The organism is Pseudomonas sp. NPDC089752, assembly GCF_044748725.1.
Taxonomy (GTDB): Bacteria; Pseudomonadota; Gammaproteobacteria; order Pseudomonadales; family Pseudomonadaceae; genus Aquipseudomonas.
Map to the genome: position 1 here is coordinate 57,518 of NZ_JBIVGP010000006.1, position 114,684 is coordinate 172,201.

Consider the following 114,684-nt stretch of genomic DNA (forward strand, 5'->3'; position numbering starts at 1 on the left):
AGTTGATTCTTGGTTGCCTGTCCTGGCCTCTTCGCGGGCAAGCCCGCTCCCACAGGCTCACCACTATTCTCAAGGGTAGTGGAAATCCTGTGGGAGAGAAAATGATGCAGTTTGCGCGCGATCTGGAGTTTGAAGCTGCGGCGCAGTTGCGGGATGAGATCACCCAGCTTCGCGAGCGGCTGATTACCAGTTGATTCTTGGTTGCCTGTCCTGGCCTCTTCGCGGGCAAGCCCGCTCCCACAGGCTCACCACTATTCTCAAGGGTAGTGGAAATCCTGTGGGAGCGGGCTTGCCCGCGAAGAGGCCGGGACGGGCAACGCCAATATCAATGAGCCTCCCCAGCCTTGAGGCCCTCCGGCAGTTTGCGAGTCAGTAGCACCGCCACCATGCTCACCGCCAACCCGATCCCTACAAAGTGGAAGGCATCGTTGTAAGCCATGATCAGCGCCTGCTGATGTGCAATTTCACTCAACTTGCCCAGGGCCGCATTGTCATTGCCCAACCGCTCCGCCAGTTGCCCCAGCCGCTCGGCCACCTGCGGATTACTCGGCACCACCGCCTCGCGCAGGTAGTCGAAATACACCTTGGTCCGCGCATCCAGCAAGGTGGCGAGCAAGGCGATGCCAATGGCACCGCCGAGGTTTCGCAGAATATTGAACAGGCTCGACGCCGACCCGGCATCCTGCTGCTGGATATAGGCCGTGGCGATCAGCGAAATGGTCACCATGATCATCGGCTGGCCAAGGGCCCGGATAATCTGGATGTGGTTGAACTGCGGGCCGGCAAAGTCCGGGTTGAGCACGCCGGAACCGAAGCTGGCAGCGCCAAACAGGCAGAAACCGAGCGCGCACAATATTTTCGGTGGCACCACCTTCATCAACTGCGGCACCAGCGGGATGAGGAACAGCTGCGGCACACCCATCCACATGATCACCTCGCCGATCTGCAGGGCGTTGTAGCCTTGGATCTGTGCCAGATACAGCGGCAGCAGGTAGATCGACCCATACAGCCCGACACCCATACCCAGGCTGGCGATGCTCGAAAGCCCGAAGTTGCGGTTGCCAAGGATGCGCAGGTTGATCAGCGGATGCGGTTTGGAAAACTGCAGGATGACAAAGGTGATCAGGCTGACCAGGGCAATGCTGCCCAGGACAACGATCAGGTTCGATTCCAGCCAATCCTTGCGATGGCCCTCCTCAAGGAACACTTGCAGGCAACCCAGGCCTACGCCCAACGTGACAATGCCGGCGTAATCGGTGCTTTTCAGCAGCTCCCAGTGCGCTTCCTTCTTTTCAAGCCCGTACATCAGGCCGGCGATCATCACCAGGCCAGGCGGGATGTTGATGTAGAAGATGTATTCCCACCCCCAGTTCTCGGTCAGCCAGCCACCCAGGGTCGGGCCGATGGAAGGGGCGAAGGTGGCGGTCATGGCGAACATGGCCATGCCTTTGGCGCGGTGGTGTTCGGGCAGTTTTATCAAAGTCAGCGTAAAGGCCAGCGGGATCAGCGCGCCGCCGGTGAAGCCCTGCAAGGCGCGGAACAGAATCATGCTCTCCAGGTTCCAGGCCATCGAGCACAGCAGCGACGAAAACAGGAAGCCGGCCGACACCCAAACCGCCAGGCGCCTGGCGGACAATAACTGCACCAGCCAGGCGGTCAGCGGGATCATGATGATTTCCGCCACCAGGTACGAGGTGGAGATCCACGAGCCTTCTTCCAGGGTCGCCGACAGCGCGCCCTGGATGTCCTTGAGCGAAGAGTTGGTGATCTGGATGTCCAGCACGGCCATGAAGGCGCCGAGCATCACGCTCATCACCGCAATCCAGTCGCGCCGTGTCGGCTCCCCGGTTGGCCGGAGCAGCTGATCACCGGCCATCGTGGCCTGCATCCTCTGCGCGCAAATCGACGGTAGCGGTCACCGACATGCCTGGGCGAATGCGGCCATGCAACGGATTGTCGGCGGCGAAGGTCAGCTTGACCGGGATGCGCTGCACCACCTTGGTGAAATTGCCAGTGGCGTTGTCCGGTGGCAGCAGGCTGAACTGCGCGCCGGAAGCGGCGAACAGGCTGTCGACACGGCCTTCGATTGGCGTGTCGGGGTAGCTGTCGAACAACAGTTCGGCGCGCTGGCCGGGCTGCATGTGGCCAATCTGGGTTTCCTTGAAGTTGGCCTGCACCCAGATGTCCTGGTCGGGCACGATCGACAGCAGATAGGCGCCGGCCTGCACCACCTGGCCATTGCGGGCATTGCGCTGGCCGATGATGCCGCTGATTGGGGCGCGGATTTCGCAGCGGGTCAGGTTCAGCTCGGCCTGGGCCAATTCAGCGCGGGCATTGGCGATCTGCGCATCCAGGCGCTTGAGGTCGGCGCTTAGGGCATTGACCTGCTGGCGCTGGCTTTGCAAATCGGCGCGGGCCTTGTCGACCTGGGAGCCGGCGACGTGGCTTTCCGCTGAAAGGGTGGTGACCTGCTGCTCGGATACGAAACCTGGCTTGCGCAGTTTCTCCACGCGGTTCAAGTCCAGGCGCGAGCGGTCGAACGTCGCCTGGTTGGCGGCGACCTGGGCCTGGCCGGCGGCAATCAGGCTGCCTTGCTGGGTCAGCCGGCTTTCTGCCTGCACATGTTCGGCTTCGCGGGTGGCCAGGGCCGCACGCGCGCGTTCAACGGCCAGTTCGAAGTCGGCGACTTCCAGGCGCACCAGCAGGTCGCCCTTGCTCACATGCTGGTTATCCTCCACGCGCACTTCGTCGATGCGCGCGCCAAGCTGGCTGGAGATGCGCGTGATCTCGCCCTGTACGTAGGCGTTGTCGGTGCTCTCGTAGAAGCGCCCCTTGAAGAACCAGTGGGCGAGGAAGGCGAGGGCGATGATCGACACCAGGGTGAAGAAGATCAGCAGGCGGCGTTTGAGTTGAGCGGGCATGGGGACTATCGTTCCAGAAATGTAAGCAAATTTAACAGCTACACACCGCCCGTCTACAAGTGACGTTCGCGCCATTGCTGGAGCCCGGTGCCTGCTCCCTGCTAACATCCCGCCTTTGTTTCATCTTTCGTTCGAGACTCTCCATGACCACCGTACGCACGCGTATCGCGCCATCGCCCACGGGCGACCCCCATGTCGGCACCGCCTACATCGCCCTGTTCAACTACTGCTTTGCCAAGCAGCATGGCGGTGAGTTCATCCTGCGCATCGAAGACACCGACCAGCTGCGCTCGACCCGCGAGTCGGAGCAGCAGATCTTCGACGCCCTGCGCTGGCTCGGCATCGAATGGAACGAAGGCCCGGATGTCGGCGGCCCGCACGGGCCGTACCGGCAGAGCGAGCGTGGCGAGATCTACGCCCAGTACGCCAAGCAACTGGTCGATGCCGGCCACGCCTTCTACTGCTTCTGCACCGCCGAAGAGCTGGAGCAGATGCGCGCCGAGCAAATGGCTCGCGGCGAAACCCCACGCTACGACGGCCGCGCACTGCTGCTGAGCGATGAGGAAGTGCAGCGCCGCCTGGCCGCAGGCGAGCCCCACGTGATCCGCATGAAGGTGCCGAGCGAAGGCATCTGCGTGGTCCCGGACATGCTCCGTGGCGACGTCGAAATCCCGTGGGACCGCATGGACATGCAGGTGCTGATGAAGAACGACGGCCTGCCGACGTACTTCCTGGCCAACGTGGTCGATGACCACCTGATGGGCATCACCCACGTGCTGCGTGGCGAAGAGTGGCTGCCGTCGGCACCGAAACTGATCAAGCTGTACGAATACTTCGGCTGGGAGCAGCCCAAGCTGTGCTACATGCCGCTGCTGCGTAACCCGGACAAATCCAAGCTGTCCAAGCGCAAGAACCCCACCTCGGTGACCTTCTACGAGCGCATGGGCTTCATGCCCGAGGCGATGCTCAACTACCTCGGCCGCATGGGCTGGTCGATGCCGGACGAGCGCGAGAAGTTCTCCCTGGCGGAAATGGTCGAGCACTTCGACCTGTCGCGCATCTCTCTGGGTGGCCCGATCTTCGACATCGAGAAGCTGTCCTGGCTCAACGGCCAATGGCTGCGCGAGCTGCCTGTCGAAGAATTCGCCGCGCGCCTGCAGAAATGGGCGTTCAACAGCGACTACATGATGAAGATCGCCCCGCACGTGCAGGGCCGGGTCGAAACCTTCAGCCAGGTCGCGCCGCTGGGCGGGTTCTTCTTCGAAGGCGCGCTGAAGCTCGACGCCAAGCTGTTCGAAAGCAAGAAGCTGTCCGCCGATCAGGTGCGCCAGGTCATTCAGCTGATCCTGTGGAAGCTGGAAAGCCTGCGCCAGTGGGAAAAAGAGCGTATCACCGGTTGCATCCAGGCGGTGGTCGAAGCGCTGGAGCTGAAACTGCGTGATGCCATGCCGCTGATGTTCGCCGCCATCACTGGCCAGGCCAGTTCGGTATCGGTGCTCGACGCCATGGAAATTCTCGGCCCGGACCTGACCCGCTACCGCTTGCGCCAGGCGCTGGACCTGCTGGGTGGCGTGTCGAAGAAAGAAAACAAAGAGTGGGAAAAGCTGCTGGCGAACATCGCCTGACAGCTTTAGGGGTTACCGTACAGGGGCGGGCATGCCTGCTCCTGCATGGGAAAACCCGAGAATCATTGGGGCAGGGTGGTAAGTGATTGTTATCTGTGAAAAAACTTTTGAATATTTTCAAAATTTAGTTTGACAGCCCTGCAATCCGATCTTAATATGCGCCCCGTCCACAGCGATGAACGAAAACGAAGCGCCAGGCACCCAGCCGGTGATTCAGTTCAAAGCGACATTGTGGGGCTATAGCTCAGCTGGGAGAGCGCCTGCATGGCATGCAGGAGGTCAGCGGTTCGATCCCGCTTAGCTCCACCAAATTCCGCTTAACAGCCAAGGCTGGTAAGCAAGACCGGGTCCAGCAACCGGGTCTTGAAGGTAAGAAGGTTCGTCCCCTTCGTCTAGTGGCCTAGGACACCGCCCTTTCACGGCGGTAACAGGGGTTCGAGTCCCCTAGGGGACGCCAGTTTTGCACAAGCGATATTTCACTATTTCGCTGGGCCGAGAGGCTAGAAATCCGGGGCTATAGCTCAGCTGGGAGAGCGCCTGCATGGCATGCAGGAGGTCAGCGGTTCGATCCCGCTTAGCTCCACCAATTTAGCCAGGGTTCGCAATAGCGAATCTTCGCGAAGGTTACGTCCCCTTCGTCTAGTGGCCTAGGACACCGCCCTTTCACGGCGGTAACAGGGGTTCGAGTCCCCTAGGGGACGCCACTTTTACCCGCGTTTTGCGGGATTTAAAGAGGCTCGTTCACATATTGAATGAGCCTTTTGTTTTCGGGGCTATAGCTCAGCTGGGAGAGCGCCTGCATGGCATGCAGGAGGTCAGCGGTTCGATCCCGCTTAGCTCCACCAATTTAGCCAGGGTTCGCATCAGCGAATCTTCGCGAAGGTTACGTCCCCTTCGTCTAGTGGCCTAGGACACCGCCCTTTCACGGCGGTAACAGGGGTTCGAGTCCCCTAGGGGACGCCACGTTTACCCGCGTTTTGCGGGACTTTAAAGGCTCATTCGCTTATTGAATGGGCCTTTTGTTTTTTTCCCATCCCTTAAAAAATGGCCGCGCCGATGAGTGGCGGCAAATTCTGCTTGCCAAAAAATATGATGAGAATAATATTTCGATCATCATATTTTGCCCGGTGGACGTTCATGAGCGACAAGAAGACCAGAACTCGCGAGCGCATCCTTGAAGCTGCCCGCAGTGCGTTGATCCAGCATGGCCCGGCTGAACCGAGTGTCAGCCAGGTCATGGGCGCTGCAGGCCTGACGGTCGGAGGCTTCTACGCCCACTTCGAGAGCAAGGACGAACTCATGCTCGAGGCGTTCCGCCAGTTGCTCAGCGAGCGCCGGGCGCTGCTGGCGCAAGTGGATCCGAGCCTGGACGGGGCAGGGCGGCGAGCGCTGGTGAGCGCCTTCTACCTGTCGCGCAAGCACCGTGATGCCGAAGTGCATGCCTGCCCGCTGCCCAACTCGATTGGCGAGATGCAGCGCTTGCCGGAGGTGTTTCGCGAGGTGCTGGCCGAGCATATCGAGCTGATGACTGCGGCGATGGTCGATCGCCCGGAAGATGCCGACAAGGCCCTGGCCGACCTGGCCCTGATGATCGGTGGTCTGGCGCTGGCCCGTGCCCTGGGCACCGGCGAGCTGTCCGACCGTATCCTGCGCGCCGCCAAATCGGCGGTCGTTTGAAACCTGGAGCAAGGCGATGACTACCCTCAGCTGGATTCGTGGTGTCAATGGCACCCTCGGCCACCTGGCCCCCGAGCACGTCGCCGGCAAGATGCGCCGTGCGTTCATGACCCCGCGCACGCTGCCACCAAGAGAGTGGGAGCTGCCGCTGCTGGCCAGCGCAGAGCGCGTCACCCTGCGCTTTGGGCTGTCTGCCTTGCGCTGGGGTCAAGGCCCGACGGTGCTGTTGATGCACGGTTGGGAAGGGCGGCCGACCCAATTTGCCGCGTTGATCGAAACCCTGGTGAAGGCCGGGCATACCGTGGTCTCGCTGGAAGGGCCTGGCCATGGCCGTTCGCCGGGTGATCAAGCGAATGTCGTGCTGTTTGCCCGGGCGCTGCTGGAGGCAGCCGCTGAGCTGCCGCCGCTGCGTGCGGTGATCGGCCATTCCATGGGCGGTGCCAGTGTCATGCTGGCCCTGCAGATGGGGCTGCGTGCCGAAGCCGCAGTGAGCATCGCTGCACCGGCCCAGTTGCTCGGTGTGTTGCGTGGTTTCGCTCGCCACCTTGGCCTGCCGGCCCGCGCCAGGGCGGCATTCATTCGCCAGGTCGAGCGGGACGTTGGCATGCAGATCAACCGCCTGGATGTCAGTGGTTATCAGCTGGAGCTGCCAGGATTGATCGTGCATGCCGCTGACGACACGCTTGTTCCGGCCAGCGAGGCTGAGCTGATCCACAAAGCCTGGTTCGACAGCCGTCTGCTGCGCCTGGAGGCGGGCGGCCACCAGCGCGTATTGGCCGACCCACGCGTAAGCGAGGCGGTGCTCGAATTGCTCGAGCATGCCAGCGCACCCGCGCGGCAAAGCGCCTGAACATCCGATACACTCTGCCCGTTCACTGACATTGGGAGCGGGCATGAGCTGGGACCTGGCAACGCCATTCATCATCGACCTGCGCGTCGGCAGCGAGGACATCGACGGCCTCGGCCACGCCAACAACGCGGTCTACGTCACCTGGCTGGAGCGTTGCGCCTGGCGCCACTCGCAGCGCCTGGGCCTGGACCTGGCCGAATACCGGCGCCTGGACCGGGCCATGGCAGTGGTGCGCCACGAAATCGACTACCTCGCGGCTGCCTACGAGGACGACGAGCTGCAGCTGGCGACCTGGATCATCGACTGGGACCAGCGCCTGCGCATGACTCGGCGCTTCCAGCTCAAGCGCCCGCGTGACGGCGTGACCCTGCTGCGCGCGCAGACCACCTTCGCCTGCATCGAGCTCTCCAGCGGCAAACCCAAGCGCATGCCAGCGGAATTCGTCGACGGTTACGGCCCGGCGCTGATCGGTGCCTGAGCGGCCGGCATTTTTTGTTAGACTGCCGCCTTTTCTCGCCGAGACCGCAACATGCAAATTGCCCTGGCCCCGATGGAGGGGCTGGTCGACAACATCCTGCGCGACGTTCTGACGCGCGTGGGCGGCATCGATTGGTGCGTCACCGAATTCATCCGCGTCTGCGACCGCCTGCTGCCCGCTTCCTCCTTCGACAAGCTCGCGCCTGAGCTGCGTCACGGCGCGCGCACGGCTGCCGGCGTGCCCATGCGCGTGCAGTTGCTGGGCTCCGATCCGGTCTGTCTGGCCGAAAACGCGGCGTTGGCCTGTGAGCTGGGTGCGCCGGTGATCGACCTGAACTTCGGCTGCCCAGCCAAGACCGTGAATAAATCCCGGGGTGGCGCGGTGCTGCTCAAAGAGCCGGAATTGCTGCATGCCATCGTGCGCGAGGTGCGCCGCGCCGTGCCCGCGCACATCCCGGTCACCTCGAAAATGCGCCTGGGCTTCGACAGCCCAGATGGTGCCCTGGATTGCGCCACGGCCCTCGCCGAGGGTGGTTCGGCACACCTGGTGGTGCACGCCCGCACCAAGGTCGAGGGCTACAAGCCGCCGGCGCACTGGGAGTGGGTGGCGCGGGTGCAGGATGTGGTCAAGGTGCCGGTGTTCGCCAATGGCGAGATCTGGACCGTGGACGATTGGCGGCGTTGCCGCGAAGTCAGCGGCGCCGAGGACATCATGCTCGGGCGCGGCCTGGTGTCGCGGCCGGACCTGGCTTTGCAAATCGCCGCCGCGCGGGACGGGCGGGACTACCAGCCGATGAGCTGGGAGGCGCTGTTGCCGCTGCTGCGTGAATTCTGGCGCCAGGCCCAGGCCAAGCTGTCGCCGCGTTACGCGCCGGGGCGGATGAAGCAGTGGCTGGCGATGCTGACGCGCAGTTATCCGGAGGCGGTGGTGCTGTTTGCCGAGTTGCGGCGTGAGGATAGTTGCCAGCGGATCAGCCAGTTGCTTGGGGTTGAAATGCAGGCATTCGAGGAATGTGTTGCCTGAACTGGCCCCTTCGCGGGGCAAGCCCGCTCCCACAGGGTGTGTCTTCAGCCTGTGGGAGCGGGCTTGCCCCGCGAAAGGGCCATTGAAACCACTGAAAAATTTTTGCCTGTCACCCTTGAAAGCGTTTTCCTGAACCCTATTTATTCAGTACGCGATGCCGAAGTCGGGTCGCGTAATGACTTTACTTGCTGAATTTCAGGAGTTCATGACCATGACCAGCGCTTTCTCTCTCGCTCCACTGTTCCGCCATTCCGTAGGCTTCGACCGTTTCAACGACCTGTTCGAGTCTGCGGCACGTAACGAGGCGGGTAGCAGCTACCCACCCTATAACGTCGAAAAACATGGCGATGACCACTACCGCATCGTGGTTGCCGCAGCCGGGTTCCAGGAGCAGGACCTCGACCTCCAGGTCGAAAAAGGCGTCCTGACCGTAATCGGCGGCAAACGCGAAAACAGCGCCGCAGAGGTCACCTATCTGCATCAGGGCATCGCCCAGCGCGCCTTCAAGCTGTCGTTCCGCCTGGCTGACCACATTGAAGTGAAATCCGCCGGCCTGGCCAACGGCCTGCTCAGCATCGACCTGCTGCGCATCGTGCCGGAAGAAGCCAAGGCCAAGCGCATCCCGATCAATGGTGATAAGCCCGCGCTGAACTAAGTTCGGCGGGATGAACAAAAGGGCACCTTCGGGTGCCCTTTTGCGTTAGTAGTCCGCCGGTGCCTCCAGCAGCATCTGTCTGAATTCGGGCAGCGGCAGCGGCCTGCTATGCAGATAGCCCTGATACAAGTGGCACCCCAAACGCTCGAGAAACTCCAGTTGCTCGGTCAGCTCCACGCCCTCGGCGATCACCGCCAGGTCCAGGCTGCGCGCCATGGCGACGATGGCGCGGACGATCTCTGCATCATTGGGGTCCACCGGGGCGTCGCGAACGAAAGTCTGGTCGATCTTCAGCGCGTCCACCGGCAAGCGCTTGAGGTAGGTCAGCGAGGAATAGCCCGTGCCGAAGTCGTCCATGGCAAAACTCACCCCGCAGCGTTTGAGCTCGCGCATCTTGCTGATGGTGTCCTCCAGATTCTGGATGACGATGCCCTCGGTGATCTCCAGCTTGAGCATCTGCCGTGGCAGCCGGTAATCGTCCAGGCTGCGCAGTACCCGCTCGACGAAGTCGTTCTGGCGAAACTGCCGCGGGCTGATGTTGACGCACAGGCTGAAGTCATCGGCATCGATCAGTCCATCTTCGAGCATGCGCGCGCAGGCATCGCAAGCTTCGTCGAGAATCCAGCTGCCAACTTCGAGGATCAGGCCGCTTTCTTCCAGCACTTGAATGAACTGCGCCGGCGGTTGCTGGCCCAGTTGTGGGTGATGCCAACGTAAAAGCACCTCGGCGCCAACGATGCGGTTGTCGCGGGCATCCACCTGGGGTTGGAAGTGCAGCGCCAGCTCTCCGCGCGCGAGGGCCATGCGCAGGTCGTTTTCCATGCGCAGGCGCTCGCTGGCGGCCTTCTGCATGGTGGTATGGAACAACTGGGTGGTGTTGCGGCCCGAATCCTTGGCCCGATAAAGGGCGATATCGGCGCGCTTGAGCAGGTCGGCTGGAGTAGCGCCATGGTCGGGGATCAGTGCCACGCCAATGCTCGGCGTCACCTGCAGGCGCTGGCCGTCCAGCGACATCGGCTCGGCCAGCAGCTCGCGCAGGGTGTCGGCCAGGTCGCGAACCTTGCTCTCGACCGCTTCGCGGCTGCCTTCCAGGCCGCTGAGCAGCACCACGAACTCATCGCCACCCAGGCGCGCCACGGTGTCTTCCAGGCGTACGCTGGCTTCGAGCCGTGCGGTGATGATCTTCAGCACCGTGTCGCCCACCGGGTGGCCGAGCGAGTCGTTGATGTGCTTGAAATGGTCGAGGTCGAGGAACAGCAGGGCGCCGCGCAGGTTGTGCCGGCGCAGCAGGGCGATCTGCTGGCTCAGGCGGTCCATCAGCAGGGCACGGTTGGGCAGGTTGGTCAGCGGGTCGTGGTAGGCCAGATGGCGGATCTGCGCCTGGGCATTCTTCAGCTGGCTGACATCGCGGGCGGTGAGCAGCAGGCAATCGACCTCATTGAGGCTGATCGGCTCGACCGACACTTCCACAGTCAGGATGTCACCACGCTTGTTGCGCCCGAGCATCTCCCGGTGGTGCACCCGGCCGCGCTCTTTAAGCTCGGTGAGCAGAGCGTTGCGCTGTTTGTCGTCAGCCCAGATGCCCAGCTCATAGACGCTGCGGCCAATCACTTCGTCGTTGCTGTAGCCGGTCAGCCGGCAGAAGCCGTCGTTGACTTCCACGTAACGGCCGCTGCGGCGTTCAGTGATGGTGATGGCGTCGGGGCTGGAGTGAAAGGCCTTGGCGAACTTCTCTTCGCTGGACTTCAGCGCCGCCTCGGAGCGTTGCTGCTGGGTAATGTCGCGCAAGGTGGTGACGCTGCAGGGCTGGTTGTCGACGCTGATCAGCCGGCTGGCGATCACGCAGGTCAGCGCCGAGCCGTCGCGGTGATTGACCAATATTGCAACGTTGCTCAGGGCCTGCTCGCGGATCACCCGTTCGATGCGCTGGGCACGCTCGATCGACTCGGCCCACAGGCCGATCTCTTCGGCGGTGCGGCCGATGACCTGCTCGGCGCTCCAGCCGAAGGTCTGGGTGAAGGCCGGGTTGATCTCGATGAACTGGCCGGTGTCCTGGCGGGTCACGCAGATCGGGTCGGGACTGACCTGGAACAGGCTGGCGAACTTCTCCTCCGAGGCGCTCAGGCGTAGCTCGCGCTCCACCTGATCGGTGATGTCGAGCAAGGTGCCAGCCATGCGCAGCGGCTTGCCCTGGTCATCGCGATACAGGCGTGCGCGGCTCTCGATGTAGCGCGAGGCGCCGTTGTCCAGCTGCACGCGGTAGGTGATCTGGTAATTGCCCGCAGGGCCTTCGCGCAGGCTGCGGTAAGCCTGGCGCATGACATCGCGCTCCTCCTCGGGCACGCCCTCGAAAAAGGAATCGAACGATTCGTGGAAGGGCATCGGCTCCAGCCCGTGCAACTGCGCCGCGCGGGCCGAGCCGTAGAGCATGCCGCTGGGAATATGCCAATCCCAGGTGCCCAGCTGCGCCGAGTCCAGGGCCAGGTCGAGGCGTTCCTGGCTGTCCTTGAGTGCCTGTTCGGCGCGTTTGCGCGCGGAGGTGTCGACGAAGGTGCTGAGCAGGAAGGTCACGCCTTCTAGTTCGATGGCCTGGGTGCAGAGGATGCCGTCGTGAAGTTTGCCGGAACTGGCGCGGAACTGTACTTCCAGAATCGCTGGGCCGCCGCTGGCGCGCAGTGCTTCGAGCACCTGGTGGCGCTGCTCGGGGTTTACCCACAGGCCCAGCTCCAGGCTGGTCTTGCCGATCACCTGGTCGCCGGGCCAGCCGAACATGTCTTCGAAGTGCTGGTTGACCTCGAAGATCATGCCGTCGTTGCGGCGGGTCAGCAGGATCGCGTTGGGGCTCAGGTGAAACAGGGTGGCGAAGCGCTTTTCCGAGTTGATCAGCGCGGTTTCCCGTTCGCGCTGGCGGGTGATCTCGCGGATCACCCCGATCATCTGCGGCCGGCCCTGGCGGTCGTGGGTCAGGCTGCCGTTGATTTCCAGCCAGTGCAGGCTGCCATCCGGCCAGCGGATGCGATGGCGCATGGCTTTTTCGGCGGGCTCGCCGTTGACCACCGCCTGGAACAACTGACGAGTGCGGGCGCGGTCCTCTTCCGGCAGCAGGTCGAGGTAGTCGATGTCCTTGGGCATGGGGCGCTCGGGATCGAAGCCGAACAGCGCCTGGGTGCCGCGCGACCAGCTCACCCGGCCACTGTCGATGTCCCAGAGCCAGGCACCCAGGCGTGCGCCGTTGAGCGCGGCCAGCAGCTGCGGGGCGTTCTGCCAGGCCTGTTCCGACTCCTGGGGGTCGGCCGCAGGAATACGCGGCAGGCGCGGAAAGCGGTTTGCTGATTTGGGCATTTGGTACCAGACCTTTGGCGTTTACGCGTCCATGAGTTGGAAGTGCCGGGCTGACGACCGGTCAGGCGGACCCCGCGTGGCTGTCGAGCAGGGCCATGAAGGCCCGGGCGGCGTTCGACAGCGTTCGCTCGGTATGCAGTATGTAGCCTAGCTGGCGTGACAGCTGTATGCCGGGCAAGGCGATGGGTGCAACCTGATCATCCAGCATAGTCCGCGGCAGCACGCTCCAGGCCAGGCCGATCGAAACCATCATCTTGATGGTTTCCAGGTAGTTGGTGCTCATGGCGATATTCGGCGTCAGGCCCTGGCTTTCGAACAGGCGCTGCACGATATGGTGGGTAAACGTGTTGCCGCCGGGGAATACCGCCGGATGGCGGGCAACGTCGGCAAGGCTGATCTGGGTATTGCTGGCCAGTGGATGCTCGGGAGCGGCGACGAAGTCCAGGGCATCCTCCCAGACTGGGGTGGCCCTGATCAGATGATGGGGCTCGGGAGCCAGGGTAATTACTGCGATTTCTGCGCGACCATGCAGAATCTCGTCGTAGGCAGCTTCTGAATCGAGGAACTGAATATCCAACGCCACTGCTGGGTACTGGCGGGTAAACGCCCGTAACAGCGGGGGTAAGCGGTGCAGACCGATGTGGTGGCTAGTGGCAAGGGTCAGGCGACCACTCACCTCCCCAGCCAAATTGGTCAAGGCACGTCGGGTATCATCAAGGACGTTGAGAATCTGGTAGGCGCGTGGCAGCAGGGCGCGGCCGGCTTCGGTCAGGGTCACTTCACGGCCCAGGCGGTCGAACAGGCGCACATCCAGCTGTTGTTCAAGCCCGGCGATACGTTTGCTGATCGCCGGTTGGGTCAGATGCAGGCGTTCGCCGGCACCGGAAAAGCTGCCGGTTTCGGCAATGGCAATGAAAGCACTGAGGTTTGCCAGGTCCATCTCTTCGGATTCCTGATGGTTATGCAAAGCATGAAAATTATGAATTTGAGTTATTCAATCTATCGCCATAGCATCGTCCGTACAAGCCAAGGGGTCTTTGGCATAGAAAGACGCTGATGAGGAACAGTCTGATGGCTGGCAAAACGCTCTACGACAAACTCTGGGAAGCCCATGAGGTCAAGCGCCGTGATGACGGCTCGTCCTTGATCTACATCGACCGCCATATCATTCATGAAGTGACGTCGCCCCAGGCCTTCGAAGGCCTGCGCCTGGCCAACCGCAAGCCATGGCGCATCGATGCCAACATCGCCACCCCCGACCACAACGTGCCGACCACGCCGGAACGCAAGGGCGGTATCGATGCCATCGTCGACCAGGTGTCGCGCCTTCAGGTGCAGACCCTCGATGAGAACTGTGACGAATACGGCATCGTCGAATTCAAGATGAATGACGTGCGCCAGGGCATCGTCCACGTCATCAGCCCCGAGCAAGGCGCCACCTTGCCCGGCATGACCGTGGTTTGCGGCGACTCGCACACCTCCACCCACGGCGCCTTCGGTGCCCTGGCCCACGGCATCGGCACCTCCGAGGTCGAGCACGTGCTCGCCACCCAGTGCCTGGTCGCCAAGAAGATGAAGAACATGCTGGTGCGCGTCGAGGGCAAATTGCCTGCCGGCGTCACCGCCAAGGACATCGTGCTGGCCGTGATCGGCAAGATCGGCACCGCCGGTGGCAATGGTCACGCCATGGAGTTCGCGGGCAGTGCCATCCGCGAGCTGTCCATGGAAGGCCGCATGACCATCTGCAACATGTCCATCGAAGCCGGTGCCCGGGTGGGCCTGGTTGCTACCGATGCCACCACCGTTGCCTACGTCGAAGGCCGCCCTTACGCACCCAAAGGCGAGCAGTGGGAGCGTGCGGTCGAGTCGTGGAAAGACCTGGTTTCCGATGCCGATGCGGTGTTCGACACTGTGGTCGAGCTCGACGCGGCTGACATCAAGCCGCAGGTCAGCTGGGGCACTTCGCCGGAGATGGTCCTGGCCGTCGACCAGCGTGTGCCGGATCCGGCCGCCGAGGCCGACCTGGTCAAGCGTGGTTCCATCGAGCGCGCCTTGAAGTACATGGGCCTGAGCGCCAACCAGGCAATCACCGACATCCACCTGGATCGCGTGTTCATCGGCTCCTGCACCAACTCGCGGATCGAAGACCTGCGCGCTGCGGCGGAAATCGCCAAGGGTCGCAAGGTCGCTGCAACCGTGAAGCAAGCCATCGTCGTGCCGGGCTCGGGCCTTGTGAAAGCGCAGGCCGAGCGTGAAGGCCTGGACAAGATCTTCCTCGAGGCCGGTTTCGAATGGCGTGAGCCGGGCTGCTCGATGTGCCTGGCAATGAACCCGGACCGCCTGGAAAGCGGCGAGCACTGCGCGTCCACTTCCAACCGCAACTTCGAAGGCCGCCAGGGCGCCGGTGGCCGTACCCACCTGGTCAGCCCGGCCATGGCTGCCGCTGCCGCGGTGACCGGCCACTTCATCGATGTCCGCGAGTTGATCCAAGGGAGCGCAGCATGAAAGCCTTTACCCAGCACACTGGCCTTGTCGCGCCGTTGGACCGTGCCAACGTCGACACCGACCAGATCATTCCCAAGCAGTTTCTCAAGTCGATCAAGCGCACCGGCTTCGGCCCCAACCTGTTCGACGAGTGGCGTTACCTGGATGTGGGCCAGCCCTACCAGGACAACAGCAAGCGCCCTATTAACGAGGAGTTCGTGCTCAACCACGCGCGTTACCAGGGTGCCAGCGTGCTGCTGGCGCGGGAAAACTTCGGCTGTGGTTCGAGCCGTGAGCACGCCCCGTGGGCGCTGGACGAATATGGCTTCCGCAGCGTGATCGCGCCGAGCTTTGCCGACATCTTCTTCAACAACAGCTTCAAGAACGGCCTGTTGCCGATCATCCTGAGCGATGAAGAGGTCGATGAGCTGTTCAAGCAGGTCGAAGCCAACCCCGGTTATCAGCTGACCATCGACCTGCAGGCGCAGGCGGTGACCCGCCCGGACGGCAAGGTGTTGCACTTCGAGATCGATGCGTTCCGCAAGCACTGCCTGCTCAACGGCCTCGACGATATCGGCCTGACGTTGCAGGACGATGAGGCCATCAGGGCATTCGAAGGCAAGCACCGCGCGGCGCAGCCTTGGCTGTTCCGTGATGCCTGAAGTTTGTAGGTGATAGGGCCGGCCTCTTCGCGGGGCAAGCCCGCTCCCACAACGGCCTCCTTTGAGTCTGTGGGAGCGGGCTTGCCCCGCGAAGAGGCCGGCACAGGCACAAACCATCAAAAGGATTGAGACATGACCAGCACCCTCCACACCGATGTGGTTCAACGCCAGTTTGGCGAGCAGGCCAGCGCCTACCTCAGCAGCGCCGTGCACGCCCAGGGCAGCGAATTCGCCCTGCTGCAGGCCGAGCTGGCGGGGCAGGGCGCGGCGCGCGTGCTCGACCTGGGTTGCGGCGCCGGTCATGTCAGTTTCCACGTCGCGCCCCTGGTGGCGCAGGTGGTCGCCTACGACCTGTCGCAATCGATGCTCGACGTCGTCGCCAGTGCCGCCGCTGAGCGCGGCCTGGGCAACATCAGCACCGAGCGCGGCGCCGCCGAGCGCCTGCCGTTCGCCGATGCCTCGTTCGATTTCGTCTTCAGCCGCTATTCGGCGCACCACTGGAGCGACCTGGGCGTGGCCCTGCGCGAAGTGCGCCGGGTACTGAAACCGGGCGGCGTGGCGGCGTTCATCGACGTGATGTCACCGGGCAGCCCGTTGCTCGATACCTATTTGCAAACCGTCGAAGTGCTGCGCGACACCAGTCATGTGCGCGATTATTCTGCCGCCGAGTGGCAGCGCCAGGTCAGCGAGGCCGGCCTGCATACCCGCAGCCACACGCGCCAGCGCTTGCGCCTGGAGTGGAATTCGTGGGTCGAGCGCATGCGCACGCCTGAGCCGCTGCAAATAGCCATCCGCCAGTTGCAGCAAGCGATGGGTGAGGAAGTACGGCAGTATTACCAGATCGAGACCGATGGCTCGTTCAGCACCGATGTCATCGTGCTGTGGGCCGAGCGCTGAGTTTTTTTCGGGGCGGCCGAACGGGCCGCACCGCTTGAATGGATAGAGGAACGCATGAGCAAGCAGATTCTGATTCTCCCAGGTGATGGCATTGGCCCGGAAATCATGGCCGAGGCGGTCAAGGTGCTGGCACTGGCCAACGACAAGTTCCAGCTCGATCTGAGCCTTGAGCACGACGTGATTGGTGGCGCGGCCATCGACAAGCACGGTGTACCGCTGGCCGACGAGACGCTGGAGCGTGCGCGCAGGGCCGATGCCGTGCTGCTGGGCGCCGTGGGTGGCCCCAAGTGGGACAAGATCGAGCGTGACATCCGCCCGGAGCGCGGCCTGCTGAAGATCCGTTCGCAACTGGGCCTGTTCGCCAACCTGCGCCCGGCCATCCTCTACCCGCAACTGGCCGATGCCTCGTCGCTGAAGCCGGAAATCGTCTCGGGTCTGGACATTCTCATCGTCCGTGAGCTGACCGGCGGCATCTACTTCGGTGCGCCGCGCGGCCAGCGCGAGCTGGAAGGCGGCGAACGCCAGGCTTACGACACCCTGCCGTACAGCGAAAGCGAAGTGCGTCGCATCGCCCGTGTCGGCTTCGACATGGCCCGCGTGCGGGGCAAGAAGCTGTGCTCGGTGGATAAAGCCAACGTCCTGGCCTCCAGCCAGCTGTGGCGCGAAGTGGTCGAGGAAGTCGCCAAGGACTACCCGGACGTGGAGCTGAGCCACATGTACGTCGACAATGCCGCCATGCAGCTGGTGCGCGCACCCAAGCAATTCGACGTGGTGGTCACCGACAACATGTTCGGTGACATCCTGTCGGATGAAGCTTCCATGCTCACCGGTTCCATCGGCATGCTGCCTTCGGCGTCGCTGGATGCCGACAACAAGGGCATGTACGAGCCTTGCCATGGCTCGGCGCCAGACATCGCAGGCCAGGGCATCGCCAACCCGCTGGCGACCATCCTGTCGGTGTCGATGATGCTGCGTTACAGCTTCAATCAGACAACCGCCGCCGAGGCGATCGAGCAGGCGGTGAGCCTGGTGCTGGACCAGGGTCTGCGCACTGGCGACATCTTCTCGCAAGGTTGCACCAAAGTAGGCACGCAGGAAATGGGCGACGCAGTAGTCGCAGCGCTGCGGAATCTGTAATCTCTCTGGCCCGCCACCGTTTTTGGTCGGTGGCGGCCCACTTTTAGCAAAGGTGTAGTTGCGATGAAACGTGTAGGTCTGATCGGTTGGCGCGGTATGGTCGGTTCCGTGCTCATGCAGCGGATGCTGGAGGAGCAGGACTTCGACCTTATCGAGCCGGTGTTCTTCACCACCTCCAATGTCGGTGGCCAGGGCCCGAACGTGGGCAAGGATATTGCGCCGCTCAAGGACGCGTATTCCATTGAAGAACTCAAGACCCTCGACGTGATCCTGACCTGCCAGGGCGGCGACTACACCAACGAGGTCTTCCCCAAGCTGCGTGAAGCCGGCTGGCAGGGTTACTGGATCGACGCCGCCTCGTCGCTGCGCATGCAGGACGATGCCGTGATCGTGCTCGACCCGGTCAACCGCAAGGTGATCGACCAGCAGCTCGATGCCGGTACCAAGAACTACATCGGCGGCAACTGCACCGTCAGCCTGATGCTGATGGGCCTGGGCGGCCTGTTCGAAGCCGGCCTGGTCGAGTGGATGAGCGCCATGACCTACCAGGCGGCTTCCGGTGCCGGCGCGCAGAACATGCGCGAGCTGATCAAGCAGATGGGCGCGACCCACGCTGCCGTGGCCGAAGACTTGGCCAACCCGGCTGCCGCCATCCTCGACATCGACCGCAAGGTTGCCGAGGCCATGCGCAGCGAAGCCTACCCGACCGAAAACTTCGGCGTGCCGCTGGCCGGCAGCCTGATCCCGTGGATCGACAAGGAACTGCCCAACGGCCAGAGCCGCGAAGAGTGGAAGGCTCAGGCCGAAACCAACAAGATCCTCGGTCGCTTCAAGAGCCCGATCCCGGTCGATGGCATCTGCGTGCGCATTGGCGCCATGCGCTGCCACAGCCAGGCGCTGACCATCAAGCTGAACAAGGACGTACCGCTGGCCGATATCGAAGGGATGATCAGCCAGCACAACCCTTGGGTGAAGCTTGTGCCGAATCAGCGTGAGATCAGCATGCAGGAGCTGAGCCCGACCAACGTCACCGGTACCCTGAACATTCCGGTGGGTCGTCTGCGCAAGCTGAACATGGGCTCCCAGTACCTGGGCGCGTTCACCGTCGGCGACCAGCTGCTGTGGGGTGCTGCCGAACCGCTGCGGCGCATGCTGCGGATTCTGCTGGAGCGTTGATCGCCTAGCGTTGATCAAGAAACCCGCACTGGAGACAGCGCGGGTTTTTTTATGTTTGTGCCGGCCTCTTCGCGGGGCAAGCCCGCTCCCACAGGAACCGCGCAATCCTTGATGGCTGTGGAGATCCTGTGGGAGCGGGCTTGCCCCGCGAAGAGGCCAGCACAGACAAACACCTACAATCCAAGTAAAGTGCCGCCCCCGCCGTATCAGCATAAAGGAACCGCTCCATGACCCAACCCCTGGACATCGCCGTCGTAGGCGCCACCGGTAGCGTCGGTGAAACCCTCGTACAGATTCTCGAAGAACTGAGTTTCCCGGTCGGCACCCTGCATCTGTTGGCCAGCATGGAGTCGGCGGGCAGCAGCGTGATGTTCGCGGGCAAGAAGATCAAAGTGCGTGAAGTCGACAGTTTCGACTTCGCCCAGGTAAAACTGGCCTTCTTCGCTGCCAGCCCTGCCGTCAGCCGCAGTTTCGCGAGCAAGGCGCAGCAGGCCGGTTGTACCGTCATCGACCTGTCCGGCGGCCTGGATGACGCGCTTGCCGTGGTGCCGGAAGCCAATGCCGACAGCATCGCCAACCTCAAGCTGCCAGCGCGCCTGTCCAGCCCCAGCTCTGCTGCGGTGGCCCTTGCTGTCGCGCTGTCACCCCTCAAAGGCCAGCTGGACATCGATCGCGTACAGGTGATGGCTGCCCTGGCGGTCTCTGCTCAAGGCCGCGAAGCGGTCAGCGAACTGGCCCGGCAAACGGCCGAGTTGCTCAACGCCCGTCCGCTGGAACCGCGGTTCTTCGATCGCCAGGTGGCGTTCAATGTGCTTGCTCAGGTCGGCAGTGTCGACGAGCAGGGCCACACTGGCCTTGAGCAACGGCTTGTTCGTGAGCTGCGTGTGCTGCTGCAGCGGCCCGAACTGAAGATTTCCGTGAGCTGCATTCAAGTCCCGGTGTTTTTCGGCGATAGCTTCAGTGTGGCGGTGCAGAGCCGCAATTTGGTCGATCTGGGGGCGGTGAATGCCGCGCTGGAGGCCGCCACTGGCGTCGAGCTGGTCGAGCGTGATGATTATCCGACCCCGGTAGGTGACGCAGTCGGCCAAGACGTGGTCTATGTTGGTCGTGTACGTCATGGTGTCGATGAAGACCAGCAGCTCAACCTGTGGCTGACCACCGACAACCTGCGCAAGGGCGCCGCGCTCAATGCCGTGCAGGTGGCGCAATTGTTGATAAAACACATGGCGTAAAAGATACTGGCGAGCACTTTTGCCCTGCACCGTGCGCGGTATTGGGGCGATTCATACAAGGGAAGAGGTCATGCTTCGAATTCGCAAACTGGTTTTGGCTATGGCGGCAGCGTCGGCGCTGTCGTCTGGCATGGCGAATGCCCTGGGGTTGGGTGAGCTGACGCTCAAGTCTGCACAGAACCAGCCACTGGACGCCGAGATCGAATTGCTCGATGTGCGCGACCTCACCGCAGCAGAAGTGGCGCCGAGCCTGGCGCCGCCGGAAGAGTTCAGCAAGGCCGGGGTGGCGTATCCCACCTACCTCGAAGACCTCACCTTCACACCGGTGATCAACCCCAATGGCAAGAGCGTGCTGCGGGTAACCTCCAGCCAGCCGCTGCCAGGCACGGTGGTCAAGTTCCTGGTTCAGGTGATGTGGCCCCAGGGCCGTCTGCTGCGTGACTACAGTGTCCTGCTCGACCAGGCCAAGGCCCAGGGCGAGCAACCCGCCGCAGCCAATGTCACCCCGGCGACCAGCAGCGCTGGCAGCTACACCACCAAGCGTCGCGACACCTTGTGGCAGATCGCCGCGCGCAATACCCAGGGTGGTGGTTCGGTGCAGCAGACCATGATCGCCATCCAGGCGCTGAACCCGGACGCCTTCATCGGCAACAACATCAACCAGCTGAAGGTTGGCCAGGTGTTGCGCCTGCCCGATCAGCAGCAGGTGCAGAGCATTCCCCAGGGCGAAGCGAATCGCGAAGTGGCCGAGCAATACGCGGCCTGGCGTGAAGGTCGGCGCCTTGGCCCGCGTGCCCGGCAGTTGGACGCCACCCGCCGGGGTGCTGCCGATGCGGCGCCGGAGCGTATCGCCCAGGGCGACAATTTGCGTCTGGTCAGCCCCGGCAATCAGGCAGCTGCTGGCGCCAAGGCGATCAACGACAAGCTGGCAGTAGCGCAGGAAAGTCTCGATACCAGCCGTCGTGACAACGACGAACTGAAAAGCCGGATGACCGACCTGCAGAGCCAGTTGGACAAGCTGCAGAAGTTGATCCAGCTGAAGAACGACCAGCTGGCCCGTCTGGAAGCACAGGGCGCCGCTACCGATACCGCGCCTGTCGCCAGCTTGCCTGGCGAAGCGGCCCCAGCGCAGCCTGCGGACAGTGCCCAGGTACCGCCCGCCGAGCCTGTCGTGACCCCGGCGCCCGCTGCTGTCGACACTGCGCCCGATACGCCGCCGGCTGCCGAAACTGCACCGGCCGAGCAGCAGCCGGGCGCGCTGGATGAGTTGCTGGCCAATCCGGTCATGCTGGGCCTGATCGCGGGGTCGGCCTTCCTTGTGCTGGTGCTGCTGCTGTGGCTGTTGGCGCGCAAGCGCAAGGCTCAGCAAGAGGCCGAAAAACATCTGCGCATGGCGCGTGCGCTGTCCGAAGAGGGCGAGCGTAATCCTGACCTTGACCTGCCTTCGAGCAGCTTCGATGAGCTGGAGGTTTCTGCGCCGAGCGTAACCCTGTCGCCGGCCGTGGTTGCGGCGTCGGCCGCAGCGGCCGTAGCGGCAGAGAAACATGTAGCGCCAACGCCAGACGAGGAATCGACGCTTGTCGTGAACCCGAATGCCGAACTGCTGGCCGAAGTCGAGCAGAGCCTGGCCCGTGGGCGCCTGAACCATGCTGCCGACCTGCTGGAAACGGCAGTCGCGGCGCAGCCTGAGCATGACGGCCTGCGCCTGAAATTGATGGAAGTCTATGCCCGCCAGGGCGATCACAGCGCCTTCGTCGAGCAGGAGCGCAAGCTGCCTGGCAGCGAAGAGAACGTGGCGCAGGTCAGCGAGCTCAAAGAGCGCTACCCGGCCATGCTCGGCGCCGCTGCGGTGGGTCTGGGGGCTGCGGCATTGGCTGCAGAACTGGATGAGCGATATGTCCAGGACCTGCTGCAGGATCAGCCGCAAACGCCGGCGGTCGAGCCTGAGCCTGAGCCTGAAGCTGAGCCAGCGCCCGAAGCGGTTGCCGAGGTTGATCCGGAGCCGCTCGTGGCACCTGAGTCGGAGCCTGCTGCCGATGACAACGACCTTGACAGCGCCTTTGACCTTAGCCTCGATGATGATCTGCCGCTGAACGACCTCGAGCCACCGGTGCTGGATGACGCAGCCCTGGCGGAACTGCAGGAAGAGGCGGAGCCGGTGGTTCCTGCCGCCGAGCCGCAAACCGATGCCGATGACGATTTCGAAGCGTTGCTGGCGCAGGCACAGGCCGAGCCGCAAAGCGTCGACGACCTCGCCGACTTCGACCTGGATATCGGTGAACCGAGCATCCCCGAGGCAGCCGATGAAGCGCCGGTGGACGTCGCTGCGGAGCTCGCGGCATTCGATTCCATCCCGGAATTCGATCCGATTTCCGAATTGGAGCTGCCGGAAGACTTCGACCTGTCGCTGTCGCTGGATGACCAGTCGCCAGCCGCCAAGAGCTTTGCCTCGGAGCTGAGCGACGTCAACGCCGAGCTCGACAAGCTGTCGCAGAACCTCGAATCGCCCTCGCTGGAGCCGCACTTCACCCCAGCAGACGCCGCGCTGGAGCCCGAGCCGCTGGACGACCTGGACTTCGACTTCTTCTCCGGCAGCGACGAAGTGGCCACCAAACTCGACTTGGCGCGTGCCTACATCGACATGGGCGACCACCAGGGCGCCCGCGACATCCTCGACGAAGTGGTCAAGGATGGCGACGACACCCAGCGCTCCGAAGCCGAGGAGATGCTTTCGCGCCTGGTCTGATCCAGATCGGGGTAGAACCAACGGCAGCCCAACAAGGCTGCCGTTGTCGTTATACTCCCCGCCATTCCGAATTACCCCACAGGTTTCACGCGCTTGGACATCATCGACACCGAATCGGCCGCCGCAGGCTTCACCCGCATCGCCCTGGGCGTGGAATACAAAGGCTCGCGCTACCGCGGTTGGCAGCGCCAGGCCAGCGGCGTGCCCAGCGTCCAGCAGGCGCTGGAACAGGCCCTGTCGAAAGTCGCCAACGAGCCGATCAGCGTGGTCTGCGCCGGGCGCACCGATGCCGGCGTGCACGGCTGCGGGCAGATCGTGCATTTCGATACCCAGGCCATCCGCGACGAGCGCGCCTGGACCCTCGGCACCAACTTCAACCTGCCCCACGACATCAGCGTGGTCTGGTCGCGGCCGATGCCGGCGGACTTCCATGCCCGCTTCAAGGCCACCGCCCGGCGCTATCGCTACGTGATCTACAACGACCCGATCCGCCCGGCTCACCTGGCTGAGGAGGTGACCTGGAACCACCGCCCACTGGATGTCGAGCGCATGGCCGAGGCTGCGCAGTACCTGCTCGGCACCCACGACTTCAGCGCCTTCCGCGCCAGCCAGTGCCAGGCAAAATCGCCGATCAAGCACATCCATCACCTGCGCGTGACCCGTCATGGCCAGATGATCGTGCTGGACGTGCGCGCCACCGCGTTCCTGCACCACATGGTGCGCAGCATCGCCGGGGTGCTGATGACCATCGGCGCCGGCGAGCGCCCGGCGAGCTGGGCGCGTGAGGTGCTGGAGGGGCGCAACCGCCGCGAAGGCGGCGTCACGGCGCATCCGTATGGTCTGTACCTGGTGCAGGTAGAGTACCCAGAAGAATTTCAGCTGCCACGACGTTACATTGGCCCACACTTTCTCACCGGCTACGAGGCGTTGGCCGACTGACGGGTGAAAAGGCTTTTGCTACCATCGGGCCTTTCAGTGATCTCTCAGGGTTTGCAGTCCATGAGCAACGTTCGCAGCAAGATCTGCGGGATTACCCGCATCGAAGACGCGCTGGCCGCCGCCGAGGCAGGGGCAGATGCCATCGGCTTCGTGTTCTACGCCAAGAGCCCGCGGGCCGTCGACGTGCGCCAGGCGCGAGCGATCATCGCCGAGCTGCCGCCGTTCGTGACCACGGTGGGCCTGTTCGTCAACGCCTCGCGCTGCGAACTCAACGAGATCCTCGAGGTGGTGCCGCTGGACCTGCTACAGTTCCACGGCGACGAAACCCCGGCCGATTGCGAGGGCTATCACAAGCCCTGGATCAAGGCACTGCGGGTGCGTGCGGGGGACGATATCGAGGCTGCTTGCCGACTTTATTCCGGCGCCCGTGGCATCCTGCTCGATACCTATGTTGCCGGCGTCCCGGGGGGGACCGGCGAGGCGTTCGACTGGTCGCTGGTGCCGGCACGGCTGAGCAAGCCGATCATTCTTGCCGGGGGGTTGTCTGCTGATAACGTTGGCCAGGCCATTGCGCAGGTCAAGCCTTATGCCGTGGATGTCAGTGGTGGCGTCGAGCAGGCCAAAGGCATCAAGGACGCCGCGAAAATCGAAGCGTTCATGCGCGCGGTCAAACAGGCGTGATGCCAGATGTGACGGCTGGCTGCGCGCCATCGTCCATAGCTATCGCAGCCCTGCGGGGTGGCTGCCGGCATGCCGGGCGGCCAAAGCACATATTGAAGGCGGCGCGACGCGCAGGCAGCCCCTGCGGCCGAGCCGTCATCGTTTCATAGAAGACATTGAGCTCAAAGGGCAGGGCATGGCCGGCCAGACCGGTCCCCGCCCGCCAATACTGGAGAAATAAAGCATGAGCAACTGGTTAGTCGACAAACTGATCCCTTCGATCATGCGTTCCGAGGTGAAGAAGAGCTCGGTGCCGGAAGGCCTGTGGCACAAGTGCCCAGCCTGCGAGGCCGTGCTGTATCGCCCGGAGCTGGAAAAAACCCTGGATGTCTGCCCCAAGTGCAACCATCACATGCGCATCGGCGCCCGTGCACGCATCGACATCTTCCTCGACGCCGAAGGCCGTGCCGAACTGGGCGCCGAGCTGGAGCCAGTCGACCGCCTGAAGTTCCGTGACGGCAAGAAGTACAAAGACCGCCTGACCGGTGCGCAGAAGCAGACCGGTGAGAAAGACGCCCTGATCTCCATGAGCGGCACCCTGATGGGCATGCCGATCGTGGTCAGCGCCTTCGAGTTCTCGTTCATGGGTGGCTCGATGGGTGCCATCGTCGGTGAGCGTTTCGTTCGCGCTGCCAACTACGCCCTGGAAAACCGCTGCCCGATGATCTGCTTCTCGGCCTCCGGCGGCGCCCGCATGCAGGAAGCCCTGATCTCGCTGATGCAGATGGCCAAGACTTCGGCCGTGCTGGCGCGTCTTCGCGAGGAAGGCATTCCGTTCATCTCCGTGCTGACCGACCCGGTCTACGGTGGCGTATCCGCCAGCCTGGCAATGCTCGGCGACGTCATCGTCGGTGAGCCGAAGGCACTGATTGGCTTCGCCGGCCCGCGCGTGATCGAGCAGACCGTGCGTGAAAAACTGCCGGAAGGCTTCCAGCGCAGTGAGTTCCTGCTGGAGCACGGCGCCATCGACCTGATCATTTCCCGTGGCGATCTGCGTCCGCGTCTGGCCCGTCTGCTGGCACAGATGACCGGTCAGGAAACGCCTGAGCAGGCCCGTGAGGTCGCTGCGGTCGCGTGATGAAAGAAAGAACCCTGGGCGACTGGCTCGCCTACCTCGAGCAACTGCACCCGTCGGCGATCGACATGGGGCTGGAGCGCTCGCAACAGGTGCTTGCCCGGTTGGCGCTGGGCAAGCTGGCGCCCCGTGTGGTGACAGTCACCGGCACCAACGGCAAGGGCTCGACGTGCGCGTTCGTAGCGTCGCTGCTGCGTGCCCAGGGGCTCAAGGTTGGCGTGTACAGCTCGCCACACCTGTTGCGTTATAACGAACGGGTGCTGATCGACGGCCATGAGGCCAGCGATGAGCACCTGTGCGAAGCCTTCGCCGCTGTCGAAGCGGCGCGGGGCGAAATTTCTCTGACCTACTTCGAAATGGGTACCCTGGCGGCGTTCTGGCTGTTCTATCAGTCTGAGCTCGATGCCGTGGTGCTCGAAGTGGGGCTGGGTGGTCGCCTGGATACCGTGAACGTGATCGATGCCGATCTGGCGCTGGTCACCAGTATTGGTGTCGATCATGTCGATTACCTGGGTGATACCCGTGAGTCGGTGGCCTTCGAGAAAGCCGGCATCTTCCGCCGGGGCAAGCCGGCGCTGTGCGGCGACCTGGATCCGCCTCAGCCATTGCTGGACAAGGCCCGTGAATTGGCGGCGCCGCTGTTCCTGCGCGGCCATGACTTTGATTTGACCAGCGCCGAAGGCGTCTGGCACTGGCGTGGCACCACGGTCGACGGCGCACGGGTAGAGTTGCGCGACCTGCCGCTGCTCGACCTGCCAATGGAGAACGCCACGCTGGCCTTGCAGGCGTACCTGTTGATGGGCCTGCCCTGGGATATCGGGCAGGTCCGCAAGGCGCTGCTCGCAACCCGCATCACCGGGCGGCTGGATCGTCGCACACTGAATTGGCGAGGCAAGCGTGTGGAACTGCTGCTGGATGTGGGGCATAACCCCCATGCGGCAGAGTACCTGGCGCGTCGCCTGTCGGCGCGACCGCTCAAAGGTCGGCGCTTGGCTGTCTTCGGATTGCTTGCCGACAAAGACCTGGAAGGCGTCCTCGAACCCTTGCAGTGCCTGGTTGACGATTGGGCGGTCACGCCGTTGCAGTCGCCCCGCAGCCGTCCGCCCGCCGAACTGGTGGATGCCTTGACGAACCGCGGCGTTGCGGTGAAGTCTTATGCCAGTGTCGATGCCGCCCTCGAAGGGCAATGCGCGCAGGCGACGGCGGATGACCAGATCCTGCTGTTCGGTTCGTTTTTCTGTGTCGCCGAGGCCCTGGAATGGCTGGGGCGCCAGGCCCTGGAGGGGTGAATAGATGGCAGTGCTGGACAAAGGGATGAAGCAGCGCATGGTGGGTGCGTTGGTGCTGGTGGCGCTGGCGGTGATCTTCCTGCCGATGCTGTTCACCCGCGAGGACGAGATGCGCCAGGTGCGCGTCGAGGCCCCGCAGGCCCCGGCGATGCCGACATTGCCTGAAGTCAAGGTGGAGCCGGTTGCGGTACCTGAGCCGCAACCGCTGCCGGAAGAGCCACAGCAGCCGCCCGTGGTGGTCAATGAATCCACCGCGCCGGCAACTACGCCGAGCCAGCCGATCACGCCCTCGCCACAGACCCAGGCGCAACCCAAAGCCCAGACGCCGGTGCCGACGCCCGCGCCCAAGGCTGCAACACCAGCGCCAGCCCCTGCGGCCACGGCGACCGCGCCGTCGAAGGTCGACGTCAACGGCCTGCCGGTGAGTTGGTCGATCCAGTTGGCCAGCCTTTCCAATCGGGCGGGTGCCGAGAGCTTGCAGAATACGCTGCGTAGCCAGGGCTACAACGCTTACATCCGTTCGGCCGGTGGCATGAACCGGGTGTATGTCGGGCCGTTGATCGAGCGGGCCGAGGCCGAGCGCGTGCGCGATGCGATCAATCGCAAGCAGAATCTGAAAGGTTTCGTGGTGCGCTTCCAGCCTGAGCGCGGCTGACGCTTGAGAGGCATCGCTCCTACGCGCTTTTCTTGACTTCCGAGTCCACGAAAAGCCTGTGGGAGCGGGGCCGCGCCGTAATAAAGGCGCTGCCAAACGACCTGACATTCTGCTTACCCACAGCCCGCCGCTCTGGTAAAATGCGCCGCCTCAAACGTCTGCAGGCAGCACCGTGGCATTTACCTGGGTTGATTGGGCGATCATCGCGATCATCGCCGTTTCCACACTGATCAGTCTCAAGCGCGGCTTCGTCAAGGAAGCCTTGTCCCTGCTCATCTGGATCATTGCCGGTGCTGTCGCCTGGATGTTCGGCGGGTCGCTCTCGGTGTACCTTGAAAGCTATATCCAGACACCGTCGATGCGCATCATTGCCGGCTGCGCCATTTTGTTCGTCGCCACCTTGCTGGTGGGGGCGATGGTCAATTTCCTCGTCGGCGAGCTGATCCGCGTTACCGGGCTGTCCGGCACCGACCGTTTTCTCGGCATGGCCTTCGGCGCTGCGCGCGGAGGCTTGCTTGTGGTAGTGGCCATCGGCCTGCTCAGCCTGGGCCCGGTGCAACAGGATCCCTGGTGGCAGGAATCTCGCCTCATACCACAATTTCTATTGGTCGCTGATTGGTCCAAGAACCTGATTCTGGGTTTCTCCAGTCAGTGGATGTCCAGTGGGATGATCAGCGCTCCAGCTGATCTTCCGTTCAAGGAACAGTTGCTCGGGCCGGCAAAGCCGTGAGCGCTATTCACTCAAGTTTCATCAAAGTAGGGGTTGCGTCGCATGTGTGGCATCGTCGGTATCGTCGGTAAGTCGAACGTCAATCAGGCGCTGTATGACGCGCTTACGGTCCTCCAGCACCGCGGCCAGGATGCTGCCGGTATCGTGACCAGCCACGACGGCCGGTTGTTCCTGCGCAAGGATAATGGCCTGGTGCGCGATGTCTTCCAGCAGCGCCACATGCAGCGCCTGGTAGGCCACATGGGTATCGGCCACGTCCGTTACCCGACTGCGGGCAGCTCCACTTCGGCCGAGGCCCAGCCGTTCTACGTCAACTCACCGTACGGCATCACCCTGGCGCACAACGGCAACCTGACCAACGTCGAGCAGTTGGCCAAGGAGATCTACGAGTCCGACCTGCGCCACGTCAACACCAACTCCGACTCGGAAGTGCTGCTGAACGTGTTCGCCCACGAGCTGGCCGTGCGCGGCAAGCTGCAGCCAACCGAAGAAGACGTGTTTGCTGCGGTCTCCCACGTGCACAGCCGCTGCGTCGGCGGTTACGCGGTGGTGGCGATGATTACCGGCTACGGTATCGTCGGCTTCCGCGACCCCAACGGCATCCGCCCGGTGGTATTCGGCCAGCGTCACACCGACGAAGGCGTGGAATACATGATCGCCTCGGAAAGCGTGGCCCTCGACGTGCTCGGCTTCACCCTGATCCGCGACCTGGCGCCGGGCGAAGCGGTGTACATCACCGAAGAAGGCCAGCTGTACACCAAACAGTGCGCCGAAAGCCCGAAACTGCAGCCTTGCATCTTCGAACACGTCTACCTGGCCCGTCCTGACTCGATCATCGACGGTATCTCGGTGTACAAGGCGCGTCTGCGCATGGGCGAGAAGCTCGCCGACAAGATCATGCGCGAGCGCCCTGAGCACGACATCGACGTGGTCATCCCGATTCCGGACACCAGCCGCACTGCCGCGCTCGAGCTGGCCAACCGCCTGGGCGTCAAGTTCCGCGAAGGTTTCGTCAAGAACCGTTACATTGGCCGCACCTTCATCATGCCCGGCCAGGCCGCGCGCAAGAAGTCGGTGCGCCAGAAGCTCAACGCCATCGAATTGGAATTCCGCGGCAAGAACGTGATGCTGGTCGACGACTCGATCGTACGTGGCACCACCTGCAAGCAGATCATCCAGATGGCCCGCGAAGCCGGCGCGAAAAACGTCTACTTCTGCTCCGCCGCACCTGCGGTACGCTACCCCAACGTCTACGGCATCGATATGCCGAGCGCTCACGAACTGATCGCCCACAACCGTACCACCGAGCAGGTGGCCGAGTTGATCGGCGCCGATTGGCTGATCTATCAGGACCTGCCGGACCTGATCGATTCGGTCGGTGGCGGCAAGATCAAGATCGAGCACTTCGATTGCGCGGTGTTCAACGGTGAATACGTCACCGGCGACATCGACGAAGCCTACCTCGATCGCATCGAGCAGGCCCGAAATGACCTGGCCAAGGTGAAGACCCAGGCGGTCAGCGCGATCATCGACCTCTACAACAACTGATTCAGGGAGCGACGGCATGACGGATCAATGGGATGCCGGGCGACTGGACAGCGACCTCGAGGGTGTCGGTTTCGACACCCTCGCGGTGCGTGCCGGTCAGAACCGCACACCGGAGGCGGAGCACAGCGAAGCGCTGTTCCTGACCTCAAGCTATGTCTTCCGCACGGCTGCCGATGCGGCCGCGCGTTTTGCCGGTGAAACCCCGGGCAACGTCTATTCGCGCTACACCAACCCGACCGTGCGTGCCTTCGAGGAGCGCCTGGCGGCCATGGAAGGCGCCGAGCAGGCCGTGGCCACCTCCACAGGCATGGCGGCGATCCTCGCCGTGGTCATGTCGCTGTGCAGCGCCGGTGATCATGTGCTGGTGTCGCAGAGCGTGTTCGGCTCGACCATCAGCCTGTTCGAGAAGTATTTCAAACGCTTTGGCGTCGAGGTGGACTACGTGCCGCTGGTCGACCTGTCGGGTTGGGCGAAGGCCATCAAGGCCAACACCAAGCTGCTGATCGTCGAGTCGCCGTCCAACCCGCTGGCCGAGCTGGTCGATATCACCGCCCTCAGCGAAGTCGCCCATGCCCGTGGCGCCATGCTGGTGGTGGACAACTGCTTCAGCACCCCGGCGCTGCAGCAGCCGCTCAAGCTGGGTGCCGACATCGTGTTCCACTCGGCAACCAAGTTCATCGACGGCCAGGGCCGTTGCATGGGCGGCGTGGTGGCCGGGCGCAGCGAGCAGATGAAAGAAGTGGTGGGCTTCCTGCGTACCGCCGGCCCGACCCTTAGCCCGTTCAACGCCTGGATCTTCACCAAGGGCCTGGAAACCCTCAAGCTGCGCATGCGTGCGCACTGCGAGAGCGCCCAGCAGCTGGCCGAGTGGCTGGAGCAGCAGGACGGCATCGAGAAGGTGCACTACGCCGGCCTGCCAAGCCACCCGCAACACGAACTGGCCAAGCGCCAGATGAGTGGCTTTGGTGCAGTGGTCAGCTTCGAGGTGAAAGGTGGCAAGGAAGGCGCCTGGCGCTTCATCGATGCCACCCGGGTGATCTCGATCACCACCAACCTGGGTGACAGCAAGACCACCATCGCGCACCCGGCCACCACCTCCCACGGCCGTTTGTCGCCGCAAGAGCGTGAGGCGGCGGGTATTCGTGACAGCCTGGTTCGCGTTGCTGTCGGCTTGGAAGACGTGGCCGACCTGCAGGCGGACCTTGCACGTGGGCTGGCGGCACTGTGATCGAAATCAGGGGCGGTGCACCCGGCCATAACGGCCGGGTAGCTTTGGTCACGGGTGCCGCACGCGGCATTGGCCTGGGTATCGCCGCCTGGTTGATCTGCGAAGGCTGGCAGGTGGTGCTCAGCGATCTCGACCGCCCGCGCGGAGCCAAGGTCGCCAAGGCCCTGGGCGAGAATGCCTGGTTCATCACCATGGACGTTGCTGACGAAGCCCAGGTCAGTGCCGGGGTTTCCGAAGTGCTGGGGCAGTTCGGTCGGCTTGACGCGCTGGTATGCAACGCGGCCATCGCCAACCCGCACAACCAGACCCTGGAGAGCCTGAGCCTGGCGCAATGGAATCGGGTGCTGGCGGTCAACCTCAATGGCCCGATGCTGTTGGCCAAGCACTGTGCGCCGTACTTGCGTGCGCACAATGGTGCGATCGTCAACCTGACCTCGACCCGTGCTCGGCAGTCCGAGCCCGATACCGAGGCCTATGCGGCAAGCAAGGGTGGCCTGGTGGCCTTGACCCATGCACTGGCCATGAGCCTGGGCCCGGAGATCCGCGTCAATGCGGTGAGCCCGGGCTGGATCGATGCGCGGGACCCGTCCCAGCGTCGTGCCGAGCCGTTGACCGAGGCCGACCATGCCCAGCACCCGACGGGCAGGGTAGGGACGGTGGAGGATGTGGCGGCCATGGTGTCCTGGTTGCTGTCACGCCAGGCAGCATTCGTCACCGGCCAGGAGTTCGTGGTCGATGGCGGCATGACCCGCAAGATGATCTACACCTGAGCATGATGCTGTAAGTGAAGGGGGCCGAAAGGCCCCTTTCACGTTTTTGCCTTTTTTGAAAAAAATTCAACGGGGCTATTGACTTAGCATCGGCATCTGCGTAAATTTCGCGGCCTCAGCGAAGCAAACGCAACAAGCAACATCGCGGGGGTGATTAGCTCAGCCGGGAGAGCATCTGCCTTACAAGCAGAGGGTCGGCGGTTCGATCCCGTCATCACCCACCACTTCCTGAGATTGTTTCTAGCGCTGGATGCTTCTGATGAAGCAGCTGGCAAGAGAGAAACGCACTGCGCAGCGGTAGTTCAGTCGGTTAGAATACCGGCCTGTCACGCCGGGGGTCGCGGGTTCGAGTCCCGTCCGCTGCGCCATTTTTCAGTAACAGATGGGTGCCTGGCACCGGTCTGAAGTCGAAGGCAGTTATGCCGGAGGCTGATCCCAGTTTCAATCGGGCGCAAGCCTGAACGATACGCAGCGGTAGTTCAGTCGGTTAGAATACCGGCCTGTCACGCCGGGGGTCGCGGGTTCGAGTCCCGTCCGCTGCGCCATCTTCGTTTCGAGGCCCCTTGAACGCCTCGAAACAACAGAAAGAGCGATCATCGTGTCGCTTTTTTTGTGCCTGCCCTGAGGCCTTTGTGCCGGAAGGGCGGCTCCCAGTTTCAACCGGGCGCAAGCCCAAGCGATACGCAGCGGTAGTTCAGTCGGTTAGAATACCGGCCTGTCACGCCGGGGGTCGCGGGTTCGAGTCCCGTCCGCTGCGCCATCTTCGCCTCGAGGCCCCTTGAACGCCTCGAAGCAAAACGAGAAAGCGACCTTAGGGTCGCTTTTTTCGTTTGTGCGTCTGCACATTCGACATTTACACGATGCTGACAGACTCTTCACTGATGAACGGTTTCAGTGCAGGGGTGCTGTGAGGCACAATAGGCACCTCTCGACTTACCCGGAATTGGCAATGACCAGATCATCCGTCTTTGGTGCGCTCGGGCTGGCCCTGGTGCTGGCGGGCGTGTCCGGTTGCTCCTCGAAAAAAGCCGCCATTTACGAGCACGAAAACTTCGATGACTCGGGGACCTACTCGCGCAGCTTCCCGGTCAGCGAGGCCGGTACGTGCGAGGCCGCACGGCGTGCGCTGCTGAGCCAGGGCTATATCATCACCAGCAGTGGTACCAATCAGGTCGCTGGTAACAAGAGTTTCCAGCAGAACAGCGATAACCACCTGCAGATCAGCTTCAGCGTCACCTGTGCGCCTGACAGCAGCGACGAGCAGCGTTCGACCATGTTCGCCAACGCGCTGCAGGACCGTTATGCGCTGAAGAAGTCCAATACCTCTGCCAGCCTGGGTGTTGGCATATTGGGCTCGGTATCGATGCCGATCGGCTCCAGCGACGATTCCATGGTCAAGGTCGCCAGCGAAACGGTAACTGCGCCGCAGTTCTACGAGCGTTATTTCGCCTTGGTCGAAAGTTACTTGCCCAAACCCAAGAAGGTGAGCAAAGCCAAGGCCGAGGCGCCTGCGCCAAAAATCGACAATCCAGCGCCAGCCCTTGGGCTGCCCGAGCAGGTCTCTGCTGCACCCGTGGCCGCTCCCGAAGCGCCGGCGGCAAATGCAATCGCGCCAGCCAGCGAGGCTGCAGCAGCGCCAGTCGTGGATGACAGTCAGAGTTCACAACCTGTCGCACCGCCCACCGAATCGGCGCCTATCCAGGTACAGCAGGATCCGCAGCCCACAGAGGCGACACCCGCTCCGCTTTAAGTGCGATCAGCTCGGTACAGACACTGTTACAGATGAGCGGCGATAAGTTCCTGAACACCTGCTACGTTTACCACTCATAAGCTTGTCATCATTTCTTCATCCCACCTGCTTAGGTTGAAGGCATGACCAACGAAGACAAATGAGAGAAGAGGACGCAGGGCAATGGATGATTATCAGGAAGAGCTGCTGGAGTTTCAGGCCTACGAGCTGGACCCACCGGAGCCGGCCGACGACGCCACCGAGCTTTAACCGGCCTGCCGCTGGCTGCGGCGGAACTCCCCCGGCGTAAGGCCCGTCCAGCGCTTGAATGCGCGCTGGAAGGCCTCCGCCGATGCAAACCCCAACAAATAAGCAATCTCGCCGAAGGCCAGTTCCGTATCGCGGATATAGGTCTCGGCCAGGTCGCGCCTGGTGTCATTGAGCAGGTCGCGAAAGCGCGTACCTTCCTCTGCCAGTTTGCGCCGCAAGGTCCAGGTGGGCAGTTGCAGGCGCAGCGCCACTTCTTCCAGGTCCGGCTCCCGGCCGCCATTGAGCAACGGGCCCAGAAGGTGGGTAATGCGCTCACCCAGGCTGCGTACCCGCGTGCGTTGCAGCATTTCCGTTTCACACAGCTGCAGCAGGTGCTGCCAGGTGCTCGGACAATGCTGCGGATTGGCCAGCTCCAGCGTGGCGCGGCTCAGGCGCAGTTGGTTGCCGCTGGCGCCGAATTGCACGGCACCGCTGCACAAGGGCTGATACTGCGCCGCATAGTCGGGGGCATCGAACTCGATCTCCAGGCGCTCTGCGTGCACGGGTGTATCGACCAGGGCAGCGAGCTGAGCCAGCCAGCCGGTCAGCAGCGAGTCGACGACGAAACGGTTGTAGGCGTTGTAGGGGCTGATCGAGTAAAAGCGCAGCCATGCCCCGTGAGCATCTTCCTGGAAGCTTGATTGACCACGGTAGTTGGCGGCATACAGCGGTTCGAATTGCAGCAGTGTGCGCGCGGCATCGCCCAGGGTTGGAGCCTGGGCTGCGGTGACCCCCGCCAGGCCGGCCTGCGCCAGTCGGCTGAGACGACCCATGCGCAGGCCCAGGGCCGGCTCGCTACACAGCGCGATGGCAGCGTGCCCCAGATGCATGTAGCGCGGAATCGACAAGCGTGCGCCGGCTTCGGCAAGGCGCGTGCAGTCCAGCCCGTAGCGCAGCAGCAGAGGCTGAGGATCGTAACCAAGGCCGTGCAAGGCCTCGGCCAGCGGCTGGACGAAGCCTACCGACAGGTCGCCCAGGCGCACACGTGGGCGGGCCATGTGCCTACAACCACAAGTTCAGCAGGCGGGCACCGTGGCTGGGCGGGCCCGCCAGCAGTTCGCCTGCCTGGTGGGCAAAGCCCTGGCCGTCGCTGCTCTGTTCCCAGAACTGCCCCCGCATGAAAACGCTCATGCTGCTGACTCCATCATCCGCAGCCTGGGTCAAGCGTTGCCAGGCACTTTGTTCGCTGACTTCGCCACGTTGCACGGGCAGTTCGGCGGCTGCGCCCTGATGGCGGTTGCCGCGCCACGGGGCCTCCCAGCTGCCTTTGCCACTGAGGAACACCGGATTGGCGATCAGCTGTACCTGCTGTTGCTCCAGTTGGCGTTGGTTTTCCGGGTACCAGCTGTCGCTGCCGATGAGTACGCCCAGCCGCCCAGCCGGTGTCTGCAGGACCTGCAGCGGGAAATGCCGACCGTGATGAATGTATCTGCGCACTTCGCTATCGGGGTACTGCTGGCGCTGTGGTTGGCCCAGCAGTGAGCCATCACCGGCAAACACCACGCTACTGTTGAACAGCGGCCCGCTGCCGGCATGCAGCACACCTTCTTCCACATAGGGCGCTGGCAGCACGATCGAGCCGGCTACCAGCGTCACGCCAAACTCTTTGGCCAGGCCGCCGAACAGTTGCTGGTAGTCGCTGGCCATCTGCTGGGCTTTCATGCGCAGGTGGGCGTCGGCCCGACGATCGTCGCCGCTGGCTCGCAGCATCGCCAGGCCATAGCGCAGCGGGTTGCTCAGCTCCAGCCACTGCTCGGCCTCGCGGTTGCGGGTAGCCTGATACAGCTCGTTCTTTTCGCCGCGCGCCCACAGCCAGGTGCCGATGTGTTCGGGCAGCACCACCACCGTGCGCGGGCCGACCAGGCCCTGGTCGCGGGCTTGTTGCAGGTAGGCCGAGAGCTTGCGGTGCAGGCGCTGCAGGTTCTGGTAATCGCTGGGGTAGAGCAGAGGCTCGACGCCCAGCAGATTGCCCTGTGCGCCGGGCACGCCATGGTTGAGCGCCAGTTCGATGCGCAAGTCGGAGAGGTAGTGGCCTTCCGGACGTTGTTGGGTCCAGAAGCCATAGCCGCCAAGGGCGGCGATGATCACCAGCGCCAGGGCGCTTGCCAGAAGTTTTCGCATGCAGCGTTACAGCGCCTTGGGTACGGAGCTTCCTAGGGTAGTCCTGCTGTGCGGGAGGATCAATAAGTTGTCAGTTTCGATCATTGAGCGCATTCAAACGGCTGTTTAATGTCACTGCCAGATAAACGACGGGGCCCGTTGAGGCACCCGCATTCCGTGATCACGCCACCTGGGGAATCCATCCATGGCTGCCGACCGCTATCCGCATTTGCTGGCCCCGCTCGACCTGGGCTTCACCACCCTGCGCAATCGCACCCTGATGGGGTCGATGCATACTGGCCTCGAGGAGCGCCCCGGCGGCTTCGAGCGCATGGCAGCCTATTTTGCCGAGCGCGCCCGTGGCGGTGTCGGCCTGATGGTCACCGGTGGTATCGCGCCCAACGATGAAGGCGGGGTGTATTCCGGCGCAGCCAAGTTGAGCACCGAAGAAGAGGCCGACAAGCACCGCATCGTCACCGAGGCCGTGCATGAAGCTGGTGGCAAGATCTGCCTGCAGATCCTGCATGCTGGCCGCTACGCCTACAGCCCGCGTCAGGTGGCGCCAAGCGCGATCCAGGCGCCGATCAACCCGTTCAAGCCCAAGGAGCTGGACGAGGCGGGCATCGAGAAGCAGATCGCCGACTTCGTCAATTGCGCCATGCTGGCCCAGCGCGCCGGCTATGACGGCGTCGAAATCATGGGTTCGGAAGGCTACTTCATCAACCAGTTCCTCGCCGCCCACACCAACCACCGCACCGACCGCTGGGGGGGCAGCTACGAGAACCGCATGCGCCTGGCGGTGGACATCGTCAGCCGGGTGCGCGACGCCGTTGGCCCGAACTTCATCATCATCTTCCGCCTGTCGATGCTCGACCTGGTCGAGGGCGGCAGCACCTGGGACGAGATCGAGCTGCTGGCCAAGGCCATCGAACAGGCCGGCGCGACGATCATCAACACCGGCATCGGCTGGCACGAAGCGCGCATTCCTACCATCGCCACCAAGGTGCCGCGCGCGGCGTTCAGCAAGGTCACCGCCAAGCTGCGTGGCGCCGTGAAGATTCCGCTGATCACCACCAACCGCATCAACACCCCGGAAGTGGCCGAGGCGGTGCTCGCCGAGGGTGATGCCGACATGGTCTCGATGGCCCGGCCGTTCCTGGCCGATCCTGACTTCGTCAACAAGGCGGCTGAGGGGCGCAGCGACGAGATCAACACCTGCATCGGCTGCAACCAGGCCTGCCTGGACCACACCTTTGGCGGCAAGCTGACCAGCTGCCTGGTCAACCCGCGCGCCTGCCACGAGACCGAGCTCAACTACCTGCCTGTGCGTGCGGTGAAGCGCATTGCCGTGGTCGGTGCCGGCCCCGCTGGCCTGGCAGCCGCCACCGTGGCTGCCGAGCGTGGCCATGAAGTGACCCTGTTCGACAGCGCCAGCGAGATCGGTGGGCAGTTCAATGTCGCCAAGCGGGTGCCGGGCAAGGAGGAGTTCTTCGAGACTCTTCGCTACTTCCGTAACAAGATTAAGAGCACAGGTGTAGACCTGCGCCTGAACACCCGCGTGGACGTATCGGAGCTGGTGGCGGGTGGTTTCGACGAAATCATCCTGGCCACCGGCATCGCGCCACGTACCCCGGCGATTCCAGGCGTCGAGCACGCCAAGGTGCTCAGCTACCTCGACGTATTGTTGCAGCGCAAGCCGGTCGGTGAGGCGGTGGCGGTGATCGGCGCGGGTGGGATCGGCTTCGATGTCTCCGAATACCTGGTGCACCAGGGTGTGGCCAGCAGCCAGGACCGCGAGGCGTTCTGGAAGGAGTGGGGCATCGATACCGACCTTGAGGCGCGTGGCGGTGTGGCCGGGATCAAGGCACAGCCGCATGCGCCAGCGCGGCAGGTTTACCTGTTGCAGCGCAAGAAGTCCAAGGTTGGCGACGGCCTGGGCAAGACCACCGGCTGGATCCACCGTACCGGGCTCAAGAACAAGCAGGTGCAGATGCTCAACAGCGTCGAGTACCTGGGTATCGACGATGCTGGGCTGCACATCCGGATTGGCGAGGGTGAGCCCCAGGTGCTGGCGGTGGACAATGTGGTGATCTGCGCCGGGCAGGAGCCGCTGCGTGAACTGCACGACGGCCTGGTGGCTGCGGGGCAGTCGGTGCACCTGATTGGCGGCGCGGATGTGGCGGCGGAGCTGGATGCCAAGCGCGCGATCAACCAGGGCTCGCGGTTGGCTGCCGAGCTCTGACAGGGCAGGGGCCGCGTTGCGGCCCTTTCGCTGTAAACTGACGCGCATGACCATCCCCTTTTCAGACCCTCCCAACGCCCCGCTGCAACCGCTCGACCTTCCCTGGTTGGCAACTGCCGGGATCGATGCCGGCATCCTGCGCCTCGACCTGATCGATCCGCTGATCAGTGGCAACAAGTGGTTCAAATTGCGCCACCACCTTCTGCATGCCCATGCAGCAGGCGCCCCAGGGCTGATCAGCCTGGGCGGTAACCACTCCAACCACCTTCACGCACTGGCCGCCGCCGGCAAGCGTTTCGGCTTCGCCACTGCGGGCCTGTTGCGCGGCCATGCCCAGGACACGCCCACGGTGCGTGATCTGCAGGCCTTCGGCATGGAGCTGCACTGGCTTGGCTATGGCGGCTATCGCAGTCGTAACGACGCTGGCTTCTGGGAACCCTGGCAGGCGCGCTACCCCGGCTGGCATTGCATCCCAGAAGGTGGTGGTGGCTTGGCCGGTGCTCAGGGATGTAAGTTGATCGTCAAGCAGGCCAGGGCTCAGCTTGCCTCACTGGCTTGGTCGGACTATGACGTTTGGTGGCTGGCCGCCGGCAGTGGTACGACCCTGGCGGGGCTGGTGCTCGCCGAGGCGGGGGTTCATGCGGTGCATGGCGCCTTGGCGGTGCCGATGAATCATGGCGTGCCAGAAACCGTCGCAGGGCTGGCTGGCGCGCGTGGCTACCAGTTGCACGAAGCCTGCCGGGGCGGTTTCGCCAAGTTGGATGATGAGTTGCTGGCGTTCATCGATGAAACCGAACGCCACACGGGCATACCCCTGGAAGCGCTTTACACCGGCAAGGCCCTGCTGGCCCTGCGCGATCAGGTCGAGGCCGGGCTATTCGCACCCGGCACTCGGCTGATCTTCGTCCACACCGGTGGCTTGCAGGGCCGACGCGGTTACTTGTAGGGCAGCATGCGCAGCAGCGTGTTGTCGCGCTGCACGAAGTGGTGATACAGCCCGGCCAGCGCGTGCAGGCCGATCAGCCAGTAACCCCAGGTGGCCACGCGCTCATGCCAGCCCTTGATGAACTTGGCCTGGTCGGGATCCGCACTGATCAGGTGCGGCAACTCCAGGCCATAAAATGGCACCGGCTTGTCGGCGGCACTGAGGATCAGCCAGCCGGCCAACGGCAGGCCGATCATCAGCAGATACAGGGCCATATGCATCAGGTGGGCAAGGCCGATCTGCCAGGCCGGCGGCTTGGGTACGATGGGCGGCGCAGGGCGGCTCAGGCGCACGGCCAGGCGCAGCCAGACCAGCACGAAGACCGTGAGGCCGAGCATGAAGTGCAGGTCCTTCATCAGGTTGCGCTCGGCGCTGGCCTTGGGGAACAGGCCGCGCAACTCGATGCAGGCGTACACGGCGGCCAGCAGCACCAGCATCAGCCAGTGCAGGGCGATGGACAGGCGCGCGTAGTGGGGCGCGGGGGTGGATGAAACCATGGTGGATCCTCGTCATCAGGTCGATGGTGGCGCTCTTGGTGGCGCTCAGGGGTAACTGTAATCGTTGCTGGGACTCGATCTTTGCGCTGGGTCGGTGAAAGTTGTGTTATCAATGCCGGCCCTTTCGCGGGCAAGCCCGCTCCCACAGGTTCTCCGCTGGATTCAGGGGCAGCGGGGAGCCTGTGGGAGCGGGCTTGCCCGCGAAGAGGCCGGTACAGACAGCCTCACACAGGGGGCAGGTGTGGCCAGCTATCAGCCACGAGAAACAATCGCTCCACTTCTTGCCAGGCACCATCCGAACCAAACTCGAGCCTCACCAGCATCTGCGCCGGAGCTTGCGGCTTCAACGCTTGCAACCACTGCGCAAACTGCTGCGGCGCCCAACAGGCATCCGCCTCGACCCGTGCCGGTGCCAGCCAGGCATGGCGGGGCAAGGGCTGCCAGCGCTCATCAGCGGTCACTGACCAATCCCGTCGGCGTACCCAGCGCCCACGCAGGTGCAGTGGGTTGGCCCCTGCGGGCGATTCGGCATGCCCTGGCCATGGGTAGAACAGATAACCCGCCAGCCACAGATGCGCCTGCACCTGCCGGGCGCCAAGCGCAGCCAATGCCTCTTGGCTCTGTGCATCACTCGACATGCGCAATTGATGCCCTGCCAGGTGCGCCAGCTTGGTGCCCAGACGGTCATGGCAACCCGGCCCGAGCCACTGCATCGGGTCATCGCCTGCAACGTCGCCAGGCCCGAGATAAAGCTTGATCGCCAGTTCCAGATGATGCGTGCCGTCGCCATCGCGCAGCAGGATGTCCAGTTCGCCCAAGGTTCGCCCACCTGAGCGGATCGCCAGGTTGGCCGCCAGCAACTCGATACCTGGTGCCTGGCGCAAGGCGAACTGCCACAGCCTTTCGTAGTACAGCCCCAGGCGCCGGCTGGTAAGGGTCGCCAGCCACTCGCGCAGGGGCTGGTCATCATTATCCAGTTGCTGCAACCACGCCTTCAGCCTCTGCGGATCGCCCGCCCAGGCACTGCCCGCCAGTGGATGGCGCTGGGGGCAGGGCGGGTTGCTGAGCAGCGGTGGCGATAGCAGCGTCCAGGCCAGGTCGCGCACGGCGGGGCGGCGCAGTTGGCGGGGCAGGTCGTGGAGTTCGGCGAAGGGCGTCATGCTGCGAGCATAGCCGGTTTGCCGCTGCCCGGTCGTTTCGCCCATAATCGGCGCATAGTCACCCGCCGCAGAGCCTCGCAGGAGCCCCATGGAGCAATTTCGCAATATCGGTATCATCGGACGCCTCGGCAGCTCGCAGGTGCTCGACACCATTCGCCGACTGAAAAAATTCCTCCTCGAGCGCCACCTGCATGTGATCCTCGAGGACACCATCGCCGAAGTGCTGCCCGGCCACGGCCTGCAGACCTCCACGCGCAAGCTGCTGGGCGAAGTCTGCGACCTGGTCATCGTCGTCGGCGGTGACGGCAGCCTGCTCGGCGCCGCCCGTGCGCTGGCCCGGCACAACATCCCGGTGCTGGGGATCAACCGCGGCAACCTGGGTTTCCTCACCGATATCCGCCCCGACGAGCTGGAAGAGAAGGTCGCCGAGGTGCTCGATGGCCACTACCTGGTGGAAAACCGCTTCTTGCTGCAGGCCGAGGTGCGCCGCCACCACGAGGCCATTGGCCAGGGCGATGCGCTCAACGACGTGGTCCTGCACCCAGGCAAGTCGACGCGGATGATCGAGTTCGAGATCTACATCGACGGCCAGTTCGTCTGCAGCCAGAAGGCCGACGGCCTGATCGTCGCCACCCCGACCGGCTCGACCGCCTACGCGCTGTCGGCTGGCGGCCCGATCATGCACCCCAAGCTCGACGCCATCGTCATCGTGCCGATGTACCCGCACACGCTGTCCGGGCGGCCGATCGTGGTGGACGGCAACAGCGAGCTGAAGATCGTGGTGTCCAAGGACCTGCAGATCTACCCGCAAGTGTCCTGTGACGGCCAGAACCACTTCACCTGCGCCCCCGGCGATACCATCACGGTGAGCAAGAAGCCGCAGAAACTGCGCCTGATCCACCCGCTGGACCACAATTACTACGAGGTATGCCGCACCAAACTCGGCTGGGGCAGCCGCCTGGGAGGCAGGGACGACTGATGCTCGATCCGGCGCGAAGTTTCGACATCATCGGCGACGTGCACGGCTGTGCACTGACCCTCGAACGCCTGCTCGACGCCCTCGGCTACAAACGTGTCGGCGGCGTCTGGCGTCACCCACGGCGTCAGGCGCTGTTCCTTGGCGATATCGTCGACCGTGGCCCGCGCATCCGCGAGGCGCTGCACATCGTCCACGACATGGTCGAAGCCGGCCAGGCGTTCTGCATCATGGGCAACCACGAATACAACGCCCTGGGCTGGGTCACCCCGGCGCTGCCCGGCAGCGGCAAGGCCTTTGTGCGCGAGCACACGCCCCGGCACGCCCGCCTGATCGACGAGACCCTGACCCAATTCGCCCATCACCCCGGCGACTGGCACGATTTTCTGCAGTGGTTCTACGACATGCCGCTGTTCGTCGACGCTGGGCGTTTCCGCCTGGTGCATGCCTGCTGGGACCCGCGGCTGATCGAGCCGCTGCGCCAGCAATACCCCGACGGGCGCATCGATGAGCACTTCATCCAGGCCTCGGCCGTGTCCGGCAGTTTTGCTTCCACCGTCTGCAACCGCCTGCTGCGCGGCACCGACATGCGCCTGCCGGACGGCCTGACCTTGACCGGTGGCGATGGCCTGACCCGCGCTTTCTTCCGCACCAAGTTCTGGGAAGAAGACCCGCAAACCTACGGCGACATCGTCTTCCAGCCCGACGCGCTGCCCGACGAAGTGGCCCGCACGCCACTCAGCCACACCGACAAGAACGCCTTGCTACGCTATGCCGAAGAGGAGCCACTGCTGTTCGTCGGCCATTACTGGCGCAGCGGCCGCCCGACGCCGATCCGCAGCAACCTGGCCTGCCTGGACTACAGCGCAGTGCTGTACGGCAAGCTGGCGGCTTATCGTCTTGATGATGAAACCCAGATCGACCCGCACAAGTTCGTCTGGGTCGACGTCGACCGACCGCAGGCCAATCAATGAATATCGTCGAAGTGATGCGCCTGCCGCTATCGGTCGACCTCAGCGGCTTCGTGCACCTGCTGCAACGCCTGCAGGTGCCGCACCGGGTCAGCGAGGAGGGCGAGGTTCAAGTCCTCTGGGCCCCGAAAACCATGGCCGCCGATGTCCTCCAGCTCTACCAGCGCTACCCCGACGGCAACGCTGACCTTGAGGTCATCACGGACCCCGTAGGAGCGGATTCATCCGCGAATGGCCCCACACAACCCTCCCTGACCGACCAGGCCAAAGCCTGCAAAGTCACCGCCTTCATCCTCTTCCTCTGCCTGATCGTCGCCGGCCTAACCCGCCTGGGCGACAACCTCACCACCATCAGCTGGTTCACCTTCCTCGACTACCGCGTCCAGGGCGAATACCTGCATTTCACCCCACTGGCCCAGGGCCTCGCCGAAGGCCAGTGGTGGCGCCTGGTTTCACCGATGCTGCTGCACTTCGGCGTGCTGCACCTGGCGATGAACGGCATGTGGTACTGGGAACTGGGCAAACGCATCGAACTGCGCCAGGGCCCGTGGCTGCTGGCCGGCCTGACCCTGCTGTTCAGCCTGGTGTCCAACCTGGCCCAGCACTACACCAGCGGCCCGAGCCTGTTCGGCGGGTTGTCCGGCGTACTGTACGGCCTGCTCGGCCACGTGTGGCTGTACCAGTGGCTGGCGCCCAACCCCCACTTCAGCCTGCCCAAGGGCGTGCTGGTAATGATGCTCATCTGGCTGGTCATCTGCCTGACCGGTGTGGTCGGCCAGCTCGGCTTCGGCCAGATCGCCAACGCCGCCCACGTCGGCGGGCTGCTCATCGGATGCCTGACGGGCCTCTTGGGTGGAATGATGGCCCGGCGTAAACTGTCCGCTTGATTTAGGAGACGCTATGTCCACGTTCGCGCAAATGATCGAAAACATCACCCCGGAAATCTACGAAAGCCTGAAGACGGCCGTGGAAATCGGCAAATGGTCCGATGGGCGCAAGCTCACCGCCGAGCAGAAGGAGCTGTCGCTGCAGGCGGTGATCGCCTGGGAGATTCAAAACCTGCCCGAAGACCAGCGCACCGGCTACATGGGCCCGCAGGAATGCGCGTCGAAGTCCGCGCCGATCGCCAACATTCTGTTCAAGTCGGACTCGGTACATTGATCGAACTCGCTCGTGGCTCTTTGAGCAAGATGGCGGTAAGCCTGCAAGCACCGCTGGTGCAATACAGCTTCCGCCTGGATGACACGCAGGTGCCGGTCAACCCCATGATCGGCCAGCGCCTGCGCCTGGAATACCTCGGTGCGATCCACTGCAGCCACTGCGGCAAACGCACCAAGACCAGTTTCAGCCAGGGTTACTGCTACCCGTGCATGACCAAGCTGGCCCAGTGCGATATCTGCATCATGGCCCCGGAACGCTGCCACTACGACGCCGGCACCTGCCGCGAGCCCTCCTGGGGCGAGCAGTTCTGCATGACCGACCACGTGGTGTACCTGGCCAACTCGTCGGGCATCAAGGTCGGCATCACCCGCGCCACCCAGCTGCCCACCCGCTGGCTCGACCAGGGTGCCAGCCAGGCGCTGCCGATCATGCGCGTGGCCACTCGCCAGCAATCCGGGCTGGTCGAAGACGTGCTGCGCAGCCAGGTGCCGGACCGCACCAACTGGCGCGCGCTGCTCAAGGGCGACGCCGAAGTGCTCGACCTGGTGGCCATTCGCGAACAGATTTTCGACGCCTGCGCCGACGGCCTGCGCGAACTGCAGGCACGCTTCGGCCTGCAGGCGATCCAGCCGCTGCCCGACGCCGAAGTGGTGCAGATGAACTACCCGGTCGAGGCGTATCCGAAGAAGATCGTCAGCTTCAACCTCGACAAGGACCCGGTGGTGGAAGGCACGCTGCTGGGCATCAAGGGCCAGTACCTGATCTTCGACACCGGCGTGATCAACATTCGCAAGTACACGGCCTACCAGTTGGCCGTGCTCCAGTAAAAAGGACCTGCACATGCGTACCGAACAACCGCAAGTGATCTACCTCAAGGACTACCAGGCGCCCGAGTACCTGATCGACGAGACGCACCTGACCTTCGAGCTGTTCGAGGACCACACGCTGGTCCATGCGCAACTGGTCATGCGCCGCAATCCGGCACGCGGTGCCGGCCTGCCGCCCCTGGTGCTCGATGGCCAGCAGCTGGAGCTGCTGCGCGCCTCGCTGGATGACCATGAGCTGCAGGCGAGCGACTACCAGCTCGAAGCCGACAGCCTGACGGTCCACCCCAATGCCGAGCGCTTCATCCTCGACACCAGCGTGAAGATCCACCCGGAGAGCAACACCGCGCTGGAAGGCCTGTACAAGTCCGGCAAGATGTTCTGCACCCAGTGCGAGGCCGAGGGCTTCCGCAAGATCACCTACTACCTCGACCGCCCGGACGTGATGAGCACCTTCACCACCACGGTGATCGCCGAGCAGCATCGCTACCCGGTACTGTTGTCCAACGGCAACCCGATCGGCAGCGGTCCGGCAGAAGACGGCCGGCACTGGGCGACCTGGGAAGATCCGTTCATGAAGCCGGCCTACCTGTTCGCCCTGGTGGCGGGTGACCTGTGGTGCGTGGAAGACACCTTCACCCGCCAGTCCGGCCGCGATGTGATGCTGCGCATCTACGTCGAACCCGAGAACCTCGACAAGTGCGACCACGCCATGGTCAGCCTGAAGAAGTCCATGCGCTGGGACGAAGAAGTCTACGGCCGCGAGTACGACCTGGACATCTTCATGATCGTCGCGGTCAACGACTTCAACATGGGCGCCATGGAAAACAAGGGCCTGAACATCTTCAACTCCAGCTGCGTGCTGGCCCGCGCCGAAACCGCCACCGACGCGGCCCACCAGCGTGTCGAAGGGGTGGTCGCCCACGAGTACTTCCACAACTGGTCGGGCAACCGCGTGACCTGCCGCGACTGGTTCCAGCTGTCGCTCAAGGAAGGCTTCACGGTGTTCCGCGACGCCGAGTTCAGCGCCGACATGAACTCGCGCACGGTCAAGCGCATCGAGGACGTGGCCTACCTGCGTACCCACCAGTTCGCCGAGGACGCCGGCCCCATGGCTCACCCGGTGCGCCCGGACAGCTTCATCGAGATCTCCAACTTCTACACCCTGACCGTGTACGAGAAGGGCGCCGAGGTGGTGCGCATGGTCCGCACCTTGTTGGGCGCCGAGGGCTTCCGCAAGGGCAGCGACCTGTACTTCGAGCGTCACGACGGCCAGGCGGTAACCACCGACGATTTCATCAAGGCCATGGAAGACGCCAACGGCGCCGACCTGACCCAGTTCAAACGCTGGTACAGCCAGGCCGGCACGCCGCGCCTGGAAGTCAGCGAGGCTTATGATGCTGGCGCTCAGACCTACGGCCTGACCTTCCGCCAGAGCTGCCCACAGACCCCGGACAAGGCCGAGAAGCTGCCGTTCGTGATCCCCGTGGAGCTGGGCCTGCTGGATGCCGAGGGCAACGACCTGCCGCTGCGCCTGGCCGGTGAAGCCGCTGCGGGCGCCACCAGCCGCGTGCTGTCGGTGACCGAGGCCGAGCAGACCTTCACCTTCGAAGGCATCCAGGCCAAGCCGCTGCCCTCGCTGCTGCGCGGCTTCAGCGCGCCAGTGAAGCTGAGCTTCCCGTACGACCGCGATCAACTGATGTTCCTCATGCAGCACGACAGCGACGGCTTCAACCGCTGGGAAGCGGGCCAGCAACTGTCGGTGCAAGTGCTGCAGGAGCTGATTGGCCAGCATCAGCGTGGCGAAGCCCTGAAGCTCGATCAGCGCCTGATCACCGCCCTGGGTACCGTGCTGGGCAACGAGTCGCTGGACGCCGCCATGGTGGCCGAGATGCTGTCGTTGCCAGGCGAGGCCTACCTGACCGAAATCAGCCAGGTGGCCGATGTGGACGCGATCCACGCCGCCCGCGAATTCGCCCGCCAGCAGATCGCCGAGCAGCTGTTCGACGGCCTGTGGGCACGCTACCAGGCGCACCGCGAGGTCTCGCGCAACACGGCCTACGTCGCCGCAGCCGAGCATTTCGCCCGCCGCAGCCTGCAGAACATCGCCCTGTCGTACCTGATGCTGAGCGGCAAGCCGCAGGTGCTGGAAGCGACCCTGGAGCAGTTCGAGCACTGCGATAACATGACCGAACGCCTGACGGCACTGGCGGTGCTGGTCAACTCGCCGTTCGAGGCCGAGCGGGCCAAGGCCCTGGAAGCCTTCGCCGAGCACTTCAAGGACAACCCGCTGGTCATGGACCAGTGGTTCAGCGTGCAGGCGGCCAGCGCTCTGCCGGGCGGGCTGGCGCGGGTCAAGGCGCTGATGCAGCACCCAGCCTTCACCCTGAAGAACCCGAACAAGGTGCGGGCGCTGATCGGGGCCTTTGCCGGGCAGAACCTGGTCAACTTCCATGCGGCCGATGGCTCCGGGTATCGCTTCCTGGCGGACCTGGTGATCGAGCTGAATGCGCTGAACCCGCAGATTGCGTCGCGTCAGCTGGCACCGCTGACCCGCTGGCGCAAGTATGACGATGCGCGGCAGGTGCTGATGAAGGGGGAGCTGGAGCGGATTCTGGCTTCCGGGGCGCTGTCCAGTGATGTGTATGAGGTGGTGAGCAAGAGCTTGGCTTGAGTTCTCGATAGCCTGAACTGGCCCATTCGCGGGACAAGCCCGCTCCCACAGGTAGCCCACAGGCCATGGTCTGTGCAGTACCTGTGGGAGCGGGCTTGCCCCGCGAAGCTTTTGGGGCGCGGTTAACAAAACATAACGTCCCGCCCGTTGTAATCCCTCAACCTCCACCGATACGATCCCCCAAGCACAGACCCATAAAGAAGAAAAAACAGGGGACGGTCATGAGGGAGCGGTTGATGACGCAGGCCAGGCGTGGTGCCTGGCCGTTGGCGGCTGGCGCGATGCTGGCGCTGGCACTGGGGATGTGGGCCGACACCGCGCAAGCGGCGGCGGCCGACGAATACTCCACCGAATCGGCCAAGGCCAGCCAGAGCCTGCTGATCGATGCCGCCCATGCCGGCAAGCGCTTGGTGGTGGTCGGCGATCGTGGCCATATTCTGTTCTCCGATGATCAGGGCAATTCCTGGACGCAAGCCCGGGTACCCACCCGGCAACTGCTTACCGCAGTGTTCTTCCTCGACGACAAGCGCGGCTGGGCCGTCGGCCACGATGCGCAGATCCTCGCCAGCAGCGATGGCGGCGCGACCTGGAGCAAGCAGTTCGAAGACCTGTCCCGTGAAGCGCCGTTGCTCGACGTCACCTTCCTCGATGCCCAGCACGGCTTTGTCGTGGGCGCTTACGGTGCCTTGCTGGAAACCCTCGACGGGGGCCAGCACTGGCAGGACGTCGCCGAGCGCCTGGACAACGCTGACCAGTTGCACCTCAACGGCATCGCCGTGATCAAGGACGCCGGCCTGTTCATCGTCGGCGAGCAGGGCAGCATGTTCCGCTCTGCTGACAACGGCCAGACCTGGGCCAAGGTCGAAAGCCCCTACGAGGGCTCGCTGTTCGGCGTGATCGGCACCACCCAGCCACAAACGCTGTTGGCCTATGGCCTGCGCGGCAACCTGTTCCGCTCCACCGATTTCGGTGACAGCTGGCAGCCGATCGAACTCAAGGCCGCCCGCGGCAACCTCGAATTCGGCCTGGCAAGCGCTACGCTTCTCGATGATGGCAGCCTGGTATTGGTCGGCAATGGCGGCAGCGTGCTGCGCAGCGTCGACGACGGGCAGACCTTCAGCGTCTACAACCGCGCCGACCGCATTGCCCTGGCCGGTGTCAGTGGCCTGGCCAATGGTGGCCTGCTGCTGGTGGGGCAGGGAGGGGTACACCTGGCCACCGCCGAGGGTGCTGACAAAGCTGCCGAGGGGGCGCGTCCATGACCAGCCGAGAGAGCATCACCATGCACCCGCACCACCAGGACAAGGCCACGCTGCTGGAACGCCTGATCTTCAACAACCGCCCCGTGGTCATCGCCCTGTGTGTGCTGGTGAGCATTTTCCTGTTCTGGCAGGCCACGCAGATCCGTCCCTCGACCAGCTTCGAGAAGATGATCCCGCTGGAGCACCCGTTCATCGAGCAGATGATGGAGCACCGCAACGACCTGGCCAACCTCGGCAACACCGTGCGCATTTCGGTGGAAGCGGTCAACGGCGACATTTTCGACAAGGACTACATGGAGACCCTGCGCCAGGTCCATGACGAGGTGTTCTACATCCCCGGTGTCGACCGCGCGGGCCTCAAGTCGCTGTGGAGCCCCAGCGTGCGCTGGAGCGAAGTCACCGAAGAAGGCTTCTCCGGTGGCGAGGTGATCCCCAATACCTACAACGGCTCGCAAGACAGCCTCGATACGCTGCGCGACAACGTGCTCAAGTCCGGCCAGGTCGGGCGCCTGGTGGGCAACAACTTCAAGTCCAGCATCGTCGATGTGCCGCTGCTGGAGAGCTACCCCGACCCGAACGACCCCGGCAAGCAGGTCAAGCTTGATTACCAGCAGTTCTCGCACTTGCTGGAAGAAAAGATCCGCGACAAGTTCCAGGCGCAGAATCCCAACGTCAAGGTGCATATCGTCGGCTTCGCCAAGAAAGTCGGTGACCTGATCGACGGCCTGGTGATGGTGGCGATGTTCTTCGGTGTGGCGCTGGTGATCACCTGGATCCTGCTGTACTGGTTCACCTGGTGCATCCGCAGCACCATCGCCGTGCTGATCACCACGCTGGTGGCGGTGGTCTGGCAGCTGGGCCTGATGCATGCGGTGGGCTTCGGTCTGGACCCGTACTCGATGCTGGTGCCGTTCCTGATCTTCGCCATCGGTATTTCCCACGGGGTGCAGAAAATCAACGGCATCGCCCTGCAGTCGAGTGACGCCGACAACGCGCTGACCGCTGCCCGGCGTACCTTCCGCCAGCTGTTCCTGCCGGGGATGATCGCCATCCTCGCCGACGCGGTGGGCTTCATCACCCTGTTGATCATCGACATCGGCGTGATCCGCGAGCTGGCCATCGGTGCTTCGATCGGTGTGGCGGTGATCGTGTTCACCAACCTGATCCTGCTGCCGGTGGCGATTTCCTACGTCGGCATCAGCAAGAAGGCCATCGAGCGCAGCAAGAAGGATGCGACCCGCGAGCACCCGTTCTGGCGCCTGCTGTCGAACTTCGCCAGCGCCAAAGTGGCGCCGGTGTCGATTGCCCTGGCCCTGGTCGCCTTCGCTGGCGGCCTGTGGTACAGCCAGAACCTGAAGATCGGCGACCTCGACCAGGGCGCGCCGGAGCTGCGCCCCGACTCGCGCTACAACCAGGACAACAACTTCATCATCAGCAACTACTCGACCAGCTCGGACGTGCTGGTGATCATGGTCAAGACCCCGGCCGAAAGCTGCTCGATCCACTCGACCATGGCGCCGATCGACGAGCTGATGTGGACCATGCAGAACACCCCCGGCGTGCAGTCGGCGATCTCGCTGGTCACCGTGTCCAAGCAGGTGATCAAGGGCATGAACGAGGGCAGCCTGAAATGGGAGACCCTGTCGCGCAACCCGGACATCCTCAACAACTCCATCGCCCGCGCCGACGGCCTGTACAACGGCGACTGCTCGCTGGCGCCGGTGCTGGTGTTCCTCAACGACCACAAGGCGGAAACCCTGGAGCGCGTCACCGCTGCCGCCAAGGCCTTTGCCGACAGCCACAACAAAGACGGCCTGCAGTTCCTCCTGGCGGCAGGCAATGCCGGCATCGAAGCGGCCACCAACGAGGTGATCAAGTCGGCCGAGCTGACCATCCTGGTGCTAGTGTACCTCTGCGTGGCGGTGATGTGCATGATCACCTTCCGCTCGTTTGCCGCGACCCTGTGCATCGTCCTGCCGCTGGTGCTGACCTCGGTGCTGGGCAATGCGCTGATGGCGTTCATGGGGATTGGCGTCAAGGTCGCCACCTTGCCGGTGGTGGCGCTGGGCGTGGGCATCGGCGTGGACTACGGCATCTACATCTACAGCCGCCTGGAAAGCTTCCTGCGGGCCGGCCTGCCGCTGCAGGAGGCGTACTACCAGACCCTGCGCTCGACCGGCAAGGCGGTGCTGTTCACCGGCCTGTGCCTGGCCATCGGCGTGTGCACCTGGATCTTCTCGGCCATCAAGTTCCAGGCCGACATGGGCCTGATGCTGACCTTCATGCTGCTGTGGAACATGTTCGGGGCACTGTGGCTGCTGCCGGCGCTGGCCAGGTTCCTGATCAAGCCCGAGAAGATGGTGGGCAAGGAGGGCGGTTCGATTTTCGCCCATTGATGTATCCCGAGGGCCACCCTGTGGCCCTCGGGTTATACTGCCGGCTCTTTTGTCATCGGTATTCCCATGTCCCCCCTCGCCACCGCCCTCGCATCCTGCGACATGCTGCTGATCGACGGCCTGCACGCCTTCGATTTCACCTCCGACGAAACCGGCCTCACGGTCGAGTGCATGGACGGCCGTCAACTGCGGCGCTGGACCTTCACCGCCGAGCAGGTCGCCGCCGCCATCGTTGCAGGTGATGAATGGCAACTGAACGATGCCAACGGCGAGCATCGTCTAGTCTGTATGAGTGCCTTTCGCGCCCCGGATGAGGACGACGATGAACCGCAACTGGACGAGCCTGCTGACCGCTAGCCTCATGAGCCTTGCCTTCACTACCCAGGCCGCCACGCTGCTGGTGGGCAGTTATACCGATGGCGGCAGCCAAGGTATCTACCGCTACGCGTTCGACAGCAAAACTGGCCATATCGACCCCAAACCTCAGCAGGTGGTCAAGAGCGTCAGTCCTTCGTGGCTGGTGCTCTCGGCCGATCAGCGGCAACTGTTCGTGGTCAACGAAACGCCGCAGGGCCATGCCAGCAGTTTCAGCGTGAGCAGCAAAGGCGAGATCAAGCCGCTCAACCAGGTGGCGACCCGTGGCGACGAGCCGACCCATGCCAGCCTCAGCCGCGACCAGCGCTACCTGTTCGTCGCCAACTACGCCGTCGCCCCAAATCCGGGCGGCAGTCTGGTGGTGATCCCGGTGGCCAAGGACGGCAAGCTCAAGAATGTGGTCCAGCAGGCACGGCATGAGCCCAGCGGCGTCAACCCCGAGCGCCAGGCCGGTGCCCATGTGCATTCGCTGGTGCTGTCGCCGGAGGGAAGCCACTTGTATGCCAGTGACCTGGGTGCCGACAAGGTGTTCATCTATCGCTACGACGGTGCCAGCCCTGACAAGCCGCTGACCCCGGCGATTCCCGCATCGGTCACGTTGCCGCCTGGCAGCGGCCCGCGTCATTTGTTGTTCGACGCAAAGGGGCGGCATGCTTATCTGACGTTGGAAATGAGCGCTGAAGTGGTCATGTTCGATGTCAAGGATGCTGCCTTGCAGGAACGCCAGCGCCTGCCGCTGACCGAGCTGAAAGATGCCGCTGCCAAGGCCGCAGGCGGCCTGCACCTGTCGGCGGATGGACGCTTTCTCTATGTCAGCAACCGTGGCACGGCCAACGAGATCGTGGTGTTCAGTGTGGGCAAGGACGACGGTCAGCTGACGTTGCTGCAGCGTCGCTCGGTGGAGGGCGATCATCCGCGTGAGTTTGCCCTGGACCCAAGCGACAACTTCCTGCTGGTGGCCAACCAGAAGAGCAACCAGATCGTGGTCATGCGCCGCGATCCGCGCACCGGCAAGCTGGAGGAAACCGTGCAGACCTTGCCGCAGGATGCGCCTTCGGACCTGAAATTCATCGAGTGACTATCGATACGCGTGATAGTCCCTACCAGCGTAATGAATTTCTGTAGCTGACCTCAGCGGCGTAAGTTTGACCCAAGGCCCAGACGGGTCAACGTCAAACCAGCGCAGTCGAGGTCAGCCCAGATGAACTTCAATCTCTTCCCGGTCATCGCCGCATCCGCCATTTCCGCTTCGGTCGTGCTGCCAACGCATGCCCATGCCGACAGCAGCGCCAAGGCATCCGCCACCCACAGCTACACCGAGCAGTATCTGCGCCAGAGTGCCAACTTCCATGCGGCACTGAGTGGCAAGCACAGCCACTGACCCTCTGTGGGCGCTGGACCCTGTGGGAGCGGGCTTGCCCCGCGAAGAGAACACCGCGGTGTATGGCCAGGGCTTTGCCCTGGTTCGCGGGGCAAGCCCGCTCCCACAGGTTCCGCTCCGAAGCTGATAGCTACTTTGCCATCACTGATTTGAACAGTTCCGACCCCAGCCACCCCTCCAGCCAGCTCCGCACACGCGGATAAGCCGCCTCGGCGAACCACTGCGGTTCGACCCCGGCAAACTGGCGCATCAGGGGTAACAGCGCGGCGTCGGCCAGGCTCGGGTGGCCAGCCAACAGATATGGGCGATCCTCGAGCAACCGTTCAAGCTCAGTCAGCCAGGTTTCAGCGTGCTGGCGATAGTGCTCCCGTGAATGCTCGGGGTAGCGCTCGGCATATTTGTACAGGTTCACCTGCGCCTTGAACTCGCTGTCGTTGCGGGCAATCAGGCTGTCAGCCAGTTGCGCAGCTGCGGGGTCAGCCTGCAGCCGCCAATCTTGCGGGTCGTTGCGCTCAAGTGCCCAGCGCATGATGTCCAGACTCTCTTCCAGCACTCCCTCACCGGTATCCAGCACCGGCACCGTGCCCTTGGGCGACAGCGCCAGCAGCTCGGCCGGCTTGTGCTTCATCGCCACCTCGACGATCTCGACCTCGCACCCGGCATAGCGCAGGGCCAGGCGCGCGCGCATGGCCCAGGGGCAGCGGCGGAACGAGTAGAGGATCACCCGCATACCTCCACATCACTCAAACCATTGCCCTGGCGCCGTACCTGGATCTGCACCGGGATGCGCTCGTGCATTTCCTGCACGTGGGAAATCACCGCCACCTTGCGGCCCTGTGCCTGCAGGCCGTCGAGCGCGTCCATGGCCAGTTGCAGCGACTCGGGGTCGAGGCTGCCGAAGCCTTCGTCGATGAACAGCGACTCGATGCGCAGGGTACTGGAAGCCATCGAAGCCAGGCCCAGGGCCAGTGCCAGTGAAACCAGGAAGGTTTCACCGCCAGACAACGAGTGCACCGAGCGCAGTTCGTCGCCCATCTCGGTGTCCAGCACCAGCAGGCCCAGCGCACTGCCGCCGCGTTTCAGGCGGTAGCGCCGCGCCAGTTGGCGCAACTGGGCGTTGGCGTGGTGCAGCAGCAGGTCGAGGTTGTAGCCCTGGGCGATCTTGCGGAACACATCGCCAGAGGCCGAACCGATCAAGGCATTCAGGCGGGCCCAACGCTGCCACTGCTGGTAGGCCTGTTCGATCTCGGCGGCCAGCGCTTGATGCGCGTGCTGGCGGCGCTGGTCATCGGCTTGTTGCGCGCGCAGCTCGGCACAGTGCTGTTCCTGAACGTTCAGTTGCTGTGCAAGCTCGGCCAGAATTTGCTCCAGGTCCTCGGCGGGCATCTCGCCGTGAGCCTGGGCGGCATGTTGCTGCAGGCGCTGTTCGCGCTCCTTGAGCAGCACGCGGCATTGCTCGATGGCTTTTTCTGCCATTTGCAGGTGCTGGCGAAGTTCGCTCAACTGGGTATCGTCGATGGCCAGCAGGCGATCGAGGCCGCTGTCGTCCAGCTCGGGATGTTCGCTGCGCCACTGGGCGATCTCGCCCTGCAATTGCTGGCATTCGTGTTCCAGCGCTTGCTGGCGCTGGGTGTTGGCCTTGAGTTCGGCGGCCAGTTGCACGCCTTGGGTACGCAGCTCCTGCAGGCCTTGAGCGGTGTCGGCATCATGTGCGCGAGCCTGGTCCAGCTGAGCGTCCAGATGCTGTTGCCAGGATTGCGCGCTGGCGTGCTCACCCAGCAGTTCGGTGAGCGCCGCCTGAGCCTGCTGGCGCTGCTGCTCCAGGCCGGCGAGCAGCTGCTGCGATTGTCGTTGAGCCTGCAGGCGTATTTGCTGCTGATCGCGTAGCTTGTCCAGCTGCACCTGACGCGCCTGCTGTTCTTCCTGCTCATCCTTGCGCTGTTCCAGCTGTTGCAGGCGCTGGGCGATCTGCTGATCGAGGCCGAGGAAGGCGTTGGCCGGGTCGTCGCTCAAGGCCTTGAGTACATCGTCCGGCAGCACGCTGGCCAGGTCGGTCAGCCCTTGCTGAAGTTGCTGCTCGTCGCTGGCGAGCGCCTGGTGCTGCTGGTCCAGATGGCGCTGGGCCTGTTGCTGCTCTTGTTGCGCTGCCTGCAATTGCTGGTTGAGGCGGGCGGCATCTTTTTGCAGGGCGAGCAGGGCACCCTGGCGTTTCTCGTCCTTGCCGATTTCATCGTCCAGGCGCTGCAGCTGGTTGGCCAGCCACGCCGTGCGCGCTTTGTCATCCTGGGGTGCGAGCGCTGGCCACAGGCTGTGCGCCTGTACCTGTGCCACCAGGGGCTGCAACTGTTCGCCCAGCTGAACCTGTTGCTGCTGGTACTCCTTGAGCTGGGCATTGACCACACCGAGCTGGGTGCGCAGTTCCACCAGTTTGCCGTTAAGGGTTTCGACCTGCTGCTGCGCCGCGTCCTCTTCGGCCTGGTCATGCCGGCCTAGGCTTTGCAGCAATGCTTCAGGCTGGTGGAACGGGTGTTCGGGGCTGCCGCAGACCGGGCAGGGTTCGCCATCGCGCAATTGGCCGCGCAGCTCTTCGACGCTGGTGTTGCGCGCCATGCGCTGGCGTTCCAGCAACTGGCGGGTGAGGGTCAGCGCCTGCTCGGCGGCTTCCAGCTCCGCTTTTGCCGCAGTGCCTTCGCCGATCAGTTGCTGACGTTGCTGCATGGCCTGCTGCTGGCGCTCGCGGAGCGCTTCGAGTTGCTGGCGCAGTTCCAGCTCGCGGCCGTGCAGGCGCGACAGTTCTTCGACGGCACGCTGCTGTTTGCGATTGTCCTGAAGCATGCCGCCGAGCAGGTCGATCTGTTCGGCCAGGGCCTGGGGTTCGGCCTTGGCTTCGCGGAACAGCAGTTCGTAATGGTCGCGCTGGGCCTGCAACTGCGCATTGGCCTGGCTGGCCTGTGCCTGCAGGCCTGGTAGCTCGTCGCGGCCCTTGCTCAAACGCCCACCGATCAGCATCACTTGCTTTAGCTGCGGCAGGTAGGCCTGCCAGGCGTTGGCCAGCCCGGCCAGGTGTTGGCTGCCAGCCAAGGCGTCATCGATCTGCGCCAACTGGTGCAGGCTGCGCTGCTGGTTTTCTTCCAGCTGCTGAAGTTGCTGCTGGCCTTGGACAACCTGCTCGTCGGCCTGCTGGCTGGTCGAGCGCTGAGCGGTCAGCTCTGTTTCGAGACGTGTCAGGCTGTCTTGCCCGGCAAAAGCCTGACGCAGGCGAGGGGCGTTTTCGCTGTGCCGGGCCTGGCTGTCTGCAAGCGCCTGGCGTGCTGCTACCAGCGCGTGTTCCAGTTCGCTGGAGCGGGCATTCAGCTCGGCGTGCTGGTGTTGTTGCTCGGCGATTTGCGCTGCCAGTGGCGTCAGTTGCGCAGTCAGTACTTGCTGGCGGTGGAACTGGTGCCGCTGGGGGGCCAGGCGGTCAAGGCGCTGCAGGTCGAGGCGTTGCTCGGCCAGCGCTTGCCAGCCTTGCTCGGCAGCCTGCAGGGCCGCGCTGGCTTCGCTGTACTGAGCCTGGAGCTGGCGCTGTTCGTTGAGCCAGGTGCGCTGCTGCTCCAGTTGGCGCTGGCGCGCTTGGTCGGCCTTGAACTGCTGCTGGGCCTGTTCCAGCTGCTGGTCGAGTTCGGCGCGGGCCTCGGCGACCATCGGCAGCAGGTGGCTGGCGCGCTCTTTCAGGGCGTTGTGCGTTTCGCCGGTTTCCCGCGCCTTGCTGAAGGCGCGCTGGCCGAGGCGGGTGTAGATGGCGGTATTGGTGAGCTTTTCCAGAAGCTCGCTGCGTTCTTTGTCATCGGCTTTGAGGAAAGCACCGAACTCGCTCTGCGCCAGCATCACCGCGCGGGTGAACTGATCGAAATTCAGGCCCAGGCGGGCTTCGATCAGCTGCTTGTATTCATTCTTGCCGCTGCCCAGCACTTGCTCGCTGTCGAGGTCGTAGAGGCTCTGGCGGCTGAGCTGCAGCTTGCCGTTGGCCTTGTCGCGGGCGCGGTTGGCCTCCCAGCGTGCGCGGTAGCGGTGGCCGTCGATGCCGACGAAATCGACCTCGGCGAAGCCGCTGCCGGTGCCACGGCGCAGCAGGTTGCGCGGGTCGGAGGTGGGTATGTCGCCGTCGGCGTCCGGCACCTTGGCTTCGCGGCCGATGTCGTTGAGCCGAGGCACGGTGCCGAACAGCGCCAGGCACAGGGCGTCGAGCAGGGTGCTCTTGCCGGCACCGGTCGGCCCGGTGATGGCGAACAGGCCGGCGCTGGCCAGGGGTTCGGCGGTGAAATCGATGTCTATCGGGCCGGCGAGGGATGCCAGGTTCTTCAGGCGAATGGCGAGAATCTTCATGGCTGTTCCTCCTCCAGCTGAACGTCCTGCAGCAGCAGGGCGAAGTCGGCCAGCACCTGCTCGTCGACGGGGTTGCCGTAGGCCTGTTCCCAGGCGCGGCTGAACAAGTCCTGCGGGGTCATCTGCGACAGTTCGACGAACTCCAGTTCGCTGTCGTCTTCGTTGCGGCGCCCTGCATATTCGGCGCTGATGCGGATCAGCCGCACGGCCTTGCCCTGCAGCGCGCTTTCTATCTGCTGGCGCAGGTCGGGTTGCGGCTCGTCCAGCAGCACGCGCACTTCCAGCCAGGGCTGGCGGTTGGGGTCTTCGAGCAGGTCGATCACCGGCAGTTCGGCGAGTTGCTCCAGCAGCTCGCCGAGCGGTGCCGGGCCTACGCGTTGCAGGGCCACCGCACGCGGCACCGGGCGCGCTTCGACGCTGACCAGCTCGGCGCCGTCCAGCTCGACTTCCAGCACCTGGTGCGGGTAGTTGATCTCAGCGAACGACAGCGGGATCGGCGAGCCGCTGTAGCGGATGCGCGATTCGCGGTTGACCTTCTGTGGCTTGTGCAGATGGCCCAGGGCCACGTAGCTGATGGCCTTGTCGAACAGCTTGGCCGGCAGGGCCTCGGCGTTGCCGATGATCAGGCTGCGCTCGGAATCCTCGGACACCGCGCCGCCGGCCATGTGCGCGTGGCTGATGGCGACCAGCGCCTGGTCCTTCTTGCGTTTTTGCTGGGCGGCGGCGATCAGTTGCTGGTGCACCTGGGTGATGCCCTGCAGGTAGTCGTCACCCAACTGCGGGCCGGTGACCTCGGCCGGGCGCAGGAAGGGCAGGGCCAGGCACCAGGCAGCGACCTTGCCGCGGCCGTTGGTCAGCGGGATCAGCAGGCGCTCGGCATCCAGCTGGCCTTCGTCGAGCCAGTGCACGCGCCCCAGCGCATGGGTGCGCAGGCGGCGCATGAGCGCGGCAGGCAGCTCGATCCGCGAGCCGGAGTCGTGGTTGCCGGCGATCATTACGATATCCAGCTTCGGCTGCTGCTCGTGGGCCCTGACGATGAAGTCGTAGAGCCGCTCCTGAGCTTTGACCGGCGGGTTGACGGTGTCGAAGATATCGCCGGCGATCAGCAACGCGTCGGGCTGGCGCAGGTGCAGCTGGCCGAGCAGCCAGTCGAGGAAGCAGGCGTGTTCGAAGTCGCGTTCCTGGCCGTGCAGGCTTTGGCCCAGGTGCCAGTCGGAGGTGTGAAACAGACGCATGGATGACCTGTTGGTATCGAATCGGCAAGCCGGGGCTTGGTGTGAATGATGGGCTTCGCGGAGCCGGGTATGGTAACTCAAGCCTGGGCGAGGCGGCAGTTGCGGGAGATCATGTACTGATTTACGCTTCCATCCGGCTACGAATCATGGCCAATTGACGTTCACGGAAGACAATCTCAGGAGTTTCCCCATGGAAGGTATCCCGCAAAGCCAATCCACCCCTAGCAACCTCAAGCCAAAATGGCAGGAGCGTTTCGCCTTCTTCGATCAGCACGGCGGCCCTCGCGAAGCGAGCTACAAGGCTGCTTTCCGTGCCTTGCCGTTTCGCAAGAAGATGCTGATCAACAACAATTTCCTCGGGTTCTTCTTTGGCCCGATCTACTGGTTCGTGCTGGGGATGTGGAAGAAGAACCTGGTGATGCTGGCCATTATCATCGGTATTGGCCTGCTTGAAGGGGTTTATGAGGCGGCAACCGGTAATGCGGTGCCTCGGGCGCTGGATCAAGGGATCAGCGTGGGCTTTGCGGTGCTCTATGGCATGTTGACCAACTATGCCTATTACCTGAAGCAGACCAAAGGGGAGCAGGGCTGGAATCCGTTCCAGGGGCACCGGTTCATTTAATTCGTCCGGTAGGAGCGGCTTTAGCCGCGAGGCAAGCCACGCGGTGGAGGGCACCGGCTTCGCCGGTGTTCGCGGCTGAAGCCGCTCCTACAGGTTAGGGTGCCCCCTCACTTCGGATAAAGTGGCGGCAAACTTCCCGCTTCACCTGTAGGCAATAGCACCTGCTCCGCCGGTGGAATCGTCCCGATCGCCCGCCACAGATCCTCGCCCTGCCAGTACTGGCCACTCTCGCTGTAAAGCGCCCCATTCAACCCATCCAGCGCATCCGACAGCGGCACGAACCGCGCCGCCATCTCGGCCAGGGTCTCCGGCTGCTGACGTGCCCAGGCATCGAGCGCCTGGCGCGTGGCCTGCGGGTCGTTGGCCTGGCAGGCGCGCTTGAGATCGTCCAGCAGGGTGCGTGGGCTGGGGCCAGTCTGCGCGGCGCGCAGCACGGCCGGTTGCGAGCGAGCGCGCCACCACAGGGTGAAGCCGAGCAACGTGGTCAGGGCGAACACCAGGGTGGCGACCTGCCAGGGCCAGAGCAGCCGGCTGGCACTGCTGGCATCGCCTACCGGGGTTTCGGCGCTCAAGGCCGGGTTGTCCTGCACGTTCAGGGTACGTGCCGGCAGGCTGGAATGCTCCAGATGGTCCTCACGGGTGTTCCACCAGGTAACCTCCAACGCCGGTAGCGCCAAGTCGCCGCTGTGGGTCGGCACCAGCGCTTCGCGTTCCTCGCGGTTGGCGGTCATGCCGCGTTCGTTGATTTCGTTGCGCAGCAGTGGCTGGTCCGGGTAGCGGCGCAGGCCGACGATTTCGGTGGCCGGCAGTGGCGGCAGCTGGGTGCTGGACAACCCTTCGGCGCGCAGGGTGATGCTGCGGGTCAACGAGTCGCCGATCTGCGTCTGCTGGCTGCCGGGGTCGGGGTTCCAGTGTTCTTCAAGGTTCAGGCTGCGGGCGGGCAGCCAGGGCGCATTTGCGGGCCAGGCGGCGGGGATCGGGCGTACGGTCAGGCGCAGTGGCAGCGAGCTGACTTGTACTTGGCGCCCTGGCGCGGTGCCGGCGACTTGCTCGGCATCGGCGGCGGCAGTTGCGGTGAACGTCAGGGGTGGAATATTCAGCTCGCCGCTCTGCAGCGGGTAGAGCGCATAGCGGGTTTCGATCACCCCGTGGCGTACGCCGTTGATTTCCTTTTCATAGGTGCGCGATTCGCCCAGCGGCTCGACCTTGGCGTTCTCCAGCTGCAATGGGCTGAGGCTGCTGTCGTCATACAGCGACACCGAGTGGTAGATGCGCAGGGTCAGCACGGCCTGGGCCTGGACGTACACTTCGTTGCTGTCCAGGGTGGCTTCTACGAACACTTGGAAGGCGCTGTCCGGGCGGTTGCTGTCGGCCTGCTGTACCTGCAAGTCGATGGCTTGGCTGCGCGACTGGCCCAGTTGCAGCTCAGGGATACGCAGGCTGCCGCTGCGCCGGGGCAGCAGGGTGATGATCCAGCGGGTGCTGGCGCGGGTCTCACCGTCGAGCGTGTGCAGGCTGTTCAGCTGGCGCGTGCCGCGTACTTCGAAGTCGCCGTCGAGCGCGCGCAGGTCGGGCTTGCCGAACTGGGTCACGTCCTGGCTTTCGAGGGTCAGCTCCAGGGTTTCACCGGCTTCCAGGCGGGTGCGGTCGACACTGGCCTGCAGGGTCGGTTCGGCCTGGGCAAGCAGTGCCCATGCAAGACCAAGGAGAAAGACGCCGAGGCGACTCATCGTTGAGATTCCTGATGCAATTGCTGTTCATACCAGAATTTGCGCCGCAGCAGTTCCGCCGGATTGTCGGGGATCTCCCGCAGCCATTGTTCAAGGGCCTGGCGTTGCTCGGCATCGAGGCTGGTCGACACCGGCCGCTGGGGCGGCTGGGTGATGTCGTCGTCGCCTGCGCCCTGGGTGCCAGGTGTGGCCTGGCTGTTGCCGCTGTCATCGCCGGGTTGTTTCGCGTTGGCTTGTTCATCGCTGCCAGGTGTGCCCTGCGCCGGGCTATTGGCGGAGCTGCTGTTGCCCTCGGTCTCGCTGCCTGGCGTGCCTTGGGCATCGCCTTTTGCCGGTTGTTCCTCGGCCTGCGCCTCGCGTTGGCGCAACAGCTGCTGGATCAGCGCCTGGTTGTCCAGCGCAGGCTTGAGGTCAGGCTGGCGCTCCAGGGCTTGCTCATAGGCATCCAGGGCAGCTTCCAGTTCACCACTGCGGGCGAGGGCGTTGCCTCGATTGTAGTGGGCTTCGGCGCTGTTGCCCTGGGCGAATGCCTTGGCTGCGGCGGCGTAGTCGCCCGCCTGATAGAGCGCCATGCCTCGCCATTGTGGGTCTTGGAAATACCGGGCGGCCTGCGCCGGTTGGTTGCGTTCGAGCAGCCGCTGGCCCTGTTGGTCGGGACGCAACCACAGGTCGTTGAACTCGAACGCCTGGCTCGGCTGCGGTACCGCCAGCAGCAGCGGCAGGCAGAACAACCAGCCGCGTCGACCTGCGCAGGCAGCCAGCAGCAACAGCGGAATCAGCAACCAATAGCCCTGGTCGGCCCAGCTGTCGAGCTGCACGTTCTGGCCATCGCTGCGCAGGCTGCGCGGCGTGTCGAACAGGCCGAGGCCACGCAGGTCGAGGTCGTCGATGCGGGCGTGGCGGTAGCGCCCGCCGGTGCCGTTGATGAAGGCCTTGAGGCCGGGGCTGTCCAGGCGTGGCACCAGGATGCCGCCCTGGTCGTCCTTGAGAAACTCGCCGTTGGCCTGACGCACCGGCGCGCCGTCGCGGGTACCGATGCCCAGCATCAGCAGGCTCGGACCTTGGCGCCCAAGGGCCTGGACGATGCCCTGGCGCTCGGGCGCGCTCAGCGCCGAGCCGACCAGCAGCAGTCGGCCCTGGCCCAGGCCGCTCTGTGCCAGCAGGGCCAGGCCTTTTTGCACGGCCAGGTCGGCGCGTTGGCCGGGTTGCGGCATGATCGACGGGTCGACCGCCTCGAGCAGGTTGCGCGTGGTACCCAGGTCATCTGACAGCGGCACCAGGGTGTGGGCCGAGCCTGCGTAGACGATCAACGCGGTCTGGCTGTCGCGGCGGTGTTCGAGCAGGTCGAGAATTTTGCGTCGGGCCTGTTGCAGGCGGTTGGGCGAAGTGTCCTCGGCGAGCATCTGCGGGGTCAATTCGAGCAGGATGATCAGCGGATCGGCCGGACGCTGACGCGTTTCTTCCAGGCGCTGCCAGCTTGGCCCGAGCAGGGCCAGCACGATCAGCAGCCAGGCGAGGCCAAGGGCGATCCACGGCAGCTTGCTGTTGCTGCCGCTGCCGCCACCGAGCAGCACCGGGTGGAACGCCTGCGGCAGGATCATCTGCCAGCGCCCGGCGCGCTTGCGCCGGTGCCACAGCTTGAACAGCAGCCAGGCGAGCAGCGGCACCACGAGCAGCCAGAGGGGGCGCAACCATTGCGGCCAGAGATCGATCATCGGCGCTTCCTCAGGCGCAGCCGTTTCAGCCGCTCACGCCATTCCGGGTGAGGTTGCAGGAAGCGCGGTTTGCGCAGCGCCCGTTGCAGCAGGTTGTCTGGCCATTGCACTGCCACTACCAGCAGCACGCTGAGCAGCAAGGCCAGGGCCAGGGGCCAAGCGTACAGCGCCTTGGCCGTGCGTGCCTGGGTCGGCTGCTGGGCGACGGGTTCGAGTTGGTCGAGGGTGTCGCCGATGGCATCCAGTTCGGCGCCGTCGTGGGCGCGGAAATAGGCGCCCTGGGTCAGCTCGGCGATTTCCTTGAGCGACGCTTCATCGAGGTCCAGGCTCGGATTGAGGCCAAGCAGGCCGGGTGTGCCACTGGCCTCGGGATTGGCGCCGATGCCGATGGTGTAGATGCGCACGCCCTCCTGGGCGGCCAGGCGGGCGGCGGTCAGCGGGTGGATCTGCCCGCCGTTGTTGGCGCCGTCGGTGATCAGCACCAGCACTCGGCTTTGTGCCGGGCGCTGGCGCAGGCGCTTGACTGCCAGGCCGATGGCGTCGCCGATGGCGGTATTCTTGCCAGCGATGCCGATCTGCGCCTCGTCCAGGAAGGTACGTACAGTGCGCCGGTCGAAGGTCAGTGGCGCCTGCAGAAAAGCCTGGCTGCCGAACAGGATCAGGCCGACACGGTCGCCCTTGCGATCTTGCAGGAAATCACCGAGCAGCGCCTTGACCAGGTCGAGGCGGCTGACTTCATCGTCTTTCCACTGCATGTCGGGGAAGTCCATCGAGCCGGACACATCCACTGCCACCAGCAGATCGCGGCCACTGGCGGCCACCGGCAGCGGGTCGCCGAGCCATTGCGGGCGCGCGGCGGCGAACAGCAGCGACAGCCAGATGAGTACGAAGGGCGCTTGTTGGCGCCAGGTTGGCAGGTTCAGGCGCGCGCGCCGGCCGGCCAGGCTTTCCAACTCGTTGAGGAAGCCCACCTTGAGCACCGGCTCGCCGCTGTCGGCGGCTGGCAGCACCAGGCGCGCCAGCCAGGGCAGCGGCAGCAGCAGGAAAATCCACGGCCAGGCCAGTTCAAACATGTTTGCGAATCCAGGTTTCGACGGCCTGGCTGAGCCCGACGATGGCTTTGTCGTCCAGCTTGCACTCAGGCTTGTAGGCGCCTTCGACCAGTACCATCCAGCGCGTCAGGCCGGCGGCGGGGCAGCGGTTGTCGAGAAACGCCAGCCACTGGCGGCCGTTGAGGGTATGGCTGTTGGCCCCTGGGTAATGATTGCGGCACAGGCGTTTGAGCAACGCGTTGATCTGCTGCAGCCAGGCACCGGCCGGCGCGCCGTCGTAGGGACGCGGCAGGCGGGCCAGTTCGGCCAGGGCTTCCACGCGCACCGGGTCGAGCGGTTGCTCGGCACGCACCACCCGGCGCTTGCCGGGGCGCCAGCGGCGCATCCGCCACAGGCCCCAGGCCAGCAGCGGCAGCAAGGCGAGCAGCAGCCACCAGCCAGGCGCGGGTGGCCACAGGCCGATCGCCGACGGAGCGATCAGCGGTTGCAACTGGTCCAGTGGGTTCATAGGTTGCGGCGCTTCATGTCCCGCTCCGAGGGCGCTGGGCGTTCAGGTATTCGCGCAGCTGTTCGATCATTTCGCTTTGGGTGCTCAGTGGCATGAGCAGTACACGCAACTTCTGCGCCATCAGCTCCCAGCGTTCGATGCGTGCTTCGGCCTGTTGACGGTAAGCCTGGCGCAGGTTGGCGTCCAGGGTGTCGAGTTGCAATTGTGCGCCGTGCTGGGCGAAGCGCAGCAGGCCGGCGGCGGGCAGGGCATGGTCGAGCGGATCGGAGACGGGCAGCAGCAGCAGGTCGCAATGGCGTGAAAGCATCGCCAGGTGCTGTTCCACCTGGGGGCTGAGCGAGCGTTCGTCGCAAATGACGATAGCCAGGCTGCCGGGGCGCAGCACTTCGCGCGCGCGACGCAAGGCCAGGCCAAGGCTGTCGACCTGGGGCACGGCTTCGGTGTGCAGCGCCTGGTTGACCTTGGCCAGACGGTTGAGCAGTTGCAGCAGGCTCTGCTTGCTGCGACGCGGCTTGATTTCGTGGTGCTCGTTGTCACCGAACACCAGCCCGCCGATGCGGTCGTTGTGGCCCAGCGCGGCCCAGCCGAACAGCGCTGCGGCCTGGGCCGCCAGCACCGACTTGAACATCAGCCCCGAGCCGAAGAACAGCCGTTGGCTTTGTTCGACGAGGATGAAGATCGGCCGTTCGCGCTCTTCATGAAACAGCTTGGTGTGCGGCTCCTGGGTGCGTGCGGTGACGCGCCAGTCGATGTTGCGCACGTCATCACCGGCCTGGTAGACGCGCACCTGGTCGAAGTCGACCCCGCGACCACGCAGCTTCGAATGGTGCAGGCCGACCAATGGGCTGCGCTGGCCTGGCCGTGAGAACAGCTGGATCTCGCGTACGCGGTGACGCATGTCGATCAGTTCGGCAAGGCCGATACGGATGCCGGACTCGGCCTGCTGCGCAGTGGGCATGGGGTCAGGCAACGGCGACGACGTCGAGGATGCGCTGAACCACGCGGTCCTGGTCGACCCCCGCCGCCTCGGCCTCGAAAGACAGAATGATGCGGTGGCGCAGCACGTCGAACAGCACCGCCTGGATGTCCTCTGGGCTTACGAAGTCGCGCCCGGCCAGCCAGGCGTGGGCCCGTGCGCAGCGGTCGAGGGCGATGGAGCCACGCGGGCTGGCGCCGTAGGCGATCCAGTCGGCCAGTTCGGTATCGAACTTGGCCGGAGTGCGAGTGGCCATGACCAGCTGGACCAGGTACTCCTCCACCGCATCGGCCATGTACAGGCCGAGGATTTCCTTGCGAGCGGCAAAGATCGCCTGCTGGCTGACCCGCCGTTCGGGCTTGACCTCGCCACCCAGGGCTTCGCCACGGGCCTGGGCGAGAATGCGCCGCTCCACGGCGGCATCGGGGAAGCCGATTTTCACGTGCATCAGGAAACGGTCGAGCTGGGCTTCGGGCAGCGGATAGGTGCCTTCCTGCTCGATCGGGTTCTGCGTGGCCATGACCAGGAACAGCGGCGACAGGTCGTAGGTGCTGCGCCCGACACTGACCTGGCGCTCGGCCATGGCTTCGAGCAACGCCGACTGCACCTTGGCAGGCGCCCGGTTGATTTCGTCGGCCAGCACCAGGTTGTGGAAGATCGGCCCTTGCTGGAACACGAAACTGCCGGTTTCCGGGCGGTAGATTTCGGTACCGGTGATGTCGGCCGGCAGCAGGTCAGGGGTGAACTGAATGCGATGGAACTGCGCTTCGACCCCCTCGGCCAGCTCTTTGATGGCCTTGGTCTTGGCCAGGCCCGGGGCACCTTCGACCAGCATGTGGCCGTCGGCCAACAGCACGATCAACAGCCGCTCGACCAGTTTCTCCTGGCCTAGGATCTGGGAGGAAAGAAAGGTGCGCAGCGCGATCAGCGCTTCACGGTGTTCCATCGGCGGCGGTTCCTGGAATAGCGCCAGGGCGAGCGCAAAGCGCGACGGACCTGGCAGGGGGGGATACTTTAATCTATCCGCAGTGCCGCGTCGAAATCTGCGCGCTTTTGGGGTTGAGGCGTTTCCCGGTTTTTTGCCGTTGTGTTCTGTCGCTTCATGGGGGCCTTCGATAGCTGAAGGAGCGTGACCATGACCAAGCGCCAGCGCGTGCGGGTGGGCGTGTTTTTTGACGGTACCGGCAACAACCAGGCCAACGCCGGGCGTGATACAGGCCCTGGCCCTGCGCGCAGAGCAGGCAGTTATGCCAATGCGCCAAGCAACATTGCCCTCTTGCATGCGCTCTACCCCACAGGGAGCGTGGATGGGCAGGTTTTTCTCAAAGTCTACGTGCAGGGTGTCGGGACCCGCGAAGGTGCACCGGACTCGCTGTACGCCCAGCTGACAGGGCGCGGAGAGACGGGGGTGGAAGCTAGGGTGAAAGAGGCGTTGGTCATGGTCGACCAGCAACTGCGCAGGTACCGGCCCAGCGACGTCGAATTTGACCTCTTTGGCTTCAGTCGTGGCGCGGCGGCGGCCAGGGACCTGGCCAACCGTCTGATGGAAGCAGCGCCAGGCTTGCCGCAGGGTTTGCGCGGCGACAGGGTGATCAACTTCATCGGGCTGTTCGACACGGTCGCCGCATTCGTGGCTCCCCTGCGGGGGGACTTCGACCCTGCCAACAACCATTATCACGGCTTGCGTTTCGGATTGCGCCCAGGAGTCGCCCGGCAGACGGTACAGCTGGTGGCGGGGCAGGAGCGACGCCGCAACTTCCCTCTGGTGCGTAGCGACAACGACATCATCGTGCCGGGCGTTCACTCTAATATCGGCGGCGGCTACCGGGCACTGATGCGTGAGCAGGTACTGCTGTGCAAACCGTATTCCAGCTGGGAGGCCCGGACCACCCCGCTCAAGCGAAGCCGTGCCTACGTCCATGCCTGCGCACTGTTGGAGACGGCATTTGCCGACGTGGCGCAACCGCGGCCTCGGCTGATCAGTTGGGAAGCATCGAAAGCAGGTAGCAGAGCCAGGCGTGATGAGCCGGACAAGCAGGTTTTCGTCGCACTGTATCGAGAGCGTGAAGTGAACGGTCACCTGTCGCGTGTCTATCTCAGCGTGATGCGTGAACTGGCGCTGCGCGGCGGGGTGCCCTTTGCCCAGCTAGGCGATGTCGAGGCTCATTGGGTGCCGGAAGAACTGCAGGGCATCAGCCGCAAACTGCACGACTTTGCCTTGGGGCATCAGCAGCAGCTGCTATTGACCGAAGAGGAACACGGGCTGCTGCAGGCGAAATACGTTCACACGTCCGCGCACTGGAATGCCGTGAAAAACCTCAATAACAGTGCGCTGGATGTGTTTTACCTCGACCGGCCCTCGGAAGGCGGCCGGGTGATGCACGATAACCCGGTGAGTTGAGGTGCCTATCGGTTCTTTGCGCTGGCAATGCCTGGGGTTGTCTGTGCTGGCCTCTTCGCGGCTGAAGCCGCTCCCACTGGGGCGATGGGGCCGGTACTGAATGCACTCAGAGTTCGCTGACGAAGGTGCCAGTACCTTCCAGAATGTTACGCAAGGTCAACGCCACTTCTTCCAGATCAGTCCCCGCCGAAGTCAACACAATCTCCAGCACCTCATCCCCCTTCAACGCATCCCGATCTCCAGCCGCCACTTCGATCAGCAAGCGCTCGGCACTCAAGGTCACCTTCAACCCATCCAGCGTCGACGGCTCGTCATCCAGGGTCAGGTCCACGGTGTCCTCATCCGGGTAGCGGGTGAGCAGGAACATCTGCCCCTTGTCGCTGTGGCAGCACAGGGTCGCCATGTTGTCTTCCTCGTCATCGCAAGGGGTGGCGAACAGCACGGCAGTCTTCAATTGCATGGAAATGGCTCGGGTCAAGGGAAACGAAAGTGAATTCTGACAGCCTTGAACACATCCATAAACGTAAAGTTACCCCCCCTTGACCGAAATTGTCGCAGCGCTGCAAGCGGCGATGACCGATCAGTCGTTAAGCTTCCGCGAGCCCTGAACATTAGCGTCCGGCTTGCCACGGGTTGGCTATCGTTGATCCGTAGTCGTCGGACGCACGCGACGCTTCAACTATTACAAAGCCCAAGCGGAGTACCACAGATGGCGTTCTTCACCGCAGCCAGCAAAGCCGACTTCCAGCATCAACTGCAAGCGGCCCTGGCGCAGCACATCAGCGAACAGTCCCTGCCACAAGTGGCGCTGTTCGCCGAGCAGTTCTTCGGCATCATCTCCATGGACGAGCTCACCCAGCGCAGGCTGTCGGACCTGGCCGGCTGTACCCTTTCTGCCTGGCGCATCATCGAGCGCTTCGACCCCGAGCAACCGCAAGTGCGGGTGTACAACCCCGATTACGAACGCAATGGCTGGCAATCGACCCACACCGTGGTCGAGGTGCTGCACCACGACCTGCCGTTCCTGGTCGATTCGGTGCGTACCGAGCTCAACCGCCGCGGCTACAGCATCCACACCCTGCAGACCACGGTGCTGAGCGTGCGCCGCGATGCCAAGGGCCAGTTGCTCGAACTGCTGCCCAAGGGCAGCCAGGGCGAGGGCGTGCGCCATGAATCGCTGATGTACCTGGAGATCGACCGCTGCGCCAACGCCGCCGAGCTGAACGTGCTGACCCGCGAAATCGAGCAGGTGCTGGCCGAAGTGCGCGTGGCCGTTGCCGATTTCGAGCCGATGAAGGCCAAGCTGCGTGAAGTGGTGGCGCAGGTGGAGCAAACCGCCTATGCCCCGGCCCAACATGAAAAGGGCGAGGTAAAGGCTTTCCTCGAATGGCTGCTGGACAACCATTTCACCTTCCTCGGTTACGAAGAATTCACCGTTCAGGCCGACAGTGCCGGCGGCCAGATGGTCTACGACGCGCAGTCGTTCCTTGGCCTGCCACGCCGCCTGCGCGTTGGCCTGACGCCTGAAGAGCTGCGCATCGAAGACTACGCCGTGGCCTACCTTGCCGAGCCGCTGCTGTTGTCGTTCGCCAAGGCCGCGCTGCCTAGCCGCGTGCACCGCCCGGCGTATCCGGATTACGTATCGATCCGTCAGCTGGACGCCGACGGCAAGGTGGTCAAGGAACACCGCTTCATGGGCCTGTACACCTCTTCGGTGTATGGCGAGAGCGTGCATGCCATCCCGTACATCCGCGTCAAGGTCGCCGAAGTCGAACGCCGTTCCGGTTTCGACCCCAAGGCGCACCTGGGCAAGGAACTGGCCCAGGTACTTGAAGTGCTGCCGCGCGACGACCTGTTCCAGACCCCGATCGACGAGCTGTTCACCACCGTGATGGCGATCGTGCAGATTCAGGAACGCAACAAGATCCGCGTGTTCCTGCGCAAGGACCCGTACGGCCGCTTCTGCTACTGCCTGGCCTATGTGCCGCGGGAAATCTACTCCACCGAAGTACGGCAGAAGATCCAGCAGGTGCTGATGGAGCGCCTCAAGGCCAGCGACTGCGAGTTCTGGACCTTCTTCTCCGAGTCGGTGCTGGCGCGCGTGCAGCTGATTTTGCGGGTCGACCCGAAAAACCGCATCGACATCGACCCGCAGCAACTGGAAAACGAAGTGATCCAGGCCTGCCGCTCGTGGCATGACGATTACTCGGCGCTGGTGGTCGAGAACTTCGGCGAAGCCCAGGGCACCAACATCCTCGCCGATTTCCCCAAAGGCTTCCCGGCCGGTTACCGCGAGCGCTTCGCCGCGCATTCGGCGGTGGTCGACCTGCAGCACGTGCTGGCGTTGTCCGAGAGCAAACCGCTGGCGATGAGCTTCTACCAGCCGCTGACGCGCCTGGGCGAGCGCCTGCTGCATTGCAAGCTGTACCACGCCGATACCCCGCTGGCGCTGTCGGACGTGCTGCCGATCCTCGAGAACCTCGGCTTGCGCGTACTCGGCGAATTCCCTTACCGCCTGCGCCATGCCAGTGGTCGTGAGTACTGGATCCACGATTTTGCCTTCACCTACAGCGAAGGCTTGAATCTGGACATTCAGCAGCTTAACGACGTGCTGCAGGACGCATTCGTCCATATCGTCCAGGGTGATGCCGAGAACGATGCGTTCAACCGCCTGGTGCTCACTGCCGGGTTGCCATGGCGCGATGTGGCGCTGCTGCGTGCCTATGCCCGCTACCTCAAGCAGATTCGCCTGGGCTTCGACCTGGGTTACATCGCCAGCACCCTGAACAACCACACCGACATCGCCCGCGAGCTGACGCGGCTGTTCAAGACCCGCTTCTACCTGGCGCGCAAGCTCACCACCGATGATCTGGACGACAAGCAACAGCGCCTGGAGCAGGCCATCCTCAGCGCCCTGGACGACGTTCAGGTGCTCAACGAAGACCGCATCCTGCGGCGCTACCTGGACCTGATCAAGGCCACCCTGCGCACCAACTTCTACCAGCCTGACGCCAATGGTCAGAACAAGTCGTACTTCAGCTTCAAGTTCAACCCCAAGCTGATCCCCGAGCTGCCCAAGCCGGTACCGAAGTTCGAAATCTTCGTCTATTCGCCGCGCGTAGAGGGCGTGCACCTGCGCTTTGGCAACGTCGCCCGCGGCGGCCTGCGCTGGTCGGACCGCGAAGAAGACTTCCGCACCGAAGTGCTTGGCCTGGTCAAGGCCCAGCAGGTGAAGAACTCGGTGATCGTGCCGGTCGGCGCCAAGGGTGGCTTCCTGCCACGGCGCTTGCCGTTGGGCGGCAGCCGCGACGAAATCGCCGCTGAAGGCGTGGCCTGCTATCGCATCTTCATCTCGGGCCTGCTCGACATCACCGACAACCTCAAGGACGGCGGCGTGCTGCCACCTGCCAACGTGGTGCGTCACGATGACGACGATCCGTACCTGGTGGTGGCGGCCGACAAGGGCACTGCGACGTTCTCCGACATCGCCAACGGCATTGCCATCGACTACGGTTTCTGGCTGGGCGATGCCTTCGCCTCGGGCGGCTCTGCCGGTTACGACCACAAGAAAATGGGCATCACCGCCCGTGGTGCCTGGGTCGGCGTGCAGCGCCACTTCCGCGAGCGCGGTATCAACGTGCAGCAGGACCCGATCACCGTGATCGGTGTCGGCGACATGGCCGGTGACGTGTTCGGCAACGGCTTGCTGATGTCCGACAAGCTGCAGCTGGTAGCGGCGTTCAACCACCTGCACATCTTCATCGACCCGAACCCGGACCCGGCCACCAGCTTCGCCGAGCGCCAGCGGCTGTTCGACCTGCCGCGCTCGGCCTGGAGCGACTACGACACCAGCATCATGTCCGAGGGCGGCGGAATCTTCCCGCGCAGTGCCAAGAGCATCGCCATCAGCCCGCAGATGAAAGAACGCTTCGCCATCGAAGCCGACCGCCTGACCCCGACCGAGCTGCTGCATGCGCTGCTCAAGGCCCCGGTGGACCTGCTGTGGAATGGCGGTATCGGCACCTACGTCAAGGCCAGCAGCGAAAGCCACGCCGATGTCGGCGACAAGGCCAACGACGCCCTGCGTGTCAATGGCAATGAGCTGCGCTGCAAGGTGGTGGGCGAGGGCGGCAACCTTGGTATGACCCAGCTTGGCCGCGTCGAATTCGGCCTGCACGGTGGGGCTACCAACACCGACTTCATCGATAACGCCGGTGGCGTCGACTGCTCCGACCACGAGGTCAACATCAAGATCCTGCTCAACGAAGTGGTGCAGGGTGGCGACATGACCGAGAAGCAGCGCAACCAGCTGCTCGGCAGCATGACCGATGAAGTGGCCGGCCTGGTGCTGGGCAACAACTACAAGCAGACCCAGGCACTGTCGCTGGCGGCGCGTCGCGCCCGGGAGCGGATCGCCGAGTACAAGCGTCTGATGGCTGACCTGGAAGGCCGCGGCAAGCTGGACCGGGCCATCGAGTTTCTGCCGTCCGAAGAGCAATTGGCCGAGCGCCTGGCCGCAGGCCAGGGCCTGACCCGTGCCGAGCTGTCGGTGCTGATTTCGTACAGCAAGATCGACCTCAAGGAACAATTGCTCAAGTCGCTGGTGCCGGACGACGACTACCTGACCCGCGACATGGAGACTGCCTTCCCGCCGTCGCTGGTCAGCAAGTTCGCCGACGCCATGCGTCGCCACCGCCTGAAGCGCGAGATCGTCAGCACCCAGATCGCCAACGACCTGGTCAACAACATGGGCATCACCTTCGTCCAGCGGCTGAAGGAGTCGACGGGCATGAGCCCGGCCAACGTCGCTGGGGCCTATGTGATCGTGCGCGACATCTTCCACCTGCCGCATTGGTTCCGCCAGATCGAGGCGCTGGATTACCAGGTGCCGGCAGAAATCCAGCTGACGTTGATGGACGAGCTGATGCGTCTGGGCCGCCGCGCCACGCGCTGGTTCCTGCGCAGCCGCCGCAATGAGCAGGACGCCGGGCGTGACACCGCGCACTTCGGGCCTAAGATCGCGCAGTTGGGGCTGAAGCTCGACGAACTGCTGGAAGGCCCGACCCGCGAACGCTGGATGGTTCGCTACCAGGGCTTCGTCGAAGCCGGTGTGCCCGAGCTGCTGGCGCGTATGGTGGCTGGCACCAGCCACTTGTACACGCTGCTGCCAATCATCGAGGCCGCCGACGTGACCGGGCATGAACCGGCCCAGGTGGCCAAGGCGTTCTTCGCCGTGGGTAGCGCGCTGGACCTGACCTGGTATTTGCAGGAAATCAGCAACCTGCCAGTGGAGAACAACTGGCAGGCCCTGGCCCGCGAGGCGTTCCGCGACGACATCGACCTGCAGCAGCGGGCGATCACCATCTCGGTATTGCAGATGGCCGATGCCCCGGAAGACATGGATGCCCGCGTGGCGCTGTGGGCCGAGCAGCACCGGGTGATGGTCGAGCGCTGGCGCGCGATGCTCGACGATCTGCGCAATGCCACCGGTACTGACTATGCGATGTATGCGGTGGCCAACCGCGAGCTGGTCGACCTGGCGATGAGCGGGCAGGCGGCGGTGGTGCCGTCCTGATCGGTCAGTTGAAATGAGAAAGCCCCGGCAGTGATGTCGGGGCTTTTGTTTATGTCTGTACCGGCCCTTTCGCGGGGCAAGCCCGCTCCCACAGGTTCCCCACTGTCCTCAGGCTCAGTGGGGAACCTGTGGGAGCGGGCTTGCCCCGCGAAAGGGCCGGAACAGGCCTACTTGAACCGCCGCTCCACTCCTTTCTCCACCAGAATCTTCGCCGAAATCTCTTCCACCGAAAAATGCGTGGAATTGATGTTGGGAATATTCTCCCGACGGAACAGGTTCTCCACCTCGCGCACCTCGAACTCGCACTGGGCGAAGCTCGAGTAGCGGCTGTTGGGCTTGCGCTCATGGCGGATGGCAGTCAGGCGATCAGGGTCGATGGTCAGACCAAACAGCTTGTTGTGGTGCTTCTTCAGCACCGCCGGCAATTGCAGGCGCTCCATATCGTCTTCGGTGAGCGGATAGTTGGCCGCACGAATGCCGAACTGCATGGCCATGTACAGGCAAGTCGGGGTCTTGCCGCAGCGCGATACACCTACCAGGATCAGGTCGGCCTTGTCGTAGTAGTGGGTGCGCGCGCCGTCGTCGTTGTCGAGAGCGAAGTTGACCGCCTCGATGCGCTCCATGTAGTTGGAATTGCCACCGATCGAGTGGGATTTGCCCACGGAATACGACGAATGGGCGGTCAATTCCTGTTCGAGCGGGGATAAAAACGTCGAAAAGATGTCGATCATGAAGCCGTTCGACGTCGCCAGGATCTCACGGATGTCCTGATTGACGATGGTGTCGAAGATGATCGGCCGCACGCCGTCGCGTTCGGCGGCAGCGTTGATCTGCTGCACCATGGTCCGTGCCTTGTCCGGCGTATCGATGTACGGACGGGTGAATTTGTTGAACGGAATGCTATCGAATTGTGCGAGCAGGCTTTGGCCCAGGGTTTCGGCTGTGATGCCGGTGCCATCGGAGATGAAGAACGCGGTTCGTTTCATTTGCGACAGGGCCTTAAGCTGATGACGTTTCTTGGATATGATAAGTTCGGTTTGCCGAATGCGGCTGTCGGCATTCTGCCATATTTTGAGAGCCTATTTTCCAGGTACCGGCTACAAACGCCCGGCCAAGTCACTCAGGCAGGCGGGCGCACTTGAGCTTTTCCAACACAGTTAGTGGAGAGATCACCTTGGTAGAGTACGTAGTTTCCCTCGATAAGCTCGGCGTCCATGATGTGGAGCATGTGGGGGGCAAGAACGCATCCCTGGGCGAGATGATCAGTAACCTCGCCGGTGCCGGCGTGTCGGTGCCGGGCGGCTTTGCCACTACGGCTCAGGCGTACCGTGATTTTCTCGAGCAGAGCGGGCTGAACGACCGCATTCACGCCGCGCTCGACGCGCTGGACGTCGACGACATCAATGCCCTGACCAAGACCGGCGCGCAAATCCGCCAGTGGGTCATGGAAGCCGAGTTCCCGGCACGTCTTGATTCGGAAATCCGTACGGCCTTCGCCGAAATGGCCGCCGGTAACGACAACATGGCCGTCGCCGTGCGCTCCTCGGCCACCGCCGAAGACCTGCCGGACGCATCCTTCGCCGGTCAGCAGGAAACCTTCCTCAACATCCGCGGCGTCGACAACGTGATCCGCGCAGCCAAGGAAGTGTTCGCCTCGCTGTTCAACGACCGCGCCATCGCCTATCGCGTGCACCAGGGCTTCGACCACAAGCTGGTGGCCCTGTCGGCGGGCGTGCAGCGCATGGTTCGTTCGGAAACCGGCACCGCCGGCGTGATGTTCACCCTCGACACCGAGTCGGGCTTCCGCGACGTGGTGTTCATCACCGGCGCCTATGGCCTGGGCGAAACCGTGGTGCAGGGTGCGGTCAACCCTGACGAATTCTACGTGCACAAGAACACCCTGCAGGCCGGCCGCCCGGCCATCCTGCGCCGCAACCTGGGCAGCAAGGCGATCAAGATGATCTACGGCGACGAGGCCAAGGCCGGTCGCTCGGTCAAGACCGTCGAAGTCGACCGTGCCGAGCGTGCGCGGTTCTGCCTGACAGACACCGAGGTCAGCGAGTTGGCCAAGCAGGCCATGATCATCGAGCAGCACTACCAGCGCCCGATGGACATCGAGTGGGCCAAGGACGGTGACGACGGCAAGCTGTACATCGTTCAGGCCCGTCCTGAAACCGTGAAGAGCCGCGCCAGTGCCAACGTCATGGAACGCTACCTGCTCAAAGAGAAGGGCACCGTGCTGGTCGAAGGCCGCGCGATCGGCCAGCGTATTGGCGCCGGCAAGGTCCGCGTGATCAAAGATGTGTCCGAAATGGACAAGGTGCAGCCGGGCGACGTACTGGTCTCCGACATGACCGACCCGGACTGGGAACCGGTGATGAAGCGCGCCAGCGCCATCGTTACCAACCGAGGCGGGCGCACCTGCCACGCGGCGATCATCGCCCGTGAGCTGGGTATTCCGGCAGTGGTCGGTTGCGGCAACGCCACCCAGCTGCTCAAGGATGGCCAGGGCGTGACCGTTTCGTGCGCCGAAGGCGATACCGGCTTCATCTTCGAAGGTGAGCTGGGCTTCGACGTCAAGCAGAACTCGGTCGATGCCATGCCGGACCTGCCGTTCAAGATCATGATGAACGTCGGCAACCCGGACCGCGCCTTCGACTTCGCCCAGCTGCCTAACGCTGGTGTCGGCCTGGCGCGCCTGGAATTCATCATCAACCGCATGATCGGCGTGCACCCCAAGGCACTGCTCAACTATGCCGGCCTGCCATCGGAGCTCAAAGAAAGCGTCGACAAGCGCATCGCCGGCTACGACGACCCGGTCGGGTTCTACGTCGAGAAGCTGGTCGAGGGCATCAGCACCCTGGCAGCGGCCTTCTACCCGAAAAAGGTCATCGTGCGCCTGTCGGACTTCAAGTCCAACGAGTACGCCAACCTGATCGGCGGCAAGCTGTACGAGCCGGAAGAAGAGAACCCGATGCTGGGCTTCCGCGGTGCTTCGCGCTACATCAGCGAGTCGTTCCGTGACTGCTTCGAGCTCGAATGCCGTGCGCTCAAGCGTGTGCGCAACGAGATGGGCCTGACCAACGTCGAGATCATGGTGCCGTTCGTGCGCACCCTGGGCGAAGCCAGCCAGGTCATCGACCTGCTCGCCGAAAACGGCCTGGCCCGTGGCGACAACGGCCTGCGCGTGATCATGATGTGCGAGCTGCCGTCCAACGCCATTCTGGCCGAAGAGTTCCTCGAGTACTTCGACGGTTTCTCCATCGGTTCGAACGACCTGACCCAGCTGACCCTGGGCCTGGACCGCGACTCGGGCATCATTGCCCACCTGTTCGACGAGCGTAACCCTGCAGTGAAGAAGCTGCTGGCCAACGCCATCCAGGCGTGCAACAAGGCCGGCAAGTACATCGGCATCTGCGGTCAAGGCCCGTCGGACCATCCGGACCTCGCCAAGTGGCTGATGGAGCAGGGCATCGAAAGCGTGTCGCTGAACCCGGACTCGGTACTCGAAACCTGGTTTTTCCTGGCCGAAGGCCAAGGCGCGGCCTGATGCGGTAAAACGCGGGGGTGCGTCTGGCGCGCCCCCGCCTGGTTTTTTCCAGGGCGAGTTCCAGCAATGGATCCCGCCCTTTTTTGTGCACCAAGCTACCTTATGCAAAGCAGCAGCTCTTTATTCCCCGTGGCCCTGCTCAGTGCCGAGCGCCGCGGTGACCTCAGCGAGGACGTGTACCGAATCAAGGCCGGCAACAGCCCTGACCCCAGCGTCGAGCTGGCCGTGACCCGCCTGGGCCTGGCCGATCAGGGCGGTGCCCAGGGCGAGCCGGTCATCCTCCTGCACGGCAGTTTTTCCAACCGGCGCTTCTGGTATTCGGCCAAAGGCATCGGCTTGGGTGCCTACCTGGCGCGCGCGGGCTTCGATGTGTGGATTCCCGAAATGCGCGGCCATGGCCTGTCGCCACGCAACCGGCAATGGCAGCACAACCGGGTGGCCGATTATGCCCGCGATGACTTGCCGCTGATCGCAGCGTTCGTGCAGGAGCAGTCTGGCAGGGCGCCGCACTGGATCGGCCACTCTCTGGGTGGCACTACTTTGGCGGCAGCGTTGGGAGGTGGTTTTTTGCCGGCCGAGCAGGTCGCCAGTGCCGCGTTTTTCGGCACCCAGATCAGCCGGGTGTACTGGCCGTTGAAGTTGCCGCCTGTGACCTGGGGCGCGAAGCTGCTGCTCAAGCGCTGGGGGCAGATTTCCGGGCCGCGGTTCAAGCGCGGGCCGGAGGACGAGCCAATCGGCCTGGCCCTGGAAAGCTTGCGCTGGCATGGCCTGTTCGGGCGTTTTGGCGACAAGGACAATGACTGGTGGGCCGGGCTTGCCGATGTGGATGTGCCGGTACTGGCAGTGGCAGGTGCGGGGGACTTCCAGGACCCGGTCTGGGCCTGTCGCAAGCTGTTCGATCAGCTCGGTGGTGAGCGCAAGCAGTTCCTCCGGTTGGGCCTCGAGGAAGGTTTCGACGCGTTCGGGCATGTCGACATGCTGGTCAGCAAAGCCGCGCAGGCGCAGGTGTGGCCGCTGGTCGAGCGTTGGCTGCGTCAGCCGTTGCTGCCGGTGCATGCGTCGACGGTGGGGCGCGAGCCCGTTTCGGTCGGCTGATTTTTTGTTGTCTGTGTCGGCCTCTTCGCGGGGCAAGCCCGCTCCCACAAGTTCTCCACTGAACAGGAAGAGAGTGGTGAGCCTGTGGGAGCGGGCTTGCCCCGCGAAGAGGGCGGCACAGACAAAAGCCGGATGACCACTCAGTCCCGGATGACTGCGACAGCCTTGGCGGTGTAGCCTTGGCCGACACCCGCTTTCGTTATGACTGACAGGAGCTTGCCATGCAGCATTACGTAACGCCCGACCTGTGCGACGCCTACCCAGACCTGGTTCAGGTACTGGAGCCAATGTTCAGCAACTTCGGTGGCCGCGATTCGTTCGGCGGCCAGATCGTCACCCTCAAATGCTTCGAAGACAACTCGCTGGTCAAGGAGCAGGTCGAGCTCGACGGCAAGGGCAAGGTCCTGGTAGTCGACGGCGGAGGTTCGCTGCGCTGTGCATTGTTGGGCGACATGCTTGCCGAGAAAGCCGCCAAGAATGGTTGGGAAGGCCTGGTGATCTACGGCTGCGTACGTGATGTGGACATCTTGATCCAGACGAGCGTGGGCGTGCAGGCGCTGGCCAGTCATCCGAAAAAGAGCAACAAGCGGGGCGTCGGCGAACTCGACGTTCCGGTGACCTTCGCGGGCGTGACCTTCCGCTCGGGCGAGTACGTGTATGCCGACAACAATGGCGTGATCGTCTCGCCAAGCCCGCTGAAAATGCCGGAGTGATGCGCCGCACGCGCTGATGGAGCTTTGATGTTCGAGGAAGACAACGCGCAGTGGGGGCTGGTGCATGCCCTGGTGCTCGATGGTAAAGGTGGCGCGCGTTCGATTGCCCGTACCGAGCTGGACGACCTGGCCTTGCAGCCACAGGAAAGCCTGTGGCTGCACTGGGACCGCAGCCATCCGCAAACCCGTACCTGGCTGCTGCAGGAAAGTGGCCTGAGCGAATTCGCCTGCGACCTGCTGCTGGAGGAAAATACTCGGCCACGTCTATTGCCGCTGGCCGATGAACAATTGTTGCTGTTTTTGCGCGGGGTCAACCTCAACCCGGGCGCCGAGCCTGAAGACATGGTCTCGGTGCGTATCTTCGCCCAGGCGCAGCGGGTGATTTCCCTGCGCTTGCGGCCACTGCGCGCCAGTGACGAGATGCTTCAGCTGCTGGACGAGGGCAGGGGGCCGAAGTCGGCATCCGAGCTGTTGCTGCTGATGGGTGAATTGCTGACCGAGAAGGTCCAGGGCCTGGTCAGTGACTTGTCGGAGCTGGTCGATCTGGAAGAAGAGAAGGTCGAATCCGACGAGCGGTATACCCCGGAGCACGGCAGCTTGCAGCAGATCCGCCGACGCGCCGCCGGTTTGCGGCGTTTTCTCGCGCCCCAGCGAGAAATCTATGCCCAGCTGTCGCGCAGCAAATGGAGCTGGTTCGCCGACGCCGACGCCGATTACTGGAACGAGTTGAACAACAGCCTGATCCGCTACCTGGAAGAGCTGGAGCTGGCCCGCGAGCGGGCAGCGCTGGTACTGGAGAGCGAGGACCGGCGGCGCAGCGAGCGGATGAACCGGACCATGTACCGCTTCGGCATCATCACCTGCATCTTCCTGCCCATGAGCTTCATCACCGGTTTGCTCGGCATCAACGTCGGCGGCATCCCAGGTGCGGAAAACCCTTATGGCTTCCTGTTTGCCTGCATCGTCGTGCTGGGCCTGGCGGTGGGGCAGTGGTGGCTGTTCCGTCGGCTGCGCTGGGTATGAAGGTGTCGAGTCATTTTGAAACACTCGTGCCAGGGCGATGTGTGACCCATCGCCCGGCGCCCTCGTCTCTGACTGACACTGCGCGAGGTGCCTATGCACGATCCGTTTGAAGAATCCCTGCGTGACCTGCTCAAGGCGTCGCCGTCCGGTGAGGACAGAGACGACGCCGCATGCCTGGGTCGCGTGCTGAAAACCGCCAACCGCCAGGTCGGTGCGGGTGATCTGTTCAGCCTGCTGGGCCGCTGGAGCCAGGCGCTGCTGATCGCCGTGAACAATGGCTCGGCGCATGTTGCGCCGGTGCGCCGCCATTCTGCCCGTAACGCTGCCGCTGGCAGCAAAGCTGATAAGGCCGATTGAATATGGAACTCGATCTCTGGACCCAGAGCCTGGTCACTGCGATGACCGCCCTATGGACCAAGGTAGCGAACTTCATCCCCAACCTGTTCGGCGCGCTGGTCGTGGTGCTGCTGGGTTTCGTGGTGGCCAAGCTGCTCGATACGCTGTTGTCCAAAGTACTGGCCAAATTTGGCCTGGACCGTCTGATGGCCGGCACCGGGCTGACCAAGATGCTCAGCCGGGTCGGCATCCAGGTGCCGATCTCGACCCTTATCGGCAAGATCGTCTACTGGTTCGTGCTGTTGATTTTCCTCGTCTCCGCCGCCGAATCGCTAGGCCTGGAGCGGGTTTCAGCGACCCTCGACATGCTCGCCCTGTACCTGCCCAAGGTGTTTGGCGCCGCGCTGGTACTGCTGGCCGGCGTGCTGCTGGCGCAGGTGGCCAATGGCCTGGTGCGCGGCGCCGCCGAAGGCATCGGCCTGGAGTATTCCGCTGGCCTTGGGCGTATCACCCAGGGGCTGGTGATCATCATCAGCATCTCGGTGGCAATCAGCCAGTTGGAAGTCAAAACCGACCTGCTCAACCACGTGATCGTGATCGGGTTGATAACCGTTGGTCTGGCCGTTGCGCTTGCCATGGGCCTCGGCAGTCGCGAAATCGCCGGGCAAATTCTGGCCGGCATTTACGTACGGGAACTTTTTCAGGTCGGCCAGCAGGTGCGGATTGGAGAGGTCGAAGGGCAGATCGAGGAAATCGGCACGGTCAAGACGACGCTGTTGACCGATGATGGCGAACTGGTGTCGCTGTCGAATCGAGAGTTGCTCGAGCAGCGCGTCAATAGCCGCTAACCGCACAAAAGCTGTTAATGTATGCCGCCGCAAAAATCGGCCCACGTGGCCGAGCGGCGACATTGACCTGACTGTCGGCCAGATCCGTTTTGAATAAAGTCTATTCGCCGCCCATGCGTTACGACCCCCGCGAACTCACCGACGAGGAGTTGGTGGCGCGTTCGCATGAGGAGCTGTATCACGTAACCCGCGCCTATGAGGAACTCATGCGGCGCTACCAGCGAACCCTGTTCAACGTCTGTGCACGTTATTTGGGGAACGACCGGGATGCTGACGATGTCTGTCAGGAGGTGATGCTGAAGGTGTTGTACGGTCTGAAGAACTTCGAGGGTAAATCCAAGTTCAAGACCTGGCTCTACAGCATTACCTATAACGAGTGCATCACCCAGTACCGCAAGGAGCGCAGGAAGCGTCGGTTGATGGATGCCTTGAGTCTTGACCCTGTTGAAGAGGCGTCTGAAGACAAGGCACCGAAACCCGAAGAGAAGGGCGGGCTGGACAAGTGGCTGGTGTATGTGAACCCGATCGATCGGGAAATCCTGGTACTGCGCTTCGTCGCTGAGCTGGAATTTCAGGAGATCGCCGATATCATGCACATGGGTTTGAGTGCCACGAAAATGCGCTACAAGCGCGCGTTAGACAAGCTTCGTGAGAAATTTTCCGGTATGGATGAAACTTAGTCCTACGCAAATATCTCTAAACACCCGGTGAGTTCTGCTAGACTTGCCGTCGAGTTGTCCCCCGGATTTTGGTGGGACTGCTTAACTATCACCAGATGGGGATTTAACGGATGAAATTGAAAAACACCTTGGGCTTGGCCATTGGCTCGCTCGTAGCCGCTACTTCGTTCGGCGTTCTGGCTCAAGGCCAGGGCGCAGTCGAAATCGAAGGTAACGTCACCAAGCAGTACTACGACAGCGAGCGTAACTTCAAGAACGACGGCACCAATCCTGGTGTTCGCCTGGGTTACTTCCTGACCGACGACGTTTCCCTGGACCTCGGCTACAACGAGACCCATAACGCGCGTGGCGAAGTCTTCAACAAAGACATCAAAGGCTCCAAAGCCAAACTCGACGCTACCTACCACTTCGGCACCGTAGGCGACGCACTGCGTCCGTACGTTTCCGCTGGTTTCGCTCACGAGAGCCTGGGCCAGGCTACCCGTAGCGGCCGCGACCACTCCACCTTCGCCAACGTTGGCGCTGGCGCCAAGTGGTACATCACCGACATGTTCTTCGCCCGTGCCGGCGTTGAAGCCATGTACAACATCGACAACGGCAACACCGAGTGGGGTCCATCCGTTGGTGTGGGTCTGAACTTCGGCGGCAGCGGTGGCAAAGTTGCTCCTGCTCCGGCTCCAGTTGCTGAAGTCTGCTCCGACAGCGACAACGACGGCGTTTGCGACAACGTCGACAAGTGCCCAGACACCCCAGCCAACGTTACCGTTGACGCTGATGGCTGCCCGGCTGTTGCCGAAGTCGTTCGCGTTGAGCTGGACGTCAAGTTCGACTTCGACAAGTCGGTCGTCAAGCCTAACAGCTACGGCGACATCAAGAACCTGGCTGACTTCATGAAGCAGTACCCACAAACCACCACCGTGGTTGAAGGTCACACTGACTCCGTGGGCCCAGACGCTTACAACCAGAAGCTGTCCGAGCGTCGTGCCAATGCTGTGAAGCAGGTTCTGACCCAGCAGTACGGTGTTGAGTCGACTCGCGTTGACTCGGTTGGCTACGGCGAAACCCGCCCAGTTGCTGACAACGCCACCGAAGAAGGCCGTGCTGTCAACCGTCGCGTTGAAGCTCAGGTAGAAGCCCAGTCCAAGTAATTGGTCTGAAGCTTCAATGAAAAACCCGGCCTCGGCCGGGTTTTTCTTTGCCTGCGATTTGCTGCTGCTCAGCCCTTGAGCATGCTGACCAGCAGCACCAGATTGAGCAGCAGGGACAGCAGCGCCAGGGTCCGCCAGACCTTCAGCGGCTCGCGTTCGAGTAGCGGGCGGGATGGGTTGCCGAGCGGCTGACGGTCGCCGCGTTCGAGTAGCAGCAGCCACTGTTCGGCGGTTTCGAAGCGTTGTGCCGGGTCTGCCGCCACGGCTTGCTGCACGTTGTGCTGGAGCCATTCGGGCAGGTCGGGGCGATAGCGTGATGGATTGATCGGCTGGCCAAAGCGTGGTCGCTGGAAAGCCTCGACTTCGCCGTAGGGGTAGTGCCCGGTAAGCAGTTTGTAGAGCGTGACACCTGCAGCGTAAAGGTCCTGACGTGGGCTCGGTGGCTGGCCCTCGAAGGCTTCCGGGGCGATGAAAGAAGGCGTGCCGGGGAGTTCGTGCAATGGGTTTTCGGATAGCCCTGGGCAGTAGGCAAGGCCAAAGTCCAGAAGCCGCAACTGGCCATCTTCGCCCAGATGCAGATTGTCGGGTTTGATGTCGCGGTGCAGCAAGTTGCGTCTGTGCAGCACCGCGACCGCCTGCAGCAACTGGCGCGCCACTTCCAGCCACTGTGTGATTGGCAACGGGCCCTGTTCGGCAAGGAGCACATCCAGGGTGCGGCCGCTGTGCTCACGCATCACGTAATACAAGTGCTGGCGCTGGCTGGCGGGGTGCAGCTCTGGAAAGTGGCGGCCGGCAATCCGGCGCAGAAACCATTCCTCAAGCAACAACGCTTGCGCTGCGCCCGGCTCCTGGGCGCGTTCTGCAGGCAAGGTTTTCATCAGCCACGGCTGGCCTTGGCTGTCGCGCACACGATAGAGCAGCGATTGGCGGCTGTGTGCCAGGCGCGTTTCGACCTGCCAGCCATCGAGCGTCTGGTCCTCTCGCAGTGCGCCAGGCAATGGCCATTGTTGCAGCTGCACCAAGGTGTCGCCGAGGTTGGCCGTGCCCAGTTGATCGACCCGCACCAGCAGGGCGCTGGCGTTGTCCTGGCTGCCGTTATGATGGGCACTGGCGACCAGGGTGTCTGCGGCCAGTTGCAGATCAGGCTGCTCGCGCAGCACAGCCTGGATATGCTGATCGCCGAGGCTGGCCCAGACTCCGTCGCTGAGCAGCAGGTAGCATTCGCCTGGCTGCAGCTCACCGTCCAGGTAGTCGACCAGCAGGTGCTCGTCCAGGCCCAGTGCGCGTTTGAGCACGTGCTGCATGCCGGGCTGGTCCCACACGTGGTCTTGGCTCAAGCACTGCAGGCGGCCAGCGTGCCAGCGATAGGCACGGCAGTCGCCGATGTGCGCCAGGGTAAAGCGGCGCCCACGCAATACCAGCGCGCTGAGCGTGGTCAACAGCGGCTGGCTGCCCTGAGCACGCAGCCAGCGATTCTGTGCCAGTAACAGGCGGTCAAGGGCCTGAGCCACAGCCCAGGTTGCGGGGGTTGCATAGTAGTCCATGGCCAGCGCCTGCAGGCTGGCGCGTGCTGCCAGGCCGCCATCCGCGCACTGGCTGACGCCGTCGGCAAGGGCGAACAGGTAGCCTTTGCTGGCGGCAAGCTCCGGCGCCGGGGTGACCAGGCGCAGGGCGTCCTGGTTTTCGGCGCGTGGCCCTGTGGCGCTGGCCTGGGCAAAGCTCAGTTGCAGGCTCATCGATAGGCCTCAGACCCGCGCTGCAGTCACTGCAGCCGAGCCCCAGGTGGTGCGCCAGCGTTGCTTGACGCCATGCAGGCCGAACCAGGCCAGCAGGCCGAGGCTGGCGAACAACCACAGGCCCAGCTGATAGTCGCCGGTATGCTGCTTGATGGTGCCAAGCCCCGCTGCCAGCAGGAAGCCGCCGATGCCGCCGGCCATGCCGATCAGGCCGGTCATCACGCCGATCTCCTGGCGGAAGCGTTGTGGCACCAGTTGAAACACCGCGCCATTGCCGGCACCAAGGCCGAGCATGGCGCTGACGAACAAGGCCAGGGCCGCAGCGGCGCTGGGCAGGTTGAAGCCAACGGCGGCAATGCAGATGGCGGCCACGCTGTACATGCCCAGCAACGTACGGATGCCGCCGAAGCGGTCGGCCAGGGCGCCGCCCAGCGGGCGCATCAGGCTGCCGGCGAAGACGCAGGCGGCGGTGTAGTAGCCTGCGGTAATCGGGCTCAGGCCATACTGGTCGCTGAAGTAGCCGGGCAGCGCGCTGGCCAGGCCGATGAAGCCGCCGAAGGTGACGCTGTAGAAAAACATGAACCACCAACTGTCGCGGTCGCCCAGGGCTTTGAGGTAATCGGCCATGGCCTTGGGTTTGGGTCGTTGTGGTGCGTTGCGCGCGAGCAAGGTGAACAGGACCAAGGTCATTACCAGCGGGATCACGGCGAAGCCGAACACGTTGTTCCAGCCGAAACCTGCGGCCAGCACCGGTGCCAGCAACGCGGCGAAAACGGTGCCGGAGTTGCCCGCACCGGCGATGCCCATGGCCTTGCCCTGATGCTGCGGCGGGTACCATTGCGAGGCGAGGGGCAGCGACACGGCAAACGAGGCGCCCGCTACGCCGAGAAAGACGCCAAGCAGCAGGGCCTGTTCGTAGGTGTGCACGCCCATGTACCAGGCGCTCGCCAGGGCGACGATGACGATCACCTGGCCGATCAAGCCGGCGGTCTTCGGTGACAGGCGGTCGACCAGCAGGCCCATGACGAAGCGCAGCACCGCGCCCGCCAGAATCGGCGTGGCGACCATCAGGCCGCGCTGCTGTGTGGTCAGTTGCAGGTCGGTGGCGATCTGCACCGCCATCGGGCCAAGCAGGTACCAGACCATGAAGCTCAGGTCGAAGTACAGGAACGCGGCGAACAGCGTGGGCACATGCCCGGATTTCCAGAAGCTGGTAGTCATCGAACACCTCACTCGGCAATGCAACGGAAACGAAAAGACGCCGCTACCCGGTCCACTGGCGTGGAAAGGAGAGCGACGTCTTTGTCGGGGTTTGTGGGCAACCGCCGTTGGCTACCGGTGTGGTTTACCGAGCAAAAGGTGGGCCAACACTGCTGGCGGCGCTAACCCAGCATTTCGTGCATGGCGATGATCTGCTCGGCCACCTGGATCAGCTTCTGCTGCCGGCTCATGGCCTGCCGACGCATCAGGGTATAGGCCTGCTCTTCGTTGCAATCCTTCATCTTCATGAGCAAGCCTTTGGCCTGCTCGATGCGCTTGCGCTCTGCCAACTGCAGATCGCGCGCCAGCAACTGGGCTTTAAGGGCCTGGTCGCTCTCGAACCGGGCCATGGCAACATCGAGGATCGGTTGCAACCGGGCGGCGTGGATACCTTCGACGATGTATGCGCTGACGCCTGCCTGGATCGCCTGGCGCATCACCCCAGGGTCATGTTCGTCGGTGAACAGCACGATCGGCCTTGGCTGGTCGCGGCTGACCATCACCACTTGTTCCATGACATCGCGGTCGGGCGAGTCGGTATCGATCAACACCACATCCGGTCGCACCGTTTCGACGCAGGCGGGCAGGTCGATGGTCAGGTCTGGCGCTTCGATCACCTCGAAGCCGGCTTCGCGCAACGCTGCCTTGAGGCGGCCGAGCTTGTTCTGGGTGTCGTCGATGAGCAGGATGCGCAGCATGGTGAGCCCCCTCACAAACCGGTACGGGCATTGGGCGTATCGCCCAAGGCATGCAGGCGGAAGCTGCGGGCATAGCCGTGCGGGTCGCTGCCGTCCCAGCGGATGCCGTCGATCAGCAGGCTGCTGCGCATGACCGAGGCGGGGCAGGGCACGCCGAGGGTGTCGGCGGCCTCGTGATACAGCCTCAGTTGCTGCACCTGACGGGCTACGCCGAGGTAGTCGGGGTCGTCGCGCAGCAGGCCCCATCGGCGGAACTGGGTCATGAACCACATGCCGTCGGAGAGGTAGGGCAGGTTGGCCCGGCCCTGGTCGAACAGGCGCAGGGTATGTGAGTCCTGCCAGTGGTTGCCGAGGCCGTCCTGATAGTCGCCGAGCAGGCGCGGTTCGACAGTCTCCAGTGGCGTATCCAGGTAGGCACTGCCGCTGAGCAGTTGCGCAGCGCTGCGGCGGTTTTCCTGGCTTTGCTCGATGAAACGGCTGGCAGCGAGGATCGACTTGATCAGTGCGCGTGCACTGTTGGGGTACTGTTCGGCGAAGCTGCGCGCGCAGGCCAGGACCTTTTCCGGGTGATCGGGCCAGATCGACTGGCTGGTAGCCAAGGTGAAGCCCTGGCCCTGGGCGACGGCAGCGGCGGCCCAGGGTTCACCGACGCAGAAGCCATCGATGCGGCCAGCCTGAACGTGCGCCGCCATCTGCGCGGGTGGCACCACCACACTGTTGACGTCGTGCAGCGGGTGGATGCCCTGGCTGGCCAGCCAGTAATAAAGCCACATGGCGTGGGTGCCGGTGGGGAAGGTCTGGGCGAAGGTCAGTCGCGCACCGCTCTGGTGCACCAGACGCGCAAGTGCTTCAGGGCTGGTCACGCCCTTGCGCTGCAGGGCAGGGGACAGGTTGATGGCCTGGGCATTCTGGTTCAGCCCCATGAGCACCGCCATGTCGCTGGCCGGCACGCCGCCAATGCCCAGGTGCACGGCGTAAACCAGGCCGTACAGGCAGTGCGCGGCATCCAGTTCGCCGCTGGCCAGCTTGTCACGCAGGCTGGCCCATGAGCCCTGGCGCTTGAGGTTGAGGGTCAGGCCGTGCTGCTGGGCGAAGCCCTGGGTGGCGGCTACCACCACCGAGGCGCAATCGGTGAGGGCCATGAAGCCGATATAGAGGCTGGGTTTTTCCGGCGCGTCGCTGCCGTTGACCCAAGCCAGAGCAGATGTATTCACGTAGATCCTCGCCTGTACGGATTAGGCAGTCGTACAGGCGATGTAGCAACGCATGTGCCAAGGCGCTGTCATGCTGGGCGCGCGCTGGCTATAATCGCAGCCTCATTTGCCCCTGAGCCTTGCCCGCCCATGTATACCCTGGCCCGCCAGCTGCTGTTCAAGCTTTCTCCGGAAACTTCCCACGACCTGTCCCTGGACCTGATCGGTGCCGGTGGCCGTCTTGGGCTCAACGGCATGCTGTGCAAGCAGCCGGCGGCGCTGCCGGTGAACGTGATGGGTTTGAACTTCGCCAACCCGGTGGGACTGGCCGCCGGCCTGGACAAGAATGGTGCGGCCATCGACGGCTTTGCCCAGCTGGGTTTCGGCTTCGTCGAAATCGGAACCGTGACCCCGCGCCCTCAGCCGGGCAACCCGAAGCCACGGTTGTTCCGCCTGCCGGAAGCGACGGCGATCATCAACCGCATGGGTTTCAACAACCTGGGCGTCGATCACCTGCTGGAACGCGTGCGGGCTTCGCGCTATGACGGTGTGCTGGGTATCAATATCGGCAAGAACTTCGACACCCCGGTCGAGCGCGCGGTCGACGATTACCTGATCTGCCTGAACAAGGTCTACACCGAGGCCAGCTACATCACCGTCAACATCAGCTCGCCCAATACTCCGGGCCTGCGCAGCCTGCAGTTTGGCGACTCGCTCAAGCAACTGCTCGATGCCCTGGCCGAGCGCCGCGAACAGCTTGCCGGCGAACATGGCAAGCGTGTGCCGTTGGCGATCAAGATCGCGCCGGACATGAGCGATGAAGAAACCGCGCTGGTAGCAGCAACGCTGATGGAATCGGGCATGGATGCGGTGATTGCCACCAACACCACCATGGGCCGTGAAGGCGTCGAAAACCTTCCGCATGGGGGGGAGGCGGGCGGCTTGTCGGGTGCACCTGTGCTGCAGAAAAGCACGCATATCGTCAAGGTGCTCTCGGGCGAGCTGGGTGGCAGAATGCCGATCATCGCGGCGGGTGGTATTACCGAAGGCCGGCATGCCGCCGAGAAGATCGCCGCCGGGGCGAGCCTGGTGCAGATCTACTCGGGTTTCATCTACAAAGGGCCAGCGCTTATTCGTGAAGCGGTGGATGCCATTGCAGCCATGCCTCGGGTATAAAGGCAGCCATAAAAAAGGGCCCCATCAAGGGGCCCCTGGGCCTTCGCCCGCCGCCCGGATGGGGCGTGCATGGTAAATCGAATTCAGTGTCCTCGATCAGCCAACGGCGTGATTTTCGTTGAGTCTATGGATGCCAGCGGTGCCAGTCATTCCGTCCCAGTTATCACCGCGACCTTCGCGCCAGCCGTTGATCCAGGCTTGGCGAACAGAAGGAAGATTGAAGGGGCAAAGTTCGCGGGATTTGCCGGTGACCCCGTATTGGTAGCCACGTGAATATGCTCTTTCCAACGGATCACGCTTAAGTCTTCTCATAGGGTGTTGCCCTCACTTGTTGACTGTAATGTCCCGTCGGCCTCTCCGAGGCCGGGCAGAGTCGTTCTGCCGGTGTGCGCCCGCTGCCGGCGTGGCGGGCTGAAAGTGCCGCCTCATTGCGAAGCGGCCTGAGACCAGTTCTAACGAATGCGAGTCACGGTGTGAATGATCGATTTGTCATAAGCAGGTAACCTTTCCGTGGGTGAGGGGATAAGTAAATAAATGCGACTCAACCTTGTTTAGCGTTTGGCCCGCTGTGATCGGGGTTTGCTGAACATTGACGTCATTTCGCCAGCGTTGCGGCGGGGTGACAGAAATAATTGGTAATGCGACGAAGGGTCACATGGATCCCGAAGTCGGCAGAAATTATTGGTACTGCCTGATGATCTAAGCTGTTTCTGCCACCGGCGAGAGCAGATCGATCAGGCGGCCCGGCCCGCCCACCGCACTTATCCGTGCGGGGGAGGCCACTCGGACGCTTGCTGGAAGGGCGTTCGGGCAAACATCGGCGGGGCGATGCGTCGCCTCGTCACTCAAACAGCCCAAGGCTCTGGAATACTCATGTCGGACCGTTTCGAACTCTATCTCACCTGCCCCAAAGGCCTGGAAGGCCTGCTTGCCGAAGAGGCCAAGGGCCTTGGCCTTGACCAAGTGCGTGAGCACACCTCGGCCATTCGCGGCGAAGCCGACATGGAAACCGCCTACCGCCTGTGCCTCTGGTCGCGCCTGGCCAACCGCGTGCTGCTGGTGCTCAAGCGCTTCAACATGAAGAACGCCGACGACCTGTACGACGGCGTCAACGCTGTCGACTGGGCCGATCACCTGGCAGCCGACGGCACCTTGGCCGTGGAGTTCAGTGGCCATGGCTCGGGCATCGACAACACCCATTTCGGTGCATTGAAGGTCAAGGACGCGATCGTCGACAAGCTGCGCAACCGCGAAGGCCTGCGCCCGTCGGTGGAGAAGATCGACCCGGACGTGCGTGTGCACCTGCGCCTGGACCGTGGCGAGGCGATCCTCTCGCTCGACCTCTCCGGCCACAGCCTGCACCAGCGCGGCTACCGCCTGCAGCAAGGCGCCGCGCCGCTCAAGGAAAACCTGGCAGCTGCGGTACTGATTCGCGCTGGCTGGCCACGCATCGCCGCCGAGGGCGGCGCCCTGGCCGACCCGATGTGCGGCGTCGGTACTTTCCTGGTCGAAGCCGCGATGATCGCCGCCGACATGGCGCCGAACCTCAAGCGTGAGCGCTGGGGCTTCAGCGCCTGGCTGGGCCATGTGCCGGCCACCTGGCGCAAAGTCCATGAAGAGGCCCAGGCCCGCGCTCAGGCTGGCCTGGCCAAGCCACCGCTGTGGATTCGTGGCTACGAGGCCGATCCGCGGCTGATTCAGCCGGGGCGCAACAACGTCGAGCGGGCAGGCCTGGGCGACTGGATCAAGATCTATCAGGGCGAGGTCGCCAGTTTCGAGCCGCGTCCGGATCAGAACCAGAAAGGCCTGGTCATCAGCAACCCGCCGTATGGCGAGCGCCTGGGTGACGAAGCCAGCTTGCTGTACCTCTACCAGAACCTTGGCGAACGCTTGCGCCAGGCGTGCATGGGCTGGGAGGCGGCCGTGTTCACCGGCGCGCCGGAGCTTGGCAAGAAGATGGGCATTCGCAGCCACAAACAGTACGCGTTCTGGAACGGCGCGCTGCCGTGCAAGCTGCTGCTGTTCAAGGTGCAGCCTGACCAGTTCGTCACTGGCGAACGCCGCGAGGCTCAATCGGAAAATACCGATTCGCCTCGCCAGGTACCGGTGGCCAGCGAACCGGCCCGCCTTTCCGAAGGCGCACAGATGTTCGCCAACCGCCTGCAGAAAAACCTCAAGCAACTGGGTAAGTGGGCGCGCAAGGAGCAGGTGAGCTGCTACCGCCTGTACGATGCCGACATGCCCGAGTATGCCCTGGCGGTCGACCTCTATGAGGATTGGGTGCACGTGCAGGAATACGCCGCGCCGCGCTCGATCGACCCGGAAAAGGCTCAAGCGCGCCTGCTCGACGCTTTGTCGGCGATTCCGCAGGCCCTGGGCATTGACCCGCAGCGCGTGGTGCTCAAGCGCCGCGAGCGGCAGAGCGGTACCCGCCAGTATGAGCGCCAGGCTACCGAAGGGCGTTTCCAGGAGGTCAGTGAAGGCGGCGTCAAGCTGCTGGTCAACCTTACCGACTACCTGGACACCGGCCTGTTCCTCGACCACCGCCCCATGCGCATGCGCATTCAGCGCGAAGCGGCCGGCAAGCGCTTCCTCAACCTGTTCTGCTATACCGCCACGGCCAGTGTCCATGCGGCCAAGGGCGGTGCCCGCAGCACGACCAGCGTCGATCTGTCCAAGACTTACCTGGACTGGGCGCGCCGCAACCTGTCGCTGAACGGCTTCTCCGAGCGCAACCGCCTGGAGCAAGGCGATGTCATGGCCTGGCTGGAAGCCAACCGCGACAGCTATGACCTGATCTTCATCGACCCACCGACCTTCTCCAACTCCAAGCGCATGGAAGGGGTGTTCGACGTGCAGCGTGACCACGTGCAGTTGCTCGACCTGGCCATGGCGCGCCTGGCCCCGGGCGGCGTGCTGTACTTCTCCAACAACTTCCGTAAGTTCCAGCTCGATGAGCACCTGGCGGCGCGGTATGCGGTGGAGGAAATCAGCGCGCAGACCCTGGATCCGGATTTCGCGCGTAACAACCGTATCCATCGCGCCTGGCGCTTGCAGTTGCGCTAATTTGAGACGAGTAGCGTTGCATCGCTAGTGGCCAATAGCTATAACTCAGCACAGGGCCAGAATGTTCGCAGGACGCTGACGGGATGAGATCTATCTATGTCGAAGGTGCGTGCGAAGGTGCTGGGTCGGTGCAGCGAAGCGATGGCTGCCTGGGTGTTGGCGTTGGTGGTCCTGGTAGCCGGCGGCTTGCTGTCGGTTGCCTTGGCGTTGGCCACTCAGGCGTTCTACAAGCAGCAGTTGCGCCAGCGCTTCGAGCTGCTGGCCAGCGAGCGCCATAGCCGTATCGCCGAGCGCTTCGACGATCAGGAGCAACGTCTCGACGGTTTGCGGCGCTTCTTCAGTTTCTCCAACGAAATTACCCCACGCGAATTCGACGGCTACGCGCGGCCCTTGTTGCGCCGAACCCAGGCGTACTCCTGGGCGCCGCGGGTCGACGATGTGCAGCGGCGCGACTTCGAGCGTCAGGCCGGTGCTGCGCTGAAGCGGGCCTATGCAATCCGCGATATGGACAACCAAGGCCACTGGCAACCGGCGCCGCACCGCGATCACTACTTCCCGGTGCTCTACACCCAGGCCACCCATCAGCAGGAACAACCCTACGGGCTGGACCTGCGCGGCCAGGAAACCCGTGAGCAGACCTTGTTGCGTGCCTTGCTGCCGGGCAGCATGGCGGTATCCGCGCCGCTGGACATGATCAATGTGGTGCCGGAGTACGCACGCGGGCTGCTGATGGTGGCGCCGGTGTTTTCCGATGCCCAGGCCAATGGCCCGCCGGCAGGCTATGTGATGGCGTTGCTCAATCTGCGTCAGCTGATCACCGACGGTTTACCGGCCACTGCCGAGGACAACCTGGTGGTGCGTATCATCGACCCCAGCGGGCTCGATGGTCAGGAAGTACTGTTCGACTCGCAGAACCCGGCTGCCCCCTTGGCCCTGCTCAGCACGCAGTTGCTGCATCTGGCCGACCATCACTTTCAGCTGGATATTCGCCCGAGCCAAGTGTTCATGCAGGCCAACCGGTCTTCTGCGGCACTGGCGGTTGGCTTGCTCGGCGGGCTGTTGAGCCTGCTGCTCAGCGCCTTGTTGTATAACCTGTTCAGCCAGCGGCAGAGGGCGTTGACCCTGGTCGAGCAGCGCACCGCCGAACTGCGGGTGAGCGAGCAGTCGTTGCGTGAAACCCATAACCAGCTGCGCAGTGTGCTCGATGCCGCCACCCAGGTCGCCATCATCGCCACCAGCCTCAAGGGGGTAGTCAGCACATTCAATGCCGGTGCCGAACGCCTGCTGGGCTATTCGGCTGGCGAGGCGATCGGGCATCTGCGGCTTGAGGATCTGGTCTTGCCCGATGAGCTCAGTCTGCGGGCCCATGCCTTGAGCCTGCGCTACGGTCGGCACATTGCCGGGGGCCAGGCGATGTTTGCCGAAACCGTGCAAGAAGGCGGCGCCGAGCCTGGCGAGTGGACCCTGGTGCGCAAGGATGGCAGCCAGCTGCTGGCCAACATGCTGGTGACTGCGGTGCTCGACGAGCAGGGGTTGTGGGTCGGCTACCTGGCGATCTGCATCGATGTCACCGAGCGACAGCGGGTGCACGAGGCGCTGGCGATGCGCGACAGGCTGCTGGAGAAGCTCAGTGCCGAGGTGCCGGGCGGCATTTATCAGTATCGCCTGGACCCTGATGGCCACTCGAGTTTCCCGTATGCCAGCCAAGGCCTGTTCGATATCTACGAGGTCGACTTGCAGTTGCTGCGCGAGGATGCCTCGGCGGTGTTCGAGCGGATCCACCCCGATGACCTTGAACGCGTGCGACGCTCCGTGCGGTCTTCGGCCGAACACCTGTCACCCTGGCGCGAAGAGTACCGCGTGTGCCTGCCCCAGGCAGGCTTGCGCTGGGTGCGTGGGGAGGCGACGCCGGAGGTCGGCGAAGACGGCTGCACGCTATGGCACGGCTACCTCACCGACATTTCCGACCTCAAGGGCGTCGAAGAAGACTTGCGCACGCTGTCGGTGACCGATGCACTCACCGGTATCCACAACCGTCGCTACTTCCAGGAGCGTCTGAAGGTCGAACTGGACCGCGCCCAGCGTGACGATCAGGACCTCGCGGTGATCATGCTCGATATCGACCACTTCAAACGGATCAACGACCAATACGGCCACGCGGTGGGTGACCATGTGCTGCGCAGCCTTTGCCAGCGCATTGGCCAGCGCTTGCGGCGCACCGATGTGTTCTGTCGCCTGGGTGGGGAAGAGTTCATGGTGCTGTGCCCTGGCAGCAATGCCGAACAGGCACGACTGTTGGCCATGGAGTTGTGGCAGGGCGTGCGCACTGTGCCGGTCGAGGGCGTGGGCAAGGTAACCGCGAGTTTTGGTGTGGCGGGGTGGCGGCCGGGGGAGGGCGCCGATGCCTTGCTGCTGCGCGCGGATGCCGGGGTGTATGCGGCCAAGCAGGCCGGACGGGACCGCGTTGAGGGCGAGTTGAGCTGATCTTTTTGGGATGGCAGTACCGGCCTCTTCGCGGGGCAAGCCCGCTCCCACAGGAATGGGGGCAGTCCATACTGTGGGAGCGGGCTTGCCCCGCGAAGAGGCCGGTACAGCTAACTAAGTGTTACTGAGTCGCAGCAGTAGAGCTGTTGTTCAGCTTTGGCTGGCGATAGAGGTCCAGCAACACCTGGTCCAGCACCTGCGAAGCACCCCAGGGTTTTGGATCGTTGAGAATGGCCGACACTGCCCAGGTATTGCCGTTACTGTCACGGCTGAAGCCTGCGATGGCGCGTACGGTGTTCAGGGTGCCGGTCTTGATGTGCCCTTCGCCGGTCATGGCCGTGCGCTTGAGGCGCTTGCGCATGGTGCCGTCCATGCCCACCAGCGGCATGGAACTGATGAATTCCGCAGCGTAAGGGCTGTTCCACGCGGCCTGCAGCAGCGCTGCCATCTCGCGGGTGCTGACCCGTTCGGCTCGCGACAGGCCAGAGCCGTTTTCCATTACCAGGTGCGGCGCGGTAATGCCTTTTTTCGCCAGCCACTGACGTACCACGCGCTGGGCCGCACGGGCATCGTCGCCATCGGCATCGGTGCGGAACTGTGCGCCAAGGCTCAGGAACAGCTGTTGCGCCATGGTGTTGTTGCTGTACTTGTTGATGTCGCGGATCACTTCCACCAGGTCGGGGGAGAAGGCGCGGGCCAGCAGTCGAGCCCCTTTGGGCACGTTTTCGATGCGGTCACGACCCTGGATGCTGCCGCCCAGTTCGTTCCAGATCGCGCGCACGGCGCCGGCCGCGTAAGTCGGGTGGTCGAGCAACGCCAAGTAAGTCTGCGAGTTGCAGCCGTCGCCCAGCTGGCCGCTGACCACCACGCTGATGCCGTCCGGCTGGGGCACCGGGTTGTAGCGCACGTCGCCTTTGCACTGCTTGGAGGCCACGGCCTTGACCTGATTGTCGATGCGGATGCTGGCGATCGGTGGCTCGACTGCGACGGTCACCTTGCCGCCATCGTTGCGGGCAACGAAACGCAGGGCCTTGAGATTGACCAGCAAGGAATCGGGCTTGACCAGGAACGGCTTGTTGACGTCACCGCCATCGTCGTTGAACTGCGGCAGGTTGGGCTGCACGAAGTGGCTGCGGTCCAGTACCAGATCGCCGGTGATGGTCCGCACGCCGTTGGCGCGCAGGTCACGCATCAGCAGCCAGAGCTTTTCCATGTTCAGCTTCGGGTCACCGCCGCCCTTGAGGTACAGGTTGCCGTTGAGCACGCCATTGCTCAGGGTACCGTCGGTGTAGAACTCGGTTTTCCACTGGAAGGTCGGGCCAAGCAGTTCGAGGGCCGCATAGGTGGTGACCAGTTTCATGGTCGATGCCGGGTTGACCGACACATCGGCGTTGAACACCGTAGCGGTGCCGGGGCCATTGAGCGGCAGCATCACCAACGACAGTGCGCTGTCTTGCAGTTTGTTGGCCTTGAGTGCTTGCTGCACCTTTGGCGGCAGGTTGGTATTGACGGCGGCGGCTTGGCTGGGCAGTGCGATCGGCAACAGCAGGCCGGCGAGAACGAAGGGACGGAGCGCTTTGATCATCTGAATTCAGTACCCTGCGGGCGAGGGGGAAAATTTTGGGGCTGTAAGAAATGATGGCCCCACGACGAAATATAGTGCGCATTATGCCCCAAGCGCAGCGTTCATGCGCCACGTTCGACGGAAAAGCGCCGTTGCGGCGCGGAAACTGGTAAAGTGCCGCGCGTAATTACTCAAGAGGATTGTTTCATGGCTACCAACCGTTCCCGTCGTCTGCGCAAGAAGCTGTGCGTGGATGAATTCCAGGTTTTGCTAATTAGCAAAAAATAGCTGGTTGGTTGTCAAAAATCCCCTCTCGCCTCAGCTCGATTCCAGACTGGCTGACGGGGCGTCCCCCCGGCGGGAGCCCCAAGCAATCTCCGACTCGCGCTCTTCACGTTCTCCTCAAAATCCCCTAGGCTTAACGTCAAGAACCGGCCTTGCGCTTTCGAGCGCGCATAAAAAAACCACCTCGAAAGGTGGTTTTAAGAAGCCTGCAGTTGTTCACTGCGGCAGAGCGCGATCACTTTGCAGCGTTGATCGGCTTTTCTGGGTACCAGGCGTCGAGCAGAGGGCTGACTTCAACCTTGGTCACTTCGCTACGGCCTTTGAGCCAAGCTTCGACGGTGGCGCGTTGCTCTTCGGTAACCGAGCCGCGTTCAGCCTTGCAAACCAGGCCGAAATCGTCGCCGCCGACATAGTCCAAGCCGTTGGCGTCCATAGCTTCGGTCAGGAAGTCATCGAGGAATGCATCGACTGCCTCATCATCCAGATCATCCTTGAATTCCAGGTTCAGCTCAAAGCCCAATTCCTGAAACTCGTCTACACAAAGCTTTTTGCGGAGACGACGGGAGCGGTTAGTGGCCATCAAAAAATCCTCTGAGTAATTACGGCGCGCAGTCTACCAGCTAAAACGGTCAAATGCCTGCCCTGTCCGCTTGACCGAGAAGGAAGGGCGGCGCGCTGGGCAGGCGAACAGGTCGTGAGGCGCTTTGGTTCACAGGGCGATACCCTAGTATCCTGCCCCGGAAATAAGAGCTCTTCTGATATGAAGGTTGGTAGCGGCCAATGGCTTTTCCGATCTGATCAGGTTTTCATACGTTTCCGACCTCATTTGCCCGCTCGACGGTAACGGGACGGCGTCCTTATTACAGATCATCTGTTACGAATTGCTGCCGCGCCTCAGTACGTAGGCGGCAAGGAATTGACGTCTGGCGGGACTTTTAGAAACCCCCGATCACCATCGCGCAGAGCGTACCCCGAGTCTTCGACAGGCTTACAGTGTTCCTTTTACGGACGGATAGCCTGAGAGCGAATCAAATCCCAGTTTCTTCACCTAGACATCGACGATGGCATTGGGCTACTTTGCAGTCCCCGCTTGGTCTGCACAGCTCTGCATGTGAGCTTTGAGGGATAGAATCAGGGTTATGCGGCGATCTGATCATGGCCGTCGAAACAAGCCCCATGAATAATTTGCGCCTCACACCTCTCTTGGTCGTGCGGTCGCCTCATAAGGAAAAAGCTCCTCAATGGATTTCAAAAACTTCATCATAGAAGCGACCAGAGCGCACTTTGAAAAAACCGGTCAGGCGTTGTTGCTCGCTTCTATCGGGCATCTAGCAAACGCAAAAGGGATCAAAATGAGCGATGAGCTCAACGGCGTTAAGCTCTTGCAGTTCATTGCGGGCAATCTGGGAGATGAGCTCGATATAGTGAAGTCGAGCACCTCGAATCTGGTTTATGGGGTAGTACCCAAAGGAAAGGCGTCACTTGATCCAGCCCTCACGGCTACGGGGCGTCTGCCAGAATTCCCACTCAATGATGTAAACCGGGCACTTCAGGCTGCTTTCTTGCGCCCCATCAAGCCTGGCCACAAGCGGTACGTCCTAGCCCATCCGACACTGTCATACGCTGATATCGCTCAAGATCAAACGCCCCCTGCACAAGGGATCCTCATGGAAGGTGAGTTTCTGCCAAGCCCGGAGCAGCTAGCCAATCCCGTATTACTTCGCTCCATGATTGAACGATTCGCTAACGCCTACCAAATCGAAATTGCTTACGTTCGAACCTCCAAGGCTCCAGTGGCAGATTCGCTTCTCTCCAAGATCGTTGACTCGCTGACAGAGGATGAGTTGGCGCGTGTTTCGATTCCTTTGGATATTGTGGCGAAACTGATGAGGAAGTAATGGATTACGTATTCGGGTTTGCTGGTATTCCAAAAGAGCTGAGAGACGCTGTTGAAGCCAGGAGCGCTGAGTTTGCACGGAAGGCAAAATTTTTCATTGATGCTATGCCAGCCGGTGCATCCTATCGTCAGCGGAACGTTGATTATTTCGCCGAGCAATTTCGCCAATACGCGAGCACGGACGTGCATCAGGCAGTTTCACTGGCAATTTTCTATCTGGTGAAGGACGCTGATAGCACGCGATTCTTTGTCGACTCCTTCTTCCCTCATACGCTCATGATTCCTGTGGAATGGAAATGGAATAGTGCGGATGGAGGATCCGTGGTGAAAGCCGCTAAATCGCTTGTCGCGACCTTAGTGCGGCAAGTCGCAACAGCACGCGCGGCCCTACCAGTCCTAAAGGACGAACTACAGTCACGAGCGGCCACCACGCCTTGGCTGCTTCCGCCCAAGAATTTCGACTCCAATACGTACGTCGCGACCCTGAAAAATCTTCACAAAGCGATCGGCGATGGCTTTTGCATTCAGTCTGCGCTGACGCAGCATCGCGCAACATTTGTAAAGGTGCATCCCGGGGTGCGTATCTCGGGCCGGCACAGGAACTGCTACGTGGACAACCGGGGGGTCGAGTTTCATCCACCAGGCAATGATCGCCACGGGTTTGCTCGGGATGCCAGTCAGCACGACCGACAATGCCTGCTCGCTGGTCGCTGGCGTCTTGGTGCTCCATACGATCGACTGTTTCATTACGATTGTACGAAAGGAGAGAAAAAGCTGAAGGGGATGTTCTATGGATGCCATACCCCCCAGGCGGCCCAGGAGGGCGATCCTCACCTAAACATATCACCCAATGATCATGTGAGGAGCTAGCTTCGATGAGCTAGGGCATCAGGCTTGTCGACTGATCGCCCTGGCGTGTTGGAGAGAAAACTCAACAGCTGATCAAATCGCAGATATGACAACGGCCAGATAAACTGGCCGTTGATATTCCTGATACAGGACTAAAACATTGCAAACCCAAGAAGCAGAGGCTTCTGTAACGTGTCTTATGGCTAGCAGGCCAAAGGCTGGGACGCTCCGGAACGGGCCAACCCATCTAACCTGTCTACCCAAGCTTACTCGGCAATGTTGACCGAGTAGAGCATTCGCAAGTTGCGTTCCCCTTGCACTTCATGAGTGCAAAAAGTAGCAAGCACGGGGCTTTGTGTCGAATCGCACCTTTAGGATGCGTAAGACAATGCTACCACGCACGTTTCCTTAAAACCAAATTTTTCATCAAATTCCAGACCCACATGGCCAGATAGCCTCACGGCGTCGGGAGGGAAATGATCAGACGAGCTGGTCAAGCCTCTGATTCTGCTTAGGCAAAGCATCAGCGTTCAGCTTGGCTCGTATGATGCCTCAAACTCGACGAGGAGGTGAGGCATGGCCCTCGGCGCAATCGCAATGGTTACGTTTTAGTCGTTTTTGTCCCACCCTGATCGCTCTGCTTCGCGTGAGCCGGAGTATCTAGCTTCGACTTTGCACACAAGAGGCTTTGCGGCCAAGGCGTCCAGCCGCTCAGTAGCCTTTGAGGAACCAGCCATTTTGATCAGGCGGAGGATCCCTTGCATAGGTCTTCCAGTGAGGAATCGCTGTCGGACGGCGCGACGCGCAGGGGGGAAGACCCACACCCGTGAGCTTTTTCGCTCCCTGCTTAAGCCCCCCCGTGGACTGTGCTTGTTTATCACGAAGAGCCTGACGTGTTTTTGCCCAGGTTTTCCCAGAAGGTGTCGCTCAGCGTATCCGTCCAGTCGATCGGCAACAGTTCAACCCAGCTAAGCGCTTGGAGAAGGATCACTAGACCCAGGCCGTAGGCATTTCCGGTAGCGAGCTCCCGGCAAAGAGGGGCGCCAAACTTGGTGTCGTAAAACAAGGCCGAGTGGATGCCATCTGGCCCCATGTACACGGTAGGCGTTGCGATATGGTCATTTCCCAGAATCAGCAGATCTGGGGCGTACTCACCTTTAATTTCATGCACAGAAACGTCTGACGAGTATTTGCGAGCAAAGACTGCGCAAAAAGGCTGATTCTTGAGCGGGGGGTAAGTACGAGGCCAGTCTCTGACCTTTCCGTTATAGACCGGCCCGTCCGCCAGGTAGTCCGGGTTTGAGCGGCCTCGGCGGGTGAGCACCAGTTTTTTTACTGCTTCGGCTTGGCTGACCGCCTTTTGCAGGACGTCGGTGTCGGAGATCGAGTGCTTGCATTCGATGTAGGCGAACACTGCGTCGACAGGAATCTGCTCCTTGACCGGGAATTGACGGGTCATACTGGAGCGCAAGGTGGGACTAGACATCTTGTCGTAGATGATGAGGTCGTCCCCAGCCTTTTCACCATTCTTCGCCACCACGAAGCCCCGGCATACACCGTATTTGGCGGGAAGTAGCGACTCCAGCAGATCGCACATGGCTATCTCGAACTCATCCCCTAGGTCGAAATTGTAGATAGCCTCGATGTCCTGCAAGCGTGCCTCAACCTTCCTGGCCAACCTCTCGATGTATCCGCCGTACGAACTCATTGATTTCCCTCTACCCGGTGGCAGCTTGTATGTGGAGTTTCCTTGATCCTACTTCATGTAGGCGGTGGCCTTGCGATGTTTGAGGTGACGATCGGGCAATATCATTCGCTGGTGGGTCATGTAGTGCAGCTGAACGTGCTCACACAGCGCTCCCTAGTCCTTCGCAAAATCCGAGTCGTGTTCCTTGCCGGGGGGGGGCGTGTGATGCCAATCGTCACGCTACCCAGCCCCATGCTGAGGTCGACCAGGCGCGGCATCAGCTAGGCAGATGTATTGAGCTTGGCGAAGGTCTAGCCTTCTGTCAGATGCAAATGCCAAAACGCTTCACTGAGCGCACGGAGAGAAGGATGAAACCCAAGAAAATGATTGGACAGTGGCTTACCGAGCCGCCTTTCTCTTCGACATGAAATCGATCAGATCTTTAACGACAGCGTCGGCGGCTGAATCGCTGGATAGATCTGCTGCGCGAATCCTGCGGACTTCCACGCCTTCCCAGGTCAGTGGAACCAAGCGCTTGTCGGCCTCGGCGGGGGACTCACGATGATAGGTATCGCCGTCGACCTCAATGATGAAGGTGAGCCCCTTGTAGACGACAACGAAGTCAGGTTCCAGGCGGTTGTAAAATTTGCCAATCCGGACGAAGACGGGAAGTGGTGCTACTGCCAACTGGGCACGTGTCAGGGCAATGAAAAGCGTAACCTCAGCTTTCGATCGAAAAAGCAGCCCCTGATGCTCCCGGGACGCGATGTTGTCACTCCGAACTCGTCCCTGATTGGTGACGCCTTCGCCTTTCACATAACGCAATGCTTCATCTCGCCAGTCGTCTGGAGCCTCGCCAACACGAGGTGCGATGGTGACGCCGGAGAGATCATCATCTGTGAGCCTGGCGTAGAAGGGTTTCACGACGTCGCTGATCGCCATTGATGTGGTTTCGCGCTCTGCTTCTGTCATCGCGTAGTACAGGGGGACGGGCAGTGCGATCATGAGCTGCCAGTAGTTCACGCCGAAATTGGTATCGACCAATTCCAAGCTGCATTCCCCTGAGACGAGCACTGCTATGGCACGTGCATCGCCAAGCATCTTGAACGCCTCGACGGCACCGGCTGCGAGGTCTTCCATGTTGAAGGGTGGATACATCGTTGACCAACTCCTCTGTCGACTCAGCGTAGATAAGAGCGAGCCTCAGCAAATTCGACCTCTGGGCCTGCATCTGAATATGGGAAAGATAGCGCATTGGCATCCGTGCTCTATGGCAATCTGCGTGGCTGCTCCAACATGCTTTCCTACTCGAAGTTTTCGGGATTTCGCAAGAACTCTTCTGCGATATGCAGCGCGCTGATGTGCTGAGCGTGAGGGATGGGATTGCCGCATGCACAATCTGTGGGCTGCGCTTCCCGTGTCCAAACGCCGCTTGGCTGTCTGCGATATGTCCAGCCCGTTATGAAGCCAGCGCCGGTCAGTTGTAGTCCAGGATGTCTGACAGTGAGTTCACAGACCTCAAACAGGTCAGACCCGCGAGGCATGATGCCAACGCCCTTCTGGTAGAGGGTCAGGTGATCGTGGGTTGGATGCTTGATAAGTGTGTCAGCCTCGAATGCTACCGTGCCGTTCTCCTTGATCAGCTTCTCGATCTCAGGGAAGCGAAGGGGCTTAGCCCGGTCGGCTGAGCCATAGAGCACGATGTCCGGAATTTTGACGACGATTCCGCCGTGAGGGTCTCCATCGATCGAATTCTGCGTATCCAGAATCCTGGTGCCCCGATAGAACGCCGTTTGCGCACATGCGATCTTCACGTAGCTCGGATGGTACTCCGGAAGCTCCAGTGCTCGTTTGAAGATGGGCAGATCTTTGAGCGCTGCTTCGGATTTGATCTCCTCCCAAGGCAACCCCAGCAGCGATTTCAAGATCGGATCCTCAGCGGGAGAGGGGAAGAGAGCGTTCGTGTCGATTAAGCCGCGGCCAGCGGCATACTCTTGCAGTACGTCGTTTGGGACAGTGATCTGTGCGAGATAGCAGTTCTGCGGAATCGGCTTCTGCAAAGGGCCAGGAAGCCAGGCTGACTGAGCTACGGTACGTGGCCTAAAACCCTCAACGGTCAGTGTGGCCAGGTCAACCAAGCCCACTTGGTTCGCGGCCTGTTTGTTGAGGACATACAAATGGCCAGTCCCAATCGCCGGAGCATAATGGGCCATGCGCTTTCTGACCATTACCGACTGCTCGTCGACGTCTTCACTAAGTTCCAGCGTGGTCTTTTCTGTGTACTTGTGACTTGCGAACCACGCGGCCACGGCGGGGTTGGAAGTGCAGTCCACGTAAAACGAACGCCATCCGTAATGCTGAAGAAGCGCCTGCTGAAAGCCAAAGTCTTCTCGGTGCTGGGTGATGTATGCATCCAACACTCCTTGCGAGTAACGGCACCACTTGAGCATTTCGCGGGGAATGCACCCTTTCCTGTCAAAGGACGTTCCGATGGAGGGGGCACCTTTCTCGCCGTAATGGGAGGTCTGGCCACGAAACAATACATCACCACCGAAGCTCGCCATGAGTTCGCTGAGCTCGTCGACGCTATTCGCTGCATATTGCTTCATGCTGCCTCCCTTGCGGTATCGCGTATGGCATTCGTTTTTGCCTGTGTTATCACTCCTGCCGAAATCCTACTATCTCAGATTCCCTGCTACTCCCTCACCCCAAAAACCGCTGAAATCCCCCTCCCTCTATTCCCCACTCGCACACACGACAACAGGCCTACGGACGCATTTGCAACCGAGATCAAGCGGGGTCGCTCACCAGCAGTTGGTTGCAAGGGCATCTTCGGCGATCATGGCGACCCTCTGAACACTTGGCGTTCCGCCGCGGCGGTGCAGAACGGAATAAATGAGGAATCACATGGCTTCCAGTGCTCATCAAGATCAGGTCTGCTATACATGTGTGCAAGATGCTTATCTGGGCCGCCAGATCAAGCGTACCGGAACATCCACCATCTGCACCTTGTGCAGCGCCACTAGAAAATGCATCCCTTTATCCAGCGTCGTAGCAAGGGTCGAGGGGATTCTTGATGCGTACGTTATTGAGGGCGAATACTTTCGTCGTTTCGCTGATTGGGGCGACAGTCAGGAAGGTGACAGCCTTGATACTTGGGTCAGCGCGATCTTCGACTGTGACAACGTCGAGCCGATCGTGGAGGCCGTATGCGATCGCCTAGACAGCTATAGTCGGGACACCAACTATTCCAAGCGGATTTACAGACTGGACGACATCGGCCACCAGTGGTTTGAGTTCCAGCAAGGGATGAAGCATGGTCAGCGGTTCTTCAACGACAGTGCCAAAACGTTCCTAGACTGGATTTTCAAAGATTTGTACAAGTACTCAGCCTCCTCTGATGAAGAGGTTGTGGTGCGCTTGCTCACTCCGGAGGACGCTCCACCTATCTATCGGGCTCGCACCTGTATGACCTACACGGACGTTGGCGGGATTGCGGCCAATCCGGCGCGCAATCTTGGTGCTCCCCCGAAAGAGAGGGCTGCGGATGGAAGGATGAATCCTGCTGGGGTTCCAGCGTTCTACGGTGCATTCGAGCGCGAAACATGCATTGCTGAATTGCGCCCACCAGTGGGTGCTACAGTCGTTAGCGGTGAATTCAGGTTGAACAGGATGGTCAGAGTCTTGGATTTCGGACGGTTCGAGAAGGCAGATCTTGGCCCGGCGCCGAGCTTCTTCGATCCGGAGCATCACGCCAAGACAGGACGCCGGGAATTCCTGAAATACCTGCACAACGAGATCACTGTACCCGTGTTGCCGGGGGCTGAACGTGACTACCTGATCACGCAGGTCATCGCGGAATACCTGGCAACCCACTGCAAGCCTCGGATCGATGGGGTGATCTTCAAATCCGTGCAACAGAGTGCCGGGAGCAACATCGTGCTGTTTTCGCATGTAGCATGTGCTGCTGAATCATCCTTTGGACGCTTGCAGGATCGCTACGGCATTGGGATGTCTGAAGGGCCTAGTATCGAGTATGTCAGTGGCAGTCTCATCCACCACGCTATCCGTGAGGTCAAGTACCAGGCTGATGATGAATCCTTGCCTGAGGGCAAGCCAACGTTGATGCTAGAGTCCGACTTCTGAGCGGCAAGCCTCACTCAGGCTCCCTCGATCGGGCAAACTTTGCCTTAGCTGCATGGCAAGCGGAGGCACCGGCAGGCATAAGCAAAGTGGCCATTTGTCCATCCCTGCCAGCCTCTCCTTCATCATGGGCTCTTGATCAAAGAGCTCATCGCATGGAAGCAACCTGGCTGGGGCTGTTCCACCGCAGCTGAGTTCGATTAGCAGCACCATGCAGCGCTTTTTGGTGATAACAGCAGCTCGTTGCCAATTTTTTCACAGGGTAGCCCATAACTGCTTTTCCACCCTGCCAGTTCGACCATCCCCCCACTCAAGCTTTACCAGGTGCTTTGACTTTGTATCCATATGAACGGCTGCAATTAGCTCAACCGACTGATGGACGTCGAGCAGTTGAAGCGGAAATTTGCTTTCAATGTCGCTCTCAAGGATGACCTCATTGCCTTCAGGGAAGTCAATTGTTACGTGGTGCGCAGGGGCTTTTCCTTTGTTGAAGACCTTTAGCCGGTATTTGCTATTGCCCAGCTTCAGGAATGTCGCCCCTAGATCGGCCTGCTTATCCAGCTCTACACCAGCGGCCTCTTTTTCCAGGAGCAGCTCATTCAGCTGCGCCTGGCTCTTGATGACCTCTTGCTGACGGTTGTTGAACTGAACGGTTTTGAAGGTGGCGTACACGGAAAAAAGCAGAGCCAGGGTGGCGATGATATCTCCGGATTCGAAGGTGACGTTGATCATTTGAGCTTGAACCCTTTGCTGCCCTTGAACGCTTTCTGAAGACGCTTACGCAGATCGTCGGCTACTGCCTTCGAGATCTCTTTCTTGATCTCTCCAAAATGCTCCTGGACGTTTTCCTCGTTCTCGCGGCACAACTCGTCCTTGCTGATCACACGCTCGCAACCAGTACAGGTCACGCTGAGACTCTCGGGTGATTCGCTTTTGAACGTCGTACCAGCACAGGTTGGGCAGTGGAGGGGGATCGTGCGGGAGTGCTTGTCCAAATTCATACCAAAGCCTCAGTGAAGTCGTGTCGCTTAGATTAGCCCATCATGGGAGAGCTTTCTGTGACAGAGGATTGATCAGGGTATAGGCTTGCTGCCTGAATTTTGATGGCAAGCAGAGGGCTGCAGGGCGACGCGCTATGGCCCGTGCCCGCTTGTCCATCCTGGCAAACCTCTCCATCATCATGGGCTCTCGATCAAGGAGCTCATCACATGGAAATGACTTCGCTAAGGCTGCTCCACCGCAGCATGATTTCGATTGGTAGCGATATGCAGCAATTTTTGGTGAGAACTGGAGCGGCGAGTTTCGACTGCCTTTTCTCCACGCGGGACACACCCTTTGTGCTGACGCTCACAGCCCGAGGGAAAGCACGAGGGTTTTTCCGTTTCGACGTCCTGGCAGGCTATCGGATTCGTGATTACCTGGGCGATATGTACGGCGACCTGCTGGAGGTTCTCAAGGAAGACGGTACTAGCGGGCAACGCCTGATCCCCAAAGAGTTCCTGGCTCAACTCAATGATGCCATTCCCACTAAGGCCACGGAGAAGGCGCATCCAGCCCCTCCTGACATCGTGCGCTTGCGACCGGACATCATCGAGGACAGGGAAAAGCCTTTCTTCAATTGCTGGTCATACTGGACGCAGGGCCAGAAACCTAGTGCTGAGAATCAGCACAAAACGCTGCTTCTTTTAGGCCCTGATGCGTTGCGCCACAGCCAGGAGCGCAGCGCCTCATCTCGTTGGAGCTCTACCGACACGGGCGGATCATGGACTAAAGATCTTTCGAAATAGCCAGCCAAGCTGCCGGGCGTTGAGCAGGTACCTATTGAGGGTGGAAAGAATTTCCAATAGGTACCGAGCGCTTTCGCTTGAGGCGATAGCCTATGCGCACTTCCTCCAACCAGGTATACCCGAGTGTCCTACGCACCCACCGAAGCTGTTCAACACTGCGAAACCCTTCTGCGCGAGATGATGGAAAGCTTGCAGGCCGACAATATTTGGCCAAACGTACAGAGTATCATCGCAAGCATGCTGAAGCGCCGTATCGAACTGACTGAGGTCTATGAGGAGGTTCATGCGTCCCTCTCTCAGAAGCCCCGAGCGCTCTACATGTTCTGGGACGTCTTCGTCCATGCGGCTGACGGCTGGAACCCTGAGAAGAACCGAGCTGCTCGGCAGGCTCGGGAAGACTTGATCGGCGTTAACACGCAAATCAGCGAGCTCGCTGATCAGCTAGCCGCACTGCTCGACCGCCGCGATGACCTTCACAACTACTCGGGGTTTAGCTCCAATACCCAATCCCAGATCCTGGATATCGTCCACGAGGCCTCGGAGCACAATGGCCATTACGAAAGCTACGTGAAGGAGGATGTTGAGCGTCTGCAGTATCGGTACGATTCCAAGTATTGGCCCAGCTTAAGTGAGGTTGTTCAGGCTATCGGTACCGATGCCGAAATGGCAGAAGTGACTGCCAACGATCCAGCTACTGAAGCTGCGACTGCCAGCCGTAAATCGGGCCGTTCAGATTTTGTGAGAGCGTTTCTGGCTCGTATTGATGACAACCGAGTGCGCGAGTGTGGCTTCATACCTAACAGATTTGCACTCTCTGACGGCAGCTTGGCATCGCTCGTGAACTGTGGGCTTGGCTTAGCTGTGGATGAGTTGGTGGACGCTGATTTCATCAAGCGCTTCCGGCAGCGTGAGCGTCAGGTGAAAAAGGCTGAATCAGTATCAGCATGATTCTTCAGGGCTCGACGAAGTCTGCTGCCTACAGGTGCTGGATATCCCAGCCCTGCTCGCGAAGCTGAACGCAGTTGGCCTCGAACACTTCTCCCTCGCCGAGTGTTCGCCTGCTGATGGCCAAGCACAGCAGGTGCGTCGGGCGGGTCATCGCAACATACATGGCAAGCAAGCGTTGGACGATTCTCTTACCCAGCCTGGTACCGCCGTGGCTTTTCTGCCCAGCCAGCCATGGCAAGAGGGTATCGATGAAGTGTTCGTAGTTGTAGGTTTCGAGTACAAGCGTTGCGGTATGGGTTTGCCCCTTGCAGGAGTGAATAGAGCCGAGCCTGATGTCCAGGACACCCTGATCTTGAGTGCTCCGGAAGGTATTTACTGGAAGCTGGACAGCACCTTCTGGTAGAGCCTCTCCATCCTCCGGCACCCAAGCGAGGTATCCCTGAGCTGCCTCCGGCTGTTCATGGGTATCGGCCAGGACAGACGCTAATGACCAGAAACGCTGAACGAAGGTTGCCCAGGACTCGTCGCTGAGGACATGAGACGCAAATAGCAGATCAACCACCAGCTTTTGGTAGCTAGCCAAGTCGTTCAGGTCGGTGAACAGCTGCTGGACTTGAACGTGCTGTCGACTTCCCACCTTGATTCTGGTGTTGGGGTTGGAAAGGTTCACCAGGTGCAGAAGCCCTTTGGCGATCTCTTCGACGCTGTGGTGAACAGTATCGCTCTTGGCGAGACCACGCTTGGCTTGACGAACACGCTCGATCAGAGTGGGGGGACGGTACGCTACTACAGCTGCATCGCGGTCATAACCCTCCCAGTAATGTCCGACCGTCTTGGGGTAGTGCAGCTGGTCTGTGTCGTCAGGTTCGATATCTTTGTGGGTGTAGCCAACGGCACTGACGATCGCCTTGTCGTGAAGGGACACTGGAAGCTGTTGGAATGCGAGTCGCGCATAAGCATCCAATACCGCACTACAGTCCCCATCAGGAAAAACAAAGATGGTGTGGCGAAGCGGCCCTTGTCCTCTCAGGCTGCGACGCCCTGAGAGCCTGCCTGCGACGGCATGTAGGGCCAAAGGGTTTGCCAGTCTGGCAATCGACTCATCGAAGCGAAAGCTGCTGGAGATATCGAGTGCTCGGCTCCGATCTGGGAAATCACTGCCATTGGTATGGGTGTCCGATTCGAAAATCGCCTGATTGCAGTCGCCAACTCGAACCACGCATATTGCCGGATTTTCACGGTGAAAAATGGCGCTGAGGTACTCGTTCTGCATCGCCGAGGTGTCCTGCATCTCGTCGATGAAAACGCATGGGAAACGGTACCGCAGTCCTTCAGCTACGCTTGGCCGCGAAGCCAGTTGAGCACTGCCCAGCACAAAGATTTCGTCATAACAAAAGTACCCTCGCTTTGCCGTGTCCACGACTGCCTTGGCCATGATCTGGTAGCTCTGAGTACCTGGCCCGCAGGGAAGGTTTCCTTTGGAGACCCGGATGCGTGGGTTGGCAAAATCTGCATTGGCTAGCCGCAGCAATGACGTATCGAAGGTTCTTCGGGACAAGAAACCCCGCAGGAACCGCTTGTCCTCCGGTGGCAAAGACCTGAACCGCATTCGGTGGGTTAGCTCATCATCGATTGCGGTGAAACGGTATTGAGCGGAAAGGAGCCAGGGTGTTGCGAGGAAGCGTCTGACAAAGCCATGAATCGTGTCGATGTAGTGAGGGTAACTCAGCAGCCTACGGCCAACGTCGGTATTCCCGAGGCGGTCTTCGATTTCATGGCGAGCGACGTTGGTGTGGGACAGTACGCAGATCCCACGTGTGCGGCTTTTCCATTTACGGGCAAGAATTGCGAGCTTGGCGACCACCAGAGTGGTTTTCCCGCTGCCTGGGCATGCCGACACATCGAGCGTTTCCCGAGATCGAAGAAATGCCAGGCGTTGCTCATCCAGGCCCTCCAGCTTCATGAGGCCAGAGACCCATTCGATGTCCTCGTCCGTGATCTCTGCCACTAGGTCGCGGAACGCGGTCATGGCGTTTGGCCCTGTGATTGAAGCTGCGAGGTTTCGCTCTGGGGTATTTCCAAGCGAGAGGTAACATACGTGATCGCTTCAACTAGGTAGCCGGGGAGCCGCTCAGCCAAGCCCTCAGGGCTCACCACGATCCTTTGATAGCGCTGCTCCAGGATGTCCACGAGGTACTGAGCTGTGATCGCCTTGGAGGCAATCTTGCGGTGGAACAGGTCATAGATAGTTGAGCAGATTTGCTCAGCTGTCATACCCGATTTTTGAAGTCCCTCGTACTCAGAGATTGCTAGCGTGATTACCTCATCATGCGTTATCCGAAGAGCATGAATGGCATCGTCCTTCGCAGCCAGCCGAGCGGCTACCAGAAGCTCACGGGCCATGCCGCTAAAGGCCAAGTCGTACTCCAGTGTCCATTGTCCCGCCACGAACGTTTGTACGTTCTGTTCGTCGTTCGCTTTGCGCGAGTTTCTCCACTCAGTCAGCCGTCGAAGCCGGGTTTCCTCATCGGGGCCGAAGTCGCTGATCGCTCGCCACTTCCGCCTGCCATCATCCCACTTGGGGTCGTCATCATTTTCGACCAAACCGAGAATCTGCGGTGCGCAATTCGGCATGACGTCCATGTCTGAGATGCAGGCGACTGGAATTTTGAGAATGCCATGCTCCGGGTGCGCACGTTGAAGGATCCGGGCATATCGCCCCAAGCCAACGCCCCCGACGTTCACCACCGAGACGCCATGGCGGGTCAGGTCTCGTCCGAGCAGCTTTGCCAATGCTGGTAAGAGGATGGCTTCAGCATCGCCCTCGACGACCAGGAGGCCGCGTGCGAAGAACAAATTTGCCTTGGTCACGTCCAGGAAGCGGGCGAGGAATCGATAATCTCCCTCATCCAGCTTCGTGTGTTTTTTGCCGAGCGAGTAAGCCTTTCGACCGTGCATGAGCACGAGGTTGTCCAAGGCGATCTTGGAGCTGAGGTTGGGTGAATGGGTGGTGAGGATGACTTGGACAGGGCGCGTTTCGCTTTCCTGGTTGGCCTCATTTGCAGTCGAGCCATCCTCACCAGAGGAGAGAGAAGATGGAGTCTCCGTGCCTTCGCTCCATGGCAGAGGGTCTTCCTCTTGCTGATCGCTCAACGTCGGTTGACCAACTGGGGATGAGATGGGTTTAGGCGTCGCTGCATCAGTCAGAAACTCCATCAGGCGAAGTTGTCGCTGTGGATGAAGATGGGCCTCGGGTTCTTCGATGAGCAACAGAGGCAGTCCGTCTGGCTCCTTGCCAAGCAGCAGTAGCTCACACGCCATGAACAACAGATTGTTAGAGCCCAGTCCGTACTCGCCACGACCCTCTCGTGATCCTTGGTCGAGCAGGCTCAGTTCCATCCGCTCTAGGATCTGTCGTAGGCGAGCCGACTCCGAAATGCCCTCAACAAAATTGATGCGTCCATGTAGCTCATCACCTTCAAGAGAGAGGTGGGACAGGTAGTTGTTGTTGACCGAGTGTTGGGCGGCAGCCACACCTGGATGGAGATTTACCAGGTGCCGTAGATAGCCCGCCAAACCAGCAAGGCTCAGCGAGGCAGGGTTCTCAAGCGGATTGTCGATATCGAACCCGGTGCCATCTTTGATGCTGGGGAAGTTTTTGAGAACCTGAGAGAGGCGCGATCCACGCCCTGGAGACATTTCTCGTGTCGCATCACGAAGGGGACGCAGGTATGCGGCAGCTAGCAGCTGGCGGACGTTGGTATCGATGCTTGGGCCACCGCCGCTATGGCCACTGCGCACAGCAATATCAACCCATCGACGGGCGAGGGCATCGTCTGTGAGTCTGCGGGCAGTCCAGTGGATGTAAACGACCGCAGCTCCACCGTTGAAGGTAACGTACTCCGACAGCGCGCCCTGATCTGCGACAGACAATTCCGAAAACTTGGCAATGATCGTGATTTGGTTCGCCTGCGGCCCTTCCTTCGGGATGTGGAAGTCTTCAGGTTGCAAGCGTACGTACTCTCCGTCACGCGTCTGGAGGACGAATCGCAGGGCATCGATGACCGACGATTTACCTGCGTCGTTCTCTCCCACCAACGCCGTGACGCCCTTGTTGAATTCGATGACGAGGCCGTTCGTGTCGGCGCCGAACTGACGAAAATTCTGAACCTTCAATGCTGACAAATACATCCGTGTGTTCCTGTCACAGAGGCTTGCGGGGCTGTAGGCCGGTCAGCGAATAGTGATGGAAACCGTGCTGGCTATTTGCTCTTCGGTAAAATTTCAATGCGTACATTGCAAATCAGCCGATGTCTCGATAGTCTCTGAGCTGCGCAAGGTAGGCGCACCTCACCCGTCAGTGGCAGCTCGCAAGGGCACTACCTGTAACATCACGATCTCCTAGGCCATGATTTTTTTGCGGCCCCAGTAAGACGTAGGCGGGTGGCGTTGGACATGGGGTTGGAGAAAATTATGAGCACACCATCCTCGCTCCCTGAGCGCATCAGTGTTCCCAAAACCCTGCCCAAGACACTCAAGGGCATCAAGAAACGAGCCAAGAAAATCTGCCTGCCCGGTCAAAAGCATGCTGAGGCGCTGGATATCGTTGCGCGTCAACTCGGTTACCGCGACTACTATCAGGCACAGCAGAAATTGGCATCTGGGGAGGTAGTGCCGGAAGCGGCAGTCCACCAAAGCCAGCACTCAGTCTTTCTCTCCGCCTACTGGCGGGACACGGATACCAGACCTCGTTCAGCAGGTTGTGAAACACTGGAAATCGTTCTCCCGCGTCCGCTGAACAGCATCGTGTCGAAGCACCAAGCAACCTACGCCCGCAACCTTGAGGGGTTCCGGCAAGAAGCGGCTGACCATTTCGAAATGATCTCCAATGCGAATAGCCAGGCTCGGGCTTGGGAGGTGCTGGTTCGCGCGGCGCTCACGCTGCAGTTCATGGAAGTAACTGGACTGCGCCCGGCCACCTCCCAGAAACAAAGGCAAGCGCTTGAGCTGCTCACGGACTTTCCATTGAAAGACCACGTTTCTCTGTGGATCGATCCTGCATCGGGCACGTGGGTCGCGTTGGACGAGCCCTATGGGCACGTGAATGATGTGTCGAACGTCACGAAACGCGCTGCCTGGATCTCGGATAAGGCGCTGCACCTCTCAAAACCAGTCTGGGCAGGCCTGTACTACCCGGATAACGCTGTACCACATCTTATCTCCCCGACCGAGGCTTTAGTGATCAAGATCACTGAAAGCCTCGAAGCACTGTCGCCAATTGCAACAGTGCCCTCCGAGGATCAACCGTGGTCTGGTACTTCCGAAGCCTACAACGCTCGGTTCACAAGCCCAGCGAGGAAAGCGAGTGGTGTCGCTCGACGGGTTCGTCCTGGCACCACTTATGGCTTCAGCAAAGGTGCCGTCGAATATCACCGGGAAGCCGGGCGTCCGGTGCTCTGGCGTCCTGAAAAGCCATTGAGCCAGCCTGATCACAAGCGGGTTGGGGTAGAGCTTCAGTGCCTAATGATCTCGCCTATGCCGTTCAAGGCATATGACAAGGTTCGCACGTGGTGCTCGACTCTGGAAAACTGGATGTTCATGGAGTACCGAGAGGGCGATCGTGAGGCGGGTTTCTACGAGACCTATTACGGCGGCGAACCTTCCAGGTATTCGTCGACAAAGGATCAAGTCTCCGCTCTGAACCGTGTCATTCAGATCGTTAGTGATGGGTATGGTGAATGCAAGCCCCGCCGAGACCTGTTGAAGGATCTGCAAGGCGCTATGGCGATCATCGAAAACCAAACTGCTCTGTAGTCACCTGAAGCGGAGAAACTAGGCGTCTACCGCCAGGCATGGCTATGGTGGTAGGCGACCTATGGGCAGCGCGTGTACGAGCTCCCGCCATCGGCCTTCAATGAAAAGGATGTGTCACGTGAACTTGATGCTTGTCAGCGCTGGATTGGTGGCTCAAGCGGGGCGAGTCCGGTGATGTCCTTGATCCTAACGGTAAGGCGATTTTCAAACCAGGCACCAGTAAGCTATCGTTAAGAGGCTGAGGGTGATGTGAGCTTATAGGTGCCTTTGCTTGCCACAAGAGAAGGGGCGTGGCGGCGGTGCCCGGCGCTCCGTGTTACGCGACTGTTTCAGGTGCACTTGCTGGCGACGTTTTTTTCACGATGTCCTTGATGAACCAACCACCAATCAAAGCTACTGCTGAAGTTGCTGTACCGAGAATTAACATCAAAATACCCCATAGTCGGTCATATTCCGACTTGGAGGACGCTGCATTGTCCGTGACCTGTTTGGCAAGCGTGTCATGATCTTTGCGTAACATCGGGACAGAGAGGGCTTTTTCCGGGGAGTTAGAAATAGCGCCTTCTAAAATGCTCAGCCGATTGTCGAGTGATTTTAGTTTTTCTTCAAAGGACTCTACTCTAAACATTGTTTGAGTTTCTGAAGGCTGTGCTTGGAGGTTTTTGAACGAAGCCCTTAGAGAGTCAATCTCTTCCCGCATCGCCTCGTATTCGGTTTTTTTTACGTAAATTTCTTTGGTGGATTCAGTGAATTGATAAACCTTTTCGGATATGGATTTGTCCTTGATGCCTATGAATTCATTGAAACTTGCCAAAGATGTTATTCCTGCGGAAACCGTTCCAAGAGCAACGACAAATACCTTTAAGAAAAAGCTAACGTTTTCCTTTTTCTGCTTTTTCCTGACTCTCAAATATTCTTCAGCAGCGCCCACACTCTTCCCTCAATCAAAAAATAATGGCTTTTTAGTATCATATCAATTTTGAAGCGTGCGGTGAAGGCCGGGCGGCTTGGAAAACAGCTAGGGGAGCGAACAGGGCTGGGAGGGGCTCAGGCTGTGACCTGTTCTGTCCCGCCTCCGGCCAAAAGCGAATAGTAAATAGGTCAAGTTGGAGCCAACGATGCTCGCTTCTTTTAAGGTGGGCGCCAGATAAGTGTAGGCTCCAAAGTGCGCAGCATGACCCAGATATGCCATGGCCAAACTGATGATTGCACTTGGATGTTTTAGGAATTTCAGATGGTTGCTGAGCTTGAACTGCTTTCCTGATGGTAGTTTGGGTAGATATAAAAACTGAAGCAGTAACGCAATGGCTCCAAGCACAGCGCCGGCAAGGAACGTGATACGCCAAGACGTAGCATCGCCAATGAGAGTGCCCAGAGGCAGCCCTAGAATCATGGCCGCTGTGACGCCAGCGAACACCGCAGCTGCTGCCTGATGAACCTTTCCTGGCGATGCCACTCGGCTCGCAATGCTGAGTGCCATAGTCCAGGAGGCGCCGAGACAAATGCCTAGCAAAGCTCGACCTGCTAGGAGGAATTCAAATGTAGGCGCCATTGCACATACGATGCTGGATACAACGAGCAGCAACGCCAGTGCAAGCAGTACAAGCTTTCTGTCCGCTTGACG

92 protein-coding genes, 10 tRNA genes and 1 pseudogene (1 of these 103 running past the window's edge) are annotated in these 114,684 nt (G+C 62.1%); 68 read left to right on the forward strand and 35 right to left on the reverse strand.

Annotated features, from left to right (window positions below; genetic code table 11):
* Positions 1–194, forward strand: a 194-nt coding sequence (locus tag ACIPZF_RS11600; protein ID WP_400799029.1) for a UvrB/UvrC motif-containing protein, incomplete at its 5' end; no start/stop codon positions are given.
* A gap of 131 nt (positions 195–325) precedes the next feature.
* Here ACIPZF_RS11600 and ACIPZF_RS11605 read toward each other — a convergent pair.
* Both ACIPZF_RS11605 and ACIPZF_RS11610 read right to left on the reverse strand, forming a co-directional pair.
* The gene (locus ACIPZF_RS11605; protein ID WP_400799701.1) at positions 326–1,816 is read right to left on the reverse strand and encodes an MDR family MFS transporter; all 1,491 of its coding nucleotides are present in this window, start codon (positions 1,814–1,816) and stop codon (positions 326–328) included.
* A 49-nt stretch (positions 1,817–1,865) separates the two neighbouring features.
* On the reverse strand, positions 1,866–2,921 hold the full coding sequence (locus ACIPZF_RS11610) for an HlyD family secretion protein (RefSeq protein ID WP_400799032.1): 1,056 nt from the start codon (positions 2,919–2,921) through the stop codon (positions 1,866–1,868).
* A 143-nt stretch (positions 2,922–3,064) separates the two neighbouring features.
* Between ACIPZF_RS11610 and gltX the strand changes: the two genes are divergently transcribed.
* The 12 genes from gltX to ACIPZF_RS11670 all read left to right on the forward strand — a co-directional run bounded on the left by gltX (position 3,065) and on the right by ACIPZF_RS11670 (position 9,229).
* Positions 3,065–4,546: a glutamate--tRNA ligase gene (gltX, locus tag ACIPZF_RS11615; protein ID WP_400799035.1), complete on the forward strand. Its 1,482-nt coding sequence runs from the start codon at positions 3,065–3,067 to the stop codon at positions 4,544–4,546.
* 233 nt (positions 4,547–4,779) lie between these two features.
* A tRNA-Ala gene (locus ACIPZF_RS11620) sits at positions 4,780–4,855 on the forward strand.
* Positions 4,856–4,927: 72 nt separating this feature from the next.
* Positions 4,928–5,003, forward strand: a tRNA-Glu gene (locus ACIPZF_RS11625).
* A 53-nt stretch (positions 5,004–5,056) separates the two neighbouring features.
* A tRNA-Ala gene (locus ACIPZF_RS11630) sits at positions 5,057–5,132 on the forward strand.
* Between the two features lie 42 nt (positions 5,133–5,174).
* Positions 5,175–5,250 (forward strand) — tRNA-Glu (locus ACIPZF_RS11635).
* 65 nt (positions 5,251–5,315) lie between these two features.
* Positions 5,316–5,391, forward strand: a tRNA-Ala gene (locus ACIPZF_RS11640).
* A 42-nt stretch (positions 5,392–5,433) separates the two neighbouring features.
* Positions 5,434–5,509: transfer RNA gene (locus tag ACIPZF_RS11645), tRNA-Glu, on the forward strand.
* 174 nt (positions 5,510–5,683) lie between these two features.
* Positions 5,684–6,223, forward strand: a complete 540-nt coding sequence (locus ACIPZF_RS11650) for a TetR/AcrR family transcriptional regulator (RefSeq protein WP_400799038.1) — start codon at positions 5,684–5,686, stop codon at positions 6,221–6,223.
* A 16-nt stretch (positions 6,224–6,239) separates the two neighbouring features.
* On the forward strand, positions 6,240–7,073 hold the full coding sequence (locus ACIPZF_RS11655) for an alpha/beta fold hydrolase (protein ID WP_400799041.1): 834 nt from the start codon (positions 6,240–6,242) through the stop codon (positions 7,071–7,073).
* A gap of 43 nt (positions 7,074–7,116) precedes the next feature.
* Entirely contained in the window at positions 7,117–7,551 is a 435-nt protein-coding gene (locus tag ACIPZF_RS11660; RefSeq protein ID WP_400799044.1) for an acyl-CoA thioesterase, read from the forward strand.
* A 51-nt stretch (positions 7,552–7,602) separates the two neighbouring features.
* Entirely contained in the window at positions 7,603–8,574 is a 972-nt protein-coding gene (locus ACIPZF_RS11665) for a tRNA dihydrouridine synthase (RefSeq protein WP_400799047.1), read from the forward strand.
* Between the two features lie 211 nt (positions 8,575–8,785).
* A complete protein-coding gene (locus tag ACIPZF_RS11670) occupies positions 8,786–9,229 on the forward strand; it encodes an Hsp20 family protein (RefSeq protein WP_400799049.1) in 444 nt (147 codons plus the stop codon).
* Positions 9,230–9,274: 45 nt separating this feature from the next.
* On the opposite strand, the gene ACIPZF_RS11675 is transcribed toward ACIPZF_RS11670, so the two are convergent.
* Positions 9,275–12,571, reverse strand: a complete 3,297-nt coding sequence (locus ACIPZF_RS11675; protein ID WP_400799050.1) for a PAS domain S-box protein — start codon at positions 12,569–12,571, stop codon at positions 9,275–9,277.
* Positions 12,572–12,632: 61 nt separating this feature from the next.
* On the reverse strand, positions 12,633–13,511 hold the full coding sequence (locus tag ACIPZF_RS11680; RefSeq protein WP_400799053.1) for a LysR family transcriptional regulator: 879 nt from the start codon (positions 13,509–13,511) through the stop codon (positions 12,633–12,635).
* A 131-nt stretch (positions 13,512–13,642) separates the two neighbouring features.
* On the opposite strand from ACIPZF_RS11680, the gene leuC reads away from it, so the two are divergent.
* The 21 genes from leuC (at position 13,643) to ACIPZF_RS11785 (ending at position 33,609) form a co-directional block, all read left to right on the forward strand.
* Entirely contained in the window at positions 13,643–15,076 is a 1,434-nt protein-coding gene (leuC, locus tag ACIPZF_RS11685) for a 3-isopropylmalate dehydratase large subunit (protein ID WP_400799055.1), read from the forward strand.
* Complete coding sequence (gene leuD, locus ACIPZF_RS11690) at positions 15,073–15,717, forward strand: 3-isopropylmalate dehydratase small subunit (protein ID WP_400799057.1); 645 nt, start codon at positions 15,073–15,075, stop codon at positions 15,715–15,717. Before leuC ends, leuD begins: the two co-directional genes overlap by 4 nt.
* A gap of 132 nt (positions 15,718–15,849) precedes the next feature.
* Entirely contained in the window at positions 15,850–16,614 is a 765-nt protein-coding gene (locus ACIPZF_RS11695) for a class I SAM-dependent methyltransferase (protein WP_400799060.1), read from the forward strand.
* A gap of 54 nt (positions 16,615–16,668) precedes the next feature.
* Entirely contained in the window at positions 16,669–17,751 is a 1,083-nt protein-coding gene (gene leuB / locus ACIPZF_RS11700) for a 3-isopropylmalate dehydrogenase (protein WP_400799063.1), read from the forward strand.
* Positions 17,752–17,814: 63 nt separating this feature from the next.
* Positions 17,815–18,927 carry an aspartate-semialdehyde dehydrogenase gene (asd, locus tag ACIPZF_RS11705; RefSeq protein ID WP_400799066.1) on the forward strand — a complete coding sequence of 371 codons (1,113 nt, stop codon included), beginning with the start codon at positions 17,815–17,817 and terminating at the stop codon, positions 18,925–18,927.
* A gap of 227 nt (positions 18,928–19,154) precedes the next feature.
* Complete coding sequence (locus ACIPZF_RS11710) at positions 19,155–20,159, forward strand: aspartate-semialdehyde dehydrogenase (protein WP_400799069.1); 1,005 nt, start codon at positions 19,155–19,157, stop codon at positions 20,157–20,159.
* A gap of 70 nt (positions 20,160–20,229) precedes the next feature.
* The gene (locus ACIPZF_RS11715; protein ID WP_400799072.1) at positions 20,230–22,905 is read left to right on the forward strand and encodes a FimV/HubP family polar landmark protein; all 2,676 of its coding nucleotides are present in this window, start codon (positions 20,230–20,232) and stop codon (positions 22,903–22,905) included.
* 93 nt (positions 22,906–22,998) lie between these two features.
* Positions 22,999–23,844, forward strand: coding sequence for a tRNA pseudouridine(38-40) synthase TruA (truA, locus tag ACIPZF_RS11720; protein WP_400799075.1), 846 nt, complete (start codon positions 22,999–23,001; stop codon positions 23,842–23,844).
* A gap of 60 nt (positions 23,845–23,904) precedes the next feature.
* Entirely contained in the window at positions 23,905–24,525 is a 621-nt protein-coding gene (locus ACIPZF_RS11725) for a phosphoribosylanthranilate isomerase (RefSeq protein ID WP_400799078.1), read from the forward strand.
* A 223-nt stretch (positions 24,526–24,748) separates the two neighbouring features.
* On the forward strand, positions 24,749–25,642 hold the full coding sequence (accD, locus tag ACIPZF_RS11730) for an acetyl-CoA carboxylase, carboxyltransferase subunit beta (RefSeq protein ID WP_400799081.1): 894 nt from the start codon (positions 24,749–24,751) through the stop codon (positions 25,640–25,642).
* The gene (gene folC / locus ACIPZF_RS11735) at positions 25,642–26,928 is read left to right on the forward strand and encodes a bifunctional tetrahydrofolate synthase/dihydrofolate synthase (RefSeq protein ID WP_400799083.1); all 1,287 of its coding nucleotides are present in this window, start codon (positions 25,642–25,644) and stop codon (positions 26,926–26,928) included. The genes accD and folC overlap by 1 nt, the downstream gene beginning before the upstream one ends.
* 4 nt (positions 26,929–26,932) lie before the next feature.
* Positions 26,933–27,583 carry an SPOR domain-containing protein gene (locus ACIPZF_RS11740; RefSeq protein ID WP_400799086.1) on the forward strand — a complete coding sequence of 217 codons (651 nt, stop codon included), beginning with the start codon at positions 26,933–26,935 and terminating at the stop codon, positions 27,581–27,583.
* 172 nt (positions 27,584–27,755) lie between these two features.
* Complete coding sequence (locus ACIPZF_RS11745) at positions 27,756–28,313, forward strand: CvpA family protein (protein WP_400799088.1); 558 nt, start codon at positions 27,756–27,758, stop codon at positions 28,311–28,313.
* 42 nt (positions 28,314–28,355) lie between these two features.
* The gene (gene purF, locus ACIPZF_RS11750; RefSeq protein ID WP_400799091.1) at positions 28,356–29,861 is read left to right on the forward strand and encodes an amidophosphoribosyltransferase; all 1,506 of its coding nucleotides are present in this window, start codon (positions 28,356–28,358) and stop codon (positions 29,859–29,861) included.
* A gap of 16 nt (positions 29,862–29,877) precedes the next feature.
* On the forward strand, positions 29,878–31,089 hold the full coding sequence (locus ACIPZF_RS11755) for an O-succinylhomoserine sulfhydrylase (RefSeq protein ID WP_400799093.1): 1,212 nt from the start codon (positions 29,878–29,880) through the stop codon (positions 31,087–31,089).
* Positions 31,086–31,859, forward strand: coding sequence for an SDR family oxidoreductase (locus ACIPZF_RS11760; protein WP_400799095.1), 774 nt, complete (start codon positions 31,086–31,088; stop codon positions 31,857–31,859). Before ACIPZF_RS11755 ends, ACIPZF_RS11760 begins: the two co-directional genes overlap by 4 nt.
* A 148-nt stretch (positions 31,860–32,007) precedes the next feature.
* Positions 32,008–32,083, forward strand: a tRNA-Val gene (locus tag ACIPZF_RS11765).
* Between the two features lie 67 nt (positions 32,084–32,150).
* Positions 32,151–32,227: transfer RNA gene (locus ACIPZF_RS11770), tRNA-Asp, on the forward strand.
* A 100-nt stretch (positions 32,228–32,327) separates the two neighbouring features.
* Positions 32,328–32,404 (forward strand) — tRNA-Asp (locus ACIPZF_RS11775).
* A gap of 138 nt (positions 32,405–32,542) precedes the next feature.
* Positions 32,543–32,619: transfer RNA gene (locus ACIPZF_RS11780), tRNA-Asp, on the forward strand.
* A 189-nt stretch (positions 32,620–32,808) separates the two neighbouring features.
* A complete protein-coding gene (locus ACIPZF_RS11785; protein ID WP_400799098.1) occupies positions 32,809–33,609 on the forward strand; it encodes a DUF2242 domain-containing protein in 801 nt (266 codons plus the stop codon).
* 245 nt (positions 33,610–33,854) lie between these two features.
* Here the strand turns inward: ACIPZF_RS11785 and ACIPZF_RS11790 are convergent, their stop codons facing one another.
* Both ACIPZF_RS11790 and ACIPZF_RS11795 read right to left on the reverse strand, forming a co-directional pair.
* Complete coding sequence (locus tag ACIPZF_RS11790) at positions 33,855–34,895, reverse strand: AraC family transcriptional regulator (protein ID WP_400799100.1); 1,041 nt, start codon at positions 34,893–34,895, stop codon at positions 33,855–33,857.
* Positions 34,896–34,899: 4 nt separating this feature from the next.
* On the reverse strand, positions 34,900–36,018 hold the full coding sequence (locus ACIPZF_RS11795; RefSeq protein ID WP_400799102.1) for a nitrilase-related carbon-nitrogen hydrolase: 1,119 nt from the start codon (positions 36,016–36,018) through the stop codon (positions 34,900–34,902).
* 184 nt (positions 36,019–36,202) lie between these two features.
* Between ACIPZF_RS11795 and ACIPZF_RS11800 the strand changes: the two genes are divergently transcribed.
* Positions 36,203–38,239, forward strand: coding sequence for an FAD-dependent oxidoreductase (locus ACIPZF_RS11800; protein WP_400799105.1), 2,037 nt, complete (start codon positions 36,203–36,205; stop codon positions 38,237–38,239).
* A 46-nt stretch (positions 38,240–38,285) separates the two neighbouring features.
* Positions 38,286–39,185, forward strand: coding sequence for a 1-aminocyclopropane-1-carboxylate deaminase/D-cysteine desulfhydrase (locus ACIPZF_RS11805; RefSeq protein WP_400799107.1), 900 nt, complete (start codon positions 38,286–38,288; stop codon positions 39,183–39,185).
* On the opposite strand, the gene ACIPZF_RS11810 is transcribed toward ACIPZF_RS11805, so the two are convergent.
* On the reverse strand, positions 39,176–39,721 hold the full coding sequence (locus tag ACIPZF_RS11810; RefSeq protein ID WP_400799110.1) for a cytochrome b: 546 nt from the start codon (positions 39,719–39,721) through the stop codon (positions 39,176–39,178). The genes ACIPZF_RS11805 and ACIPZF_RS11810 overlap by 10 nt on opposite strands.
* A gap of 224 nt (positions 39,722–39,945) precedes the next feature.
* Positions 39,946–40,926 (reverse strand): DUF1853 family protein, encoded by a 981-nt coding sequence (locus tag ACIPZF_RS11815; protein ID WP_400799111.1) that lies wholly within the window; start codon positions 40,924–40,926, stop codon positions 39,946–39,948.
* Between the two features lie 43 nt (positions 40,927–40,969).
* On the opposite strand from ACIPZF_RS11815, the gene ACIPZF_RS11820 reads away from it, so the two are divergent.
* The 11 genes from ACIPZF_RS11820 to ACIPZF_RS11870 all read left to right on the forward strand — a co-directional run bounded on the left by ACIPZF_RS11820 (position 40,970) and on the right by ACIPZF_RS11870 (position 52,901).
* Positions 40,970–41,860 (forward strand): NAD(+) kinase, encoded by an 891-nt coding sequence (locus ACIPZF_RS11820; protein WP_023632574.1) that lies wholly within the window; start codon positions 40,970–40,972, stop codon positions 41,858–41,860.
* A complete protein-coding gene (locus ACIPZF_RS11825; RefSeq protein WP_400799114.1) occupies positions 41,860–42,831 on the forward strand; it encodes a metallophosphoesterase in 972 nt (323 codons plus the stop codon). The genes ACIPZF_RS11820 and ACIPZF_RS11825 overlap by 1 nt, the downstream gene beginning before the upstream one ends.
* Positions 42,828–43,715: a rhomboid family intramembrane serine protease gene (locus tag ACIPZF_RS11830; RefSeq protein ID WP_400799117.1), complete on the forward strand. Its 888-nt coding sequence runs from the start codon at positions 42,828–42,830 to the stop codon at positions 43,713–43,715. The genes ACIPZF_RS11825 and ACIPZF_RS11830 overlap by 4 nt, the downstream gene beginning before the upstream one ends.
* A gap of 13 nt (positions 43,716–43,728) precedes the next feature.
* Positions 43,729–43,989: a YeaC family protein gene (locus ACIPZF_RS11835; RefSeq protein ID WP_110995859.1), complete on the forward strand. Its 261-nt coding sequence runs from the start codon at positions 43,729–43,731 to the stop codon at positions 43,987–43,989.
* Positions 43,986–44,816 (forward strand): DUF2797 domain-containing protein, encoded by an 831-nt coding sequence (locus ACIPZF_RS11840; RefSeq protein WP_400799120.1) that lies wholly within the window; start codon positions 43,986–43,988, stop codon positions 44,814–44,816. The genes ACIPZF_RS11835 and ACIPZF_RS11840 overlap by 4 nt, the downstream gene beginning before the upstream one ends.
* Positions 44,817–44,829: 13 nt before the next feature.
* A complete protein-coding gene (pepN, locus tag ACIPZF_RS11845; protein WP_400799123.1) occupies positions 44,830–47,487 on the forward strand; it encodes an aminopeptidase N in 2,658 nt (885 codons plus the stop codon).
* 221 nt (positions 47,488–47,708) lie between these two features.
* Positions 47,709–48,749: a WD40/YVTN/BNR-like repeat-containing protein gene (locus ACIPZF_RS11850; RefSeq protein ID WP_400799126.1), complete on the forward strand. Its 1,041-nt coding sequence runs from the start codon at positions 47,709–47,711 to the stop codon at positions 48,747–48,749.
* 20 nt (positions 48,750–48,769) lie between these two features.
* Positions 48,770–51,145, forward strand: a complete 2,376-nt coding sequence (locus tag ACIPZF_RS11855) for an RND family transporter (RefSeq protein ID WP_400799703.1) — start codon at positions 48,770–48,772, stop codon at positions 51,143–51,145.
* A 66-nt stretch (positions 51,146–51,211) separates the two neighbouring features.
* Positions 51,212–51,502 (forward strand): DUF5629 family protein, encoded by a 291-nt coding sequence (locus ACIPZF_RS11860; RefSeq protein WP_400799129.1) that lies wholly within the window; start codon positions 51,212–51,214, stop codon positions 51,500–51,502.
* Positions 51,468–52,598 (forward strand): lactonase family protein, encoded by a 1,131-nt coding sequence (locus ACIPZF_RS11865; protein ID WP_400799130.1) that lies wholly within the window; start codon positions 51,468–51,470, stop codon positions 52,596–52,598. The genes ACIPZF_RS11860 and ACIPZF_RS11865 overlap by 35 nt, the downstream gene beginning before the upstream one ends.
* A gap of 123 nt (positions 52,599–52,721) precedes the next feature.
* Positions 52,722–52,901, forward strand: coding sequence for a hypothetical protein (locus ACIPZF_RS11870; protein WP_400799132.1), 180 nt, complete (start codon positions 52,722–52,724; stop codon positions 52,899–52,901).
* A gap of 130 nt (positions 52,902–53,031) precedes the next feature.
* On the opposite strand, the gene ACIPZF_RS11875 is transcribed toward ACIPZF_RS11870, so the two are convergent.
* The 3 genes from ACIPZF_RS11875 to ACIPZF_RS11885 are packed head-to-tail and all read right to left on the reverse strand — an operon-like array spanning position 53,032 to position 58,501.
* The gene (locus tag ACIPZF_RS11875) at positions 53,032–53,625 is read right to left on the reverse strand and encodes a glutathione S-transferase (RefSeq protein WP_400799706.1); all 594 of its coding nucleotides are present in this window, start codon (positions 53,623–53,625) and stop codon (positions 53,032–53,034) included.
* Positions 53,622–57,266: an AAA family ATPase gene (locus tag ACIPZF_RS11880; protein ID WP_400799135.1), complete on the reverse strand. Its 3,645-nt coding sequence runs from the start codon at positions 57,264–57,266 to the stop codon at positions 53,622–53,624. Before ACIPZF_RS11880 ends, ACIPZF_RS11875 begins: the two co-directional genes overlap by 4 nt.
* Positions 57,263–58,501 carry an exonuclease SbcCD subunit D C-terminal domain-containing protein gene (locus ACIPZF_RS11885; protein ID WP_400799138.1) on the reverse strand — a complete coding sequence of 413 codons (1,239 nt, stop codon included), beginning with the start codon at positions 58,499–58,501 and terminating at the stop codon, positions 57,263–57,265. The genes ACIPZF_RS11880 and ACIPZF_RS11885 overlap by 4 nt, the downstream gene beginning before the upstream one ends.
* 190 nt (positions 58,502–58,691) lie before the next feature.
* Here ACIPZF_RS11885 and ACIPZF_RS11890 point away from each other — a divergent pair, with 190 nt between their 5' ends.
* The gene (locus ACIPZF_RS11890) at positions 58,692–59,123 is read left to right on the forward strand and encodes a DUF2628 domain-containing protein (RefSeq protein WP_400799140.1); all 432 of its coding nucleotides are present in this window, start codon (positions 58,692–58,694) and stop codon (positions 59,121–59,123) included.
* A gap of 107 nt (positions 59,124–59,230) precedes the next feature.
* On the opposite strand, the gene ACIPZF_RS11895 is transcribed toward ACIPZF_RS11890, so the two are convergent.
* Genes ACIPZF_RS11895 through ACIPZF_RS11920 form a run of 6 tightly spaced genes read right to left on the reverse strand, consistent with a single transcriptional unit; the run spans position 59,231 to position 66,050 of the window.
* Positions 59,231–60,853: a BatD family protein gene (locus tag ACIPZF_RS11895; protein WP_400799143.1), complete on the reverse strand. Its 1,623-nt coding sequence runs from the start codon at positions 60,851–60,853 to the stop codon at positions 59,231–59,233.
* A complete protein-coding gene (locus ACIPZF_RS11900; RefSeq protein ID WP_400799145.1) occupies positions 60,850–62,568 on the reverse strand; it encodes a tetratricopeptide repeat protein in 1,719 nt (572 codons plus the stop codon). Before ACIPZF_RS11900 ends, ACIPZF_RS11895 begins: the two co-directional genes overlap by 4 nt.
* Positions 62,565–63,641 carry a vWA domain-containing protein gene (locus ACIPZF_RS11905; RefSeq protein ID WP_400799148.1) on the reverse strand — a complete coding sequence of 359 codons (1,077 nt, stop codon included), beginning with the start codon at positions 63,639–63,641 and terminating at the stop codon, positions 62,565–62,567. The genes ACIPZF_RS11900 and ACIPZF_RS11905 overlap by 4 nt, the downstream gene beginning before the upstream one ends.
* Positions 63,634–64,128: a DUF4381 domain-containing protein gene (locus ACIPZF_RS11910; protein ID WP_400799151.1), complete on the reverse strand. Its 495-nt coding sequence runs from the start codon at positions 64,126–64,128 to the stop codon at positions 63,634–63,636. The genes ACIPZF_RS11905 and ACIPZF_RS11910 overlap by 8 nt, the downstream gene beginning before the upstream one ends.
* 13 nt (positions 64,129–64,141) lie before the next feature.
* Positions 64,142–65,086, reverse strand: coding sequence for a DUF58 domain-containing protein (locus ACIPZF_RS11915; RefSeq protein WP_400799154.1), 945 nt, complete (start codon positions 65,084–65,086; stop codon positions 64,142–64,144).
* Between the two features lie 4 nt (positions 65,087–65,090).
* Positions 65,091–66,050, reverse strand: coding sequence for a MoxR family ATPase (locus ACIPZF_RS11920; RefSeq protein ID WP_039601915.1), 960 nt, complete (start codon positions 66,048–66,050; stop codon positions 65,091–65,093).
* Between the two features lie 189 nt (positions 66,051–66,239).
* Here ACIPZF_RS11920 and ACIPZF_RS11925 point away from each other — a divergent pair, with 189 nt between their 5' ends.
* Positions 66,240–67,505: a phospholipase effector Tle1 domain-containing protein gene (locus ACIPZF_RS11925; RefSeq protein WP_400799156.1), complete on the forward strand. Its 1,266-nt coding sequence runs from the start codon at positions 66,240–66,242 to the stop codon at positions 67,503–67,505.
* A 106-nt stretch (positions 67,506–67,611) separates the two neighbouring features.
* Here the strand turns inward: ACIPZF_RS11925 and ACIPZF_RS11930 are convergent, their stop codons facing one another.
* Entirely contained in the window at positions 67,612–67,965 is a 354-nt protein-coding gene (locus ACIPZF_RS11930) for a hypothetical protein (protein WP_400799159.1), read from the reverse strand.
* A 249-nt stretch (positions 67,966–68,214) separates the two neighbouring features.
* On the opposite strand from ACIPZF_RS11930, the gene ACIPZF_RS11935 reads away from it, so the two are divergent.
* Positions 68,215–73,080, forward strand: coding sequence for an NAD-glutamate dehydrogenase (locus ACIPZF_RS11935; RefSeq protein WP_400799162.1), 4,866 nt, complete (start codon positions 68,215–68,217; stop codon positions 73,078–73,080).
* A gap of 167 nt (positions 73,081–73,247) precedes the next feature.
* Here ACIPZF_RS11935 and ACIPZF_RS11940 read toward each other — a convergent pair whose 3' ends face one another.
* On the reverse strand, positions 73,248–74,066 hold the full coding sequence (locus ACIPZF_RS11940; RefSeq protein WP_400799164.1) for a pyruvate, water dikinase regulatory protein: 819 nt from the start codon (positions 74,064–74,066) through the stop codon (positions 73,248–73,250).
* Between the two features lie 188 nt (positions 74,067–74,254).
* On the opposite strand from ACIPZF_RS11940, the gene ppsA reads away from it, so the two are divergent.
* The 8 genes from ppsA to ACIPZF_RS11980 all read left to right on the forward strand — a co-directional run bounded on the left by ppsA (position 74,255) and on the right by ACIPZF_RS11980 (position 82,473).
* Positions 74,255–76,630, forward strand: coding sequence for a phosphoenolpyruvate synthase (gene ppsA, locus ACIPZF_RS11945; RefSeq protein WP_400799167.1), 2,376 nt, complete (start codon positions 74,255–74,257; stop codon positions 76,628–76,630).
* A gap of 102 nt (positions 76,631–76,732) precedes the next feature.
* Entirely contained in the window at positions 76,733–77,725 is a 993-nt protein-coding gene (locus ACIPZF_RS11950) for an alpha/beta fold hydrolase (RefSeq protein ID WP_400799170.1), read from the forward strand.
* A 221-nt stretch (positions 77,726–77,946) separates the two neighbouring features.
* Positions 77,947–78,438: a ribonuclease E activity regulator RraA gene (rraA, locus tag ACIPZF_RS11955; RefSeq protein WP_400799173.1), complete on the forward strand. Its 492-nt coding sequence runs from the start codon at positions 77,947–77,949 to the stop codon at positions 78,436–78,438.
* A 27-nt stretch (positions 78,439–78,465) separates the two neighbouring features.
* Positions 78,466–79,461 carry a zinc transporter ZntB gene (locus ACIPZF_RS11960; RefSeq protein WP_400799176.1) on the forward strand — a complete coding sequence of 332 codons (996 nt, stop codon included), beginning with the start codon at positions 78,466–78,468 and terminating at the stop codon, positions 79,459–79,461.
* A gap of 93 nt (positions 79,462–79,554) precedes the next feature.
* A complete protein-coding gene (locus ACIPZF_RS11965) occupies positions 79,555–79,818 on the forward strand; it encodes a CrfX protein (RefSeq protein WP_400799178.1) in 264 nt (87 codons plus the stop codon).
* A 2-nt stretch (positions 79,819–79,820) separates the two neighbouring features.
* Positions 79,821–80,645 carry a mechanosensitive ion channel domain-containing protein gene (locus tag ACIPZF_RS11970; RefSeq protein WP_400799181.1) on the forward strand — a complete coding sequence of 275 codons (825 nt, stop codon included), beginning with the start codon at positions 79,821–79,823 and terminating at the stop codon, positions 80,643–80,645.
* A 113-nt stretch (positions 80,646–80,758) separates the two neighbouring features.
* The gene (sigX, locus tag ACIPZF_RS11975) at positions 80,759–81,325 is read left to right on the forward strand and encodes an RNA polymerase sigma factor SigX (protein ID WP_400799183.1); all 567 of its coding nucleotides are present in this window, start codon (positions 80,759–80,761) and stop codon (positions 81,323–81,325) included.
* 110 nt (positions 81,326–81,435) lie between these two features.
* Positions 81,436–82,473 carry an OmpA family protein gene (locus tag ACIPZF_RS11980; protein ID WP_400799186.1) on the forward strand — a complete coding sequence of 346 codons (1,038 nt, stop codon included), beginning with the start codon at positions 81,436–81,438 and terminating at the stop codon, positions 82,471–82,473.
* 68 nt (positions 82,474–82,541) lie between these two features.
* Here ACIPZF_RS11980 and ACIPZF_RS11985 read toward each other — a convergent pair whose 3' ends face one another.
* From ACIPZF_RS11985 to ACIPZF_RS12000, 4 genes are all read right to left on the reverse strand, one after another.
* Positions 82,542–84,209: a protein kinase gene (locus ACIPZF_RS11985; protein ID WP_400799189.1), complete on the reverse strand. Its 1,668-nt coding sequence runs from the start codon at positions 84,207–84,209 to the stop codon at positions 82,542–82,544.
* A 9-nt stretch (positions 84,210–84,218) separates the two neighbouring features.
* Positions 84,219–85,430, reverse strand: a complete 1,212-nt coding sequence (locus ACIPZF_RS11990; protein WP_400799192.1) for a nitrate/nitrite transporter — start codon at positions 85,428–85,430, stop codon at positions 84,219–84,221.
* A 161-nt stretch (positions 85,431–85,591) separates the two neighbouring features.
* Positions 85,592–86,167 (reverse strand): ANTAR domain-containing response regulator, encoded by a 576-nt coding sequence (locus tag ACIPZF_RS11995; RefSeq protein WP_400799195.1) that lies wholly within the window; start codon positions 86,165–86,167, stop codon positions 85,592–85,594.
* Between the two features lie 11 nt (positions 86,168–86,178).
* Complete coding sequence (locus ACIPZF_RS12000) at positions 86,179–87,381, reverse strand: CmpA/NrtA family ABC transporter substrate-binding protein (RefSeq protein ID WP_400799197.1); 1,203 nt, start codon at positions 87,379–87,381, stop codon at positions 86,179–86,181.
* 129 nt (positions 87,382–87,510) lie between these two features.
* Between ACIPZF_RS12000 and ACIPZF_RS12005 the strand changes: the two genes are divergently transcribed.
* A complete protein-coding gene (locus ACIPZF_RS12005; RefSeq protein WP_400799199.1) occupies positions 87,511–88,536 on the forward strand; it encodes a quinone-dependent dihydroorotate dehydrogenase in 1,026 nt (341 codons plus the stop codon).
* A 96-nt stretch (positions 88,537–88,632) separates the two neighbouring features.
* Here the strand turns inward: ACIPZF_RS12005 and rmf are convergent, their stop codons facing one another.
* Positions 88,633–88,848 (reverse strand): ribosome modulation factor, encoded by a 216-nt coding sequence (gene rmf, locus ACIPZF_RS12010; RefSeq protein ID WP_003248687.1) that lies wholly within the window; start codon positions 88,846–88,848, stop codon positions 88,633–88,635.
* 561 nt (positions 88,849–89,409) lie between these two features.
* Here rmf and rlmKL point away from each other — a divergent pair.
* Both rlmKL and ACIPZF_RS12020 read left to right on the forward strand, forming a co-directional pair.
* A complete protein-coding gene (rlmKL, locus tag ACIPZF_RS12015) occupies positions 89,410–91,602 on the forward strand; it encodes a bifunctional 23S rRNA (guanine(2069)-N(7))-methyltransferase RlmK/23S rRNA (guanine(2445)-N(2))-methyltransferase RlmL (protein WP_400799202.1) in 2,193 nt (730 codons plus the stop codon).
* 96 nt (positions 91,603–91,698) lie between these two features.
* Positions 91,699–94,086, forward strand: coding sequence for a diguanylate cyclase (locus ACIPZF_RS12020; RefSeq protein ID WP_400799205.1), 2,388 nt, complete (start codon positions 91,699–91,701; stop codon positions 94,084–94,086).
* Between the two features lie 121 nt (positions 94,087–94,207).
* Here ACIPZF_RS12020 and dacB read toward each other — a convergent pair whose 3' ends face one another.
* Positions 94,208–95,671, reverse strand: a complete 1,464-nt coding sequence (dacB, locus tag ACIPZF_RS12025) for a D-alanyl-D-alanine carboxypeptidase/D-alanyl-D-alanine-endopeptidase (protein ID WP_400799208.1) — start codon at positions 95,669–95,671, stop codon at positions 94,208–94,210.
* Between the two features lie 186 nt (positions 95,672–95,857).
* Between dacB and ACIPZF_RS12030 the strand changes: the two are divergent.
* Positions 95,858–95,920, forward strand: a pseudogene (locus ACIPZF_RS12030) (hypothetical protein); the annotation flags it as partial.
* A 250-nt stretch (positions 95,921–96,170) separates the two neighbouring features.
* Here ACIPZF_RS12030 and ACIPZF_RS12035 read toward each other — a convergent pair.
* Complete coding sequence (locus ACIPZF_RS12035; RefSeq protein ID WP_400799210.1) at positions 96,171–96,515, reverse strand: YggL family protein; 345 nt, start codon at positions 96,513–96,515, stop codon at positions 96,171–96,173.
* 661 nt (positions 96,516–97,176) lie between these two features.
* Here ACIPZF_RS12035 and ACIPZF_RS12040 point away from each other — a divergent pair.
* On the forward strand, positions 97,177–97,833 hold the full coding sequence (locus ACIPZF_RS12040; RefSeq protein ID WP_400799213.1) for a hypothetical protein: 657 nt from the start codon (positions 97,177–97,179) through the stop codon (positions 97,831–97,833).
* Positions 97,833–98,702, forward strand: coding sequence for a hypothetical protein (locus ACIPZF_RS12045; RefSeq protein ID WP_400799215.1), 870 nt, complete (start codon positions 97,833–97,835; stop codon positions 98,700–98,702). Before ACIPZF_RS12040 ends, ACIPZF_RS12045 begins: the two co-directional genes overlap by 1 nt.
* Positions 98,703–99,558: 856 nt before the next feature.
* On the opposite strand, the gene ACIPZF_RS12050 is transcribed toward ACIPZF_RS12045, so the two are convergent.
* From ACIPZF_RS12050 to ACIPZF_RS12060, 3 genes are all read right to left on the reverse strand, one after another.
* The gene (locus tag ACIPZF_RS12050; protein WP_400799218.1) at positions 99,559–100,389 is read right to left on the reverse strand and encodes a DUF6602 domain-containing protein; all 831 of its coding nucleotides are present in this window, start codon (positions 100,387–100,389) and stop codon (positions 99,559–99,561) included.
* A gap of 378 nt (positions 100,390–100,767) precedes the next feature.
* Entirely contained in the window at positions 100,768–101,526 is a 759-nt protein-coding gene (locus ACIPZF_RS12055) for a hypothetical protein (RefSeq protein WP_400799221.1), read from the reverse strand.
* A 146-nt stretch (positions 101,527–101,672) separates the two neighbouring features.
* Positions 101,673–102,977 carry an FRG domain-containing protein gene (locus tag ACIPZF_RS12060; RefSeq protein ID WP_400799224.1) on the reverse strand — a complete coding sequence of 435 codons (1,305 nt, stop codon included), beginning with the start codon at positions 102,975–102,977 and terminating at the stop codon, positions 101,673–101,675.
* Positions 102,978–103,263: 286 nt separating this feature from the next.
* On the opposite strand from ACIPZF_RS12060, the gene ACIPZF_RS12065 reads away from it, so the two are divergent.
* The gene (locus ACIPZF_RS12065; protein WP_400799227.1) at positions 103,264–104,514 is read left to right on the forward strand and encodes an RES family NAD+ phosphorylase; all 1,251 of its coding nucleotides are present in this window, start codon (positions 103,264–103,266) and stop codon (positions 104,512–104,514) included.
* Positions 104,515–104,766: 252 nt separating this feature from the next.
* On the opposite strand, the gene ACIPZF_RS12070 is transcribed toward ACIPZF_RS12065, so the two are convergent.
* The gene (locus ACIPZF_RS12070; protein ID WP_400799230.1) at positions 104,767–105,243 is read right to left on the reverse strand and encodes a hypothetical protein; all 477 of its coding nucleotides are present in this window, start codon (positions 105,241–105,243) and stop codon (positions 104,767–104,769) included.
* Entirely contained in the window at positions 105,240–105,419 is a 180-nt protein-coding gene (locus ACIPZF_RS12075) for a hypothetical protein (RefSeq protein ID WP_400799232.1), read from the reverse strand. The genes ACIPZF_RS12070 and ACIPZF_RS12075 overlap by 4 nt, the downstream gene beginning before the upstream one ends.
* A 300-nt stretch (positions 105,420–105,719) precedes the next feature.
* On the opposite strand from ACIPZF_RS12075, the gene ACIPZF_RS12080 reads away from it, so the two are divergent.
* Complete coding sequence (locus ACIPZF_RS12080) at positions 105,720–106,298, forward strand: DUF6037 family protein (RefSeq protein ID WP_122388858.1); 579 nt, start codon at positions 105,720–105,722, stop codon at positions 106,296–106,298.
* A gap of 123 nt (positions 106,299–106,421) precedes the next feature.
* Complete coding sequence (locus ACIPZF_RS12085) at positions 106,422–107,246, forward strand: hypothetical protein (protein WP_400799234.1); 825 nt, start codon at positions 106,422–106,424, stop codon at positions 107,244–107,246.
* A 28-nt stretch (positions 107,247–107,274) separates the two neighbouring features.
* Here the strand turns inward: ACIPZF_RS12085 and ACIPZF_RS12090 are convergent, their stop codons facing one another.
* On the reverse strand, positions 107,275–109,275 hold the full coding sequence (locus tag ACIPZF_RS12090; RefSeq protein ID WP_400799236.1) for a UvrD-helicase domain-containing protein: 2,001 nt from the start codon (positions 109,273–109,275) through the stop codon (positions 107,275–107,277).
* Complete coding sequence (locus ACIPZF_RS12095) at positions 109,272–111,437, reverse strand: ATP-dependent nuclease (RefSeq protein WP_400799238.1); 2,166 nt, start codon at positions 111,435–111,437, stop codon at positions 109,272–109,274. The genes ACIPZF_RS12090 and ACIPZF_RS12095 overlap by 4 nt, the downstream gene beginning before the upstream one ends.
* A 282-nt stretch (positions 111,438–111,719) precedes the next feature.
* Here ACIPZF_RS12095 and ACIPZF_RS12100 point away from each other — a divergent pair, with 282 nt between their 5' ends.
* Positions 111,720–113,060 (forward strand): hypothetical protein, encoded by a 1,341-nt coding sequence (locus ACIPZF_RS12100; protein WP_400799241.1) that lies wholly within the window; start codon positions 111,720–111,722, stop codon positions 113,058–113,060.
* 316 nt (positions 113,061–113,376) lie between these two features.
* Here the strand turns inward: ACIPZF_RS12100 and ACIPZF_RS12105 are convergent, their stop codons facing one another.
* Together ACIPZF_RS12105 and ACIPZF_RS12110 are read right to left on the reverse strand one after the other, a co-directional pair.
* Positions 113,377–113,991 (reverse strand): hypothetical protein, encoded by a 615-nt coding sequence (locus ACIPZF_RS12105; protein WP_400799244.1) that lies wholly within the window; start codon positions 113,989–113,991, stop codon positions 113,377–113,379.
* Between the two features lie 87 nt (positions 113,992–114,078).
* A protein-coding gene (locus ACIPZF_RS12110) for an MFS transporter (RefSeq protein ID WP_400799246.1) crosses the window boundary here: on the reverse strand, positions 114,079–114,684 show its 3' portion. 237 nt of this gene lie beyond the right edge of the window; only the last 606 of its 843 coding nucleotides appear in the window; its start codon lies beyond the right edge, outside the window; it ends in the stop codon at positions 114,079–114,081.

Excerpts from the sequence above, each read along its gene's own strand:
- ACIPZF_RS11610 (WP_400799032.1), bottom strand. The coding sequence starts at position 2,921 with ATGCCCGCTCAACTCAAACGCCGCCTGCTGATCTTCTTCACCCTGGTG.
- gltX (WP_400799035.1), top strand. The coding sequence starts at position 3,065 with ATGACCACCGTACGCACGCGTATCGCGCCATCGCCCACGGGCGACCCC.
- ACIPZF_RS11650 (WP_400799038.1), top strand. The coding sequence starts at position 5,684 with ATGAGCGACAAGAAGACCAGAACTCGCGAGCGCATCCTTGAAGCTGCC.
- ACIPZF_RS11655 (WP_400799041.1), top strand. The coding sequence starts at position 6,240 with ATGACTACCCTCAGCTGGATTCGTGGTGTCAATGGCACCCTCGGCCAC.
- ACIPZF_RS11660 (WP_400799044.1), top strand. The coding sequence starts at position 7,117 with ATGAGCTGGGACCTGGCAACGCCATTCATCATCGACCTGCGCGTCGGC.
- ACIPZF_RS11665 (WP_400799047.1), top strand. The coding sequence starts at position 7,603 with ATGCAAATTGCCCTGGCCCCGATGGAGGGGCTGGTCGACAACATCCTG.
- ACIPZF_RS11670 (WP_400799049.1), top strand. The coding sequence starts at position 8,786 with ATGACCAGCGCTTTCTCTCTCGCTCCACTGTTCCGCCATTCCGTAGGC.
- ACIPZF_RS11675 (WP_400799050.1), bottom strand. The coding sequence starts at position 12,571 with ATGCCCAAATCAGCAAACCGCTTTCCGCGCCTGCCGCGTATTCCTGCG.
- ACIPZF_RS11680 (WP_400799053.1), bottom strand. The coding sequence starts at position 13,511 with ATGGACCTGGCAAACCTCAGTGCTTTCATTGCCATTGCCGAAACCGGC.
- leuC (WP_400799055.1), top strand. The coding sequence starts at position 13,643 with ATGGCTGGCAAAACGCTCTACGACAAACTCTGGGAAGCCCATGAGGTC.
- leuD (WP_400799057.1), top strand. The coding sequence starts at position 15,073 with ATGAAAGCCTTTACCCAGCACACTGGCCTTGTCGCGCCGTTGGACCGT.
- ACIPZF_RS11695 (WP_400799060.1), top strand. The coding sequence starts at position 15,850 with ATGACCAGCACCCTCCACACCGATGTGGTTCAACGCCAGTTTGGCGAG.
- leuB (WP_400799063.1), top strand. The coding sequence starts at position 16,669 with ATGAGCAAGCAGATTCTGATTCTCCCAGGTGATGGCATTGGCCCGGAA.
- asd (WP_400799066.1), top strand. The coding sequence starts at position 17,815 with ATGAAACGTGTAGGTCTGATCGGTTGGCGCGGTATGGTCGGTTCCGTG.
- ACIPZF_RS11710 (WP_400799069.1), top strand. The coding sequence starts at position 19,155 with ATGACCCAACCCCTGGACATCGCCGTCGTAGGCGCCACCGGTAGCGTC.
- ACIPZF_RS11715 (WP_400799072.1), top strand. The coding sequence starts at position 20,230 with ATGCTTCGAATTCGCAAACTGGTTTTGGCTATGGCGGCAGCGTCGGCG.
- ACIPZF_RS11725 (WP_400799078.1), top strand. The coding sequence starts at position 23,905 with ATGAGCAACGTTCGCAGCAAGATCTGCGGGATTACCCGCATCGAAGAC.
- accD (WP_400799081.1), top strand. The coding sequence starts at position 24,749 with ATGAGCAACTGGTTAGTCGACAAACTGATCCCTTCGATCATGCGTTCC.
- folC (WP_400799083.1), top strand. The coding sequence starts at position 25,642 with ATGAAAGAAAGAACCCTGGGCGACTGGCTCGCCTACCTCGAGCAACTG.
- ACIPZF_RS11740 (WP_400799086.1), top strand. The coding sequence starts at position 26,933 with ATGGCAGTGCTGGACAAAGGGATGAAGCAGCGCATGGTGGGTGCGTTG.
- purF (WP_400799091.1), top strand. The coding sequence starts at position 28,356 with ATGTGTGGCATCGTCGGTATCGTCGGTAAGTCGAACGTCAATCAGGCG.
- ACIPZF_RS11755 (WP_400799093.1), top strand. The coding sequence starts at position 29,878 with ATGACGGATCAATGGGATGCCGGGCGACTGGACAGCGACCTCGAGGGT.
- ACIPZF_RS11785 (WP_400799098.1), top strand. The coding sequence starts at position 32,809 with ATGACCAGATCATCCGTCTTTGGTGCGCTCGGGCTGGCCCTGGTGCTG.
- ACIPZF_RS11790 (WP_400799100.1), bottom strand. The coding sequence starts at position 34,895 with ATGGCCCGCCCACGTGTGCGCCTGGGCGACCTGTCGGTAGGCTTCGTC.
- ACIPZF_RS11795 (WP_400799102.1), bottom strand. The coding sequence starts at position 36,018 with ATGCGAAAACTTCTGGCAAGCGCCCTGGCGCTGGTGATCATCGCCGCC.
- ACIPZF_RS11800 (WP_400799105.1), top strand. The coding sequence starts at position 36,203 with ATGGCTGCCGACCGCTATCCGCATTTGCTGGCCCCGCTCGACCTGGGC.
- ACIPZF_RS11805 (WP_400799107.1), top strand. The coding sequence starts at position 38,286 with ATGACCATCCCCTTTTCAGACCCTCCCAACGCCCCGCTGCAACCGCTC.
- ACIPZF_RS11810 (WP_400799110.1), bottom strand. The coding sequence starts at position 39,721 with ATGGTTTCATCCACCCCCGCGCCCCACTACGCGCGCCTGTCCATCGCC.
- ACIPZF_RS11815 (WP_400799111.1), bottom strand. The coding sequence starts at position 40,926 with ATGGGCGAAACGACCGGGCAGCGGCAAACCGGCTATGCTCGCAGCATG.
- ACIPZF_RS11820 (WP_023632574.1), top strand. The coding sequence starts at position 40,970 with ATGGAGCAATTTCGCAATATCGGTATCATCGGACGCCTCGGCAGCTCG.
- ACIPZF_RS11825 (WP_400799114.1), top strand. The coding sequence starts at position 41,860 with ATGCTCGATCCGGCGCGAAGTTTCGACATCATCGGCGACGTGCACGGC.
- ACIPZF_RS11830 (WP_400799117.1), top strand. The coding sequence starts at position 42,828 with ATGAATATCGTCGAAGTGATGCGCCTGCCGCTATCGGTCGACCTCAGC.
- ACIPZF_RS11835 (WP_110995859.1), top strand. The coding sequence starts at position 43,729 with ATGTCCACGTTCGCGCAAATGATCGAAAACATCACCCCGGAAATCTAC.
- pepN (WP_400799123.1), top strand. The coding sequence starts at position 44,830 with ATGCGTACCGAACAACCGCAAGTGATCTACCTCAAGGACTACCAGGCG.
- ACIPZF_RS11850 (WP_400799126.1), top strand. The coding sequence starts at position 47,709 with ATGAGGGAGCGGTTGATGACGCAGGCCAGGCGTGGTGCCTGGCCGTTG.
- ACIPZF_RS11855 (WP_400799703.1), top strand. The coding sequence starts at position 48,770 with ATGCACCCGCACCACCAGGACAAGGCCACGCTGCTGGAACGCCTGATC.
- ACIPZF_RS11860 (WP_400799129.1), top strand. The coding sequence starts at position 51,212 with ATGTCCCCCCTCGCCACCGCCCTCGCATCCTGCGACATGCTGCTGATC.
- ACIPZF_RS11865 (WP_400799130.1), top strand. The coding sequence starts at position 51,468 with ATGAACCGCAACTGGACGAGCCTGCTGACCGCTAGCCTCATGAGCCTT.
- ACIPZF_RS11870 (WP_400799132.1), top strand. The coding sequence starts at position 52,722 with ATGAACTTCAATCTCTTCCCGGTCATCGCCGCATCCGCCATTTCCGCT.
- ACIPZF_RS11880 (WP_400799135.1), bottom strand. The coding sequence starts at position 57,266 with ATGAAGATTCTCGCCATTCGCCTGAAGAACCTGGCATCCCTCGCCGGC.
- ACIPZF_RS11885 (WP_400799138.1), bottom strand. The coding sequence starts at position 58,501 with ATGCGTCTGTTTCACACCTCCGACTGGCACCTGGGCCAAAGCCTGCAC.
- ACIPZF_RS11890 (WP_400799140.1), top strand. The coding sequence starts at position 58,692 with ATGGAAGGTATCCCGCAAAGCCAATCCACCCCTAGCAACCTCAAGCCA.
- ACIPZF_RS11895 (WP_400799143.1), bottom strand. The coding sequence starts at position 60,853 with ATGAGTCGCCTCGGCGTCTTTCTCCTTGGTCTTGCATGGGCACTGCTT.
- ACIPZF_RS11900 (WP_400799145.1), bottom strand. The coding sequence starts at position 62,568 with ATGATCGATCTCTGGCCGCAATGGTTGCGCCCCCTCTGGCTGCTCGTG.
- ACIPZF_RS11905 (WP_400799148.1), bottom strand. The coding sequence starts at position 63,641 with ATGTTTGAACTGGCCTGGCCGTGGATTTTCCTGCTGCTGCCGCTGCCC.
- ACIPZF_RS11910 (WP_400799151.1), bottom strand. The coding sequence starts at position 64,128 with ATGAACCCACTGGACCAGTTGCAACCGCTGATCGCTCCGTCGGCGATC.
- ACIPZF_RS11915 (WP_400799154.1), bottom strand. The coding sequence starts at position 65,086 with ATGCCCACTGCGCAGCAGGCCGAGTCCGGCATCCGTATCGGCCTTGCC.
- ACIPZF_RS11920 (WP_039601915.1), bottom strand. The coding sequence starts at position 66,050 with ATGGAACACCGTGAAGCGCTGATCGCGCTGCGCACCTTTCTTTCCTCC.
- ACIPZF_RS11925 (WP_400799156.1), top strand. The coding sequence starts at position 66,240 with ATGACCAAGCGCCAGCGCGTGCGGGTGGGCGTGTTTTTTGACGGTACC.
- ACIPZF_RS11930 (WP_400799159.1), bottom strand. The coding sequence starts at position 67,965 with ATGCAATTGAAGACTGCCGTGCTGTTCGCCACCCCTTGCGATGACGAG.
- ACIPZF_RS11935 (WP_400799162.1), top strand. The coding sequence starts at position 68,215 with ATGGCGTTCTTCACCGCAGCCAGCAAAGCCGACTTCCAGCATCAACTG.
- ACIPZF_RS11940 (WP_400799164.1), bottom strand. The coding sequence starts at position 74,066 with ATGAAACGAACCGCGTTCTTCATCTCCGATGGCACCGGCATCACAGCC.
- ACIPZF_RS11950 (WP_400799170.1), top strand. The coding sequence starts at position 76,733 with ATGCAAAGCAGCAGCTCTTTATTCCCCGTGGCCCTGCTCAGTGCCGAG.
- rraA (WP_400799173.1), top strand. The coding sequence starts at position 77,947 with ATGCAGCATTACGTAACGCCCGACCTGTGCGACGCCTACCCAGACCTG.
- ACIPZF_RS11960 (WP_400799176.1), top strand. The coding sequence starts at position 78,466 with ATGTTCGAGGAAGACAACGCGCAGTGGGGGCTGGTGCATGCCCTGGTG.
- ACIPZF_RS11965 (WP_400799178.1), top strand. The coding sequence starts at position 79,555 with ATGCACGATCCGTTTGAAGAATCCCTGCGTGACCTGCTCAAGGCGTCG.
- ACIPZF_RS11970 (WP_400799181.1), top strand. The coding sequence starts at position 79,821 with ATGGAACTCGATCTCTGGACCCAGAGCCTGGTCACTGCGATGACCGCC.
- sigX (WP_400799183.1), top strand. The coding sequence starts at position 80,759 with ATGCGTTACGACCCCCGCGAACTCACCGACGAGGAGTTGGTGGCGCGT.
- ACIPZF_RS11980 (WP_400799186.1), top strand. The coding sequence starts at position 81,436 with ATGAAATTGAAAAACACCTTGGGCTTGGCCATTGGCTCGCTCGTAGCC.
- ACIPZF_RS11985 (WP_400799189.1), bottom strand. The coding sequence starts at position 84,209 with ATGAGCCTGCAACTGAGCTTTGCCCAGGCCAGCGCCACAGGGCCACGC.
- ACIPZF_RS11990 (WP_400799192.1), bottom strand. The coding sequence starts at position 85,430 with ATGACTACCAGCTTCTGGAAATCCGGGCATGTGCCCACGCTGTTCGCC.
- ACIPZF_RS11995 (WP_400799195.1), bottom strand. The coding sequence starts at position 86,167 with ATGCTGCGCATCCTGCTCATCGACGACACCCAGAACAAGCTCGGCCGC.
- ACIPZF_RS12005 (WP_400799199.1), top strand. The coding sequence starts at position 87,511 with ATGTATACCCTGGCCCGCCAGCTGCTGTTCAAGCTTTCTCCGGAAACT.
- rmf (WP_003248687.1), bottom strand. The coding sequence starts at position 88,848 with ATGAGAAGACTTAAGCGTGATCCGTTGGAAAGAGCATATTCACGTGGC.
- rlmKL (WP_400799202.1), top strand. The coding sequence starts at position 89,410 with ATGTCGGACCGTTTCGAACTCTATCTCACCTGCCCCAAAGGCCTGGAA.
- ACIPZF_RS12020 (WP_400799205.1), top strand. The coding sequence starts at position 91,699 with ATGTCGAAGGTGCGTGCGAAGGTGCTGGGTCGGTGCAGCGAAGCGATG.
- dacB (WP_400799208.1), bottom strand. The coding sequence starts at position 95,671 with ATGATCAAAGCGCTCCGTCCCTTCGTTCTCGCCGGCCTGCTGTTGCCG.
- ACIPZF_RS12035 (WP_400799210.1), bottom strand. The coding sequence starts at position 96,515 with ATGGCCACTAACCGCTCCCGTCGTCTCCGCAAAAAGCTTTGTGTAGAC.
- ACIPZF_RS12040 (WP_400799213.1), top strand. The coding sequence starts at position 97,177 with ATGGATTTCAAAAACTTCATCATAGAAGCGACCAGAGCGCACTTTGAA.
- ACIPZF_RS12045 (WP_400799215.1), top strand. The coding sequence starts at position 97,833 with ATGGATTACGTATTCGGGTTTGCTGGTATTCCAAAAGAGCTGAGAGAC.
- ACIPZF_RS12050 (WP_400799218.1), bottom strand. The coding sequence starts at position 100,389 with ATGAGTTCGTACGGCGGATACATCGAGAGGTTGGCCAGGAAGGTTGAG.
- ACIPZF_RS12055 (WP_400799221.1), bottom strand. The coding sequence starts at position 101,526 with ATGTATCCACCCTTCAACATGGAAGACCTCGCAGCCGGTGCCGTCGAG.
- ACIPZF_RS12060 (WP_400799224.1), bottom strand. The coding sequence starts at position 102,977 with ATGAAGCAATATGCAGCGAATAGCGTCGACGAGCTCAGCGAACTCATG.
- ACIPZF_RS12065 (WP_400799227.1), top strand. The coding sequence starts at position 103,264 with ATGAGGAATCACATGGCTTCCAGTGCTCATCAAGATCAGGTCTGCTAT.
- ACIPZF_RS12070 (WP_400799230.1), bottom strand. The coding sequence starts at position 105,243 with ATGATCAACGTCACCTTCGAATCCGGAGATATCATCGCCACCCTGGCT.
- ACIPZF_RS12080 (WP_122388858.1), top strand. The coding sequence starts at position 105,720 with ATGGAAATGACTTCGCTAAGGCTGCTCCACCGCAGCATGATTTCGATT.
- ACIPZF_RS12090 (WP_400799236.1), bottom strand. The coding sequence starts at position 109,275 with ATGACCGCGTTCCGCGACCTAGTGGCAGAGATCACGGACGAGGACATC.
- ACIPZF_RS12095 (WP_400799238.1), bottom strand. The coding sequence starts at position 111,437 with ATGTATTTGTCAGCATTGAAGGTTCAGAATTTTCGTCAGTTCGGCGCC.
- ACIPZF_RS12100 (WP_400799241.1), top strand. The coding sequence starts at position 111,720 with ATGAGCACACCATCCTCGCTCCCTGAGCGCATCAGTGTTCCCAAAACC.